102 protein-coding genes and 1 pseudogene (2 of these 103 cut by a window edge) are annotated in these 115343 nt (G+C 60.4%); 43 read left to right on the top strand and 60 right to left on the bottom strand.

The features are described from left to right. Together alaS and recA are read right to left on the bottom strand one after the other, a co-directional pair. A protein-coding gene (gene alaS / locus HGP16_RS04355; protein WP_168838797.1) for an alanine--tRNA ligase crosses the window boundary here: on the bottom strand, positions 1 to 1710 show its 5' portion. The gene continues 951 nt to the left of window position 1, outside the view; the window shows 1710 of its 2661 coding nt (coding positions 1–1710); it begins with the start codon at positions 1708 to 1710; the stop codon falls past the left edge of the window. A 172-nt stretch (positions 1711 to 1882) separates the two neighbouring features. Then, positions 1883 to 2968 carry a recombinase RecA gene (gene recA / locus HGP16_RS04350; RefSeq protein WP_112797567.1) on the bottom strand — a complete coding sequence of 362 codons (1086 nt, stop codon included), beginning with the start codon at positions 2966 to 2968 and terminating at the stop codon, positions 1883 to 1885. Between the two features lie 239 nt (positions 2969 to 3207). Between recA and HGP16_RS04345 the strand changes: the two genes are divergently transcribed. Both HGP16_RS04345 and HGP16_RS04340 read left to right on the top strand, forming a co-directional pair. After that, positions 3208 to 4152, top strand: a complete 945-nt coding sequence (locus tag HGP16_RS04345) for a carbohydrate kinase family protein (protein ID WP_168838796.1) — start codon at positions 3208 to 3210, stop codon at positions 4150 to 4152. Between the two features lie 46 nt (positions 4153 to 4198). Further along, on the top strand, positions 4199 to 5125 hold the full coding sequence (locus tag HGP16_RS04340; RefSeq protein ID WP_168838795.1) for a pseudouridine-5'-phosphate glycosidase: 927 nt from the start codon (positions 4199 to 4201) through the stop codon (positions 5123 to 5125). A gap of 63 nt (positions 5126 to 5188) precedes the next feature. Here HGP16_RS04340 and trpS read toward each other — a convergent pair whose 3' ends face one another. Together trpS and cckA are read right to left on the bottom strand one after the other, a co-directional pair. Beyond that, positions 5189 to 6208, bottom strand: a complete 1020-nt coding sequence (gene trpS / locus HGP16_RS04335) for a tryptophan--tRNA ligase (RefSeq protein WP_168838794.1) — start codon at positions 6206 to 6208, stop codon at positions 5189 to 5191. A 226-nt stretch (positions 6209 to 6434) separates the two neighbouring features. After that, positions 6435 to 9053: a cell cycle histidine kinase CckA gene (gene cckA / locus HGP16_RS04330; protein WP_168838793.1), complete on the bottom strand. Its 2619-nt coding sequence runs from the start codon at positions 9051 to 9053 to the stop codon at positions 6435 to 6437. 291 nt (positions 9054 to 9344) lie between these two features. Between cckA and HGP16_RS04325 the strand changes: the two genes are divergently transcribed. Beyond that, entirely contained in the window at positions 9345 to 10265 is a 921-nt protein-coding gene (locus HGP16_RS04325; RefSeq protein ID WP_168838792.1) for a flagellar biosynthetic protein FliO, read from the top strand. A gap of 75 nt (positions 10266 to 10340) precedes the next feature. Here HGP16_RS04325 and dksA read toward each other — a convergent pair whose 3' ends face one another. Then, positions 10341 to 10760, bottom strand: a complete 420-nt coding sequence (gene dksA / locus HGP16_RS04320) for an RNA polymerase-binding protein DksA (protein ID WP_168838791.1) — start codon at positions 10758 to 10760, stop codon at positions 10341 to 10343. A gap of 281 nt (positions 10761 to 11041) precedes the next feature. Between dksA and HGP16_RS04315 the strand changes: the two genes are divergently transcribed. From HGP16_RS04315 to HGP16_RS04300, 4 genes are all read left to right on the top strand, one after another. Beyond that, positions 11042 to 11533, top strand: coding sequence for a SixA phosphatase family protein (locus HGP16_RS04315; protein ID WP_168838790.1), 492 nt, complete (start codon positions 11042 to 11044; stop codon positions 11531 to 11533). A gap of 137 nt (positions 11534 to 11670) precedes the next feature. Beyond that, positions 11671 to 13146: a YcjX family protein gene (locus tag HGP16_RS04310; RefSeq protein ID WP_168838789.1), complete on the top strand. Its 1476-nt coding sequence runs from the start codon at positions 11671 to 11673 to the stop codon at positions 13144 to 13146. Beyond that, positions 13143 to 14237 (top strand): YcjF family protein, encoded by a 1095-nt coding sequence (locus tag HGP16_RS04305; protein ID WP_168838788.1) that lies wholly within the window; start codon positions 13143 to 13145, stop codon positions 14235 to 14237. Before HGP16_RS04310 ends, HGP16_RS04305 begins: the two co-directional genes overlap by 4 nt. Before the next feature lie 101 nt (positions 14238 to 14338). Beyond that, positions 14339 to 14890 carry a hypothetical protein gene (locus HGP16_RS04300; RefSeq protein ID WP_168838787.1) on the top strand — a complete coding sequence of 184 codons (552 nt, stop codon included), beginning with the start codon at positions 14339 to 14341 and terminating at the stop codon, positions 14888 to 14890. A gap of 70 nt (positions 14891 to 14960) precedes the next feature. Here the strand turns inward: HGP16_RS04300 and folK are convergent, their stop codons facing one another. The 3 genes from folK to folP form a co-directional block, all read right to left on the bottom strand. Then, a complete protein-coding gene (gene folK, locus HGP16_RS04295; protein ID WP_168839162.1) occupies positions 14961 to 15479 on the bottom strand; it encodes a 2-amino-4-hydroxy-6-hydroxymethyldihydropteridine diphosphokinase in 519 nt (172 codons plus the stop codon). After that, positions 15472 to 15843: a dihydroneopterin aldolase gene (folB, locus tag HGP16_RS04290; RefSeq protein WP_120664156.1), complete on the bottom strand. Its 372-nt coding sequence runs from the start codon at positions 15841 to 15843 to the stop codon at positions 15472 to 15474. The genes folK and folB overlap by 8 nt, the downstream gene beginning before the upstream one ends. Before the next feature lie 61 nt (positions 15844 to 15904). Further along, positions 15905 to 16774: a dihydropteroate synthase gene (folP, locus tag HGP16_RS04285; protein WP_168838786.1), complete on the bottom strand. Its 870-nt coding sequence runs from the start codon at positions 16772 to 16774 to the stop codon at positions 15905 to 15907. Positions 16775 to 16866: 92 nt separating this feature from the next. On the opposite strand from folP, the gene HGP16_RS04280 reads away from it, so the two are divergent. Continuing rightward, positions 16867 to 17490, top strand: coding sequence for a DUF922 domain-containing Zn-dependent protease (locus HGP16_RS04280; protein WP_168839161.1), 624 nt, complete (start codon positions 16867 to 16869; stop codon positions 17488 to 17490). 556 nt (positions 17491 to 18046) lie between these two features. On the opposite strand, the gene HGP16_RS04275 is transcribed toward HGP16_RS04280, so the two are convergent. Together HGP16_RS04275 and HGP16_RS04270 are read right to left on the bottom strand one after the other, a co-directional pair. Continuing rightward, a complete protein-coding gene (locus HGP16_RS04275) occupies positions 18047 to 18367 on the bottom strand; it encodes a 2Fe-2S iron-sulfur cluster-binding protein (RefSeq protein WP_168838785.1) in 321 nt (106 codons plus the stop codon). A gap of 159 nt (positions 18368 to 18526) precedes the next feature. Next, the gene (locus HGP16_RS04270; protein ID WP_168838784.1) at positions 18527 to 18895 is read right to left on the bottom strand and encodes an Hpt domain-containing protein; all 369 of its coding nucleotides are present in this window, start codon (positions 18893 to 18895) and stop codon (positions 18527 to 18529) included. Between the two features lie 493 nt (positions 18896 to 19388). Here HGP16_RS04270 and HGP16_RS04265 point away from each other — a divergent pair, with 493 nt between their 5' ends. Further along, the gene (locus tag HGP16_RS04265; RefSeq protein ID WP_168838783.1) at positions 19389 to 26159 is read left to right on the top strand and encodes a hypothetical protein; all 6771 of its coding nucleotides are present in this window, start codon (positions 19389 to 19391) and stop codon (positions 26157 to 26159) included. A gap of 142 nt (positions 26160 to 26301) precedes the next feature. Here HGP16_RS04265 and HGP16_RS04260 read toward each other — a convergent pair whose 3' ends face one another. The 10 genes from HGP16_RS04260 to HGP16_RS04215 form a co-directional block, all read right to left on the bottom strand. Continuing rightward, positions 26302 to 26628, bottom strand: a complete 327-nt coding sequence (locus HGP16_RS04260; RefSeq protein ID WP_168838782.1) for an RcnB family protein — start codon at positions 26626 to 26628, stop codon at positions 26302 to 26304. Between the two features lie 144 nt (positions 26629 to 26772). Next, the gene (locus HGP16_RS04255) at positions 26773 to 28383 is read right to left on the bottom strand and encodes a glycoside hydrolase family 43 protein (protein WP_168838781.1); all 1611 of its coding nucleotides are present in this window, start codon (positions 28381 to 28383) and stop codon (positions 26773 to 26775) included. Between the two features lie 92 nt (positions 28384 to 28475). Further along, positions 28476 to 29507, bottom strand: a complete 1032-nt coding sequence (mgrA, locus tag HGP16_RS04250) for an L-glyceraldehyde 3-phosphate reductase (RefSeq protein ID WP_168838780.1) — start codon at positions 29505 to 29507, stop codon at positions 28476 to 28478. Between the two features lie 69 nt (positions 29508 to 29576). Continuing rightward, positions 29577 to 30710 carry a Gfo/Idh/MocA family protein gene (locus HGP16_RS04245; RefSeq protein WP_168838779.1) on the bottom strand — a complete coding sequence of 378 codons (1134 nt, stop codon included), beginning with the start codon at positions 30708 to 30710 and terminating at the stop codon, positions 29577 to 29579. A gap of 11 nt (positions 30711 to 30721) precedes the next feature. Continuing rightward, a complete protein-coding gene (locus tag HGP16_RS04240; protein ID WP_168838778.1) occupies positions 30722 to 31483 on the bottom strand; it encodes a sugar phosphate isomerase/epimerase family protein in 762 nt (253 codons plus the stop codon). Positions 31484 to 31561: 78 nt separating this feature from the next. Continuing rightward, positions 31562 to 34024 carry a glycosyl hydrolase 2 galactose-binding domain-containing protein gene (locus tag HGP16_RS04235; protein ID WP_168838777.1) on the bottom strand — a complete coding sequence of 821 codons (2463 nt, stop codon included), beginning with the start codon at positions 34022 to 34024 and terminating at the stop codon, positions 31562 to 31564. A 58-nt stretch (positions 34025 to 34082) separates the two neighbouring features. Beyond that, positions 34083 to 35174 carry an ABC transporter ATP-binding protein gene (locus HGP16_RS04230; protein ID WP_168838776.1) on the bottom strand — a complete coding sequence of 364 codons (1092 nt, stop codon included), beginning with the start codon at positions 35172 to 35174 and terminating at the stop codon, positions 34083 to 34085. Between the two features lie 3 nt (positions 35175 to 35177). Beyond that, complete coding sequence (locus HGP16_RS04225; protein ID WP_312862848.1) at positions 35178 to 36107, bottom strand: carbohydrate ABC transporter permease; 930 nt, start codon at positions 36105 to 36107, stop codon at positions 35178 to 35180. A 4-nt stretch (positions 36108 to 36111) separates the two neighbouring features. Beyond that, positions 36112 to 37017, bottom strand: coding sequence for a carbohydrate ABC transporter permease (locus HGP16_RS04220; protein ID WP_168838774.1), 906 nt, complete (start codon positions 37015 to 37017; stop codon positions 36112 to 36114). A gap of 213 nt (positions 37018 to 37230) precedes the next feature. Continuing rightward, positions 37231 to 38466 (bottom strand): ABC transporter substrate-binding protein, encoded by a 1236-nt coding sequence (locus tag HGP16_RS04215; protein WP_168838773.1) that lies wholly within the window; start codon positions 38464 to 38466, stop codon positions 37231 to 37233. 461 nt (positions 38467 to 38927) lie between these two features. On the opposite strand from HGP16_RS04215, the gene HGP16_RS04210 reads away from it, so the two are divergent. Next, a complete protein-coding gene (locus tag HGP16_RS04210; protein WP_168839160.1) occupies positions 38928 to 39959 on the top strand; it encodes a LacI family transcriptional regulator in 1032 nt (343 codons plus the stop codon). A 55-nt stretch (positions 39960 to 40014) separates the two neighbouring features. On the opposite strand, the gene gndA is transcribed toward HGP16_RS04210, so the two are convergent. Then, on the bottom strand, positions 40015 to 41442 hold the full coding sequence (gndA, locus tag HGP16_RS04205; RefSeq protein ID WP_168838772.1) for an NADP-dependent phosphogluconate dehydrogenase: 1428 nt from the start codon (positions 41440 to 41442) through the stop codon (positions 40015 to 40017). A gap of 287 nt (positions 41443 to 41729) precedes the next feature. Between gndA and HGP16_RS04200 the strand changes: the two genes are divergently transcribed. Next, a complete protein-coding gene (locus HGP16_RS04200) occupies positions 41730 to 42128 on the top strand; it encodes an SRPBCC family protein (RefSeq protein ID WP_168838771.1) in 399 nt (132 codons plus the stop codon). A gap of 58 nt (positions 42129 to 42186) precedes the next feature. Here HGP16_RS04200 and HGP16_RS04195 read toward each other — a convergent pair whose 3' ends face one another. From HGP16_RS04195 to HGP16_RS04165, 7 genes are all read right to left on the bottom strand, one after another. Further along, positions 42187 to 42801, bottom strand: a complete 615-nt coding sequence (locus HGP16_RS04195) for an ABC-type transport auxiliary lipoprotein family protein (RefSeq protein ID WP_168838770.1) — start codon at positions 42799 to 42801, stop codon at positions 42187 to 42189. A gap of 38 nt (positions 42802 to 42839) precedes the next feature. Next, the gene (locus tag HGP16_RS04190; RefSeq protein ID WP_168838769.1) at positions 42840 to 44210 is read right to left on the bottom strand and encodes an MlaD family protein; all 1371 of its coding nucleotides are present in this window, start codon (positions 44208 to 44210) and stop codon (positions 42840 to 42842) included. Between the two features lie 9 nt (positions 44211 to 44219). Next, positions 44220 to 45083, bottom strand: a complete 864-nt coding sequence (locus tag HGP16_RS04185; protein ID WP_168838768.1) for an ABC transporter ATP-binding protein — start codon at positions 45081 to 45083, stop codon at positions 44220 to 44222. A gap of 12 nt (positions 45084 to 45095) precedes the next feature. After that, positions 45096 to 46250, bottom strand: a complete 1155-nt coding sequence (locus tag HGP16_RS04180; protein ID WP_168838767.1) for an ABC transporter permease — start codon at positions 46248 to 46250, stop codon at positions 45096 to 45098. A gap of 156 nt (positions 46251 to 46406) precedes the next feature. Further along, on the bottom strand, positions 46407 to 47624 hold the full coding sequence (locus HGP16_RS04175; protein ID WP_168838766.1) for an MFS transporter: 1218 nt from the start codon (positions 47622 to 47624) through the stop codon (positions 46407 to 46409). A 166-nt stretch (positions 47625 to 47790) separates the two neighbouring features. Next, positions 47791 to 48597: a UDP-2,3-diacylglucosamine diphosphatase gene (locus HGP16_RS04170; protein ID WP_168838765.1), complete on the bottom strand. Its 807-nt coding sequence runs from the start codon at positions 48595 to 48597 to the stop codon at positions 47791 to 47793. Positions 48598 to 48710: 113 nt separating this feature from the next. Further along, positions 48711 to 49466 (bottom strand): glycerophosphodiester phosphodiesterase, encoded by a 756-nt coding sequence (locus tag HGP16_RS04165; protein ID WP_168838764.1) that lies wholly within the window; start codon positions 49464 to 49466, stop codon positions 48711 to 48713. Positions 49467 to 49706: 240 nt separating this feature from the next. On the opposite strand from HGP16_RS04165, the gene HGP16_RS04160 reads away from it, so the two are divergent. Both HGP16_RS04160 and HGP16_RS04155 read left to right on the top strand, forming a co-directional pair. Continuing rightward, complete coding sequence (locus tag HGP16_RS04160) at positions 49707 to 51983, top strand: NADP-dependent malic enzyme (protein ID WP_409526814.1); 2277 nt, start codon at positions 49707 to 49709, stop codon at positions 51981 to 51983. Between the two features lie 159 nt (positions 51984 to 52142). Next, a complete protein-coding gene (locus HGP16_RS04155) occupies positions 52143 to 52895 on the top strand; it encodes a hypothetical protein (protein ID WP_168838762.1) in 753 nt (250 codons plus the stop codon). Positions 52896 to 52937: 42 nt separating this feature from the next. Here HGP16_RS04155 and HGP16_RS04150 read toward each other — a convergent pair whose 3' ends face one another. The 3 genes from HGP16_RS04150 to HGP16_RS04140 all read right to left on the bottom strand — a co-directional run bounded on the left by HGP16_RS04150 (position 52938) and on the right by HGP16_RS04140 (position 57393). Continuing rightward, a complete protein-coding gene (locus HGP16_RS04150; RefSeq protein ID WP_168838761.1) occupies positions 52938 to 54692 on the bottom strand; it encodes an ankyrin repeat domain-containing protein in 1755 nt (584 codons plus the stop codon). Between the two features lie 166 nt (positions 54693 to 54858). Beyond that, the gene (locus HGP16_RS04145) at positions 54859 to 55686 is read right to left on the bottom strand and encodes a TolB family protein (protein WP_168838760.1); all 828 of its coding nucleotides are present in this window, start codon (positions 55684 to 55686) and stop codon (positions 54859 to 54861) included. 27 nt (positions 55687 to 55713) lie between these two features. After that, positions 55714 to 57393, bottom strand: a complete 1680-nt coding sequence (locus HGP16_RS04140; protein ID WP_168838759.1) for an NAD+ synthase — start codon at positions 57391 to 57393, stop codon at positions 55714 to 55716. A gap of 189 nt (positions 57394 to 57582) precedes the next feature. On the opposite strand from HGP16_RS04140, the gene HGP16_RS04135 reads away from it, so the two are divergent. Together HGP16_RS04135 and HGP16_RS04130 are read left to right on the top strand one after the other, a co-directional pair. Beyond that, positions 57583 to 59514, top strand: a complete 1932-nt coding sequence (locus HGP16_RS04135; RefSeq protein ID WP_168838758.1) for an LTA synthase family protein — start codon at positions 57583 to 57585, stop codon at positions 59512 to 59514. 226 nt (positions 59515 to 59740) lie between these two features. Further along, positions 59741 to 60277 (top strand): DUF1003 domain-containing protein, encoded by a 537-nt coding sequence (locus HGP16_RS04130; RefSeq protein ID WP_168838757.1) that lies wholly within the window; start codon positions 59741 to 59743, stop codon positions 60275 to 60277. 3 nt (positions 60278 to 60280) lie between these two features. On the opposite strand, the gene HGP16_RS04125 is transcribed toward HGP16_RS04130, so the two are convergent. From HGP16_RS04125 to rpiA, 5 genes are all read right to left on the bottom strand, one after another. Next, entirely contained in the window at positions 60281 to 60706 is a 426-nt protein-coding gene (locus HGP16_RS04125; protein WP_168838756.1) for a GFA family protein, read from the bottom strand. A 156-nt stretch (positions 60707 to 60862) separates the two neighbouring features. Continuing rightward, entirely contained in the window at positions 60863 to 62236 is a 1374-nt protein-coding gene (locus HGP16_RS04120) for a class II 3-deoxy-7-phosphoheptulonate synthase (protein WP_168838755.1), read from the bottom strand. Positions 62237 to 62390: 154 nt separating this feature from the next. Next, entirely contained in the window at positions 62391 to 63776 is a 1386-nt protein-coding gene (gene gor, locus HGP16_RS04115) for a glutathione-disulfide reductase (RefSeq protein ID WP_168838754.1), read from the bottom strand. Between the two features lie 184 nt (positions 63777 to 63960). Then, positions 63961 to 64518, bottom strand: a complete 558-nt coding sequence (locus HGP16_RS04110; RefSeq protein ID WP_168838753.1) for a DUF2059 domain-containing protein — start codon at positions 64516 to 64518, stop codon at positions 63961 to 63963. A gap of 13 nt (positions 64519 to 64531) precedes the next feature. Beyond that, complete coding sequence (rpiA, locus tag HGP16_RS04105) at positions 64532 to 65233, bottom strand: ribose-5-phosphate isomerase RpiA (protein WP_168838752.1); 702 nt, start codon at positions 65231 to 65233, stop codon at positions 64532 to 64534. A 195-nt stretch (positions 65234 to 65428) separates the two neighbouring features. On the opposite strand from rpiA, the gene HGP16_RS04100 reads away from it, so the two are divergent. Continuing rightward, entirely contained in the window at positions 65429 to 66103 is a 675-nt protein-coding gene (locus tag HGP16_RS04100) for an HAD family hydrolase (RefSeq protein ID WP_168838751.1), read from the top strand. 71 nt (positions 66104 to 66174) lie between these two features. Here HGP16_RS04100 and HGP16_RS04095 read toward each other — a convergent pair whose 3' ends face one another. Beyond that, complete coding sequence (locus HGP16_RS04095) at positions 66175 to 68073, bottom strand: murein L,D-transpeptidase (protein WP_168838750.1); 1899 nt, start codon at positions 68071 to 68073, stop codon at positions 66175 to 66177. A 405-nt stretch (positions 68074 to 68478) separates the two neighbouring features. Here HGP16_RS04095 and fumC point away from each other — a divergent pair, with 405 nt between their 5' ends. From fumC to HGP16_RS04080, 3 genes are all read left to right on the top strand, one after another. Then, positions 68479 to 69870: a class II fumarate hydratase gene (gene fumC, locus HGP16_RS04090; protein WP_168838749.1), complete on the top strand. Its 1392-nt coding sequence runs from the start codon at positions 68479 to 68481 to the stop codon at positions 69868 to 69870. Positions 69871 to 70237: 367 nt separating this feature from the next. Beyond that, on the top strand, positions 70238 to 71845 hold the full coding sequence (locus HGP16_RS04085; RefSeq protein WP_168838748.1) for a fumarate hydratase: 1608 nt from the start codon (positions 70238 to 70240) through the stop codon (positions 71843 to 71845). A gap of 198 nt (positions 71846 to 72043) precedes the next feature. Then, positions 72044 to 73111 carry a GGDEF domain-containing protein gene (locus HGP16_RS04080; RefSeq protein ID WP_168838747.1) on the top strand — a complete coding sequence of 356 codons (1068 nt, stop codon included), beginning with the start codon at positions 72044 to 72046 and terminating at the stop codon, positions 73109 to 73111. Between the two features lie 75 nt (positions 73112 to 73186). Here HGP16_RS04080 and HGP16_RS04075 read toward each other — a convergent pair whose 3' ends face one another. Together HGP16_RS04075 and HGP16_RS04070 are read right to left on the bottom strand one after the other, a co-directional pair. Then, positions 73187 to 73795 (bottom strand): pyridoxamine 5'-phosphate oxidase family protein, encoded by a 609-nt coding sequence (locus tag HGP16_RS04075; protein WP_168839159.1) that lies wholly within the window; start codon positions 73793 to 73795, stop codon positions 73187 to 73189. Between the two features lie 57 nt (positions 73796 to 73852). After that, a pseudogene (locus HGP16_RS04070) lies at positions 73853 to 74815 on the bottom strand (alpha/beta hydrolase); the annotation flags it as partial. 45 nt (positions 74816 to 74860) lie between these two features. Here HGP16_RS04070 and HGP16_RS04065 point away from each other — a divergent pair. Further along, on the top strand, positions 74861 to 75346 hold the full coding sequence (locus HGP16_RS04065; RefSeq protein ID WP_168838746.1) for a MarR family winged helix-turn-helix transcriptional regulator: 486 nt from the start codon (positions 74861 to 74863) through the stop codon (positions 75344 to 75346). Here the strand turns inward: HGP16_RS04065 and HGP16_RS04060 are convergent. Continuing rightward, positions 75340 to 76539, bottom strand: a complete 1200-nt coding sequence (locus HGP16_RS04060; protein WP_168838745.1) for a low temperature requirement protein A — start codon at positions 76537 to 76539, stop codon at positions 75340 to 75342. The two genes, HGP16_RS04065 and HGP16_RS04060, sit on opposite strands and share 7 nt — an antisense overlap. A gap of 34 nt (positions 76540 to 76573) precedes the next feature. Continuing rightward, the gene (locus HGP16_RS04055; protein WP_168838744.1) at positions 76574 to 76948 is read right to left on the bottom strand and encodes a gamma-butyrobetaine hydroxylase-like domain-containing protein; all 375 of its coding nucleotides are present in this window, start codon (positions 76946 to 76948) and stop codon (positions 76574 to 76576) included. 194 nt (positions 76949 to 77142) lie between these two features. Here HGP16_RS04055 and moaA point away from each other — a divergent pair, with 194 nt between their 5' ends. After that, on the top strand, positions 77143 to 78132 hold the full coding sequence (gene moaA, locus HGP16_RS04050) for a GTP 3',8-cyclase MoaA (RefSeq protein WP_205926308.1): 990 nt from the start codon (positions 77143 to 77145) through the stop codon (positions 78130 to 78132). 270 nt (positions 78133 to 78402) lie between these two features. Here moaA and HGP16_RS04045 read toward each other — a convergent pair whose 3' ends face one another. After that, positions 78403 to 78801: a VOC family protein gene (locus HGP16_RS04045; protein WP_168838742.1), complete on the bottom strand. Its 399-nt coding sequence runs from the start codon at positions 78799 to 78801 to the stop codon at positions 78403 to 78405. Positions 78802 to 78901: 100 nt separating this feature from the next. On the opposite strand from HGP16_RS04045, the gene HGP16_RS04040 reads away from it, so the two are divergent. Then, positions 78902 to 79609: a YafY family protein gene (locus HGP16_RS04040; protein ID WP_168838741.1), complete on the top strand. Its 708-nt coding sequence runs from the start codon at positions 78902 to 78904 to the stop codon at positions 79607 to 79609. Positions 79610 to 79677: 68 nt separating this feature from the next. Here HGP16_RS04040 and HGP16_RS04035 read toward each other — a convergent pair whose 3' ends face one another. Further along, on the bottom strand, positions 79678 to 82227 hold the full coding sequence (locus tag HGP16_RS04035) for a methyl-accepting chemotaxis protein (protein WP_168838740.1): 2550 nt from the start codon (positions 82225 to 82227) through the stop codon (positions 79678 to 79680). Between the two features lie 334 nt (positions 82228 to 82561). Here HGP16_RS04035 and HGP16_RS04030 point away from each other — a divergent pair, with 334 nt between their 5' ends. From HGP16_RS04030 to mobB, 3 genes are read left to right on the top strand one after another with little or no spacing between them, the layout of a single operon-like run. Next, complete coding sequence (locus HGP16_RS04030; protein WP_168838739.1) at positions 82562 to 83473, top strand: DMT family transporter; 912 nt, start codon at positions 82562 to 82564, stop codon at positions 83471 to 83473. Positions 83474 to 83483: 10 nt separating this feature from the next. Next, positions 83484 to 84134, top strand: a complete 651-nt coding sequence (gene mobA / locus HGP16_RS04025; protein WP_168838738.1) for a molybdenum cofactor guanylyltransferase MobA — start codon at positions 83484 to 83486, stop codon at positions 84132 to 84134. Then, complete coding sequence (mobB, locus tag HGP16_RS04020) at positions 84131 to 84661, top strand: molybdopterin-guanine dinucleotide biosynthesis protein B (RefSeq protein ID WP_168838737.1); 531 nt, start codon at positions 84131 to 84133, stop codon at positions 84659 to 84661. Before mobA ends, mobB begins: the two co-directional genes overlap by 4 nt. 50 nt (positions 84662 to 84711) lie before the next feature. Here the strand turns inward: mobB and HGP16_RS04015 are convergent, their stop codons facing one another. Then, positions 84712 to 87159, bottom strand: coding sequence for an OmpA family protein (locus HGP16_RS04015; RefSeq protein WP_168838736.1), 2448 nt, complete (start codon positions 87157 to 87159; stop codon positions 84712 to 84714). A 480-nt stretch (positions 87160 to 87639) separates the two neighbouring features. Between HGP16_RS04015 and HGP16_RS04010 the strand changes: the two genes are divergently transcribed. From HGP16_RS04010 to HGP16_RS03995, 4 genes are all read left to right on the top strand, one after another. Further along, positions 87640 to 88422 (top strand): ABC transporter substrate-binding protein, encoded by a 783-nt coding sequence (locus tag HGP16_RS04010; RefSeq protein WP_168838735.1) that lies wholly within the window; start codon positions 87640 to 87642, stop codon positions 88420 to 88422. A gap of 118 nt (positions 88423 to 88540) precedes the next feature. Then, the gene (locus HGP16_RS04005; RefSeq protein ID WP_168838734.1) at positions 88541 to 89353 is read left to right on the top strand and encodes an ABC transporter permease; all 813 of its coding nucleotides are present in this window, start codon (positions 88541 to 88543) and stop codon (positions 89351 to 89353) included. Next, positions 89350 to 90180: an ABC transporter permease gene (locus HGP16_RS04000; protein ID WP_168838733.1), complete on the top strand. Its 831-nt coding sequence runs from the start codon at positions 89350 to 89352 to the stop codon at positions 90178 to 90180. Before HGP16_RS04005 ends, HGP16_RS04000 begins: the two co-directional genes overlap by 4 nt. A 186-nt stretch (positions 90181 to 90366) precedes the next feature. Next, positions 90367 to 90633: an usg protein gene (locus HGP16_RS03995; RefSeq protein ID WP_120664213.1), complete on the top strand. Its 267-nt coding sequence runs from the start codon at positions 90367 to 90369 to the stop codon at positions 90631 to 90633. Between the two features lie 45 nt (positions 90634 to 90678). Here HGP16_RS03995 and HGP16_RS03990 read toward each other — a convergent pair whose 3' ends face one another. Beyond that, positions 90679 to 91404, bottom strand: a complete 726-nt coding sequence (locus HGP16_RS03990) for a DUF2270 domain-containing protein (RefSeq protein WP_168838732.1) — start codon at positions 91402 to 91404, stop codon at positions 90679 to 90681. 145 nt (positions 91405 to 91549) lie between these two features. On the opposite strand from HGP16_RS03990, the gene HGP16_RS03985 reads away from it, so the two are divergent. The 4 genes from HGP16_RS03985 (at position 91550) to HGP16_RS03970 (ending at position 94000) form a co-directional block, all read left to right on the top strand. Continuing rightward, positions 91550 to 92374 carry a methyltransferase domain-containing protein gene (locus tag HGP16_RS03985; protein WP_168838731.1) on the top strand — a complete coding sequence of 275 codons (825 nt, stop codon included), beginning with the start codon at positions 91550 to 91552 and terminating at the stop codon, positions 92372 to 92374. A 123-nt stretch (positions 92375 to 92497) separates the two neighbouring features. Next, positions 92498 to 93190, top strand: coding sequence for a glutathione S-transferase family protein (locus HGP16_RS03980; protein WP_168838730.1), 693 nt, complete (start codon positions 92498 to 92500; stop codon positions 93188 to 93190). Then, the gene (locus tag HGP16_RS03975; RefSeq protein ID WP_168838729.1) at positions 93183 to 93527 is read left to right on the top strand and encodes a helix-turn-helix transcriptional regulator; all 345 of its coding nucleotides are present in this window, start codon (positions 93183 to 93185) and stop codon (positions 93525 to 93527) included. Before HGP16_RS03980 ends, HGP16_RS03975 begins: the two co-directional genes overlap by 8 nt. After that, positions 93524 to 94000, top strand: coding sequence for an SRPBCC family protein (locus HGP16_RS03970; RefSeq protein ID WP_168838728.1), 477 nt, complete (start codon positions 93524 to 93526; stop codon positions 93998 to 94000). Before HGP16_RS03975 ends, HGP16_RS03970 begins: the two co-directional genes overlap by 4 nt. Here the strand turns inward: HGP16_RS03970 and HGP16_RS03965 are convergent. The 4 genes from HGP16_RS03965 to HGP16_RS03950 all read right to left on the bottom strand — a co-directional run bounded on the left by HGP16_RS03965 (position 93997) and on the right by HGP16_RS03950 (position 98006). Next, positions 93997 to 94797, bottom strand: a complete 801-nt coding sequence (locus HGP16_RS03965) for an ATP-binding cassette domain-containing protein (protein WP_168838727.1) — start codon at positions 94795 to 94797, stop codon at positions 93997 to 93999. The two genes, HGP16_RS03970 and HGP16_RS03965, sit on opposite strands and share 4 nt — an antisense overlap. 10 nt (positions 94798 to 94807) lie before the next feature. Beyond that, positions 94808 to 95644: an aliphatic sulfonate ABC transporter permease SsuC gene (gene ssuC / locus HGP16_RS03960; protein WP_168838726.1), complete on the bottom strand. Its 837-nt coding sequence runs from the start codon at positions 95642 to 95644 to the stop codon at positions 94808 to 94810. Between the two features lie 24 nt (positions 95645 to 95668). Then, a complete protein-coding gene (gene ssuD / locus HGP16_RS03955; protein WP_168838725.1) occupies positions 95669 to 96844 on the bottom strand; it encodes an FMNH2-dependent alkanesulfonate monooxygenase in 1176 nt (391 codons plus the stop codon). A gap of 193 nt (positions 96845 to 97037) precedes the next feature. Next, positions 97038 to 98006, bottom strand: a complete 969-nt coding sequence (locus tag HGP16_RS03950; RefSeq protein WP_168838724.1) for an aliphatic sulfonate ABC transporter substrate-binding protein — start codon at positions 98004 to 98006, stop codon at positions 97038 to 97040. Positions 98007 to 98251: 245 nt separating this feature from the next. Between HGP16_RS03950 and HGP16_RS03945 the strand changes: the two genes are divergently transcribed. From HGP16_RS03945 to HGP16_RS03935, 3 genes are all read left to right on the top strand, one after another. After that, the gene (locus tag HGP16_RS03945) at positions 98252 to 99145 is read left to right on the top strand and encodes an NAD(P)-dependent oxidoreductase (protein ID WP_312862846.1); all 894 of its coding nucleotides are present in this window, start codon (positions 98252 to 98254) and stop codon (positions 99143 to 99145) included. A gap of 278 nt (positions 99146 to 99423) precedes the next feature. Continuing rightward, on the top strand, positions 99424 to 100314 hold the full coding sequence (locus HGP16_RS34515; RefSeq protein ID WP_168838722.1) for a helix-turn-helix transcriptional regulator: 891 nt from the start codon (positions 99424 to 99426) through the stop codon (positions 100312 to 100314). Positions 100315 to 100365: 51 nt separating this feature from the next. Then, positions 100366 to 100911 carry a YbhB/YbcL family Raf kinase inhibitor-like protein gene (locus tag HGP16_RS03935; RefSeq protein ID WP_168838721.1) on the top strand — a complete coding sequence of 182 codons (546 nt, stop codon included), beginning with the start codon at positions 100366 to 100368 and terminating at the stop codon, positions 100909 to 100911. Between the two features lie 94 nt (positions 100912 to 101005). On the opposite strand, the gene HGP16_RS03930 is transcribed toward HGP16_RS03935, so the two are convergent. The 3 genes from HGP16_RS03930 to HGP16_RS03920 form a co-directional block, all read right to left on the bottom strand. Then, positions 101006 to 101494 (bottom strand): Lrp/AsnC family transcriptional regulator, encoded by a 489-nt coding sequence (locus HGP16_RS03930; protein ID WP_168838720.1) that lies wholly within the window; start codon positions 101492 to 101494, stop codon positions 101006 to 101008. 66 nt (positions 101495 to 101560) lie between these two features. Next, positions 101561 to 102193, bottom strand: coding sequence for a uracil-DNA glycosylase family protein (locus HGP16_RS03925; protein ID WP_168838719.1), 633 nt, complete (start codon positions 102191 to 102193; stop codon positions 101561 to 101563). Further along, positions 102190 to 102765, bottom strand: coding sequence for a thermonuclease family protein (locus HGP16_RS03920; protein WP_168838718.1), 576 nt, complete (start codon positions 102763 to 102765; stop codon positions 102190 to 102192). The genes HGP16_RS03925 and HGP16_RS03920 overlap by 4 nt, the downstream gene beginning before the upstream one ends. Positions 102766 to 102888: 123 nt before the next feature. Between HGP16_RS03920 and HGP16_RS03915 the strand changes: the two genes are divergently transcribed. Beyond that, positions 102889 to 104418, top strand: a complete 1530-nt coding sequence (locus tag HGP16_RS03915) for a sensor histidine kinase (protein ID WP_168838717.1) — start codon at positions 102889 to 102891, stop codon at positions 104416 to 104418. Positions 104419 to 104439: 21 nt separating this feature from the next. On the opposite strand, the gene HGP16_RS03910 is transcribed toward HGP16_RS03915, so the two are convergent. After that, the gene (locus HGP16_RS03910) at positions 104440 to 104832 is read right to left on the bottom strand and encodes a diacylglycerol kinase (RefSeq protein ID WP_168838716.1); all 393 of its coding nucleotides are present in this window, start codon (positions 104830 to 104832) and stop codon (positions 104440 to 104442) included. 187 nt (positions 104833 to 105019) lie between these two features. Then, positions 105020 to 106036, bottom strand: coding sequence for a nicotinate-nucleotide--dimethylbenzimidazole phosphoribosyltransferase (gene cobT / locus HGP16_RS03905; RefSeq protein ID WP_168838715.1), 1017 nt, complete (start codon positions 106034 to 106036; stop codon positions 105020 to 105022). Positions 106037 to 106163: 127 nt separating this feature from the next. On the opposite strand from cobT, the gene HGP16_RS03900 reads away from it, so the two are divergent. The 4 genes from HGP16_RS03900 (at position 106164) to HGP16_RS03885 (ending at position 108893) form a co-directional block, all read left to right on the top strand. Further along, entirely contained in the window at positions 106164 to 106940 is a 777-nt protein-coding gene (locus tag HGP16_RS03900; RefSeq protein WP_168838714.1) for an adenosylcobinamide-GDP ribazoletransferase, read from the top strand. A 19-nt stretch (positions 106941 to 106959) separates the two neighbouring features. Then, a complete protein-coding gene (locus tag HGP16_RS03895; RefSeq protein ID WP_168838713.1) occupies positions 106960 to 107181 on the top strand; it encodes a DUF1289 domain-containing protein in 222 nt (73 codons plus the stop codon). Further along, the gene (locus tag HGP16_RS03890; protein WP_168838712.1) at positions 107178 to 107879 is read left to right on the top strand and encodes a TIGR02281 family clan AA aspartic protease; all 702 of its coding nucleotides are present in this window, start codon (positions 107178 to 107180) and stop codon (positions 107877 to 107879) included. The genes HGP16_RS03895 and HGP16_RS03890 overlap by 4 nt, the downstream gene beginning before the upstream one ends. A 108-nt stretch (positions 107880 to 107987) precedes the next feature. Further along, entirely contained in the window at positions 107988 to 108893 is a 906-nt protein-coding gene (locus HGP16_RS03885) for a DMT family transporter (RefSeq protein ID WP_168838711.1), read from the top strand. 30 nt (positions 108894 to 108923) lie between these two features. Here HGP16_RS03885 and HGP16_RS03880 read toward each other — a convergent pair whose 3' ends face one another. From HGP16_RS03880 to HGP16_RS03855, 6 genes are all read right to left on the bottom strand, one after another. Next, positions 108924 to 109454 (bottom strand): GNAT family N-acetyltransferase, encoded by a 531-nt coding sequence (locus tag HGP16_RS03880; protein ID WP_246703226.1) that lies wholly within the window; start codon positions 109452 to 109454, stop codon positions 108924 to 108926. Further along, on the bottom strand, positions 109451 to 110782 hold the full coding sequence (locus tag HGP16_RS03875; RefSeq protein ID WP_168838710.1) for a bifunctional folylpolyglutamate synthase/dihydrofolate synthase: 1332 nt from the start codon (positions 110780 to 110782) through the stop codon (positions 109451 to 109453). Before HGP16_RS03875 ends, HGP16_RS03880 begins: the two co-directional genes overlap by 4 nt. 150 nt (positions 110783 to 110932) lie before the next feature. Then, on the bottom strand, positions 110933 to 111694 hold the full coding sequence (locus HGP16_RS03870; RefSeq protein WP_168838709.1) for an ABC transporter permease: 762 nt from the start codon (positions 111692 to 111694) through the stop codon (positions 110933 to 110935). Next, positions 111691 to 112617 (bottom strand): ABC transporter ATP-binding protein, encoded by a 927-nt coding sequence (locus HGP16_RS03865; RefSeq protein WP_168838708.1) that lies wholly within the window; start codon positions 112615 to 112617, stop codon positions 111691 to 111693. The genes HGP16_RS03870 and HGP16_RS03865 overlap by 4 nt, the downstream gene beginning before the upstream one ends. Positions 112618 to 113002: 385 nt before the next feature. Then, entirely contained in the window at positions 113003 to 113257 is a 255-nt protein-coding gene (locus tag HGP16_RS03860; RefSeq protein ID WP_168838707.1) for a hypothetical protein, read from the bottom strand. Between the two features lie 103 nt (positions 113258 to 113360). Further along, positions 113361 to 114554, bottom strand: a complete 1194-nt coding sequence (locus tag HGP16_RS03855) for an extensin family protein (protein ID WP_168838706.1) — start codon at positions 114552 to 114554, stop codon at positions 113361 to 113363. A 245-nt stretch (positions 114555 to 114799) separates the two neighbouring features. On the opposite strand from HGP16_RS03855, the gene HGP16_RS03850 reads away from it, so the two are divergent. Then, positions 114800 to 115189 carry an acyl-CoA thioesterase gene (locus HGP16_RS03850; protein WP_120664241.1) on the top strand — a complete coding sequence of 130 codons (390 nt, stop codon included), beginning with the start codon at positions 114800 to 114802 and terminating at the stop codon, positions 115187 to 115189. A 4-nt stretch (positions 115190 to 115193) separates the two neighbouring features. Continuing rightward, positions 115194 to 115343: the start of a hypothetical protein gene (locus tag HGP16_RS03845; protein ID WP_168838705.1), read on the top strand. 441 nt of this gene lie beyond the right edge of the window; only the first 150 of its 591 coding nucleotides appear in the window; it begins with the start codon at positions 115194 to 115196; its stop codon lies beyond the right edge, outside the window.

Below are 115343 nucleotides of genomic sequence, written 5' to 3'. Positions count from 1 at the left end.
CAACAGATGGGTGGCGGAATGGTTGGCCCGCAGGCGCGAGCGTCTGGCATGATCGACCGTCAGCACCACAGGCTCGCCGACCTTGATCGTACCAGCGGAAACCTCAGCAATGTGGACAAAAAGGCCTTCGCCCTTCTTCTGGGTGTCGCCTACGGTGAGCTTGCCGTGGTCGCCGGAGATTATGCCGGTATCGCCCATCTGACCGCCGGACTCGCCGTAGAACGGCGTCTGATTGACGACGATCTGCACCTTGTCGCCGGCGGAGGCGCTATCGACGGCAACGCCATCCCTCACGATCGCCTGAATGACGCCCTCGGCCGTTTCCGTGTCGTAGCCGAGGAATTCGGTCGCGCCGAACTTTTCCTTGAGCTCGAACCAGATGGTCTCGGTCGCCTTATCCCCGGAGCCGGTCCAGTGCGAGCGAGCCTCGGCCTTCTGCCGCTCCATGGCATCGGTGAAACTGGAGATATCGACGCCGATGCCGCGGGCGCGCAGCGCGTCCTGCGTCAGATCCAGCGGGAATCCGTAGGTGTCATAGAGCTTGAAGGCGGTTTCGCCGTCGAGACTGTCGCCCTTGTGCAACGTCGAGGTTGCGTCGTTCAGCAGCGACAGGCCGCGTTCCAGCGTCTTGCGGAAACGAGTCTCCTCAAGCTTCAGCGTCTCGGATGTCAGCGCTTCCGCACGCCCCAGCTCCGGATAGGCGCGGCCCATCTGCTGGATGAGCGCCGGCAGCAGCTTCCACATCAACGGCTCCTTGGCGCCGAGCAGCTGCGCGTGACGCATGGCGCGGCGCATGATGCGGCGAAGCACGTAGCCGCGGCCTTCGTTCGACGGCAGCACGCCGTCGGCGATCAGGAAGGCGGAGGAGCGCAGGTGATCGGCGATGACGCGATGGCTGGCGCGATGCTCACCCTCGGCCTTCACGCCCGTCGCCTCTTCCGAGGCTTCGATCAGGGCGCGGAACAGGTCGATATCGTAATTGTCATGCTTGCCCTGCAGGACGGCGGCAACGCGCTCGAGACCCATGCCGGTGTCGATCGACGGACGCGGCAGGTCGACACGCTCTTCCTTGGTGATCTGCTCGAACTGCATGAAGACGAGATTCCAGATCTCGATGAAGCGGTCGCCATCTTCTTCGGGAGAGCCCGGAGGACCACCCCAGATGTGATCGCCATGGTCGTAGAAGATTTCGGAACAGGGACCGCAGGGGCCTGTATCGCCCATCGCCCAGAAATTGTCGCTGGTGGCGATGCGGATGATCTTGTCGTCGGAAAGACCAGCGATCTTCTTCCAGAGATTATAGGCGTCGTCATCGGTATGATAGACCGTGACGAGCAGGCGCTTGGCATCGAGGCCGAATTCCTTGGTGATCAGGTTCCAGGCGAGCTCGATGGCGCGCTCCTTGAAATAGTCGCCAAAGGAGAAATTGCCGAGCATTTCGAAGAAGGTGTGGTGGCGCGCGGTGTAGCCGACATTGTCGAGATCGTTGTGCTTGCCGCCGGCGCGAACGCATTTCTGTGCCGTCGAAGCCGTCGTATAGGGACGCTGCTCCAAGCCGGTGAACACGTTCTTGAACTGCACCATGCCCGCATTGGTAAACATCAATGTCGGATCGTTGCGCGGTACGAGCGGGCTCGACGGCACGATCTCGTGGCCGTTTTTCTTAAAGTAGTCGAGGAAGGTCGACCGGATTTCATTCACACCGCTCATATGAGGCCCTTCAGTACTGCGCTCAGCAACTTGCGTCAAAGTCAGTGGCTTTTATCGTTCGCTCCCGGCGCTGTCCAGCCGCACGAACAAAACCGGCCGCACATCCGTTGGACAATGCAGCCGGTTTCGAATTTTAGTCTCACATCAAGTCCGGGATTGCCCCCGGAAGTTTTTATTCTCCAGAGGCGTCGCCATCGTCGGCATCGGGGCCGCCATTCTGCAGGAAGCGATCGGCGATCAGGCCGGCGTTCTGGCGCAGCGACAATTCGATTTCGCGCGAGAGATCAGGATTGTCGCGCAGGAAGATTTTCGCATTCTCGCGGCCCTGGCCGAGGCGCTGGCTGTTATAGGAGAACCAGGCACCGGACTTTTCGACAATGCCGGCCTTGACGCCGAGATCGACCAGTTCGCCGGTCTTGGAAACGCCTTCGCCATACATGATGTCGAACTCGACTTGCTTGAAGGGAGGCGCCATCTTGTTCTTGACGACCTTGACGCGAGTCTGGTTGCCGATCACCTCTTCGCGCTCCTTGACGGCGCCGATGCGGCGGATATCGAGGCGAACCGAAGCATAGAACTTCAGCGCGTTACCGCCCGTGGTCGTTTCCGGCGAGCCGAACATGACGCCGATCTTCATGCGGATCTGGTTAATGAAGATCACCATGGTCTTGGATTTCGAGATCGAAGCCGTGAGCTTGCGCAGCGCCTGGCTCATCAGGCGGGCTTGCAGGCCCGGCAGGCTATCGCCCATCTCGCCTTCTATTTCGGCGCGCGGCGTCAATGCCGCGACGGAGTCGACCACGAGAACGTCGACGGCGCCGGAACGCACCAGCGTATCGGTGATCTCAAGTGCCTGTTCGCCGGTATCGGGCTGCGAGATCAGAAGGTTCTGCAGGTCGACGCCGAGCTTGCGGGCATAGACCGGATCGAGCGCATGTTCTGCGTCCACAAAGGCGCAAATGCCGCCCTTCTTCTGGGCCTCGGCAATGGTCTGCAGCGCGAGCGTCGTCTTACCGGAACTTTCCGGTCCATAAATTTCGATGATGCGCCCCTTCGGCAAGCCGCCAATGCCGAGGGCAATATCGAGGCTCAGAGAGCCGGTGGAAACCGTTTCGATTTCGACCACGTTCTCGTTAGAGCCGAGCTTCATGATCGAGCCCTTGCCGAACGACCGCTCAATTTGAGAGAGTGCCGCTTCAAGTGCCTTGCTTTTATCCACCGATTTGTCCTCTACAAGCCGCAAAGAATTCTGAGACATCCGATCCACCTTTAGGTTATTGAAGCCGCTCTAGCAATGTCGCCGCCGATGAGAATTCTGTACTCTATTTGTTCTCTTGTCGCAAGGGCACAACAAGCAATTGAAAGAAAAAGGTAAAATGAATTCCGTTCTATTTTTGTTTTCTTCTTTCTTCCCAGGCACTTGCATGGCTGCGGCGGTGAATTGCGAGATGTTATCTACCAGTCCGATTCGTCCTTTCGACCGCTGAGGAAAACCATATGGCGAAGAAGATTCTCGTTCTCGGCGGTGCCCATATCGACCGGCGCGGCCGCATCTTCGGCGAGACGGCGCCGGGCGCCAGCAATCCCGGCGCATGGTTCGAAGAGCCTGGCGGCGGCGGCTTCAATGCGGCGCGAAATCTCGCCCGCCTCGGCTTCGACGTGCGGCTGATCTCGCCACGCGGCGGCGATCCCTCGGGCGAAATGGTGGCGGAAGCGGCAAGCCACGCCGGCATCGACGACCGACCCTTCGTCTTCCTCGATCGCAAGACGCCAAGCTATACGGCGATCCTCGAACACGACGGCAATCTTGTCATCGCCCTTGCGGACATGGAACTCTACAAGCTGTTCGTCCCGAGACGTCTGGCGATTCGCGCCGTTCGCGACGCCTTCGATGAGACCGATCTCGTTCTCTGCGACGCCAACCTGCCCGCCGAAACCTTGGCTGCGATCGCGGCGAGAGCGGCTCTGTGCGGCAAGCCAGTCGCCGCCATCGCGATCTCGCCAGCGAAGGTCGTGCGGCTGAAGCCGAGCCTTGCCGGCATCGATCATCTTTTCCTCAACGAAGCCGAGGCCGCCGCGCTGACGGAAAGCCGTCCGGAAGACCCGCTCGAATGGGTGAACGGATTGCGCGCGCTCGGCCTGCGCAACGGGGTTATCACGCGCGGCAAGCGCGAGCTGATCGCCTTTTCACGCGACGCCGTCGTCAGCCTGCAGCCGCCCATCGTCGACGATGTCGCCGATGTCACCGGGGCGGGAGATTCGCTCGCCTCGGGCGTTTTATCGGCCCTGCTTGCCAGTCATGATCTCGCAGAGGCTGTCCGCCACGGCGCGGCAGCCGCCGCGATCACTGTACAATCGCCCTTCGCTACCGCCGAAAATCTCTCACCGGAACTCTTGAAGACGATGTTGGCCCTTGTTCCCAAGGCCGAAATTCTGTCATGAAGCCTGCTCAAAACGCGTATACTGTTTCAGTGAATTGGAAACGACAATGACACAGCCTATCTCGCCACTACTTCCGATCTCCTATTCGAAGGAAGTCGCTGCCGCCAAGCTGCGCGGCGCCCCGCTCGTGGCGCTGGAATCGACCATCATTACCCACGGCATGCCCTACCCCGGTAATATCGAGATGGCCCGCAGCGTCGAGGCGATCATCCGGCAGGAAGGCGCAGTCCCGGCGACCATCGCCGTTATCCACGGTACACTCCATATCGGCCTCGAGCCGGAAGAGCTGGAAACGCTTGCCAAGACGGAAGGCGCGATGAAGGTCTCGCGCGCCGACATCGCTTTTGCGATCGCCGAGCGCCGCACCGGCGCCACCACCGTCGCCGCCACCATGATCGCCGCAGCCCGTGCCGGCATCAAGGTTTTCGCCACCGGCGGTATCGGCGGCGTGCATCGCGGCGCGGAAGAGAGCTTCGACATCTCTGCCGATCTCGAAGAGCTTTCGCGCACCGGCGTCATCGTCGTCTGCGCCGGTGCCAAGGCGATCCTCGATATTCCGAAGACGCTGGAAGTGCTGGAAACCCGCGGCGTGCCGGTCGTAACCTATGACAGCGCCGAATTCCCGGCCTTCTGGTCGCGCTCTTCGGGCCTGGCGAGCCCGTTGACGCTGAACAGCCCCGCCGCTATCGCCAATTTCCAGTCCACGCGCGAGCAGCTCGGCATCGATGGCGGCATGCTGATTGCCAATCCGGTGCCGGAAGCAGACGAAATTCCGCGCGAGGAAATGGAAATCTATATCGAGCGCGCCCTCGACAGCGCCGAGCGCGACGAGATTTCGGGCAAGGCTGTAACACCCTATCTGCTCAGCACCATCTTCGACATCACCGAAGGCCGCAGCCTCAAGACCAATATCGCGCTTGTCGAAAACAATGCGCGTCTGGCCGCTGAAATTGCCGTTGCTCTGGCGGAATAATTAGAGCTGCAATAAATAAAAGAACGGCCGGGCGCTTCAAAAGATCGTCCGGCCTTTCTTGTTTCAAATCAGGGAGAACAGGCCCAACGCGGCGCGCAATTCGGCAAGCGTCGCCTCCGTCCGCTCTTTCGCCTTTCTCGTCCCCTCGCGCATTATATCAAGGACATAATCAGGCTCGGCGGCAAAATACGCCCGACGCTCGCGGATCGGCGCAAGCAGCGCCTGCAGGATGTCCTCGAGATATCTCTTCAAGGCGACATCGCCGAGACCGCCACGACGATAATGCGCCTTCATGTCGTCGACCAACTGCCGATCCTCGCAGAAGGCATCCATATAGGTGAAGACGACGTTTCCCTCGACCCTGCCGGGATCGCCGACGCGCAAATGATCCGGATCGGTATACATCCGTCGTACCGCATCGCTTATTTCATCCGGCGATGCCGAAAGCGGGATGGCGTTGCCCTGGGATTTGCTCATCTTCGCCTTGCCGTCGACACCTGGCAGGCGCCCCACGCTCGGCACCATCGCCGTGGCTTCCACGAGAACGTCGCGCCCGATCTGCCGGTTGAGGCGGCGAACGATCTCGTTGGTTTGCTCGATCAACGGTGCCTGATCCTCGCCGACGGGAACGACCGTTGCCTTGAAGGCGGTGATATCGGCCGCCTGCGCGACCGGATAGCAGAGAAAGCCGGCCGGCACGTCGCGTTCGAAGCCGCGCAGCTGAATCTCCGTCTTGATCGTCGGATTGCGCTCCAGACGGCTGACCGTGACGAAATTCAGATAGAGCAGCGTCAGCTCCGCCAATGCCGGCAAGGCGGATTGAACGCAGATCGTCGTCAGCGCCGGGTCAATGCCGACGGCGAGGTAATCGATGGCGACTTCGAGAACATTGCGACGAACCCTCTGGGGATCATGGGCATTGTCGGTCAGTGCCTGCGTGTCCGCCAAAAGAAGGAATTGCCGGTGGCTGCGCTGAAGCGCGACACGACTTTTCAGCGAGCCGGCATAGTGGCCGAGATGGAGTGGACCGGTGGTCCGGTCGCCCGTCAGGATGACCGGACGGGTGTCGATAAGGGAAGACATTTCGTTGCTCCGCAAAAGGAGCCGCCGTAATCGGGAAGGAAAAACGGAAATAGACCATGCCTGCCGGATCACGGCGGCAGGGTCGATTTCAAGACATGACGACTGCCGCTCCTACAAGGAGCACCACCACGAACGATAAATGGGCTTAGCAAGGTCGATCATGCGGTGGGTGATAGCACCTTCACGCCGCAATCGGCAACATGGCGAGGCGAAAATCGCCTCTGACCTACGGCTTGTCCAGCGTCTCGCGCACGACGACGGCAAGCTGCTTCAGCGAGAACGGCTTCGGCAGAAACCCGAACTGCGCATCCGCCGGCAGATTGCGGGCAAAGGCATCCTCGGCATAGCCCGAGACGAAGATGAACTTCATATCCGGATATTTCTTGCGCAATTCCCGCAGCAGCGACGGACCATCCATTTCCGGCATGACGACGTCGGACACGACAACGTCGACCTGGCCATCGAGCTCGTCCATGATGTCGAGCGCCTCGACGCCGGAGCCGGCTTCGTAGACGGTATAGCCCCGCGTCTCCAGCATGCGCTTGCCGCCGCGCCGCACCGCCTCCTCATCCTCGACCAGCAGCACGACTGCGGACTTGCCGGTAAGATCGGCCGGCTCTTCCGGCGGCGCCACTATGCCGACGCTCTGATCCATGGCCGCGACATCGCGGCTCTCCGGCGCCTTCGCGTCCGTTATGGCGGGCATTTCAACGACATGACGCGGCAGGAAGATGCGGAAAGTCGTTCCCTTGCCCACTTCCGATTCCGGCTGGATATAGCCGCCGGACTGCTTGATGATGCCATAGACCATCGCAAGGCCGAGCCCGGTGCCCTTGCCCACTTCCTTCGTCGTGAAGAAGGGCTCGAAGATCTTGTCCATGATCTCAGGTGCGATGCCGGTGCCGGTATCGCCGACCTCGACGAGCACCATATCCTCATGCGGCAGATAGGGATAATTGAAGGCGCTGACATCGGCCGCGAGCAGATTGCGGGTGCGCAGCGTCAGCTGGCCGCCGCCGGGCATGGCATCGCGGGCATTGACGCAGAGATTGATAAGCACCTGCTCGAACTGCGAAAGGTCGGTTTTGACAGGCCAGAGATCACGGCCATAATCGACATCCAGCTTGACATGCGTGCCGGACAGAAGCCGGTCCACCAGCATGCGCAAGTCGCCGATCACGTCGGTCAGGTTCAGTACGGTCGGCCGCATGGTCTGCTTGCGCGAGAAGGCGAGCAGCTGCCGCACCAGCACCGCCGCGCGATTGGCGTTGCGCTTGATTTCCATCAGATCCGCGAAGCTCGCATCCGAAGGCCGCGCCTGCAGCAGCAGATGGTCAGAGGACAAAAGGATCGCGGTCAGCACATTGTTGAAATCGTGCGCGATGCCGCCTGCGAGCGTGCCGACGGCATTGAGCTTCTGCGTCTGCGCCATCTGCGTCTCGAGCGCCTTCTGCTCGGTCACCTCGACGGCATAGACGATCGCGGCCTCTTCGGGCGCCTCGTCGGTCTGATCGATCACCGCATTGATATAGAAGCGGAAATGCCGTGCATCGTCTTTCGGGTTGCGGGAGTCGATCGGCGGAATGTCGCCCTGCCGGTCCTTGGCGGCCGCCAGTGCCTGCTGCAGCTGCGACCGGTCACTTTCGTTGACGACGCTTTCCAGCGCGGCGCCGCGCTCGATATCGTCGCGCGATACGAGATCGGAGAAAAGCTTCAGGAACGGCGCATTCGTCCGCAGAATGCGGCCGTTACCATCGACGGAAGCGATCGCCATTGGTGTATTGTTGAAGAAGCGGCTGAAACGCATGGCTGCCGCCGAGGCCGATTGCTCGGTGTCCGCGCCGTTCTGCCGGGTCAGGACGATGGTGCGGCTCTCGCCGGGAGCGCCGTCGCGCATCGAGGTGACGCTATGGACGATCTGCACCGGCAGGCTCTGGCCGTTGGCGCGACGCAGATCGAGATCGAGCGTCACGGTCTTTTTCAAGCCCGGCTCCGCCTGAACGGACTGGATCAGCGCCAGCCCCTCGCCGGCCACCAGATCGCCGATCGTCATCGAGCCGGGAACGAACTTGGTGAGGTCAAAGCCCAGCCATTCGGCCAGCGTCGCGTTGAGATAGAAGATTTCGCCCTTGCGACCGGCGGAGAAGAAGCCGGCCGGCGCATGGTCGAGATAATCGATCGCGTTCTGCAATTCCTTGAAGAAGCGTTCCTGATCGTCGCGCTCGGAGGTGATATCGGTGATCTGCCAAATATGCAGCGCTTTGTTGCTATCCTGCTCCGGCGGCAGCACCCGTGCTTTCAGCCGATACCAATGGGCTCCCTGGCCGATCCCGTTGAAAGGCCCCAGGGGCTTCAGCAACCGGAACTCCTCCGATCCCTCCTTACCGTCGCGCAGGCCATTGGCAAGGCGGTAGAGAGCTTCGTTGGATTCGCGGTTTCGCGATAGCAGCATCTCCAGCGACTGTACTTCCGTCGCCTTGGCGGCGCCGGTCAGCCGGCCATAGGCGGCGTTGGCGTAAACGATCCGTCCCTTCTCGTCAGTGATCAGCGTCCCGTCCGGATGGCTGTTGAGAAACGAACGCGCCAGACTGTCGGACTGCCGCTGCGGCATCACCTCGACGAAGCCGATGATCGAGGAAACCAGGAAGAAGATGCCGACCATGGCAAGAATGCCGAGGCCGCCGAGAACCGCTTCATTGTCGAGCTGGCTCTTGAAGACGACGAAGGCCGCGGCGGCGGCCACGAGAACGAGCGCCAGCAGGATGATGCGCAGCACGGTTCCCGAACGAACTCCGCGATCCACCAGCGGCACGCTATACTCGTCGGATGGACCCTGCTTCGTCATAAACCCCTCGTCTCCGCCGTTCTCCTCGCGACATGTCATACACGTTAAGGATCGCCGGAGTCGGACCTTTCGAATCTTCTTTACCAATTTGCGTCATCGGCAAAAAGCTTTGCCGAGCCAGAAAGGCTTGAATTCACAGGCAATAGAGCACAAGAGGTATCAATCGCATCTTGTCTCCGCCGCGATCCTGTTCATATGATCGCCGCATAGGAAGGCAAAGTTCAAGGCATCTACCCTGCCGTAGCTGCATAATAGGCCGCGACATCGGGACAAATACGGGAGTATCTCGACATGTTGGACGACATCGCCGGAGCCTATGGCAGCCGTTTCCTCCTCGCAGCCGGTGGGGTCGGCATCGCCCTGATCGTGCTGATCGCCATTCTGTGGGTCCTACGCAATCGAGCGCCTTCTCCCTTCGTGCGCGGCGGCAAAAACCGCCAGCCGCGTCTTCAGGTGCTGGACGCCGCCGCAGTCGATGCCCGCCGCCGTCTCGTGCTCGTCAGGCGCGACGGCATCGAACATCTAATCATGATCGGCGGTCCGACTGATATCGTCATCGAGTCCGGCATCTCCGATCCCACGCGCGCGGGCATGGCCGCGACGCCGGTCGAAATCCCCCCGGCATATGAAAGCCGGCTGCAACAACCGGAAAAGGCTGCCGAGCTCGACACCCCTCCCGCAGCGCTTCCACAACGTCCGCAATCCACCGGGGAGAGGATCGAAGCCTATCTGCGCTCCGAAACGCCCGCTGCCCCGGCTCTGGAACCAACGCCGCTCGTGGCTGCGGAACCTTCCCAACCGGCTGCTGTCAGGCCGCCGCAACCGGCTCCCCAAACCGCTCCGGCCATTAGCGAAGCCGAGGCCGCCGACATACTGGACGCCGCCCGCCATGTCGTCCTGCCGCAGCAACAGCCGGCTCCCATTCGCCCAGCGCCGGTGGAGCCCGTCGTCGCGCCGCCGCGCGCCACCGAGCCCGGCAATGATTTCCAACGCATACTCGAAGCCGAAATGTCGAAGAACCTGACAGCCGAACGGATCATCCCCAATGCGCCGACGCCACGGCAGGTGCAACAGCAGCCCGCTCCATCGCCAGCACCAAGCCCGGCACAGAGGGTCGAACCCGAGTTAGCGCCGCTGACCGGGGCCGACAGTGCCCTTCAGCAGGAAGTGGCGCGCATCTTCGGTGAAATGAGCGTCAGCCGCGACAAATAATGCGCGGCCTGAAATGTCGGAAATGAAAAAGCACGAGGAACGGATTCCTCGTGCCCAGTCGAGCCGACAGCTCGATTATTCGTCGCGATAAACCTTTTCGCGGCGCTCGTGGCGCTCCTGCGCCTCGATCGACAGGGTCGCGATCGGACGAGCGTCCAGGCGCTTCAGGCCGATCGGCTCGCCAGTCTCTTCACAATAGCCGTAAGTACCGTCTTCAATACGCTGCAATGCGGCATCGATCTTGGAGATGAGTTTACGTTGGCGATCGCGAGCCCGAAGCTCGATGGCTCTGTCTGTTTCCGAAGAAGCCCGATCGGCCAGATCGGGATGATTTGCGCTTTCTTCCGCCAGATGACCCAGTGTTTCGCGCGCTTCTCTAAGGATATCGTTTTTCCAGGCTACCAGCTTCGCTCGAAAATAGGCTCGCTGATTCAGATTCATGAATTCCTCGTCTTCCGAGGGCACATAATTCCTAAGATCGATCTTCTCACTCAACGCGATTCTCCTGAAGAACATCTCATATGGCTGGGCTGTATATCCCAACCAATAGTGCCGATTCAAGCCAAATAGATGCTGTCAACTGATTTTTAAATTTGTCATAAAATTCGGCTAAGGGTCTATTTTTTCATCACTTCTTCTCAGTAGCCCGGATTCGCGTCGTCCGTAACCTTCGCGTGATAGTAGGAGATTTGGCCTTCCGAAGGATCGCGCCGCAGTTGACTGGGCATGCGAACAGACGTTACCTCATTCAGGAAATCGAGCTCCGGAATTTCGCCATGGTCAGCATTTCACCGCCGCCCTCCAGGATCTATCTTCTGCGTCATGCCGAGGCCCAGCAGGCCGCTCCCGGCCAGAAGGATTTCGACCGTCCTTTGAGCGACAAAGGCTATGCCGCAGCCGAAATCGTCGCGGACGAAGCCGCTGACAAAGGCTATAAGCCGGACCTCATCATTTCATCCACGGCCCAGCGCTGTCGCCAGACCGCCGCCGCCATGCGCCGCGCCGTCACGCCCTCGACGGAATTCCGCTTTGTCGATGCCCTCTATAACGGCACGCCGGATATTTACCTGTCGCTCATCGCGGCGCAGAGTGATCAGGACTCGGTCATGCTGGTCGCGCACAATCCGATTATCGAGCTGACGCTTGCGGCCTTGATCGGGCGCGAGGCTATGGCCGGCGCGCTCCCACGCGGTTTTCCGACGGCCGGGCTCGCCGTCATCGATTCGACGCCGTCAGGCTGGGTCCTGACCGACTTCGTCACCGAATAGGGATATTCATCGAGGCACTTGTCTCGAAAACGCCCGAAACGCCCCTGCCCCTGATTGCAGACGTTTACGCCTTCATCTTTTCGGAGCAAGTTTCGATCCCTATATTCACGGCCACGCTGTCATCCAGGGATCCCGCCTTGCCCCCAAGCCTGACCTCTTTTACCGACGACGCCCTCATTGCTTTTGACAATCTTGCCGATCGCGCCGCCGGCCTCGTCAATCCCACAATTCGTCTGGGCGTCACGGGCCTCTCCCGTTCGGGCAAGACCGTCTTCATCTCATCCCTGGTGCATAATCTTCTGAACGGCGGCCGCCTGCCGCTGTTTGAGCCGGTGCAGTCCGGTCGCGTTTCCGCTGTTCGCCTTGAGCCTCAGCCGGACGACGCGGTACCGCGCTTTCAATATGAGGATCATATCCGCGCGCTGGTCAAAGACCGCATCTGGCCGGATTCGACACGCGCCATCTCGGAGTTGCGAATCACGCTGGATTATCAGAGCGCCAGCGGCTGGAACCGCCTGTTCTCGCCAGGCCGCCTCTCCATCGATATCGTCGATTATCCGGGCGAGTGGCTGCTGGACCTGCCGCTGCTCGCCAAGGATTTCCGCACCTTCAGCGAGGAAACGCTGGCTCTGGCGAAAACCGGCATTCGCGCCGAACTGTCACATCACTGGCTGGCGATGACAGAGAAGGCCGATATCGCTGAAATTGCGGATGAAATGAAGGCACGCGACCTTGCGACTGCCTTCGCCGATTACCTGAAAGCCTGCAAATCCGACGAACGCTCGCTCTCTACGCTGCCACCCGGCCGCTTCCTTCTAGCGGGTGATCTCGACGGCTCGCCTGCCCTTACCTTCGCGCCACTGAAATTGCCCGCCGAAGGGACTGCGCCGAAAGGGTCGCTATGGGCGATGATGGAGCGCCGCTACGAGGCCTACAAGGCCGTCGTCGTCAAACCCTTCTTCCGCGAGCATTTCGCCCGCCTCGACCGGCAGATCGTTCTCGTCGATGCGCTGCAGGCCATCAATCGCGGCCCGGAAGCGGTGCAGGATCTCGAACGGGCGCTGACGGACGTGCTGGCGTGCTTCCGTCCCGGCACGAACTCCCTCCTTTCCTCGCTGCTCGGCCGGCGCATCGACCGTGTGCTGGTCGCCGCCACCAAGGCTGACCATCTCCATCATGAAAGCCATGACCGGCTGGAGGCCTTGACGCGCCGACTGGTGGAACGGGCCATAGAGCGCATCGGCATGGCGGGTGCCGGCATCGAGGTCATGGCAATTGCCTCGGTGCGCGCGACGCGAGAGGCGACCGTGACCCGCGACGGACAGACGCTCCCCGTCATCGTCGGCACGCCAATGGACAAGGAAACCATCGCCGGCGAACTGTTCGACGGCAATCGCAAGACCGCGATCTTTCCCGGCGATCTGCCGCAAAATCCGCACGGGCTGTTCGAAGCTCTTGAATCGGATGGGGCAAGGGTCCATCTGCCCGAGGTGAACGTGGTACGGTTCCGCCCGCCGGAACTCGATGAAACCGGCGACGGCATCAAGCTTTCGGTGCCGCATATCCGCCTCGACCGCGCCATGCAGTTCCTGTTCGGAGACCGTCTCGCATGACGAAATCGACCGAAAACGAGCCGAACGGCAACCGCCGACCCGCTGCCTTTGCGCTGGAACCGGACGTCTCCGGAAAAGATGCCGACATCAAATCCATCCCGCCGGCGGTACGCAGACCGCAAAGCTTCGATACCAATGTCGTCCTGACTCCGGACGAAGAAGATCCCTTCATCAATCCGGCCCTCGAGGCCGATTCGGGCGAAGGCGCCATTGCCAGGCCGCGCCGCAAAGGGTTTTCCTTCGGCAAAGTAGCACTTGGCACGCTCGGAATTTTGGTGTCACTCGCCTTTGGCCTCTGGACCGACCAACTCATCCGCGATCTGTTCAGCCGAGCCGACTGGCTGGGTTATACCGCCCTTGCGGTCGTCGCCGTCGGCATTCTGGCCGTGCTTGCCATCGTCACCCGCGAAACGGCCGGAATGATGCGGCTCGCTGCCGTGCAGACTATCAAGGCCGAAGCGGAGGCCGCCGTCATCGAGACTCGACCGGCCCGCGCCAAAGCTCTGGTCAAGCGTCTCTGCACGCTGCTGGAAGCCAACCCGGATACGGCCAGAGGCCGTGCGACGTTAAAGGCAGCGGAAGATGACATCATCGATGCACCACAGCTGATCGACCTCGCGGAACGAGAGCTTCTCGGCCCGCTCGACCGCCGGGCGCGAGCGCTGATCCTCGGCGCCTCCAAACGGGTGTCGGTCGTAACAGCCATCAGTCCGCGCGCGCTCGTCGATATTCTCTATGTTCTCTTTGAGGCGGCGAAATTGGTCCGCGCCATGGCGGAACTCTATGGCGGCAGGCCGGGCACGCTCGGCATGATCAGGCTGATGCGCGATGTGCTCGCCCATCTCGCCGTCACGGGTTCCATCGCGGTCGGCGACAGCATCGTCCAGCAACTGATCGGCCACGGATTGGCGTCGAAGCTTTCAGCGCGTCTCGGCGAAGGCGTCGTCAACGGCATGATGACGGCAAGGATTGGAATAGCAGCGATGGATCTTTGCCGCCCGCTTGCCTTCAAGGCATTCAAGCGCCCCGGCATCGCCGATTTCGCCAGCGATCTCACGCCGAACGTCACCGGCCGCAATCCGACGCGATGACCTGAAAATCCGGCGTTTTGGCATTGCGGAAACCAAGCATTAACCATTCTGCGGCAAAAGTGGGAACCAGTTTTACGGTTCCGCCTCGCTAGGAAATATCCATGTTTTCGCGTCGATTTCTTCTTGTAAGCAGCCTTGCCGCCGCAGCTATCCCTATGGGCGCCTGGGTGCAGTCAGCCGACGCGGCGCCCCGCGACAAGGCTTTCTTCCAGTCGGTCTCCGGCACCTGGAGCGGCCCCGGCGAAATCGTCGCCGGCAAGTACAAGGGCACGAAATTCACCTGCAACCTCACGGGCAAGCCGTCCGATGGCGGCAATGCCGGCGTCAAGCTCGACGGCACCTGCCGCGTCGGGGTCTTCCAGCAGCCGATGTCGGCCGAGATTACGCAAAGCGGCGGCTCCTACAGCGGAAAATTCCTTGATGGCGCGGCCGGCAAGGGTCTCGACGTCACCTCGGGCACGGTCAATGACAATACCGTCGTCCTCGGACTGATCCGTCAGAAGCTGAACGGCGCCATGATCGCTCGCGTTTCGGACAACAAGTCGATGAATGTCACCATCTCGGTGAAGGTCGGCGAACAGATGGTACCCGTCATCGGCGTCACGCTGAAGCGGGCCGATGTCGACCAGATGGCGGTCGGATCGATCCAGTAAGCCTCAGATACGAAAGTGCAAAACGTAAAAGGCCGGCAAATTTGCCGGCCTTTTGCTTTCATATTGTGGGTCAGGCTGTTCGCCACCAGTCGCGGTTTTCGTCCGCGATCTCGATGCCCTCGACATCGGCCTCCCGCAACCAATCGCTGATCTTGCGGCCGTTCACGACAAGATCGGCCGCGAAATCGGCAAGCGGCATCAGCACGAAGCCACGCTCGACCATCCGCGGATGGGGGATCGTCAAAAGCGGCTCCGCCCGCTGCAGATCTGCATAGGTCAGCACATCGATATCAATCGTCCTTGGCCCCCAGCGCTCGACCCGCACCCGCTTCATCTGCCGCTCTATATCGAGGCATACGTCGAGCAAGGCTTCCGGCGCGAGGGTGGTATCGATGGCCGCGCAGGAATTGTAGAAAAAGGACTGGTCCGTCTTGCCCCATGGCGGCGTGCGGTAAAGCCGCGACACCGAAACTACCTCGCAGTCGGTGCGCTGGTCCAGTGTGCGAAGGGCGAGCGCCATGGCACGAACCGGATTGTCCAGGTTGCCACCCAAACCGAGCGTCGTGCGCACCGCCAGGTTTTCAGGCAAAATGCTCAATGCTCACCTGCACATAATCGAGGACGCCCGGAACCGGAGCATTGGGCTTGCGCACAGTGATCTTGGCCCGGCGAATGCTGGGAAAGCGCCGGCATAGCTCCTTCGCCACGTCGAGCGCCAGCGCCTCGATCAAATAGCGACGGCGTCCGGTGACGATCTCTTCGATGACGGTGAATGCGACGCCGTAATTGACGGTATCGTCGATCGAATCACGTTCCAGCGCATCGCCAGCTTCGACATCGAGCTCGGCATCGACAAAGAAGCGCTGACCAAGGAATTCCTCCTCGTCATGCACGCCGTGGCGGGCAAAGAAAGCGCAATTCTGCAAAGTAATGGTGTATGTCACGGCGCTCATGGCGTCCCTCCGTTTCGAACAGGCACGACGGCGTCCGGAAAACGCTCCCTACCTTCAAGGATCATGCTTTAAGCCTCGCGCGCGTTCTGAGAATAGCATCCGCAACCGCCAGCGCGTCCCTGTTGATTGCGACATTGTGTACGCGGAATAGCGCAGCTCCCTGCAGACGCAGGATCGCGCTGGTCGCCGCCGTTCCGACATCGCGATCGGACGCATCGCGGCCGGTGATGGTACCCACGAACCGCTTGCGCGAAGTACCGACCAACAGCGGCAGCTCGAAGCGAAGCAGCGCATTGAACCGCGCCATCAGCTCCAGATTCTCCTCCGCATTCTCCTTGGCAAAGCCAAAGCCGGGATCGAGCACGATATTCTGCCTGTTGACGCCTGCCGCCGCGGCGATATCGAGCGATCGGCTGAGGAACAGCATCTGATCGTCGATGATGTCAGGCAGCTTCTGCCTGTTGCGACCGGTATGCATGATGCAAAGCCCGGCGCCCGTTTGCGCCGCCACGGCGGCGATATCCGGTTCGCGCTGCAGGCCGAAGACATCATTGACGATGTGTGCGCCGGCCCCGACGGCCAGCCGCGCCGTATCGGCGCGATAGGTATCGACCGAGATCAGTGCGTCAGTCTTGCCGCGCAAGGCTTCAATGACGGGCAGCACCCGCCCCTGCTCCTCGCTGGCGCTGACGGCGGCCGCATCGGGCTTGGTCGATTCGCCGCCGATGTCGATGATAGCAGCCCCCTCCTGGACGCAAGCCAATGCGTGCGCGACGGCAGCATCGACGGCCTCATAATGCCCGCCGTCGGAAAAGGAATCCGGCGTCACATTGACGATCGCCATGATGGCACTTTCTTTGCCAACCTCGAGGCTGCGGCCATGCGCGACATGCCAAGTATGGCTGCGAAGCTCCGTCACGAACCGTCCCATCCCATTGAAAATGAAAAAACCTTGCGCTTGATATTGCGCTCACAGTGGCTATGCCGCAAGGTTCGTCGAAGTTCAACATGGTAGCGACACGAATGCCGCTTGCGTTCCATAAGATAAGTATTGCGTGTGCTCTGTTGCTCGCGTTTTGCATACCCAGCGTGGCCGATGCCGACGTCATCGCCCGCAAATCCATTTCCTATTTCGATATCAAGGGCAACACGGCAGACGAGCTCGATGCGGCTTTGAATCAGCGCGGGCCGCTCGCGATGGGTTCCAGCAGCCATCATCCCGGCGCGACGAAAATCCGCTTCGGCGGCAGCGCGACCTATAGCGAGGCGAAGGGGCGCTGCTATATTTCCAGCGTCAAGGTCACGGTCGATACTGAAATCATCCTGCCGCGCTGGCGCGACCGGCGCCACGCCAGCAAGCAGCTTTCGACGATATGGGACACATTAGCCGCCGACATCCGGCGCCATGAGGACCGGCACGTCGAGATCGCCCGCCAGCATGCGCGGCAGATGGAACGGCACATCCTCTCCCTGCCGTCGGCGAGCAATTGTGACGCGCTCCAGGAAAAAGCAAACGAGGTGACGACGCGGGAAACCGAGCGGCACGATGCCGATCAGGCACGCTTCGACCGAATCGAGGCGATCAATTTCCAGAACCGGATACAGCGGTTGCTGTACTACCGCAGCCGGCACAGCGGCCAGCAATAGATCACACCCCTATAATTTCAGGGAAACAGCCTGCGGACCGACGCCGACTGTGGGAAAACCGCCACTATATCTGTGAATCGTCCAGCTGGGCCGTTCTTTGAACTTTACCAGAATCTGAAATAGGTTTTTCCTATCAATTACAGAGATAAACGCACCAGATGATTCGAAGAATACTGGGCGGGATCTCGAAAAGATCGATTGAGAGTGCCTGCGGCGGCGGGTTTGTTCGCTCTTCGGCGCAGTCGGGGTTTGTTTTTCAAAGCATGCGCTAAGTGTTCTCCTGGCGCGTCCTCAAGCCGCAGGTGTTTCCTCCCTTGCCTGTCGGTGATGCGCCCGCCTTGCCTCGCTCGCTGATCAGCTGAGCGGGGCATCTTTTTTGGACTACTGCATAATTCCTCAAATCGGAATCGATTTAGGGCGAAAATTATCCAGCATTTCAAAGTGTTACAGCGACTTTAGCGCACCTCAAGAGAGGCGCGGCTCTGTAAGACTCGGGAATAAATTGTCCGGCTGATATCAAAAGGCTTTCTGCGGAGGAACCGCGGCGGCGAAGACGTCAGGCCTGGCGTTCCGGCACATGCACGACGAGCCCGTCAAGGGCGCTCTTCATCTTGATCTGACAGGAAAGACGCGAGTTCGGCCGGACGTCGAAAGCGAAATCCAGCATATCCTCTTCCATCGGCTCGGGACCGCCAACCTTCTCGGTCCAATCCTCATCGACATAGACATGACAGGTCGCACAGGCGCACGCGCCGCCGCATTCCGCTTCGATGCCGGGAACGGAGTTTCGCACGGCATTTTCCATCACGGTGGATCCCTCGTCGACATTGAGGTCAAAGCGTGTGCCGTCGAAGGCGACGATGGTCAATTTGGTCATGTGGGTGAATTCCGATATTTCGTGAATGAGGATGATCGGAATTTTACTTCCAACAAATCGCTGGGGCAGTCAACATTTGCGCCGCCGAAACGGTCTTATCCGTCTGGCGGCGCAGGCATCACATTCCATTGATCTGCAAGGATCTACAAGCGGATCGGTTCAGCGCGAGAGCTTCAGAATGAAATTCTCAGCCTCGACGACACAGGTCGTCACCGCTGCCATGCGCGCGGCATCACCGACATCGCTCTCGAGCGCCCCGGCTGCGTCGGCGACGCGGAAAGCGCCGACGGCTCCGGCAGCCCCCTTCAGCTTGTGCGATGCGGATTCGATGCGCTTGGGGTCACCGCTGCCGATCTCCTGCAGGCAGGAACGGGCCTGCCTGGCGAACATCTGCAACACCTCGACCTCAAGCGCCTTGTCGCCCATCGTCTGCTTGCCGAGATGGACGAGATCGATCGCCCGCTCCCGCGATGGGGCAGCCCCCCTCGAATTGTCCGGAGATTCAAACGCGATATTCAAAGCTGCCATGTGCCAATGCTCCCGTCATTTATCTATGACTGTTTTAGGGACGTGCCGCATAGTTGCGGCCCGAGCATGGCCATCCAGTTAAATTTTGGCACATTGAGGGCCGAAAACTCCAGACATGGTTAACGTCCGTTAAACATGCTCAAAATCTTGAGTTTTCATGGCGTTGAACAGGTAAACAGGGTTAATGGCTCCTTAACGATCCACTGCCTTTAAGGTGGAATTAATTGTCATGACTAGGGGAATGTGTCACTACGATACTAGTAAATTGGGCTCATGGCACATGTCTTTGCCCAAGAAGTGGATGATGGTAATGTTTTCATAACATCCGTTTGAAAAACCAGTTATCCACTCTGAAATGTAACGGGAAATCCAACCTCGATATTAATCGAAAGCGGAGGACCCAACGGGAGGCAGGGTTCGTCTTTTCCGGACGAGGCGGAATTACCGGAAAAGGCACGGCAAGCCCGAGTGAGTTGTAACGAGGCGTAACCGCATGGCGAACAAAAAGTACATCGAGTCGGTCGAGGACAAGGCCTTCCAGGCATTGGACGAAGCTCTGCAGATCGATTTCAGTGACGAGAGCTTGGAGTCTCGCAATACCCCTACGCCTGATGTCCCGGAGCGAAAAGTGTCTGAGCCGCCCAAACAGCCGATAAAGCAAAGCAGGGATGATGCAGCCCGCAATACCGGCGGCACGCGCAGCACTGCAGCCCCTGCCACAACGCCTCGCTCCGCCGAGGCGCCGAGAAACCCGAACCTTGCGGCAGCCAACGATGGCAACCGGGCAAGCTCCGCCAGCATCCTGAAGGCGCTGGACAGCGGCTCTCAGAGCCGTGCGGTACGCAATGCCACCATTTTTTCCCTGTTCTGGATCATCGGCGGCGCCGGTCTCGCCTTCCTTCTTTACGGCACCCAAATCCGAAACATCCATTCCTTCGCCGATCTGGCCGCCCTGCCCGGCGTTATCGCCTGTATCGTCGGCATCATCATTCCGGTCCTTCTTTTCTATGCTTTCGGCATGATGATCTCGCGTGCGCATGACATGCGCAATGCGGCCCGCTCCATGGCGGAGGTCGCGTTGCGTCTCGTCGAGCCGGAAACGGTGGCTTCCGAACGCATCATGACGGTCGGCCAGGCGGTGCGGCGTGAAGTTTCGGCGATGAATGAGGGCATCGAGCGCACCATTGCCCGCGCCACCGAGCTGGAAACCCTCGTCCATTCCGAAGTCAACGCCCTGGAGCGCAGCTACGCAGATAACGAACTGCGCGTGCGCGGCCTCGTCCATGAGCTCGGCACCGAACGCGACGCGATCATCAATCACGCCGAGCGCATCCGCTCGTCGATCGTCGGTGTACATGATCAGATCAAGGAAGACCTGTCGCTGGCGACCGAAGAGATCACCGTGCGTCTCTCGACCTCGGGCGAAGCCTTCGCGTCGATGATCGATACGCGCGCTGCCGTGCTGATGGAAAAGTCGGATTCCGCGGTCGAGGCGCTCGGCACGCTGCTTGCCGCCAAGACCGACAGCCTGCTGCAGAACCTCAACGCCTCCGGCCTGGCGCTGAGCCACGAATTCGACACCCGCCTGGAATCCCTGTCGTCGACCCTTTCCGAACGCGGCAAGGAACTGCTCGGCCACTTCGAAACCCGCGCATCGACGCTTGACGCGAACACCGAAAAGCTGAACTCCGCGCTCAATGAACGCGCCCGCCAGCTCAATGAGACCCTGGTTGCCCGCACGAAGGAAATCAGTGAAAGCCTCACCGGCGGCGAGCGGTCCATTACGGGTACGCTGGACAATGTGTTGTCGCGCCTCAACACCGCGCTCGACGAAAAGGGTGCGAGCTTCCGCCAAAGCCTGCAGTCGACGGCCGATGACGCCATCATGGATATCGACCTGCGCTCCGGCTTTTTCGACGAGCGCTTCCAGTCGACGATCGCGCAGCTTTCGACCGCTTTCGACGAACGCGTATCGGAATTCACCTCCGCCTTCGACAAGCGCGCCGGTTCGCTGGACAGCAAGCTGTCGGAAAGCCTTGCCCGCATCAATCAGAGCCTGGGCAGCAACTCGGATGCCCTGGAAGGCATTCTCACCTCCAGCATCGAACGGCTGGGCTCGCATCTCACCGACCAGTCTTTCGCGCTGGCAACCACGCTTGCGACCGGTCAGGAAGTGCTGGAAAGCGCAATCGGCTCCAGGGCCGGCGAGATCACCTCGGCGCTTCAGAACGCCACCAGCGGAATTTCTGCCGCCCTGACATCTGGCACGAACGAACTGAACACCACGCTCGCCTCGCATGCCGGTGCCTTCACCTCGGCTGTGCAGGGTGTCACGCGGGATGTCTCGACCGCGCTGCAAACCGGCACGGAAGAGCTCACGACGGCCTTTGCCGGCCGCGCCAACGAGATCAACAACACGCTCTCTTCCCGCACGAGCGAGATCACCCAGGCGCTTGGCTCCGCGCATGAGCGCATCGATGCCGTGATGGCCGCCCGCAGCAGCGCGCTTTTCGGCGCTCTGACCGATAACCAGTCACGATTTGAACAGACGCTTGCCGAGCGTTCGCAGGCAATCACCGATGCCGTCAGTGGCTCTCACGAACACCTGACCGCCGCCCTCGACGAACGCACCTCGATGCTGGCGATTTCGCTGGCGGAAAACCAGCTCCGCCTCGAAAACACGCTGGCAAGCCGCGCCGACGCCATCACTAACGCCGTTGCCGATACGCATGGCAAGCTTGCCGACACGCTTGATGACAAGACGATGGCGCTTGCCATCGCGCTTTCCGAGGGCCAGTCCCGCTTGGAAGACACTGTGTCCGGCCACGCGGATCATGTTGCCGGCACTCTGGACGCAAAGACCAAGGAGCTCGCCCGCGCGCTCGCCGAAGGTCAGGCGCGTCTGGAAAACACCGTTTCCGGCCACGCCGAAAGCGTTACGAACGCCCTCGACGACAGAACCATGGCGCTCGCCGTTGCTCTTTCCGAAAGCCAGGCAAGGCTGGAAGAGACCGTGTCCGGCCATGCCGAACGTGTCGCCTCCACGCTGGATGGGAAGACCGGCGCGCTTGCCGCCGCCCTGACCAGCGGGCAAAATCGCCTCGAGGCAACGCTTGCCGATCGCGCCGAGGAGATCATCAAGGCGTTTGCCGGCAATCATGCCGCCCTGGTCGACGCCCTCGACGACAGGACGATGGCCCTCGCCATTGCACTTTCGGAAAACCAGGCTCGCCTTGAAGGCGCAATTTCGGGTCATGCCGAGCAAGTCACCACCACGCTCGACGACAAGACGATAGCTCTGGCCATCGCCCTTTCGGAAGGTCAGGCACGGCTGGAGGACACCGTCGCCGGCCACGCCGAGCGGGTCGCCAATACGATGGACGGCAGGACGAAGGCTCTTTCCGACGCGCTGACATCAGGCCAGTCCCGCCTCGAGGCGACGCTTGCCAACCGCGCCGAGGCGATTACCAACGCCTTCACCGGCAATCATGCCGCTCTGGCGGACGCTTTGGACGAAAAGGCGATGGCTCTCGCCATTTCGCTCTCCGATACGCAGTCCCGCCTCGAGGATGCCGTATCGAGCCGGCTGGACGCCCTTTCCGAAACCGTCGCCGGAACGCACGACAAGATCGTCAACAGCCTTGACGACAGGACGATGTCCCTGGCGATCGCCCTTTCGGAAAACCACGCGAAGCTCGAGGAAACCCTCGAACACAGCGCCAAGGCCATTGCCCATACCGTGGCCAGCGGCCACGAGGCATTGACCAATACGCTCGATGACAAGAGCATGGCCTTCGCAATCTCGCTCGCCGAAAACCAGAACCGTTTCGAAAGCACCCTGGAAGAGCGCGCCAATGCCCTGCTCGACAGCGTCTCCGGCGCTGAAGCGCGGGTTGCCGGCGCCTTCGGCGACAAGGCGGACGCAATCCGTGCCGCCTACAGCGAAAATCAGGATCGCCTCGATCGCTCGCTCGCGGTCCATACAGAAGCCCTATCAGGCTTGCTCGGCGGTAGCAGCGATCGTATCGAAACCGTTCTCGGCGCCACGACGCGCCAACTCGAAAATACGCTTGGTGTCGGTCTGTCGCAGATGGACGAGAACCTTGCTTCCGCTTACGAGCGCATGCGCTCGACGCTGGAAGATCGCAGCAATGCGATCAACTTCGCTTTGCGCGAAGCCCATGAGCAGATCGACAACACGCTGATGGAGCAGACGACAGCCATTGGCACCTCCATCGCCACCAGCGCCAGCATGCTCGAAATGTCGCTGGAGGACCGCGAGGCATCGCTGCGCCAGACCATCGACGCCAGCGCAAGGACCTTGGAAGAGCGCCTGAGCAGCGGTGCGGGCGACGTTGCCGGCCGCATCCAGCAGGCCGCCGGCGATATCCAGCGTTCGGCCGAAACCTTCTCGTCCAACCTCAACCAGACGATCGAGGGCATGACCGGCCGCTTCGCCGAGACCGGCTCCCGTGTCGAGGCCAGCCTGTCGGCTCTTGAAAACCGCATCCACGAAGGCGTCACAGGCGTCGCCGCACAGGTCGATGCAGCCGGCAACCGTCTCTCCGATACGCTGGCGAGCGGCGCCGCCCAGATCGACAACAGCGGCAGCCAGGCCGCGGCGCGCATCGAAGAGCGCCTGTCGACCATGGATCGCGCGCTCAATGTCGGCCTCGAAGCCGTCAACCGCACGATCGAGGGCAAGGCCGCCAATCTCGCGACGACGCTGCGCACGGCCGTTGCCGATGCCGCACAGGGCATGGATACGGAGGCGACGCGTACGGCTGAACTGCTTGCCAATACCGGCCAGCAATTTGCCGATAACCTCGGCAACCACAGCGATGCCTTCGCACGCGCCATGACCGAGCGCTCCGACGATCTCGTCAATCGCGTCTCGGAAACACAGAACCGGTTGGCAAGCCAGGCCGCGGCCGTCGCCCAGACCTTCTCTGAGGCTGGCAACGCGATCGTCAACAAGGTTGCCGAAGCCGAAGGCCTCGTCAGCAACCAGGTCAACACGATCTCGCAGGCCCTGTCTTCGGCGGAACAGACGCTGGAAGCCCGGGGTGCCGCCATTCGCAATACGCTGGCCGGCGGCAGCGAGCAGATCGCCTCCACCATGGCGCAGGTCGAGCGCGCGCTCGACGAGCGCAGCACGGCCATTCGCACCTCCCTCGAAGAGCGTGCCCGCGAGATCGACGCAACCCTTACCGGCGTCGACAACGCGCTGGAAGCACGCGGCGCATCCATCCGCACATCGCTCGACGAGCGCACCCGCGAGCTCAATTCGATGCTGGCAGGGCGCTCCACAGAGCTCTCCCGCCTCATCGACGAAAAGGCCCGTCCGATCGTCGATCGCTATGCGGCAACGGGTCAGGAAGCGGCAGCCCTCATCTCGGCGGCCGCCCAGGAAAGCACGGAGCGGCTGCGCGCCGAAAACACCGCCCTGATAAACGCAATCGCGTCGCGCACGGAACATGCGGTCAATACGGTCAGCGCGCTCGAGAACAACCTGCTTGCAAGCGTCAACGGGATCATCGCCCGCCTCGCCGAGAACAACTCCGCGATCGCCGGTCTGCTGACCAATGCCGCCACCGAGTTCGCAACCGTCGACGATCGTCTCAACGCGACGTCGACACGCTTCGCCGAATCCGCGGCGAAAGCCGGCGAGATGGTTTCGGCCTCCAGCCGCCTCCTCGAAGGCAAGGTTGACAAGCTGTCCGAAATCACCGGCCAGACGCTGTCGCAGGTCGGCAGCATCGTCGGCCGTTTCGACGATCACTCCAAGGTTCTCACACAGGCTTCCCAGCTTCTCGGCGCGGCACAATCGAACCTCGTATCGACGCTGGAAGAACGCGAGACGGCATTGCAGAACCTCGCCGTCGGCCTCGTTCAGCGTTCGGAAGAGATCGAGAACACCATGCGCGCCCTTGGGACCATGGTGGAAACCGCCTTCGACCGTGCCGAGCAGCGCTCCAATCAGGTCACCGGCAATCTGCGCCAGAGCGTCCAGTCGTCTTTCGCGGACATCGGTCGCGTCCTCTCCGAAACGGAGAAGCGCGCCGAGGACGCCGCGGAAAACATGCGTGGCGCACTGCACAAGGCCAGCGAGGAAGCAGGCCAGGCTGTCGAAAGCACCTTTGCCAATACCGAGCGCCGCTCCAATGACCTGACAAACCGCCTGCGCGGTGGCCTCACGGCTTCGCTGTCCGAGGTCGAGCAGATGCTTGCCGACGCCGGCAAGACCTCCGATACGGCCGCGCAGCAGCTGCGCGAGACGCTGCGTGTCGCCGTTGATGACGCCATCGGCCGCTTCGCCGGGGCAACGGACGAGATCCGCCGCTCGGCTGGCGATATCCGCCGGGAACTCGACCTCACCCGCAGCGAACTCAAGCGCGGTGCCTTCGACCTTCCGGAAGAAGCGAAGGAAAGCGCTGCTGCCATGCGCCGCGCCGTCGCCGAACAGATCAAGGCGCTGCAGGACATCTCGCAGATCGTCGGCCGCTCGACGCAGCAGCTGGAGATTTCCGAACCTTCGGCACGCGCTCTGGCAGACGCACAGCCAGCCCAGCGCCCACGGCCTACGGCTCCAGCGCCGGCCCCGGCACCTGTTGCCGCCGCTCCGCGGCCGCAACAGCCCGCCCCGCAGCAACCTGTGCCCCAGCAGCAGCCGGCACCGCAGCAGCCTTCGATCGAGTCCCTGGGCCTGCGCGGCTCCATCCCCGCGGAACGTCCAGTGGCTCAGCCGCAGCGTCCGGTCGAAACGTCGGCTCCTGCCCGCCAGGAAGCAGCCGGCGGCGGCTGGATCAGCGACCTGCTGCGTGGCGCCTCGCGGGATGAAACCGCTGGTCTGCAGCCGGCCCGCCAGGCGACGTCGAAAGCACCGGCGGAACCGGCACCCGCCGCACGCAACCCGCGCCATGTCGTGGAATCGCTGAACTCGCTCTCGGTCGACATCGCCCGCGCGATCGATCACGACGCGTCCGTCGACCTGTGGCGCCGTTACCAGCGCGGCGAACGCGATGTGTTCACTCGCCGCCTCTATACGCTGAAGGGCCAGCAGACCTTTGACGAAATCAAGCGCAAGTACGACCGCGAACCCGAATTCCGCACGGCAGTCGACCGCTACATCGCCGATTTCGAAAAGCTGCTTGCCGATGTCCAGCGTACGGACCGCGATCGCACCGTCACGCAATCCTATCTCACCTCCGACACCGGCAAAGTCTACACGATGCTGGCCCACGCAGCCGGTCGCCTGAACTGAGATAGAGAAGAGATGAATGCTCGATCCCCGGCCCAGGTGCCGGGGATTTTGATTCGAGGTACGGCACGCCTCATGTTTACGGCATGGAAAAGGGCGGCCCCGAGGGCCGCCCTTACTTCGCCCGGCGATGATTGTGCCCAATCTACCGGGCTTCATGTACCTTTGAGATCAGCCCGCTGGTAATGCCGACGAGCAGGAAATTGTTGTTGATGCGGACCCAGTGATAGCCGCGCGGGGGCGCGGACAGCTGATAGGCGCGATAGTCGATGTCCGCCGCACGATGCCGATCGGAGGCGGACAGGCGGCGGCCCTTGACCCAACCGCCCTTGCGGACAACGACCTTCTTCTTCACCACCTCTTTCTGCATGGCGGCCTGTTTGCCAGCTGGAGCCGGCTTGACCTGCGCCGTCGCAGCCAGCGGCATCGCCAGAACGGATGCCGCAAGAAGGACGGTGAAGATTTTTCTCATTGGTTGTTTCCTCATTTCAGAATCTGCACGCGAACTTACCGTGACAGACATGAAACGAGTCTGACAGTCGAATTACAATTCGGTAATGGACAAGATTGGCCGGCACAGTTTCGCGTCCACATCACTGCAAGCCATCGCCCGAACTTACAATTCATCGTAGTTGAACCAGTCGAAATCCGCCGTCTTCGCCCGACCCGAAGTGTCGAAGGCAAACACGCCGGCAAAAGCACCGGTGAAGGAGCCATGCTCACCGCGCCCGCCCTCATCCGAGATGACGCCGGCATCGAGCACGGGTCCTATGGACTGCCATGCTCCCATGCCCTCCGCCTGCCAGAAGAACTGCAGGTCGTTGTCGCGCACTTCCATGGCAAGCTGGATCCTCCCATCGGGCACGGCAACCCCGCCGTCGATCGGAAAACTCAGGCGACCGTTCGGATAGTCGCCCGGGCAGGTCATGATGGTGACGCAGCGGCCGAGCTTCTCGTGAAGGGTCACGGCGATGGCGTGCAGCTTGAAACGATTGTAGTAATGCGTCAGCCCGGCGACCTGCTGGTAGGTATTGGGCTCAAAGTCGACGACCGTTTCGGCGCGGAAGCTGTGATGCTCCTGACGGCGGGCGACGAGCGATTGCTCGAACCAGGAACCGATGCTTTCGCGGGCGATAAGCCGCAAATGGCCGGGACGTTCCGTCATGCTGAAGATGCGCTCCGGTTGCGGCGTGCGCAGCCACTGGAAATCCATCGGCAATTCCCGCTCATCGAAATTATAGCCGCTGCGGCGCGGCTTTTCGATGCGCTGGGCACCATTCAGGCCGGTCACCTCGACATCGGGAACGCTGGTGCCGTTTTCGAGATAGAGCCAGCCATCCTCTTTCCAGACGCATTTCTGCAGAGCCGTCTCGCGGCCGAGCGTGCAGCGACGATGCGGCGGCAGGGGGCGCCCGCAAAGATGCGTATGATAGAACTGCCCGTCATGCGTCTCGACATATTGGCCGTGGCCGGCGCGCTGCAACGCCGCCTCCGGATGATCCTTCGAGGTGATCAGGTACTTGTTCGGATGGAGCTCGTAGGGTCCGGCGATGTCGCGCGATCGGGCCATGGTCACGGCATGATCATAGCCGGTGCCGCCTTCAGCCGTGGTCAGATAGTACCAGCCGTTGCGCTTGAAGAGATGCGGCCCCTCGACCAGCCCCAGCTCCGTGCCGGCAAAGATGTTCCTGATCGACCCCTTCAACGATTTCGTCGCCGGATCCCATTCCTGCAGGAGAATACCGTCGAAGGCCGGCGTCTTCGGCGAGCCGCCATAGCTCTCGGTGCGGTGGTTCCATTGCATGTTGACGAACCACTTGCGTCCGTCGTCGTCATGAAACAGCGAGGGGTCGAAACCGGATGAGTTGACATAGGCGGGCTCGGACCATTCGCCTTCGATGGTCGGCGAGGTCACGATGTAATTATGGGCATCCTTGAAGTTGCCGTCATAGCGCTTGACGTCGGTATAGACGAGCCAGAACAGGCCATCCGCATAGGAGAGGCAAGGCGCCCAGATGCCGCAGCTGTCGGCCTCGCCGCGCATATCGAGCTGCGACGCACGCTCCAGCGGCCGCCTCACCAGGGTCCAATTCACGAGATCGCGCGAATGATGGATCTGAACGCCCGGATACCATTCGAATGTCGAGGTGGCGATATAATAGTCCTCGCCGACACGGCAGATGGACGGGTCGGGATTGAAACCCGGCAGGATCGGATTGCGGATCATGAAACTCTCTCCTCCAGAGACCACGACATGCGGCGATGTGCGGTCATACAAAGAAAAACGCCCGGAAGCTGGTTCCGGGCGTTTTATGATGATCAGTCCCGTTCGGCCGACTTTGCCCAGAGATTGATGTCCGCCTCCTTGGCATAGACATCGATCTGCTTCAGTTCTTCCGCTGTGAAGTCGAGATTATCGAGCGCCTTGACGCAGTCGACGATCTGCGACGAGCGGCTGGCGCCGATCAGGGCCGACGTGATGCGGCCACCGCGAAGAACCCAGGCAATCGCCATCTGCGCCAGTGTCTGGCCGCGCTTCTCGGCGATCTCGTTGAGCTTTCGTATATTATCGATGATCGACGGACGGATGAAGTCGCGCTTCAGGAAGTGGTTCTGGGCCGCGCGGCTGTCGTCCGGAATGCCGCCGAGATACTTGGTCGACAGCATGCCCTGCGCCAGCGGCGAAAAGACGATGGAGCCAATGCCGAGGTCCTCAAGCGTATCCACCAGACCGTCATCCTCGACCCAGCGATTGAGCATGGAATAGCTCGGCTGATGGATCAGGCATGGCGTGCCGAGTTCCTTCAGGATTGCCGCGGCCTCGCGCGTGCGCTGCGAATTGTAAGAGGAAATCCCGACATAGAGCGCCCTGCCCGAGCGGACGATATGATCGAGCGCGCCGCAGGTCTCCTCGAGCGGCGTATCCGGATCGAAGCGGTGGGAATAGAAGATATCGACATAGTCGAGGCCCATGCGCTTCAGGCTCTGATCGCAGGAGGCGATCAGATATTTGCGGCTGCCCCATTCGCCATAGGGACCTGGCCACATATTGTAGCCGGCCTTGGAGGAGATGATCAGCTCGTCGCGCAGCCCGGCGAAATCGGTGCGCAGGATCTCGCCGAACGCGGTCTCGGCGCTGCCGGGAGGCGGGCCGTAATTGTTGGCGAGATCGAAATGGGTAATGCCCAGATCGAAGGCCGTGCGGCACATATCGATCTTGCGCTCATGCGGCGTGTCGCCGCCGAAATTGTGCCAGAGTCCCAGCGAGACCGCCGGCAGATTCAGACCGGAACGGCCGGTCCTGTTGTATTTCATTTTTGAATAGCGATCGGATGCCGGTTGCCAGGCCATGATGGAATTCCTTCGAGATGAAAAAGCGCGCGGATTGCTCACCCGCGCGCAAACTAGCTCTTCCAGCGCTTACTTCAAGAGCGCCTGCGCCTCTTCGATGCCGAGTGCCGCCGGCTGCGTGCAGGTCGTGGTCAGGTCGATGAAACGACCCTCCTCGCCCGACTTCAGGATCGAGGTCATGACATCGACGCCATGCAGCGTCCTGTCCAGCGAGCAACGCGCATCCCGGCCGTCGATCAGCGACGCGGCTAAGTCGGCAAGACCGGCCGTGCGATAATTGGCGCGCGAGCCGCTCGGGCTTTCCTGGTTGACGATGCCGAAAGGATGCGCCCAGTTTTCCAGCGGCTTGATGTCCTTGTCGCGCCCACTCGCCTCGACGGTGCCGCCGAAGAAGTTCGGGTCGGGCACGTAGAGAGAACCCTCGGTGCCATAGAGCTCCATATTGGCATGGCGGTGCGACCAGACATCCCAGCTCGCCGTCAGCGTGATCCTTGCACCGCTGACGAATTCCAGCAGCGCCTGGATCGTCGTCGGCGTCTTCACGGGAATAATGTCACCGTTGCGCGGCTGGCTGGTGATGGTGCGGGTCGGCGACGCCATGGAGGTCATCGCGCCGACACGTTTCACCGGACCGATCAGGTTGATCAGGTTGGCGATATAGTAAGGGCCGAGATCGAGGATCGGGCCGCCGCCGGGCAGGAAGAAGAAGTCCGGATTCGGATGCCACATTTCCATGCCCGGGCTCATGACATAGCATGCACCCGAGGTGACGCGGCCGATGCCGCCGTCATCGATGAATTTGCGGGCGAGCTGATGGGCACCACCGAGGAAGGTGTCCGGAGCGCAGCCGACGGCCAGCCCCTTTTCCTTGGCGACGCGGCGCAGCTCTTCACCCTGCTCCAGCGTCAGCACCAGCGGCTTTTCGGAGTAGACGTGCTTGCCCGCTTCGAGGATGCGCTTGGAAACCGGGAAATGCGCATCCGGGATGGTCAGGTTGACGATGACGTCGAGCTCGTCATTGGCGAGCAGTTCGTCGATGGTCTGCGCCTTGACCTTGTATTCCTCGGCGCGCAGGCGCGCCGCTTCCATATTGATATCGGCGCACGCCAGCACTTTCAGGCCCTTGAAGAGCGGCGAAAGCGAGAAGTAGGTCGTTGAGATATTGCCGCATCCGATGATGCCGACGCCAAGTTCCTTAGCCATGTGGATATGCCTCAAAAGCTCTTGAAGGATGCGATGGAGCGCGTGATCAGGCGATCGACATCGCTCGGATTGTCATGTTCGACGACGAAGTGCTTGGCTTTCGTCCCGGCCAGCGCCTTGAGCAGCTTTGCCCACGGAACAGTGCCGTGACCGACGTCTGCCCAACCGTCCTCGTTCTTGTTCTCACCCGCCGGCGCGATGTCCTTGACGTGAACGGAGGTGATGCGTGGCCCCAGCTTTTCGATCCAGGCAAAGGGATCGCCGCCACCGCGGATGACCCAGGCAATATCGGCTTCCCAGGAGATATCCGGAGCGCCTTCGAAGATCTGCTCGATCGGCAGCGAGCCATCGGCCTGCTTGACGAATTCGAAATCATGATTGTGCCAGCCGAACTCGAAGCCCACATCCTTATAAGGCTTGCTCATTTCATGCAGGCGCTTGCCGAATGCGCGCCAGCCGGCGGCATCCTTCGGGCGCTGGTCGGCGCCGATATGCGGGGCATAGATCGAATCCATGCCGAGGGTCTTGGCGATGGTGAGCGACTTCTGCACTTCGCCGTCGAGGAAATCCGGGCTGAAATGGCCGCTCGCCATGGTCAGGCCGTTCCTGTCGAGTTCGGCGCGCAGGTTCTTGAGGCCGGTCTCGTCCAGATCGGCATAAATACCGCCGAAGCCCTCGACCTCGGCGTAGCCGGCCTTGCCGAGCTTTACGAAGATCTCCGAATAGGGCTGGAAATTGCGGGCGCTATACAGCTGAAATCCAAGTTTCGTCATCGATAGTCCTCCAATGGCCTTCCGGCCGTCTGTCTTGGGCCTTTGGCCCCGAATGCACCGTCATGACGGCGCGATAGCTCAATCCACCGACTGGCTGGATTGCAAATCGTAAATACGGAAATCCGGCACACCGCCTGGGAGCGGCTTGGTCGGCGTGAAGACGATGCGGCGGCTTTCGCCGGCGGCAAGATCGAAGGCGTTGTCAGAATAGCGCCCCTCCACCTCGCTCTCGATCATCACGAACAGCGCAAGTCCCTTGGCGGCGACGGTGAGTTCCACCGTGCCGTTTTCCTCCTTTTCCTCCCGTAGTGCCGTCAGGTCGGCGGGCTGAAGCTCGAGGGCCTTGTAGGTGCCGTGGACATAATGCCCCTCGCCGCCCATGCCGTTCGATGCGGTGAAACGCCACGCCAGCAGGCAATCGGCCGGCACCTGATCCGTATCGATCGACAATGCCGTGACAGCCGCGTCCGGCGTGCAGACGGCATGCGCCGTGGTCAGCGGCACACGCTCGCCGTCGAGCTTCAGCAACGAGACCGAGATATCGGCTGTGACATCGGCATTGGTGTCATTGACCAAGGAGAAGCGGATCGTCTTGTTGTCTTCGGAGGGAATTGCCGCGACCGATACCGGCTGGAAGAAGCGCCGCACCAGATAGTGCATCACCTTCCACCGACCGCCGTAATCGAGGCTCGACCAGGAGGCCACCGGCCATGTGTCGTTGAGCTGCCAATAGATGGTGCCCATGCAATGCGGCTTCAGCGAACGCCAATACTCAACCGCCGTCTTGATGGCGAGGCCCTGCTGGACCTGGCTCAAATAGACGAAATTCGGGAAATCCTTCGGGAAGCGGAAATAGCGGAACATCGTGCCGGCAATGCGCTCGTTACCGCCGGCATTTTTCTGGTGCAGCTCCATGACCGGAGAGGCGATGTTCATATCCTTCGCCTCGGCATAGGTCTTGATGACGGGCAGCGAGGTATAGGACTGGAAGCCGAATTCCGAGCAGAAGCGCGGGCGCACGGAACGATAATTGTCGAAGGACTTGTTCTCGTGCCAGACCGACCAGTAATGCATGTCGCCGGAACCATCGGCATGCCAGGCGTCGCCAAAGTTGAGATAGCCCGACGCCGGGCTTGACGGCCACCAGATCGCATCCGGCAGCGCCTTCTTCATCGCGCGCTCGATCGTCCTGTTCAGGCGGTCGTAGGAGACGAGATAGCGATCGCGATCCTTACGGGATTCCTCGAACCAGGTGAGCGCGCCCACCAGCTCATTGTCGCCGCACCAGAGAACGATCGAGGGATGCGTCGCGAGCCGGCGAACCTGGTAGTCCACCTCCGCCTCGACATTCTCGAGGAAATCGCCCGTCGAGGGATAGAGGTTGCAGGCGAACATGAAGTCTTGCCACACCATAAGCCCCAGGCGGTCGCAGGTGTCGTAGAACCAGTCGTGCTCGTAGAAGCCGCCGCCCCAGACGCGGATGGCATTCATGTTGGCCGCGGCAGCCGATTGCAGCAGGTCCTCGGTCGCGGCCGGGTTGGACCGTGAAAACAGTGCGTCAGCCGGAATCCAGTTGGCCCCGCGCGCAAATATCTCGCGGCCGTTGACCTTCAACACGAAACGGCTGCCGGCCTCATCCTCGTCGGTGATCAGCTCGACCGTGCGCAGGCCGATCCGCCGCGTGACGGTTTCGAAATTGGTTTCCACGGAGAGCGCATAGAGTGCCTGTTCACCATTGCCGGCCGGCCACCAGAGCCGGGGCTTGTCGACATGGAAGACATGGGTGATCGATGTTTCCCCGGCATTGACGCCGACATCGAGGCGCACCCGTTCGTCGTCAAGCGAAAAATAGAGCTGCGCGATCCCGGTTCCCTTGGCAAACAGCGCCACCGTCACCTTGAGGTCGACGGAGCCGTCGTCGTTGTGGAGCTGCTGGGTGACGATCGTCTCGATACAGGCGATCTCGAGCTTCTTCAGCGCGATCGTGCCGTAAAGGCCGAGCGGAGCGATAGCAATGTTCCAGTCCCAGCCGAAATGGCATTGCGGCTTGCGCAGCATGTTGCCGTTCGGGATCGGCGAATTGCCGGTGCTATAGGGGATGTAGAAGGGCTGCTTCGCCTGCAGGGCGGCGCCGGCCGCGATGCTCGAATGCAGGACGATGCGAATGGTATTTTCGCCCGTCTTCAGCGCCTTCGAGACATCGGGACGATAACGCTGGAAGCAGTTATTGGCCTCCAGCACGAGCGCGTCATTGACGTAGACGCTTGCGACGGTGTCGAGATAATCGATATCGAGGTACCAGTCGCCGCCGATATCATCGAGCCTGAAGCTGCGCGTCAGCTCCCAATCCTGCTTGGCGACCCATTGCACGACCTCTTCGTTCCGGCCGAAGTAGGGATCGGGAATAAGCCCTTCCGCATGGAGGGCCGTGTGGACATCACCGGGCAGAGATATGGCAAGAGAATGGTCGCTGTCGGGAGAGGTCAGCCTCCACGACCCGGCCAGATCGACGGCAAAATTATCATTGATCGAAGACGACATCGGACCTCCCCGGACCGCTGCAAAGAAGGAGGCGGTCAAACCGCCTCCGGGCATGGGATCATATTCTGAGTTCCGTCTGCGCATCAAAGAGCGACGCGACAGACATGTCAAAACCAAGCTTTACGGCCGAACCGGGGCCGAAGCGCCTGGCGCCGTTGACGCGAACCGACATCGTATGGCCGGCATGCTTCAGCCACAGCAGGTTGTCGGCGCCCATCGGCTCCTCGATATCGACAGTGGCATTGTGGACCTCGGCGCCGGACGCAGCCTCCTCATTGACCTTGATGTGCTCGGGACGGACACCCAGCACAACCTTGCGGCCGACCTCCAGAGCCTCGCCGGCCTTGTAGCCGTCGAGAGAAAACAGCACGTCGTTGGTCGCGAACACGACTTTGCCTTCGCGGTTTACCAGTTCGCCCTTGAGGAAGTTCATCGATGGCGATCCGATGAAGCCGGCCACGAAGAGATTGCGCGGCTCGTTGTAGATCGTCGTGGGATCGTCGAGCTGCATGATGACGCCGTTCTTCATGATCGCGATGCGGTCGGCAAGCGTCAGCGCCTCGATCTGGTCATGGGTGACATAGATCATCGTGTTCTTCAGCGACTGGTGCAGCCGCTTGATTTCGACGCGCAGCTCCGAACGCAGCTTGGCATCGAGGTTCGACAACGGTTCGTCGAAGAGGAAGACGTCGACATCGCGCACCAGCGCGCGGCCGATCGCGACGCGCTGACGCTGGCCGCCCGAAAGCTCTGCCGGCTTGCGCTTCAAAAGCGGCTGGATCTGCAAAATCTCGGCGGCACGCGCGATGCGCTTGTCGATCTCTGCCTGGGGTACCTTGGCGACGCGCAAGCCGAAGGACAGGTTCTTCTCGACCGTCATCTGCGGATAAAGCGCATAGGACTGGAACACCATGCCGATGCCACGATCCTTGGGCTCTTCCCAGGTGACGTTCTTGCTCTTGATGAAGATCTGCCCTTCGGTGATGTCGAGCAGGCCGGCAATGCAGTTGAGCAAAGTCGACTTGCCGCAGCCCGACGAACCGAGAAGCACCAGGAATTCGCCGTCATTGATCTCGAGATTGAGGTTCTTCAGAACGGTGACCGCGCCGAAATCGAGCGACAGATCTTTGATGGAAACGCTGCTGTTCATGGATCACCCCTTCACTGCGCCGGCGGCGATGCCCCGAACGAAAAGCCGTCCGGAGACGAAATAGACGATAAGTGGAACAAGACCCGTAAGGATCGTTGCCGCCATGTTGACGTTGTATTCCTTCACACCCTGGACGGAATTGACGATGTTATTGAGCTGGACGGTCATCGGATAATATTCCGGCCTGGTGAAGACGACGCCGAACAGGAAGTCGTTCCAGATACCCGTGATCTGCAGGATCATGGCGACGACGAAGATCGGCAGCGACATGGGCAGCATGATGCGCAGAAAAATCTGCCAGAAGCCGGCGCCGTCGATGCGCGCAGCCTTGAAAAGCTCCGCAGGCAGCGACGCGAAGTAATTGCGGAACAGCAAGGTCAGGATCGGCATACCGAAGATGCTGTGCACCAGGATAAGTCCGCTGAGCGTACCGTATATCCCGATTTCACGCAGTACGATGACGATCGGATAGATCATCACCTGATAAGGGATGAACGCGCCGATGATGAGGATCGAGAAGAAGAAATCCGCGCCCTTGAACCGCCAGTTGGCGAGCGCATAGCCGTTGACCGAGGCAATCGCGATCGAGAGGATCGTGGACGGCACGGTGATGCGTACGGAATTCCAGAAGCCGCGGGAAAGACCGTCACAATTGAGACCGGTGCAAGCCGTTGCCCAGGCCTTCACCCATGGTTCGAAGGTGATCTCGAGCGGCGGCGAGAAGATGTTGCCAAGCCGGATTTCCGGCATTCCCTTCAGCGACGTGACGATCATCACGTACAACGGCAACAGGTAGTAGGTGGCAGCAACGAAAAGCGTGCCGTAGAGCATGATGTTGCGGCCGGAAATCACCCGGCGCGGCTTGCGGCCACTCGGTCCGGAGAGCGGCTTGTCCGTCAAGGCAGCACCGCCGTTCGCATTCTTGAGAGTAATAGTATCAGACACGTTTGCGCCCTCCGCCGAATTCCAGGTAGGCCCAGGGGATGACGACGATCGCGACAGTGACCAGCATCATGGTGGAAGCCGCAAATCCCTGACCGAGGTTCTGCGCCTGGAACATGTAGTCGTAGACGTATTTCGCCGGAACTTCCGAAGCGATACCGGGTCCGCCGCTCGTTTGCGCGACGACGAGGTCGTAGACCTTGACGATACCGCTGGCGATGATGACGAGAGTCGTGATGAAGACAGGGCGCATCATCGGAATGACCACGAACAGGTAGGTCTTCCACATGGGTATCCCATCGACGCGCGCTGCTTTCCAGATATCCTCATCGATGCCGCGAAGGCCGGCGAGCATCAGGCACATCACGAGGCCCGTTCCCTGCCAGAGCGCTGCGATCAGCACGCCATAGATGACGATACTCGGCGTATAGAGCGGATCGAAAGCGAAGGTCGTCCAACCCAGCGAACGCACCACGGACTGGATGCCGAATTCAGGATTGAGCAGCCACTGCCAGACGAGGCCGGTGACGATGAAAGAAAGGGCGAAAGGATAGAGGAAAATCGTGCGGAATGTGTTTTCGAACCGGATCTTCTGGTCCATCAGCGCAGCCAGCACGAAGCCGATGACGAGACTGAAGATCATGGCAAGAATGCCGTAAATGGCAAGATTTTCGATGGACATGACCCAGCGCGGCGCCGCCCACAAGCGGTGGTATTGGTCCAGTCCGACGAAGCTGAGACGTGGCAGCAGCTTTGAATTGGTGAAGGAATAAACCACGGTCCAGATTGTGCCGCCGAGGAAGATGACGACGGCTGTCAGGATCATTGGAATGGATGCAATCTTCGAGTTCAGATTGCGCAGAAATTGATTTGGCCGGCCGGCTTTCGCATGACCCGTCATTGTAACTCCTTCCAAAGCGCGATTGCTTCGATGATCAGGAACTCCGGACATGACCCGGTTCCTGTCGCTCCCTCCTCATCCACGGCCGAACGTCACATCCCTGTGGGTCCGCCGCCCAAGAGGCGCCGTAGCCAGCCGGATCACAGGATGTGTCCCGGCCGTGATACCGGCCCGCAAGGCGAGGCCGGTATCACTACAGCGAGAAGATAGAGATCAATCAGCAGCAGCGATGATCTCGACGAAGCGCTTCTGAGCCGCTTCCGGCGTCATCGACGGATTGGCGAAGAATTCGGAGAACAGGTCCTCCTTCTGCTTCTGGCTGTCGGCGGAAAGAAGCTGGTCCGTACCCTGGATCACGTTACCCTTCTTCAGGATTTCCAGGCCTTTCTTCATGCAGTCGTTGGCGGAGGTGAGATCCACGTCGCCGCGCACGGGCAGCGAACCCTTCTTCAGGTTGAAAGCAACCTGCGTCTTCGGATCGAGAAGCGTCTTGGCGAGCGCTTCCTGAGCCTTCGACTTGGCCTCGTCCTTCAGCAGCGGGAAGTAGAACGCATCACCACCCGTCGAGATGACTTCGTTGACACCGAGACCCGGAAGGCAGGTATAGTCCGTGCCGGCCTTTTGACCTGCAAGGGCAAATTCACCCTGCGCCCAGTCGCCCATGATCTGGCCGCCGGCCTTGCCGGTGATGACCAGGTTCGTGGCCTGATTCCAATCCTGAACGTTGGAGCCCTTGGACATCTTGCGGGCATCGTCGGCAGCCTTGAAGACCTTGGCGATCTCCGGTCCGGCGGCAACTTTCGCATCCTTGTCGTTAAACACCTTTTGGAAGGTGTCCTTGCCGGCGATGGCGACCATCAGCACGTCAAAGGCACCCGCAGCCTGCCACGGCTGGCCACCGACAGCGAGCGGAACGATGCCTGCCTTCTGCAGCGCGGGAGCGGCGGCGACGAACTCATCCCAGTTCTTTGGAACCTCGACGCCGGCCTTCTTGAAGGCGGCATTCGAAAGCCAGAGCCACTGCCAGGAATGGATATTGACCGGCGCGCAATAGATCTTGCCGTCGATCGTGCAGGAATCGAGCAGGCTCGACGGGCGAACGATGTCTTTCCAGTGCTCCTGCGTGGCGACATCGGTCAGATCGCGCATGAGGCCCGCCTGCACCAGTTCCTCGGCCTGACGGCCGTGGTTGAATTGGGTGGCACCCATCGGATCGCCGCCGGTAATACGGCTGATCATGATCGGACGCGCAGTCCCGCCCGAGCCGGCGATCGCGCCATCAACCCAATGATTGCCTGTTGCGTCGAAAGCCTTTGCCAACTCGGCCACGGCGGCTGCTTCGCCACCCGAGGTCCACCAATGCGTTACCTCAAGATCGGTCGCCTTGGCCACACCAAGCGGCAACACGACGGAAGCAGCCAGCGCAGCAGCCATTAAACGAATATTCATGAGTTCTCCTCCCTCACTGAAACGTTGCCGGAAAAACCTAGTCGAATCATTTTCGCTGCGCAACCGCCAACTCGAGATTTTTTCGACAACGAGCGATTATACAACCTATGGATAAATTATCGCCTGCGAAATCAAGCCGCCGGCATTGGTTTTTCAACAGGCACGGCCAAGGGGGCACCTTAATAACAGATTGATTATAAGCGATATTTTCGTAAAAATGCATAGTCATATCCTTTGATGCCGTGCCACCGATGGAAAGCCACCTAACGGCAAGCTCTAATACAACCCTTGGAAATGGCGTCGAAAAACATATCTAAAATAGTACTCGACATTCGTACTGTATCGTTACAGTTTCTATTCAAAGTGAGGAGACGCCGCGTTTCGCCGATGCTTGCGATGCAGGCCTGGGCGATATAAGCGGATTGGTCGCGGGAGGCGGCCGGGAGGCGGGCTTGAACGGAATGGACAACAACAAAACTTCAGGCGGCGGTACGCGGTCTGGACCCGAGCGGCCAACACTGAAGACGATCGCCTTCATGACGGGGCTTGGAATTACCACTGTTTCACGCGCACTGAAGGATGCTCCCGACATCGGCGCCGAAACCAAAGAGCGCGTGCGCATGGTCGCCCGCCAACTGGGTTATCAGCCGAACCGGGCCGGCGTGCGCCTGAGAACCGGCAAGACCAACGTCATCGCGCTGGTGCTGAGCATCGACGAAGAAATCATGGGCTTTACCAGCCACATCGTCTTCGGCATCTCCGAGGTCCTGGCCGGCACGCAATACCACCTGGTCATCACGCCGCATTCGCACAGCAAGGATCCGCTGGTGCCGGTGCGTTATATCCTCGACACCGGCTCCGCCGACGGCGTTATCATATCGCGTACGGAGCCAGATGATCCGCGCGTCGAGCTTATGCATAATCGCAACATGCCTTTCGCCACGCATGGACGGACGGATATGGGTATCGTCCATCCCTTCCACGACTTCGACAATGAAGCCTTCGCGCACGAGGCCGTCCGTGCGCTGGTCGCGAAAGGGCGGCGTCGCCTGGCGCTGCTGCAGCCGTCGAGCAAGCTCACCTACTATTCGCATACGCGCATCGGCTTCCAGACGGGCCTGCATCAATATGGTGCCGAAGAGGTCCCGCTCAGGATAACCACCGACAATGCGCTTGCCGATATCAAGGACACGACCGAAGCATTGATGCGCTCTCCGCATGCGCCCGATGGGATCATCTGCTCCAGCAGCGGCGGCGCCATCGCCGTCAATGCCGGCATCGAGGCGGCGGGGTTCCGTCTCGGCCGCGATATCGACATGGTCGCCAAGCAATCGGCCGATGTCCTGAGCTGGATCAGGCCCGAGATCATCACGGTGTCGGAAGATTTCCGCCACGCCGGCCGGGAACTCGCAAAGGCCGTCATCGCCCGTATCGACGGGGTCGAGCCGGAACTGCTGCAAAGCATCAGCCCGCCCGTCTGGCCGAAGAGCTGATAACAAAAAGCCCACCGGATTTCTCCGGCGGGCCTCTTCAGATCTGGCAATTCTTTTAGCCGTTGGCGCCGCTGCCCCAAGGGCCGTGATGGATATCCTTGCCGTCGACACGGTCGAAACCGTGTGCGCCGAAGAAGTCGCGCTGGGCCTGGATGAGGTTAGCGGTGCCGCGAGCCTGGCGATAGGCGTCGAAATAGGTCAACGCCGAAGCCAGAGCCGGAACCGGCAGGCCAGAGGCCGTGGCAGCCGAAACAATGCGGCGCAGCGACGGGATCGATTCCTTGACCATCTCGGCAAAGGCCGGCGTGACGACCAGGTTCGCCGCATCCGGGGTCTTGGTGAAGGCGCTGGTGATCTCGTCGAGGAACTGCGAACGGATGATGCAGCCGGCACGCCAGATCTTGGCGATCACAGGCATCGGCAGCGACCAGTTGAACTCCTTCGAAGCCTCCGCCATGACGGCAAAGCCCTGCGCATAGGCGCCGATCTTGGCTGCAAACAGAGCAAGCTCGAGATCCTTCAGTAGGTCAGGACCGAAGCTGATCGGGAACTTGTAATCCGGCGTGCCGAAGATCTTTTCGGCAGCTTCGCGCTGGCTCTTGATCGCAGACAGGCTGCGGGCCGCAACGGCCGCTTCGATCGCGGTTGCGGGAATACCCATGTTCTGGGCTTCGATGGCAGACCACTTGCCAGTACCCTTCTGGCCAGCCTTGTCGAGGATCACGTCAGGCATGGCGCCGCCGGTCGCCGGGTCCTTGGCTGCCAGAACCTTCTCGGTGATCTCGATCAGGTAGGAATTGAGGCGGCCCTTGTTCCAGTCGCCGAAGATGGAGCTGATCTCGGCAGCGCTCTTGCCGAGTCCATCGCGCTGAATGCCGTAGATTTCGGCGATCATCTGCATGTCGGCATATTCGATGCCGTTGTGTATGGTCTTGACGAAATGGCCGGCGCCGTCATTGCCGAGCCACGCAACGCATGGATCGTCATTATACTTGGCGGCAATCGACGTCAGCACCTTCTCGACGCGCTTGTAGGAGTCTTCCGTGCCGCCGACCATGATCGATGGGCCATGACGCGCACCTTCTTCGCCGCCGGATACGCCCATGCCGATGAAGGTCAGGCCGGTGTCCTTGAGACGGTCGAAACGGGCGATCGTATCGCGGAAATTGGCATTGCCGGCGTCGATCATGATGTCGCCCTTGTCCAGATGCGGCTGCAGCGCCGCCATCTGCTGGTCGACCGGCTCGCCGGCCTTGATCATGATGATGATCGGCCGCGGCGGACGGATCGCGTCGACGAACTCCTCGATCGTCTTGCAAGGAATAATCTTGTCCTTGAGCGCACCCGCATTCGCGTAGAATTCATCCGTTACCTGCGGCGTACGGTTGAAAACCGCGATTTTGTTGCCTTTTTCGGCAATGTTGAGCGCCAGATTCGATCCCATTACCGCGAGACCGATCAGCCCGATTTCTGCCTTTTCCACGACAATCCTCCAATGAGTCTTTGACTGCGCCCGGCCCTACCCTAAAGACCCGGAAGACGCATCAACATCCGATACGACGCAATGCCCTCGACGCGACCTGCGACGGCCCTACGTTCGGCGTTGTTGTTGCACTCCGGACGGAAAACGGCAAGCCTTCGCGAGCCGTGAATCGTCCCCTTTGCAGGACCGTGCAAGAATGTTGCTGGATTCGCGATTTATCCATTTCCCGAAGCCGCGATTGCCCGGCCGATCGTCGGGCCATGAGGGATATAGAGGAGGAAGACAGCATGTCGACCATGAATGCGAAGATCGTGCATATCTCCATCGATCGTAACTGGAAGGAAGTCTACGGCTATGCCAGCCGTCCGGAAAACATGCCTTTCTGGGCGTCAGGACTGGCATCGGGACTGACGCAGGATGGAGACGAATGGATCGCGGAAGGTCCTCTCGGCACCGCCCGCGTGCGCTTCTCGCCCCGCAACGATTTCGGTGTCATCGACCATCGAGTGACGCTGGACTCCGGCCTGCAGGTTCACAATGCGCTGCGCATCGTACCGAATGGCGATGGCTGCGAGGTCATGTTCACCCTGCTCCAGCTGCCCGGCATGACCGAGGAACAGTTTGCAGCCGATGCCGCGCACATAATGAAGGATCTGAAGACGTTGAAAGAGCTTATGGAGCGCTGAAGCATTCCAGGAAAAGGGCGCAGCCGATTTCAGGCAGGAACTGAACAGTTCCAGGGCCTTACAGCGAACGCAATGTCCAATCGACGAGCTCGCCGGCCACGCCCGCAAACGCCGCATCGAGCGCGCGGACGAAATCCGGGTTGCCGCCGCCGCTGACCGGCACGACCTTGCGGAAGACATTCTGCGCTTTCACCGTACCGGTGCGGTCGTTCAGGATCTTTTCCGAGATTTCGACCGTCGCCGTCTTCTGGCCACCGGAGGCATTGATCTCGAAGGAACGGATGTCGGTGACGATCTGATAGTCGATTGCAAGGCCCTGCCCCGGCACGCCGACACCGCCGAGCTTACCGGTATTCTCAAAGGCTTCCACCAGCTTCGACTGTACCATCTTGCTCAGCTTGTCGCTCCATTGCGACTTGCCGAGATACTGGATTTCCGAAGGCGAGACGCGGATGACGATCTGGTTGCTGTCCAGCGCCTGCAGCGCCGTTGGCGGCGGGATGAGGATCTGGCGGCTCTTGACCGAGGGGCCGTTTGCCTTCACCGACGCGGAAAGATCGTAGGTGTCGTTGTTCGAGGCGGTTCCACAGCCTCCGAGCAAGGCTGCGAGCACTGGCAATGCGATCACAGCTTTCCACACCTGATGACGCTCACTCGACACGCAACCGACCATATTCCGCTTATCCCCTGGAAATCAGATATCGCTATTCATTAACGCCGCGCGCGGCCATCATATGTCTTGACCGTATCGCCGCCGAAGATCAGTCGCTGCGGATTGCGGTCGAAATTTGTGATTGTACTATTCAGATTGTCAACCGTGCCCCGCATGTCGTTGATCAGGGTCTGCGCGTCGCGTAGGCCACCGCTTGAGAACTTCTGCAGGTTGTCGGCGATCGGGCCGATGCGGGAGTTGAGATTGTCAGCCGTCTTCTTAAAGGATTCGAGCGTCTCTTTGGCCTGGGCAAACAGCGACTGCGTGCTGTCGTTACCGAGCAGGGAATCGACCTTCGTCAGAATGCCGTCGACCTTGCCGGATGCCGTATTGAGCTTGGTGGAGATATCGCGGGCATTGGCGATCGTCTGATCGATATCCCGCTGATGCGAAGCAACGGAGTTGGCGACATCGCGGATCGACGCGACGGCCGCGCGCGCTTGCTTCGTCACCTCAGCAACGTCGTCGACCGATCCCTTGACCTTCGCCGGATCGATCGATGCAATGATCTGGTCGACGTGCTCGAGCGTCTTTTGCGCCTTCTGCCCGAAAGCATTGTAGGTGTCGGCCGTCTCCTTGAAGCTCGCAACCGTCGCCTTCAGATCGGTCGTGGCATCCGCTACGTTCGCCGTGATCTTGTCGGCATTGGCAATGACGTCGTTGACCTTCCGGGCATCGACCGCGCGCACCAGCTTCTCGATCGCATCCAGCGTCGAGTCGACGCGGACGGAGACCGTCTTGAAGGTATCGGACAGCTGTCCGACGCTTGCCAGGAACTTGTCGATATTGTCGGAATTGTCGGCGACGGCCTTGGAGAATTTCTGCGCGTTGCGCACCGTGTCGGTCAAAGGTCCGCGCGAATCCGAAACAAACCCCTGGATGTCGCCGATCGTGTCGTTGGCGCGGTTCAGGATCTTGTCGGCCGTCGTCAGCAGGTTGGTCACACTCGATTGATCGGCGAGCAGCACCGCGCGCTTGCCGGTATCGACCGAACGCTTCAAGATGTTCTCGTCGCCGTTGCGGCCGCCGGAAAGCTCGATATAGGCGGCACCCGTCAGACCCTGAATTTCCAGGATAGCCTTTGTCGAGGTATAGACCGGCGCATCAGCGCGTACCTGAGTGAAAGCCAGAGAATAATTGGGATCGTCGGCATCGATCGAAAGGCCCTGCACCGAGCCGACCTGAATACCGTTGAAGCGGACCGGCGAACCGACGCTCAAGCCGTTTGCCGAGCCGGGAATGCGCACCACGAGTTCGACCATCGGTCCGCCGCGGCCATACTCGGCCATCCAGTAGACGAATCCGAAGGCGGCCGCGATAACCAGCAGCGTGAAGAACCCGACGATCGTATAATTCGCTTTGGTTTCCATTGTCTCCAGTCACTTCTCGCGGCCGTTGGCGCTTGCGCCTTTGTCGTCGTTGTGCGCCCTGATGTCTTCCCGCGGCACGATCGAACGTGCGCGCTTGCCCCTGAAGTAGGATTGCACCCAGGGATCATCGCAGGCGAGCATGTCCTCAACCGTACCTTCCACCAATACCCGCTTCTGTCCGAGAACGGCAATACGGTCGCAGACGGAAAACAGGCTGTCGAGGTCGTGAGTCACCATATAGACGGTCAGGCCGAGCGTGTCGCGCAGCCTGGCAATCAGCTCGTCAAATTCGCTGGCACCGATCGGATCGAGGCCGGATGTCGGCTCGTCAAGAAAAACAAGGTCCGGATCGAGCGCCAGGGCTCTCGCAAGTGCTGCGCGCTTGATCATGCCGCCGGACAGTTCGGAAGGATATTTATCGGCGGCATCCGCGGCGAGACCCACCATGCGGATCTTCATCAGCGCCAGTTCGTCCATCATCTCCTGCGGCAGGTCCAGATATTCCCGCATCGGCACCTGGATGTTTTCCTTCACCGTCAGGGACGAAAACAGTGCCCCCTGCTGGAAGAGGACGCCAAGCCGCATATCGAGCTGGTTTCGCTCCGGTTCGGAGAGCGTGTCATAGTCTTCACCGAGGATCTCGATCTTGCCCGAGCGACGCGGCAGCAGCCGCAGCACCGTGCGCAGCAGCACCGACTTGCCCGCACCGGAAGCCCCGACGAAACCCAGGATCTCGCCGCGATAGATATTCAGGTTCAATTTATCCAGGACGACTTTCGGTCCGAAAGCGACGGTGACATCCTGTGCCGACAGCACGATATCCCGGCCCCGCTCATCTTTCTGCAGTGGAATGTCCGAGTGAAGCGCGCTCATCCTTGCCATTCCTCAGAAATCAATTGCTGCGTAGAACATGGCAAAGAGCCCGTCCATCAGGATGACGACGAAGATCGACTTCACCACCGACGAGGTCACGTGCTGCCCCAGAGACTCGGCGCTGCCTCCGACCTTCAATCCTTCCACCGCCGCGACGATGCCGATGACAAGCGCCATGAACGGCGCCTTGATCATACCCGAAATGACCGTGGAGAGGCTGATCGCCTCATGCAGGCGGGAGATGAAGGTCGCAATGGTGATGCCGGAATAGCCCCAGGCAACCATCGCGGCACCGAAAAGCGAGGCGAAGTTGGCAAGGACCGTCAGCAAGGGCAAAGCCACCGTCAATGCCACCAGCCGCGGGAAAATGAGCACGCCGATGGGATTCAGGCCCATGACCTTCAGCGCGTCGACTTCCTCACGCATCTTCATCGAGCCGATTTCCGCGGTGATCGCGCTGCCGGAGCGGCCGGCGATCATGATCGCGGTCAAAAGCACGCCGATTTCGCGCAATTGCAGGATGCCGACCAGATCGACGACGAAGACTTCGGCACCGAAATAGCGCAGCTGGAAAGCCCCCTGCTGCGCGATGATGGCGCCGATCAGCGATGACATCAGCAGAATGATCGGAACGGCGCGTACCGCCATGTGATCGATCTGGTTAACGATCGAAGCTGGCGAAACGCCGCTGCCGCGCCCGAATTTGAGCTGCGCACCGCGTACGGCCGAACCCAATATGTACATGGCGGCGACAAGATTGCCCCAGATCTCATAGACGCTCTTGCCGATCGGCGCGAGAATCCGCTCCGCCAGCGATGTCTTCTGTTTCGGCTCTCCGGCCTCAGCATCGGGATCTTCATCGAATGCCGTCAGCAATTCGTCGATATGCGGATTGGAGCCTTCGATCGTAACGCGGGCTTTATGTGCTTCCTGGCTTTCCTTGAGCCGGCGGATCAGCAGCGCACCCGCCGTGTCGACATCCGAAAGATCGGAAAGATCGATCACGACTTCGCCGCCGGAGCTGCGCTTCGACAGCTGCTCGATCTGCCGCAGCACGCCGTGCACATTGGCGCTCCGCCAATTACCCTCCAGCCGATAGCGATGACCCGCGCCTTCGGGCGCATCGTCGATCCTCGGTGCATCGGACTTTTGTTCGGCCGCTTTCAAATTTACGCGTCTTTCAAATCTGGCACAACATGCGCCGACTCAGAGAGCCCGCATGGTCGATGCTTAATACACCGACTAGGCAGGGAATTTCCATCTCGCGCCGGTGCCAACATATGTCACGGCTTTTTGATATCCAAATGAATTTGTTGCACCGCGTTAGGACACGCCGTGAGCGCCCCCGCCCATCGCCGGCTTCCCGGCCTGCAGCCCGTAGGCGAAAATGACCATGCCCAGGCCGAAAGCGGCGATGCCGGCCATGACATAATAGCTTTCGAGGCCCAGCCAGGCATAGAGATAGCCGGATGCCAGCGTCATCAGGCCGAGGAACATACCATTGTAGAAATAATAGGCGCCTTGAGCCGATGATTCCTGCGTTTCATGGACCGAGGCGACAATACGGCGCTGGATGCCGGTATGGACGCAGGCATAGGTGCAGGAATGAAAACACTGCAGCACGAAATAGCCCATGAAACCGAAATTCATCGGAAACAGAACCCAGCGCAGGATGCACATGGTCGAACCGAAGAAGATCAGCGTCCACGCGCTGAACCGCCGGCTCAGCTTTTTCGAGAGGAAGAAGACCATCACCTCCGCAGCCACACCGATGCTCCAGAGCACGGCGATCTCCGCGCCGGAAAAGCCCAGCTTGCGCCAATAGATCGACGCGAACGTATAGAGCATCGCATGGCTCGACTGCTGTATCGATACCCCGATCATGGTGACGAGCAACTGCGGGGAGCGCAAATTTCCGGTCGGCGGCTGCAGATTGATCGGCTGGTTGCGGCGGCGCGTCGGCCCGATGCGCGGAGCAAACAGGCCCATCAGCGTCGTCAGAACGAAACCTGCCACCATGACAGGCAATACAGTCGCTCCGCCCCACATGCCGATCAATTGACCGCCGAGAAGGGTCGACAGGATGAATGTGATCGATCCCCACACGCGCATGGAGCCGTAATCGAAGCCCCAGCGACGCACACCCGACATGGCGATCGACTCTACCACCGGCACATATGGCGCATAGGTTGCGCCCTGGATGCCATAGACCAGAAGCACCGGCCAGAAGTCGCTGGTCCAGTAGAGCGCGATCGCCGTCAGAAGCGACAGGGCGCCGGACCACAGCAGCACATCGGCACGCTCCGTCATATGATCCGCCAACACGGCGATGACCGGCGTTACCAGGACGCGTACGACCATGGGGATTGCGATCACGAGACCGATCTCGTGGTCGTTGAAATTCAACCCCGCCAGCCAGACGGGAAAGAACGGCAGCGCAATTCCGTTCACGAATAACGGAGCGCAATAGGACAAGGCGGTGCGCAGGCGGAAATAAGGAGGCGCACCCTCGCCCTGGAAGGATTTGATCGCGGGAATCATGACAGACCTGAAGGGGAACTTATTTGTCCCTATCATGCTATCGAGAATACGACCATGGCGAGAAACGGCCAACACCGTAACGTTTCGGATAAATCCTAGGCTTCGGCGGTTCCACGACGATCAATAATTATGACAGGCCATTATCAAGTCCGTGAAAAGACTTGGATCAGGCCGCCTGAGCACCGAGCGACTGCGGCATTTCCTCGACTGGCGAGCCGGCCGGCTGCGTCTCCAGAATGCTCCGCCAAGTGATGAGTTCGAACGTGCCATCCTCATGCTCGGCGATCGCCGTGCAGCTTTCCACCCAGTCGCCCGTATTGATATAGCGCACGCCGTCGAGATCCTCGATGACGGCATGGTGGATATGACCGCAGATCACACCATCGGCATTATTGCGCTTGGCTTCCTCGGCAACGACACGCTGGAATTCGCCGATGAAGTTGACGGCATGCTTCACCTGCAGCTTCGCCCAGGCCGAGAACGACCAGTAAGGCATGTTCAGCCGGCGGCGCACTGCAGCAAGACCGATGTTGATCAGGATCGCCATGTCATAGGCCCAGTCGCCGAGATAGGCGAGCAGGCGGGCATTGCGGACGACGACGTCGAATTCGTCGCCATGCAGGACGAGATACTTCTTGCCGTCGGCCGCTTCATGCATGGCGCGTTGCGCCACCTCGATACCGCCGAAATGCATGCCGGGGAAATCACGCAGGAATTCGTCGTGATTGCCGGGAATGTAGACGATCCGCGTGCCCTTGCGCGCCTTGCGCAGGAGCTTCTGCACAACGTCGTTACAATCCTGCGGCCAGTACCAATTGCGCTTGAGGCGCCAGCCGTCGACGATATCACCGACCAGGAAGATGGTATCGGCCTCGTGGTGACGGAGAAAGTCGAGCAGGTAGTCCGCCTTGGCGGCCTTCGAGCCCAGGTGCACGTCAGAAATGAACAGCGTTCGGAATCGCCGGGTGTCCATGTTTTCATTCACGAACTTCTCAGTCCGTGCCCTATCTACCTTCGCTATTCCAAAACCAGACTCGTGTTTCAGGAAGATGACAAACCCTGTGTCTGCCGGCTTTTCGGCCAGGTTCAACCGCGTCTGGCCGCGATTGCGAGGTCCGGACGGTCGCTTGTGAAACTGGCGACATCGAGGCGAAACATGGCTCGCGCCGCCTCGTCCGTGTGTGCGGCCCATCCATGCACCTTCACGCCGCCCCTGCGGAAGAACTCCATGATCTCCGCGTCCAGCGCATTGGCGCGAATTGCGATCTCCCGCAGCCCCGAGCTGCGCAGAGCCGCCATAATCCCATTCCAGCCGAATTGCGCGGCAGCCTGGGGCGAACAGAGGAAGATGAAGCCGAGCAGTTCGCCGACATTCAGGCCACGTTCGTCGAGCGCGGCGCCGAAGGCCTCCAGGCGCGGCAAAGCGAAGCTCGTCACCATCGTGCGCGTCAGCATGCCCGTCGCCAGCAGCTCATCGGCAATGCGGCCCTCCATGCCCTCATATGGCGAGCCATCCGCCTTGGTCTTGATCTCCAGGCGGAGATCGACGGCGGACGGTCCAAAGATATCGATGGTTTCCATCAATGTCGGAATGGTTTCACCGCCGCTGCCGATCACGATATGGCGCATCAACTCGTCATGGCTGAAATCGGCGATCGCACCGCTGCCGTCCGTCATGCGGTCGATCAGCGCGTCGTGGTGAACGACGAGCTTGCCGTCCCGGGTCTGGTGGCCGTCGAATTCGACGAGGTCGACGTCGAGCTTGGCCGTCTCCGAAAAGGCAAGCCTGGTGTTCTCGGGCCACAGATGGGCACCACCGCGATGGCAAGCAATCAAAGTCATGAGGAAATCTCCGCTTGCGACCGTCATAGGTCGTCGCAATGAACTCCTGATGACGCGGCTGCGGCGGGGCGACCTGCGGCAATGCAACCGGGAACGAGCACTTTGCCACGACAAAAACGCGCGGCGGCATCAATTGCATACTGTGAAGGCGAAGCGATTGATGTATGGAGGGGTCTCTAGCGCAGGCAGGAATGGAGACGCGAGTTGGATACGAATGACACTTCGAAAGCAGCCAAGAACATGGCGAGCGGCAATTTCGACGATCAGGCTCTTTATTTCCATCGCTATCCCCGCCCCGGCAAGCTGGAAATTCAAGCCACAAAGCCGCTGGGCAATCAGCGCGATCTGGCACTTGCCTATTCCCCTGGCGTCGCCGCCCCCTGCATTGCCATCCGCGACAATCCCGAGACGGCCGCCGACTATACGTCCCGCGCCAATCTCGTTGCCGTGATTTCGAACGGCTCCGCCGTGCTGGGCCTCGGCAATATCGGTCCGCTCGCCTCCAAGCCGGTCATGGAAGGCAAGGCCGTTCTCTTCAAGAAGTTTGCCGGCATCGATGTCTTCGATATCGAAATCGCAGCCCCGACCGTCGATGAGATGGTCAACACGATTTCGGCGCTCGAGCCGACCTTCGGCGGCATCAATCTTGAGGACATCAAGGCGCCGGAATGCTTCGATGTCGAGCGCCGCTTGCGCGAGAAGATGGAAATCCCGGTCTTCCACGACGATCAGCACGGCACAGCCATCATCGTTGCCGCCGCTATCCTCAACGGGCTGGAGCTGGCCGGCAAGAAGATAGAGGACGTCAAGATCGTCGCCTCCGGCGCCGGTGCCGCGGCCCTCGCATGCCTCAACCTGCTGGTGATACTCGGCGCCAGGCGCGAGAACATCTGGGTCCACGATATCGAAGGCCTGGTCTATAAGGACCGCAACGTTCTGATGGATGAGTGGAAATCGGTCTATGCGCAGGACAGCGACAAGCGCGTGCTTGCCGAATCCATTCCCGGCGCCGATGTCTTCCTCGGCCTGTCCGCCGCCGGCGTGCTGAAGCCTGAACTTCTCGAACAGATGGCGGAAAAGCCGCTGATCATGGCGCTCGCCAACCCGACGCCGGAAATCATGCCTGATCTCGCCCGCGCCGCCCGCCCGGACGCCATGATCTGCACCGGCCGTTCGGATTTCCCGAACCAGGTCAATAACGTCCTCTGCTTCCCCTATATCTTCCGCGGCGCACTCGATTGCGGCGCCAAGACGATCAACGAAGAGATGAAGATGGCCGCCGTGCGCGCCATCGCCGCACTCGCCCGCGAAGAGCCTTCCGATGTCGCCGCCCGCGCCTATACCGGAGAAACGCTGGTCTTCGGGCCGAACTACCTGATCCCCTCGCCCTTCGATCCTCGCCTTATCCTGCGCATTGCGCCGGCCGTCGCAAAAGCCGCCGCCGACAGTGGCGTGGCACTGCGTCCGATCACCGATTTCGACGCCTATATGGACCAACTCAACCGTTTCGTCTTCCGCTCAGGCTTCATCATGAAGCCGATCTTCGCGGCCGCGAAGATCGCGGAACGCAAGCGCGTCGTCTTCTCCGAAGGCGAAGACGAGCGCGTGCTGCGCGCCGCCCAGGTCCTGCTCGAGGAAGGCACCGCCGTCCCGATCCTCATCGGCCGTCCGTCGGTCATCGAAACCCGCCTGAAGCGCTACGGTCTGAAGATCCGCCCGCATACCGATTTCGCCGTCATCAATCCGGAAGACGATCCGCGCTTCCGCGAATATGTCGACCTCTATTTCTCGCTTGTCGGCCGCGCCGGCGTCATCCCCGAGGCTGCGCGCACGATCGTCCGCACCAACGCGACCGTGATCGGAGCGCTTGCGCTGAAGCGCGGCGAAGCCGATGCGCTGATCTGCGGCCTGGAAGGCCGTTATGAGCGCCATCTGCGCATCGTCCGGCAGATCATCGGCAAGCGGCCGGATGTTCGGGATTTTTCGGCACTGAGCCTGCTCATCTCGCAGCGCGGCGCCACCTTCTACACCGATACCTATGTGACGTTTAATCCGACCGCCGAGGAAATTGCTGAATCGGCCGTTCTGGCGGCGGAAGAAATCAAGCGCTTCGGCATCGAGCCGCGTGCCGCTCTGGTTTCGCATTCCAACTTCGGCTCGCGGGAATCGGAAAGCGCCACCAAGATGCGCGACGCGCTGGCGCTCGTTCGTGCCGCCGCACCGGAACTGGAAGTCGATGGCGAAATGCATGGCGACAGCGCCATCTCCGAAAGCCTGCGCCGCCACGTCATGCCGGACAGCGCACTTTCCGGCGAGGCCAACCTGCTCGTCTTCCCGAACCTCGATGCCGCCAACATCACGCTCGGCGTGGTCAAGACCATGACCGACGGCCTGCATGTCGGCCCGATCCTGCTCGGCACGGCGCTGCCGGCTCACATTCTCTCGCCGTCGGTCACTTCCCGCGGCGTGGTCAATATGGCGGCTCTGGCTGTGGTCGAGGCATCGCAGCTCGTCTAACACCAGATGCCCCAGGCAAAATTCTCGCAGCCGTCATCAGACGGCTGCGAGCTTCAATTTCGTAAAAATACTCTCGAAATCCATGCGTTTTCATGGATACGTTGTTAAGCTACAACGTGTAATCTGGAGCGACTTCCAACCGCTTTCGAGAGCAGAACCGTGAACCGCGGCACAAACCTTTTTTCCATCGCCCTGCTGTCCCTGCTGACGGCCACGCCGAGCGTCGCTCAGGTGAATTTCTGCGACGAATTGCGCGGCCGCTATGTAGACATCGACGAAGTGATTGGCGCGAGCCAGGAAACACGCCAGCTCTCGCGCGCCATCGTGCAGCAGAACCTGCTGATCCGCCGGACGATGAGCGATCTGCGCAGACAGGGCTGCGTGGAGGATGAGAACATGCCGTTCGGCGGGGAGGACAATCAAGGCACCTGCGACGACAAGCGAATGTCTTTGGATCAGATGCGGGATGATCTCGCCACGCTGATGGATCAGCGCGAGGAAAGCGTCGGCCGCGTCGATGCCGTCACCATGCAGCGGCGGCAATTGCTGGATGCGATGCAGCGGAACGGCTGCAGCCTGCCGGCTTCGGCAACGCCGGATATCGTCATCGACACCCATACGAAGCTGGATGCCTATGCGCCGCAGGAGCAGTCCCTGGCCAAGCCGGAAAGCTCTGTCACCGTCATCGAAACGCCGAGGCTCCAGAAGAACTCCAGCCTGGAGCAGAAGCAGGCGCCGGCAGCGAAAGCGCCGGTGGTGACACAAGCCGCGCCGCAGCAATTCCCGCCCGACCGTCCCTACGATCCGTCCGCAAAAAAGGTCCGTCAGGTCGGGCCGCAATTCCTTGCGACCGACCAGGGCAGCATAGACCTCAAGCATCCGAAGGCAGCCGGCCCCCAGCCGGCCCAATAAGCAGCCGGGTGTCTTGCGTGGCCCCCCGACCGCTCCAGCCTTTTATCGCAAGCTGATTTCACGCTGACGCAGAAGCGATATGATGGCGTCATCGCCCGTTTCCGCCGCAAGATCGCGATAGGATTGCCCGGAAGCATCCTTTACCGCTCGATCCGCGCCCCGCTCCAGCAGCAGACGCACCGCGTCGGCACGCCCGTTGAAGATGGCAAAGCCGAGGGGCGTCATCCAATCACGGTCGGAAGGCTGTCCGCGCGGGCGAAAAGCGCCGAAGCGGAGGTTTAGCTGCTCGGGATGGCCGTCAAGAAGATCGGCCAATTGATCGGTAAGCCCGAAAGTTGCCGCAGCAAAGATATCCGAGGGATAGGTCTTCAGAAATTCGACCATGTCGGTCATGTCATTATATTCCGCCCAGCCGATCGGCGGCGCGTAAAAATGGGGATCGCGAATGGCGGTATCGGCCCCATGCTCGATCAGCAGCTTCGCCATGTCGATATGACCGTGAAGGGCTGCCTCATGCAGCGGCGTGCGGCTGGTCATGGCGTTGACGTCGAAATCTAGCGCCAACATGAGACGAACGGCCCGCAGATCATTTTCGCCAGCAGCCTCGTGCAGCATGGCAGGATGAGCCAGGCGCATCGCTTCAGGAATATCGAGCTCGCTCGCAATTCTCTTTATATGCTCGACGACTATCGCCGGATCGACTGCCTCATTCCGGGCTCCCTGCTGAATCTGGATATACACCCAATCCTCGCGTTTCAGACGAACCGCCACAGCTCCCTGCTGAACGAGATACAATGTGAGATCCTTGTCATTACCTAGCCGTGCCCATTCGTAAGGCGTTCGCCCATTGACCGGCTTAACGACATCCGCCCCGTGCTCCACCAGCAGGCGCACCCGCTCGCCCATGCGATGCTCCAGCGCCCATGCGAGCTGATAATCGAAAACGGTCTGCGAGTTCGCAACGAATTTACCGTCCTCGCGCACCAGCCAATTGTTGATATCCGTGGCAGACAAACCATATTCCAGCAGCAGTTTCAGGCAGGTATTGTCCGGCTCGAACATGCGGTTATAGAGCGCCTGGCTATCATTGGCCTCGGCACCTGCTTCCAGCAGCAGCCGCGCGAATGCCTCGCATTTCGAATGCGGTGGCTGACGATCCTTTCCCGCCTCGCCCTCGCCAAAGACGCCGGTCAGGACGGTGAAGCGATATTGGCCGGCATCGAGGAAAAACGCGTTGACATCAGCGCCGCGCCTGACGAGTTCGCGGGCGGCCGGCAGGCTGGAGCGGCCGGGCACGCGAGCATAGGCAGCATACATCAGCGGCGTTAGATCATGCGGCCCGCCCTTGCGATCAAGAAGCTGTGGCTGACGATCGAGCCAGCGACCTACGCCGTCAGCATCACCGAGCGCGGCAGCGACATGGATGCTTTCTCCGGCAATCTCCGGATTGTCTTCAAGCAACCGCAGCGCCTCATCGAACCGCGCGGGATCGGCGGGAATATTGGCAAAGTAGGAAACCGTCGCGAGCGACAGGAAACGGTTGGCGAGCTGGTCAGGCGGAACGCGCCTGCGATCGCCGTCCAGATGCGCCTTGAGCTTCGTCCAGCTGGAGAAACCAAATTCACGGGCAAGAACAAGCTGAATGTCCTGCAATCCCACACCGGCAATGTCGGCAAAATAGGGCGTAACGCGGCTGCACGCCAAGGCATCGCCGGCTTGGACCGCCTTGAGGAAAGACTTGGCCTGTTTTTTCAGGGAATCGAGGGTGGCGTTGCTCGCCAAAGAGCGCGTGGTCACGATAGACCTCCTTCCATTTACGTCCGGTATCCGCGCCCACAGACTGAAAAGAGGTGTGGCAGTCTCATTCTACATGCATCAGGTGGGCCTTGCCCTTCCCGCGGATCGGATGCGCCCTGCGAACGCGTCCAGATCTATAGCGCCGGTTGCAATCTGTCCAGAGTGGTCAAACGGGCTCGTACCGCACATAGGCGAACGCATCACCATCCGGTGACCAGTTCGGCACATTGATGCTTCCCTGCCCGCCGAAAAGCTCGAACAGCGCCGTGATATTGCCACCATCCATATCCATCAGCCGCATCCGCACATTGAGATCGCGCGGGTGATCGAAGACATCGGGATCGTAGGAGATCAGGACGACCTTATCGTTCTTTGGCGATGGATGGGCGAACCAGTTGCCGTAATTGTCGTGGGTCACCTGCTGAAGGCCGGTGCCATCGGGATGGATGCGCCAGATCTGCATCAGGCCGGTGCGGCTCGAATTGAAATAGATCCATTGCCCGTCGGCCGAGAAATCCGGCCCATCATTGCGGCCCTCGCCATGCGTCAGCCGCGTCTCCTCGCCGCCATCGATCGAGATCGTATAGATATCGAATACATTGTCGCGGATGCCGCAATAGGAGAAGCGCCGCCCGTCGGGCGACCAACCGTGCCAATAGGACGGCAGATTGGTCGTAACCTGCCTCGGCGTGCCGCCCTCTGCAGGCAGAACATAGATGCAGGCCTTGCCATGCTCGGTCTTGTCGGAAATGGCAATCAGCGAACCGTCAGGCGAAATCCCGTGGTCGTTGTTGCATCGCGTCGCAAAGCCGGTGTCGACGCGCGCAACGCCACCGCTGCCGTCCAGAGGCAGCCGATAGAGCAGGCCGTCGCCATTCAGCAGCAGATAGCGTCCGTCAGGCGAATAGTTCGGCGCCTCGACGAGCTCATCTGTTTGCCAGACCACCCGGTTGTCGCCGGTGCGGATGTTGTAGATCTCGACCGAGCTGCGCATTCGTCCTCTTCCTGTGCCGGGGTGCGATCAGCGATCGCGGAACCGGTTGGTAATCGGATAGCGGCGGTCGCGACCGAAATTCTTCTTGGTGATCTTCACGCCCGGCGCCGACTGCCGGCGCTTGTACTCCGCGAGATAGAGCAGGTGTTCGACCCGATGCACGGTCGCGACATCATGGCCGCGCGCCACGATCTCTTCGACCGACATTTCCTTTTCCACCAGGCATTCGAGGATATCGTCAAGCGCCGGATAGGGCGGAAGCGAATCCTGGTCCGTCTGGTTTGGCCTCAGCTCGGCGGAAGGCGCCTTGTCGATGATATTGTAAGGGATCACCTCGCCCGAGGGACCGAGCGCGCCCGGCGGCACATGCAGATTGCGCCAGCGCGACAGCGCATAGACCTGCATCTTGTAGAGATCCTTGATCGGGTTGAAGCCACCGTTCATGTCGCCATAGAGCGTGGCGTAACCAACCGACATCTCCGACTTGTTGCCCGTCGTCACCACCATCGAGCCGAACTTGTTGGAGATCGCCATCAGAATGGTGCCGCGGGCGCGGCTCTGCAGGTTTTCCTCGGTGATGCCGCTTTCGGTGCCTTCGAAGAGATCGGACAAGGCAGAGGTGAAGCCCGTCACCGGATCTTCGATCGGCACGATATCGTAGCGGCATCCGAGCGCCTTGGCGCAATCGGCCGCGTCCTTCAACGAATCCTGCGACGTATAGCGATAGGGCAGCATGACCGTGCGCACACGCTCTTCGCCCAGGGCATCGACGGCAATCGCGGCACAGATCGCCGAGTCGATGCCGCCGGAGAGGCCGAGCACGACCGACTTGAAGCCGTTCTTGTTGACATAGTCGCGGAAGCCCAGCAGGCAGGCGCGGTAATCGGCCTCCTCGCCTTCCGGAATATGCGCCTTCGGACCTTCGGCGCAATGCCAGCCGTCGCCATTCTTCTTCCAGGTCGTCACCGCCAGCGCGGTTTCGAACTGGCTCATCTGGAAGGCCAGCGTCCTGTCGGCATTGAAGCCGAAGCTGGCGCCATCGAAAACCAGCTCGTCCTGACCGCCAAGCTGGGCTGCATAGATCATCGGCAGGCCGGTCTCGATGACCTGCTTCAGCACTACCTGATGGCGAACATCGACTTTGCCGCGATAATAGGGCGAACCGTTCGGCGACAGGAGGATTTCCGCACCGCTTTCGGCCAGCGTCTCGCAGACGCCGAGCTCGCCCCAGATATCCTCGCAAATCGGGATGCCCAGCCGCACGCCGCGGAAATTGACCGGGCCGGGCATCGCGCCCTGGTCAAAGACGCGCTTTTCATCGAACTCGCCATAGTTCGGCAGGTCCACCTTGTCACGGACCGCAATCACCTTGCCGCCATCAAGCACGGCAATCGAATTATAGCGGCCGGTCTCGTTCTGCCGGGGAAAACCGATGATCACGCCGGGGCCGCCATCGGCGGTATCGGCTGCCAGGCTCTCCACCGCTTTCCAGCAGGCGCGAATGAAGGCCGGCTTCAGCACGAGATCTTCCGGCGGATAGCCGGAAATGAACAGTTCCGTCAGTAGGACGATCTGCGCGCCTTCACGCGCCGCCTCGGCGCGCGCTTCACGCGCCTTGGCGAGATTGCCTGAGACGTCACCGACCGTCGGATTGAGCTGCGCGACGGCGATGCGGATGGTGTGGGTGATCGGGCTTTGCTCTGTCATGCCATACATTTAGCGATGGCATCTTCCTTCCGCAACCGACTTCCGCCACCCGCACGCATCAAAGATCGCACGACGCGCATAGGCAGTGTTTCTACACGGAAAAATACTAAGCCTGCCTTGCGGTTCATCCGTCGTTCATGACAGAAACATGACAATTATACGAATACTTTGTAGCATTTGGAGACGGCATTGGTCGCACTGGTCATCGAGTCCGCGCTCGCGGGCAGGCTTGCCCTTTTCCAGAAGATCGGCGCAGCGAGACAGAAGTCGGCTGCTCTTCGCCTGCTTCTGAGCCTCCTGCTGACCTCACTTTTCTCCTTGTCCATCGTCGTGACGGTCGAATGGATCGCACGCGGCGAGCTTGCTCCGGTCTGGCCCTATCTCATGTCGCCGTCCCGCCCTGGCCTCGCCACGATCGGCGTCGTCATGCTGGCGATGCTGATCATCGATGCTCTTGTCGGGCGTGCACATTCGTCGGTTTTGGTCGTCGCGCCGCTGCTGCTCGTTCCCGCCTTCATCTCCAGCCAGAAACAGAACTATCTGTCCGATCCGCTCTATCCCTCCGATTTTCTGTTTGCCAGGCAAATCATCGAGCTGATGCCGGTCATGGTGCGCGATCGTCCCTGGACTGCTGTCGGACTCGCCATCGGTATCGTCACCGGCCTGGCTGCCACCGCTTTGCTTGGGCGCTATGTCTGGAAACACGCCGCCGCACTTTCGCGGCGGGAGCGCCTGGGCCGGCTTTCGGTCTGCTTGCCGCTCACGACGCTTTTTGTCTCGCAAATGGACCCGACGCAATATTCCTTCATCCGGGAAAAACTGGGCATCATTCCGATCGTCTGGGATCAGAACGAAAACTACAATTATAATGGCTTCGTCATCGCTTTCGCGCTCAACCTGCCGATGGCCGACGTCAAGTCACCGGCCGGTTACGGACCCAACGCTATCGATGCCATACCGGCGCGGAACTACGGCTATCTCTCCGGCCCGCGCGAAAAGCCCGACGTCATCATGCTGATGAGCGAATCCCTCTGGGATCCGACCCGGCTTTCCAACGTCGCCTTCACGCCCGATCCGATGCCGACGATCCGCGCCAGACAATCGGGAAATGTCTTCTCCCCTGAATTTGGCGGCATGACCGCCAATGTTGAATTCGAAGCGTTGACCGGCTTTTCCAACGCCTTCCTTCCCTATGGCAGCATTCCCTATCAGCAATATGTGCGTCGCCCGCTGCCGTCGCTTGCTACCTTCTTTCGCGGCGAAGGCTATACGGCTCGCGCGCTTCACCCCTTCAGCGGCTGGTTCTGGAACCGCAGCGAGGTCTACCGCGCCTTCGGCTTCGAGGAGTTCCATACCGAGGAAACCCTGCCGACCATGGACAAGCGCGGCATGTTCGCGGCCGACGATTCCCTCATGAAGGAGATCATGCGCGAGGGGGACGCGGCCGAACGCCCATTCTTCTTTTTCGCCGTCACCCTGCAGGGACATGGCCCCTACGAGGCCAACCGCTACGCTGAGAACACCGTCCATATCGGCGGCAATCTGAGCGAAGACGACCGCGAAACGCTCGCCACCTATGCGCAGGGCGTGCGCGAAGCCGATGGCAGCCTGAAGATGCTGATGGACTGGGCCGAAAGACGCGACCGCGAAACCATCATCGTACTCTGGGGCGATCATTTGCCGCCTCTCGGCAATGTTTATCTGAACACCGGCTACATGTCGCAGCAGGTGGCGTCCCGGAAAGCCCCGCTCGATGTCATGAAGAAGGAACACCAGACGCCGCTGATCGTCTGGTCGAGCAAGAAGGGCGTCCGCAAGGACATCGGCACCATCAGCCCGTCGCAGCTCCCGTATCAGGTTTTGAAAACAGCAGGTTACGAGCATCCCTTCTACACCGGCTTTCTCGGCCGCGTGCAGAAGAAATACAGCATTGTTGACCGCTACCAGCTGGCAACACGCGACAATCAGGCTTTCCCGGATTGGGCGCGCAAGGAGCAGGAAATCGATCCGATCGTCCGCGATTATCGCTATCTGCAGTTCGATATGATGTTTGGCCGGCAGCAGGGGTTGGAACGCTTCTTCCCATCGCATGCGCAACTGGTCAGCCAGGAGAGCAGTTAAGGCCTATCCTGCCGCATCAGAGAATTAATTTTCATTGTCATGGGCCGCCGAAACCGCGACACGCTGTCATTGCCCAACCTTGGGCGACGGTGTTTCGACGTCCGTCATCAGACGGCACACGCAACAGTTCCACGCGTGATCGAGATTGAAGCTCTTTCAACGTTGCATTTTTGCCCGTTGATCGAATAGTTGCGTTCAACGCCACCCAGGATGCCGGAGCCTTCCCATGTATAATCTGCCCAATTTCGTTCATCTGCATTTCGACAAGACCGCCGACGAGCTCGGCGATATAGAAAAGCGCGTTCTCAAGAAGGCGCATGAACGAAAAATCATATCCACCGATATCAACGCGGCCCTCTCGGCGAAAGCCTCCACGGGGCAACGTCTGGCGGACGGTATCGCCCGTGTCGGCGGCTCCTGGTCTTTTATCATCACCTTTCTGGTGTTCCTGGTGTTCTGGTGCGTCGTCAACACCATTCTTCTCACCACGCGCGCCTTCGACCCCTACCCCTTCATCTTCCTGAACCTTGTCCTCTCGATGCTCGCCGCCATCCAGGCGCCGATCATCATGATGTCGCAGAACCGCCAGACCGAACGCGACCGCTTCGAGGCGGCGAAGGACTACGAAGTCAATCTCAAGGCCGAGCTCGAGGTTTTGTCGTTGCACCAGAAAATCGACATGCAAGTGCTGACGGAACTTTCGGTGGTGCGCGAAGAAATCGCCAAGCTGAGCAAGCTGGTTGCCGAGAAAAGCGGTATCTGAGGGTCAATCGGAAGGGCCGGCCGTCAGCAGCCCCGCATGGTCGTGCCTGTATTGCGGCAGCCCATCGGTGATCTCGTAATAATCGCCCTTGTCGGCGCAATAGATGTGATAGGCGAGTTTCAGGTCGCTGGGCTGATCGAACAGCCCCGCCATGATCGATATTTCGTCCACGCCATCTGCTGCCCAAAAGAGGGCCGAGCCGCAGGTCCTGCAGAAGCCCCGTCGGGCGAATGTGCTGGCGCGATACCAGGTGATCGCGTCTTCCCCTTCGATCGTGAGGTTGGCGATCGCCACGTTGGTCGCTGCGTAATAAAGCCCTGTCTGCTTGCGGCACTGCGAACAATGGCAGGCGACGACCTCCCGCAGCTTGCCATGTGTCTTGAAACGTACGCTGCCACAAAGGCAAGCTCCAGAATGTTCGTCGCTCATGATCTCTCCCTTTTTGTGGGAGCTTTTCCGAGAATGACATCAAGGTCAAATTCAAAGAAACGAAGCGCCTTTCAGCCGGATTGATCCACTCAAGCACCAAAGCAAACGGGCCGGCTTTTCGCCGGCCCGCCTGATAATTCGCAAATCTGGTTTCAATCAGCCGTGAGCGCGCATGCGCTTTTCGTCGCGGCCGCCCTTCATCCGCTCAGCGAGCAGGAAGGCAAGCTCGAGCGCCTGGTCGGCGTTGAGACGCGGGTCGCAATGGGTGTGGTAGCGATCCTGCAGATCCTCGGCACCGACGGCGCGGGCACCACCCGTGCATTCGGTCACATCCTTGCCGGTCATCTCGATGTGGATGCCGCCCGGATGCGTGCCTTCGGCGCGATGGATCTGGAAGAAGCTTTCCACTTCCGACAGGATGCGCTCGAACGGACGGGTCTTGTAGTTGTTGAGCGTGATCGTGTTGCCGTGCATCGGATCGCAGGACCAGACGACCTTGCGGCCCTCCTTCTCGACAGCGCGGATCAGGCGCGGCAGGTTGTCGGCAACCTTGTCGTGGCCGAAACGGCAGATCAGCGTCAGGCGGCCGGCTTCGTTCTCGGGGTTCAGAATATCGATCAGGTTAATGAGATCGTCCGCCTGCAGCGAAGGACCGCACTTCAGGCCGATCGGGTTCTTGATGCCGCGGAAATATTCGACATGCGCATGGTCGGCCTGACGCGTGCGGTCGCCGATCCAGAGCATGTGGCCCGAGGTCGCGTACCAGTCTCCGGTCGTGGAATCGACGCGGGTGAAGGCTTCTTCATAGCCAAGCAGCAGCGCCTCGTGGCTGGTGAAGAAATCGGTCTCGCGCAGGCTCGCATTGCTCTCGGCGGTGATGCCGATCGCTTTCATGAAATCCATGGTCTCGCCGATGCGATCGGCAAGCTTGCGGTAGCGCTCGCCCTGCGGGCTGTCCTTGACGAAGCCGAGCATCCACTTCTGCACGTTTTCCAGGTTGGCATAGCCACCCATGGCGAAAGCGCGCAACAGGTTCAGCGTCGCGGCGGACTGGCGGTAAGCCATCAGCTGACGCTCCGGATTGGGGATGCGCGCATCTTCGGTGAAGTCGATGCCGTTGATGATGTCGCCGCGATAGCTCGGCAGCGACACACCATTCTGCGTTTCGATGTTCGAGGACCGCGGCTTGGCGAACTGACCGGCAATGCGTCCGACCTTCACGACCGGCAGCTGCGCACCAAAGGTCAGCACGACGGCCATCTGCAGGAAGGCGCGGAAGAAGTCCCGGATATTGTCCGCGCCGTGTTCCGCGAAGCTCTCGGCGCAATCACCGCCCTGCAGCAGGAAACCGTTGCCTTCGGCCACATTGGCAAGATGGGCTTTCAGACGGCGGGCTTCACCGGCAAAAACCAGCGGCGGATAGCTTGCGAGCTGTGCTTCTGTGTCTGCAAGCGCTGCCTTGTCCGGAAAATCCGGCACCTGCTGGATCGGTTTCTGCCGCCAACTGTTCGGTGTCCAATTCTGTGCCATCTCACTCACCTGCTTGTGCGCCCGGTCTCGGCCGGGAGTCCCGTCGTCGTAAATAACGCGCGCTTATAAACCTTTGCCACCCGCTTGCAAAGGCGCGCGAACTACTGTGCTGATCTTTTGTGACGCGGGCAATATATGTGGCCAGCCGGGCGCGTTACACGCGCTCGCCGTTGCGAATGCGATAGCTCGGCGAATACATCGTCACCAATTCTTCCGAGGCAGTCGGATGCACCGCCATGGTGCGATCGAAATCGTCCTTGGTGCAGCCGGCCTTCACGGGAACGCCGAGAAGCTGCGCCATCTCGCCGGCATCGTGGCCGAGAATATGTGCGCCTATCACCTTGCGGTCGGCGGCATTGACGATCAGCTTCATGATCATCTTCTCGCTGCGGCCAGAAAGCGTCGCCTTCATCGGCCGGAACTGCGCTCGATAGACTTCCAGTTCCGGATAGCGCTTGGCCGCATCTTCCTCGGTCAATCCGACCGTACCGATCTCCGGCTGCGAGAAGACCGCCGTCGCAATGAGCTCGTGATCCGGCCGCGTCGGATTGTTCTTGTAGACGGTCTCGATGAAGCACATGGCCTCGTGGATCGCGACGGGCGTCAACTGTACCCGGTCAGTGACATCACCCAGCGCATAGATATTCGACACCGAGGTGCGCGAATATTCGTCGACGATGACCGCGCCCTGCTCGTTGGTTGCGACGCCGGCTGCCTCAAGCCCGAGGTTTTCGGTATTCGGCGTACGGCCGAGCGCCAGCATGACGGTATCGACCGTCAGCGGCTTGTCGTTCTTGGTCCGGACCTTGAGCCCATTCTCCACCTTCTCCACGCCCGTAATGATGTCGTGGCAGAGAATGCGGATGCCCTTTTCCTCCATTGCCTCATGCAGGCCCTTGCGCAGGTCGTGGTCGAAGCGCGACAGGATCTCGGCGCCGCGATAAATCAATGTCGTCTCGACGCCTAGGCCGTGAAAGATATTGGCGAACTCGACGGCAATATAACCACCGCCGGCGATCAGGATTGACTTCGGCAGTTCCTTCAAATGGAAGGCTTCGTTGGAAGATATGCAAAGCTCGTACCCCGGCAGCGCCGTATGCAGGTTCGGCCGGCCGCCGGTTGCGATGACGATGGTTTTCGCCGTGACAGTCTGGCCGGTCTTCAAAAGCTTGACCGTGTGGGCATCCACCAGCTCGGCGCGGGTATCGAAGATCTCGGCCTTGGCATTGTCGAGCCCCTTGCGATAAAGGCCTTCCAGCCGGGCGATCTCCTTGTCCTTCGCTTCGATCAGCTTCTTCCAATCAAAACTGCTTTCGCCGACCGTCCAGCCGAAACCGGCTGCATCCTCGAAATGCTCGCTATATTGGGAGGCATAGACGAACAGCTTCTTCGGCACACAGCCACGAATGACGCAGGTGCCGCCGTAGCGGTATTCCTCGGCGATACCGACCTTCTTACCCAGCGAAGCCGCGACGCGCGCGCCGCGCACGCCGCCGGAGCCGCCGCCAATCACGAAAAGGTCGAAATCAAACGAAGGCATCGGTGGCTCCTGTCGAAATGAACATGCGCAAAAGCATCATTGGGGGTTCGCACTCATATAGGGAGCCGCGATACAAAAAGAAAAGCCCGGATCTTGTCCGGGCTTCGAATTTGCAACTGCCAGCCGATCATTCCGAAAACGCGAGACGTCCGCGCCGAAAATGGCCGAGGCAAGGAATTTCTGCTTACTGCTTCGGCGCGGGCTGCGCTGCGGCGGCACCGGCATCCGGCACCGCGACGGGCTGCTTGACGACCTTCTGCAGAGCGTCGTTGCTCTGCTTGGCGAGATCGCGCGAAATACCCTGGCTCCAGATATCGGCAGCCTTGTAGAGCTCGCGAGTGGCGAGCGGGCCGTCCTTGAGAAGCTTCTTGCCGGCCGGCGAATTGTAGAAATCGGCAATCGCCTTGAGTTCGTCGGCCGAGAATGCCTTGGCGTAGGTCACGGCAGCTTCGCGCTCGAGATCGGCACGACGCGGAGCGAGTGCCAGGGCGGTGGCGTCAACGGTCGAGTTGATCGCATCGCCAAAATTCGGGTTTGCCTGGATCATCGTGCTCTTCAGCTGCTCGGCGAGGTTCGGCAGGATATTATCGAACTGGTTGGTGATGCCGAGTGCGTTGATCGCGGCGCGCGCAGCCTTGATCTGATCCTCGGAAACTTCCTGAGCGTTCACGGAACCCAGGGCAATGCCCGAAAGAAGGATGGTTGCAGCGGCAAGACGGCCAAGACCCGCAAATTTGATCATGAGATGAGTGCTCCTATGTATTGTTCGCCTGCAACGTACGCGCACCGGCAGGGCCGGCAATGATCGCTAATGTCGCCATATGGATAAAGAGCCCGTGTTCGACAACGCCGGGAATCGAATAGAGCTCGCTCGACAGCGCCTCTGCATCAGGAATACGGCCGAAAGATGCATCGACGATGTAATGCCCTCCGTCGGTGACAAAGAGGCTGTCGCCGGAGCGGCGCATGTTGAACGCGCCCGAGAGCCCAAGACGCGAGGTCGCCTTCTCGATGAGGATGCGAGTGGAAACGAGACCAAAGGGATTGACCTCGATCGGCAGCGGGAAGGCTCCGAGCGTCTCGACGACCTTGCTTTGATCCGCGATGACGATCATGCGGGCTGAGGAAGCGGCAACGATCTTCTCGCGCAGCAGCGCGCCGCCGCCGCCCTTGATCAGCGTCAGCGCGCCATCCAGCTCGTCGGCGCCGTCAATGGTCAGATCAAGTTCCGGAAGCTCGTCCAGCGATTTCAACGGCACGCCAAGCTCGTTGCAGAGCTTGGCCGTTCTTTCGGAAGTTGGGACGCCCTGGATCGAGAGGCCAGCCGCGACCTTTTCAGCGAGCAGGCGAACGAATTCCTCCGCCGTGGTGCCGGTGCCGATCCCGAGCCGCATGCCGCTCTCGACATGAGCGAGTGCGGCTCTCGCAGCCTCAATCTTCATCTGGCGGGCGTCCATGCGCCACCTGCTCCCATTGTTACGTTGGTCTGCTGTTTACACGGCTCTCCAGCCAAACGAAAGCCAAAATAACGGCATGATATAGAAATCCCCGCCCCTCTCCGCCGAGGCTTCCGGGGTGCTTCGGTTGCAATTGCCCGCGTGATCTTTTAACTCCAAAAGACACACCCTTTTCCATGCAAAGGCCGATTCCTGGTGAAATCTCCCCTTGTCGTATTCGATCTCGATGGCACGCTGCTCGACACGCACGCGGACCTCATCGTCAGCCTCAACCATACGATTGCCGCGCTTGAGCTTCCGCCGGTCAGCTACGACGACGTGACGCATCTCGTCGGTAACGGTGCGCAGGTGATGATCGAGCGGGCCTGCAAGCTGCACGGCTACGCGTTGACGTCGGAAGAATTGCCGGCCCTCCTGCAGCGCTTCATAACCCATTATTCCGAGACGATGCCCGGCGTTACGCAGCCCTATCCCGGGCTCCTGGCCGCGCTCGTGACGCTGAGGAATAAAGGCTACAAGCTTGCTGTCTGCACCAACAAGATGGAATCGCTTGCGCGCACGCTCCTCGACCGGCTCGAACTGACCCAATATTTCGAGGCCATTACCGGCGGCGACACTTTCACGGTGCGCAAGCCGCATGCCGAGCATCTGATCGGCACCGTCGAGCGCGCGGGCGGCGACATCGCCCGCACCGTCATGATCGGCGACAGCATCAATGACATTCTCGTCGCCCGTAATGCCGGCGTGCCCTCTGTCGCCGTCCCGTTCGGCTATTCCGACGTCGGCGTGGAAACCCTCGGCCCGAACCGCATTATCTACCACTACGACGAGCTCACGCCGGAACTGGTCGAGGGGTTGCTCGCGGCCTGAGATATTCGATATTTCCAACAAAAAGAGCGGCGTTTCGGCCGCTCTTTTTTTGTTTTTCCGCTGCACAGAACTCAGATCTGAGCAGTGCGCGCCTTTGTCGTGGCATCGAGCGCCTTCAGCGTTGCCGCGTCGCGATCGTAGACGTCGTTGAAATACTGGACGACGCCGTCCTTGTTCGGCCAGGCCGTAAAGTAAGCAATGTAGATCGGGAACTTCTGCGGCACGGCGACCGCCTTGTTCTGGCCGGCCGCGATCTGCTTGGCGACATCGTCGACCGTGGTGTTCAGAACGGCGGCAGCCATTGCGCGCGGATCGGCAAGGCGGACGCAGCCATGGCTGAGTGCGCGCATATCCTTCTTGAAGAAGCTTTTCTGCGGCGTGTCGTGCATGTAGATGGCGTGCGAATTTGGGAAGAGGATCTTCAGCTCGCCCAGCGCGTTGTCGCTGCTCGGCGGCTGGCGAACCGAGATGCTCTTCGTCGAGCCGTACCAGTCGACGCTCGACGATGCGACTGCCCGACCGCCAACTTCGACCTGATAGCCCATGCGGTCGAGATAGTTCGGATCAGAGCGCAGCTTCGGCAGCATCTCGTTGATGATGATCGACTGCGGAACGCCCCAGAAAGGATTGAACTCGACCGTCTGCACCTGATTTTCGAAGAAGAAGGTCTGGTGCTGCTTGCCGCCGACGACGACACGCATCGACAACTGTTCCTGGTTATTATTGTAGTAATAGACCATGAACGCCGGCTGGTTGATGAAGACGTAGCGCGGTCCGAGTTCGGCCGGAAGCCAGCGGAGCTGTTCCATGGCAACGACGAGCTTCTGGATCTTCGTATCGTTGTTCTCGCCGACCATGGCCCGGACGGAGGACGGGCCGATTACGCCGTCAGCGGTCAGTCCCTTTTCCCTCTGGAAGTCTTCGACCAGCGACACCAGTTCCGGCGTGTAGTCAGGCGTACCCAGATAGGCCGCGAAAAGATCGGCATGGGCGGTTTTCAGCGCATCCGATCCGCGATGCTCGATCGCCTTGACGATATTGGCCATTTCCGGCGAGCTGCTGCCCGGCTTCAGGGTGCCGCTCAAGGAAATCGAAATACGGGTGCCATCGGAACCGGATTCGGCTCGCAACTTCGCAAGCTCGGCCTTCAGCAGCGTGAACTGCTGGTTGGATGGGCTGCGGCTGTTGAGATAGGCGGCGACGTCGGGGCTGGCGCGCAACACGTCGAGCATCGCCATCAGGTTGACGTCCTTGCGCTTGAAGTCGTGATAGCCGGAGATCCTGTTCGGGTCGAGACGGCCGCGGACCGTATCCTGGACGAACATCAGCACCTTGCTGGAGAGCGCCAGCTCGAACTGCATGAGAGCCCGATCACGCAACACGGGGTCGGCATTTGCAGCATCATCGCCGGGCGGCGTCACAGCATAATCGGCGGGGTCGAGACCAACGGAACCGGCATCGGCAAGAACCGTCATGGCGGCCTTCGCCTTGTCGCTCATGGCGTGATCCGCAACCCAGAGAAGCGGTTTGCTCTGATCGGCGTAGTAAGATTCGATCGCCTTGGCGATATCGTTGGTTGCCATGACGCGCGCATCGGAAAGATAGCGACGCTGCGAAATCTCGGTATCGACCGCGACCGGCGCCGGAGAGGCGTCGGCGACCGCGCCAGTCACCACCGGATCGGCAAAATGCGCGGTCGAAACCAGACGCATCGAATCCGCCTTGTAAGTATAATACTTCGGCGCATCCACCGTCGGCAGCGGCTGTTTTGCCTGCGGAGGCTGATCAGGATTCAGCGTCTGCGCCGGATTGCCGGGAACCGGCGCCGAAACCTGTGTGCTCTGCTGACGTCCTTGACCGCCACGGATGAAATCCATGAGAGTCATCGCGTTCGCGGAGGTTACGCCGATGGAGGAAAGGCAGCAGGAAAGAGCCAGGACGGATGCTGTGGCTTTGATGGCAAGTTTCATTCTCTAATCGGGTCCCTGTATCGTGCGATAACTTCGAGCCTGGCGGGGCTGTCTTCAACTCGGCCGCGATGTCTTGAAACATCGTATACCCACTAGAATGAAAACGGCGAGACCCGCCTTTCGTTCAATGCCTCACCTTCACATTACGAAGAATCGGCGCTTTCCGTGGCTCAGTTCACACAAAATTATGAAATTATTGGTTAATCTTTTATTGAAATTTCCCAGCCTTTTTAAGCATGTGGAAATGCACTTCTGCGAATATATGGAGAGCGTGTTAAAAAGGGCACGCCGCAGCGGGAGAAAACATGACCACTAGGATCATGAAATAGCGCTTTGATGTTTTCTTGGGCGCCGTTCGGGCCTATATGGCTGCTATCCGTCTCAATGGAAAGCAGGACCAGCAACATGACGTCCACCCGCACCGAAACCGATACCTTCGGCCCGATCGAGGTCGCCAGCGACCGTTATTGGGGCGCGCAGGCGCAGCGCTCGCTTGGCAATTTTAAGATCGGCTGGGAAAAGCAACCGCTGTCGGTCGTCCGCGCTCTCGGCATCGTCAAACAGGCGGCAGCGCGCGCCAACGTGGAACTCGGCCAGCTCGACCCGGAGCTCGGCAAGACGATCGCCGCTGCGGCGCAAGAAGTCATTGACGGCAAGCTCAACGACCATTTCCCGCTCGTCGTCTGGCAGACCGGCTCGGGCACGCAGTCGAATATGAATGCCAACGAGGTGATCTCCAACCGCGCGATCGAGATGCTTGGCGGCGTCATGGGCTCGAAGAAGCCAGTGCATCCGAACGATCACGTGAACATGAGCCAGTCGTCGAACGATACCTATCCGACGGCCATGCACATCGCCTGCGCCGAGCAGATCGTCCATCACCTGCTGCCGGCCCTGCGGCATCTGCATGCGGCGCTGGAAAAGAAGGTCGCCGACTTCGCCCATATCATCAAGATCGGCCGCACCCACACGCAGGATGCCACGCCTCTGACGCTCGGCCAGGAATTTTCAGGCTATGCCGCGCAGGTTGCGTCGTCGATCAAGCGCATCGAGCTGACGCTGCCGGGTCTCTGCGAACTCGCCCAGGGCGGCACGGCGGTCGGAACCGGCCTCAATGCGCCGATCGGCTTTGCCGAGAAGGTTGCCGACGAGATCGCCAAGATCACCGGCCTGCCCTTCGTCACCGCGCCGAACAAGTTCGAGGCGCTGGCCGCCCATGATTCGATGGTCTTCAGCCATGGCGCCATCAATGCGGCGGCAGCGGCGCTCTTCAAGATCGCCAACGATATCCGCCTGCTCGGCTCCGGCCCGCGCTCAGGTCTCGGCGAACTGGCTTTGCCGGAAAACGAGCCGGGCTCGTCGATCATGCCGGGCAAAGTCAATCCGACACAGTGCGAGGCGCTGACGCAGGTCTGTATTCACATCTTCGGCAACAATGCCGCGCTGACCTTTGCCGGCAGCCAGGGTCACTTCGAGCTTAACGTCTACAATCCGATGATGGCCTACAATTTCCTGCAGTCGGTGCAGCTGCTCGGCGACGCCGCCGTCTCCTTTACGGATCATTGCGTCGTCGGCATCGAGGCCCGCGAGGACAACATCAAGGCCGGCCTGGAGCGCTCGCTGATGCTGGTAACGGCGCTCGCGCCGAAGATCGGCTACGACAATGCCGCCAAGATCGCCAAGACAGCGCACAAGAATGGCACGACCCTGAAGGAAGAGGCACTGGCTAGCGGATTGGTCTCCTCGGAAGAATATGACGCCATCGTCCGGCCGGAGACCATGATCGGGCCTAGGTGAGTTCCTCGTTCTGCGAAGGTCAGGCACGTCCCTCGGCAACGCGGTGATCTGCCTGGCCCCTCACCCCAGCCCTCTCCCCGCTTGCGGGGAGAGGGAGTTTCCCTCGTTAGATGGCAAACCTCCCTGGTCGAACGGCCACTATCTTGCGCGGTCGTCCCCTCTCCTCGTATGAGCGGGGAGAGGGCTAGGGTGAGGGGCCGGGCACAAGGTTTCAGCGTCGGAAGACCCGTCCGACCCACGCGCGCACCGCCAACAAACTCCCATTTTGAAATTTCGACTTAGCAGCCAAACAATTGCATTTGGCTCCAGCCGGATTTAGATCGTTTCCAAACATCTCCTCCGCCATCCGGCTCGAAAGGTTTCCCAAATGGCTGACGATCTATTTCCTCTCGGCGATGACGCCACTCCGTATCGCAAGATTTCCGGCGATTACGTCTCCGTCGATACCTTCAAGGGCCAGGACATCCTGACCGTCGATCCCGAGGGCATCCGCCTGCTTGCCGAGACGGCTTTCGCCGATATCAATCACCTGCTGCGCCCCGGCCACCTGAAGCAGCTGGCCTCGATCCTGGAAGACCCCGAGGCGACCGACAACGACCGCTTCGTTGCCTACGATCTGCTGAAGAATGCCAATATTGCCGCCGGCGGCGTGCTTCCGATGTGCCAGGATACCGGCACGGCGATCATCATGGCCAAGAAGGGGCGCCGCGTCTGGACGGAAGGCGGCGACAGCGCAGCGCTCGCCAAGGGCGTACTCGACGCCTACGAGAAGAAGAACCTGCGCTATTCGCAGCTCGCGCCGATCAAGATGTTCGAGGAAAAGAACACCAAGAACAATCTGCCGGCCCAGATCGATATCTACGAGGAAGGCACCGACGCCTACGAGTTCCTCTTCGTCGCAAAAGGCGGCGGCTCGGCCAACAAGACCTTTCTCTATCAGGGCACGCCGTCGCTTCTGACGCATGACCGCATGCTGGATTTCCTGAAGGAGAAGATCCTGACGCTCGGCACGGCGGCCTGTCCCCCCTACCATCTCGCCATCGTCATCGGCGGCACCTCGGCCGAGATGAACCTCAAGACGGTCAAACTCGCCTCGACGCGGTATCTGGACTGTCTTCCCACGGAAGGCTCCGAAAGCGGGCACGCCTTCCGGGATATCGAAATGGAAAAGGAAATCCATAAGCTGACGCAGAGCCTCGGCGTCGGCGCGCAATTCGGCGGCAAGTATTTCTGCCACGACGTGCGCGTCATCCGCCTGCCCCGCCATGGCGCCTCGCTGCCGATCGGCCTCGGCGTTTCCTGTTCCGCCGACCGCCAGGCCAAGGGCAAGATCACGCGCGACGGCATCTTCATCGAGCAGCTCGAGACCGATCCCTCCAAATACATGCCCGAGATCGACGAGGCAAAGCTCTCCGAATCGATGGTGCGCATCGATCTCAACCGGCCGATGGCGGATATTCTGGCTGAACTGTCGCAGCATCCGGTCAAAACGCGCCTGTCGCTCACCGGCACGATCATCGTGGCGCGCGACCTGGCGCATGCAAAGATCCGCGAGCGCCTGGAAAAGGGCCAGGGCATGCCGGATTACCTCAAGAACCATCCGGTTTACTACGCCGGCCCGGCCAAGACACCCGCCGGCTACGCATCCGGTTCCTTTGGCCCGACGACGGCCGGCCGCATGGACAGCTATGTCGACCAGTTCCAGTCCTTCGGCGGCTCCATGGTGATGCTCGCCAAAGGCAACCGCTCGCGCGCCGTACGCGAGGCCTGCAAGGCGCATGGCGGTTTCTATCTCGGCTCGATCGGCGGTCCGGCCGCCCGCCTCGCTCAGGATTGCATCAAAAAAGTCGATGTTCTGGAATATCCGGAACTTGGCATGGAAGCCGTCTGGAAGATCGAGGTGGAGGATTTCCCAGCCTTCATCGTCATCGACGACAAGGGCAACGACTTCTTCCAGGAACTCAACCTGGGGTAATATTCAAGACTATTATTGCCCGGCTTGAACGAAGGCGCCGACGGCGCCTTCGTATGTAAAAGCATACCTTAATTATACTACTTTTGAATAAAACTTTACGGATCAACAATTTCTCACTATCAATCTCTTAATATTTTTTCAAAGATTCTGCGTATAAATAAAAATGGGATTTAACCAATACATGTTACGGAGCTCACGATGAGTACGGCGATTGCGCCAAAGGCGCAAAATCCCGACGTGGCGGGGCAGATTACCTATGCCATGCGTTCGATGGGCATCGCACCTATTCCGCGCAATTACGAGCTTTTCTATGAAGCCTATATCGGCTCCAATCCCGCCCTCACGCGCGAATTTGCAGCACTCGGCAACAGCGCCACCCAGGAGAAACTGGATGCGATCGGAGCCAAGTATTTTCCGCATCATGCGGGCCGTGTTTTCGATGACGCACATGCCCGCTTGACCATCGGGCTCGATACGGTCCTGCGCGCATTGCAGCAGGAGCAGGCCACCCTCCAAAGCTATAACCGGCTGCTTGGCGAGACCTGTGAGAACATAAGCTCAAGAAGCCACAACAGCGCCGAGCTGTTGCGTGGTGCCATCGACATACTGACCGCGGCGACCGGCGATACCATGGCGCAGGGCGAAAAAACGGTGGAGAACGTTGTCCAGCGCAGTCAGGAAATGGACCAGGTCCGCAAGGAACTGGATGAATACAAGCGCATTGCCAATACCGACGCCCTGACCAGGCTTTCCAATCGGCGCGCTTTCGAGGATCGCCTGGTCCCCATCTTCGACAATCAGCTGACCCGGCCGACAACGGCGCTGGTGCTGGCCGACATCGATCATTTCAAGCGCATCAACGATACGTTCGGCCATCCGGTCGGCGACAAGATCCTGGCAACCGTCGCATCCATCATTCGCGCCAATGTCCGGCGCGACGTTTTCGTGGCTCGCGTCGGCGGAGAGGAATTCGCCCTGATTCTGGAAGCCACCAATGTCGAGGAAGTTGCGATGGTCTGCGAGCGGATCCGCCGCACGCTTGAGACGACGCCGTTCAAAAACTCCCGAACACGCGTTGACTACGGTCCGATCACGCTGTCGCTCGGCGCCTGCATGGCCTCGGAAGCCGTTGATTCCGGCGAACTATACAATAAGGCCGACCTGGCGCTCTATTGTGCCAAGAATGCCGGCCGCAACTGCAGCAGCATCTACCAGGAAGGCATGCAGAAAGACTTCACCAAAAGTTGGCTCATCTACAAGAACTAGAAGCGCAGCCAACCACCCGCCGGCCCTGCCTTCCCATGCAGGCCGGCGGCTTTGCTTGCCAGGGTCGTTTTGGGCTTACCAAAGCGTCTTGGCAGCCCTCGCCGGCGCTTCGCGATCATAGGTTTCCTGATCGAAATCGTCTTTTGCCGCCTTGAGCATCATGCCCGGGCTCGGCAGGCTGGACGGATCGGCAAACCGTTCCGCATTCCATAGCTCGGCCCGCATCACCGCTCGGGCGCACTGGAAATACACTTCCTCGATCGTGATCACGACGACGCAGCGCGGATGCTTGCCATCCATCTTGAAACCGTCCAGCAAGGCCGGCTCGATCGAAACAACTGCTCTGCCGTTGAGCCGCATCGTCGTATTCGATCCCGGAATCAGAAACATCAGCGCGATGCGCGGGTCGCGCACGATGTTCGCAAGCGAATCGACGCGGTTGTTGCCGCGCCAATCCGGAAGATGCAGCGTCTGTTCGTCCGCGACGCGGACGACGCCACCCAAGTCACCGCGCGGTGAGCAATCGAGCCCTTCCGGCCCCACCGTTGCCAGCGCCATGAAGGGAGAGGCTTCGATCATCCGGCGATAAAGCGGCGTCAACACCGTCGTCACCTTGGTGATCGAAGCTTCGCCCGCATCACCATAGATCTCTTTTAGTTCCTCGACTGAAGTGACGATACGCATGCTGCCTCGCGGTTTTCTGGCGACTTGTCCAAGGCCCGCGCGACGCAAGTTCTTCTGGGAGGAGCGGCGCTGCGGGATTCGGTAAAACGATAGCACCGTACCGTCACCGTTTTCGAGTGGATTTTCCGCGTCCGCGATCTCCGACAGAAAAACGTCGATCGCCTCGAACACTGGAGCGGCGCCGACGATGCGCCGATGCCCGAAGCCATTGGCCCAGAACAGACGCACATGCGATCCCTGGGCAGCGTAGGCGCGTGCATGTTCGGCACTCACCTCCTTGTCGTCCTCGGCATGGATGACGAGGACGGGCCGGCCTGGATCGAGCTTGCCGCGTTTCTGGTCATAGGAGGCAAGCGTCCTGCCTGTCACCCGGCGAACTTCGTCTTCCAAAGCGGCCTGTGTCGCGGGCCTAAGCCTCATCAGGCGGCCGAAATCCTTAAACAGCCACCCCATGGCGCTCGGCGCGCCGATCAGTACCAATTTGCCCGGATGAACCGGATCGACATCAGGCAGAAAGCCCGCGCACGCCAGTGCCAGAGATGCGCCACCGAAGGAGTGCCCGATGGCGGCATCGAAGCCGCCGAAGCGGGCAAACGCCGCGGCAATGGCGGAAACGGCCAAACGCACGTTCAGGAACCGTCCGCCCGAGCGGCCGTGGCCTGGAAGATCCAGCGAGATGACTTCCGCTCCGCTGCCCGCAAGGAACACCGTCAACTCGGACATATATTCGCTGCTGGAGCCCCAACCATGTACAACGAGATAGCGCTTTCGCGGCCCCTTTGCTCCGCCATTGAAGCGATAGGCCATCGCGCGGCCGCCCGGAAACGGCAGCATGACCTGCTCCGCGGTCAGAAGGCGTTCCCTGCCCTCCATATGCGCCGCCCTGGCCTTGGCGCCGCGGGGACGGCGCGAGGGCGTCAGGCAGAAAAGCCGGAACGCGGCCTTGCCGGCAAGCCGCGGGGACAGCCTTCCAAGGCCGGACAGACCCGACCGGGTGACCTTGAGCGCAAAGGATGGCATAGTGGGAATCCGATAATGTTCAACTATGAACAATAAAGTACAACGATGAACAAAAATCAACCCCTACCCTGGGACCATCCTCGTTTTCGAAGCTGGGTCGCCGTCGCACGCGCCTGCCAGCTGATGCAGCAATCGCTCACAAGGGCCTTGGTCCATCTCGACATCAAGCCGCCGCATCTCGACATTCTCGTCAACCTGTTTCGCTTCGAAGGGATTTCGCAGCAGGAACTTGCCCGCAAACTGCTGGTCGGCCGCTCCAACATGAGCATGCTGCTGCCGCAGATGGAAAATCGTGGGCTGATCGAAAGGCGCGGCGACAAGCAGGACAAGCGTGTGCTGCGCCTCTATCTGACCGAGGAGGGCCGGCGCGTCACCGAAGAAGCCATGACCATACAAACCGCCCTCATCGACTGGACGCTCTCAGACACACCGATCGAAGAATGCGAGGCAATTGCCGTGCATATGGAGCGGGTCGTCGGCCTCCTGATACAGGAAGAGCGACAGCCGCTGGAACCCGCCGGCGATCAGTGATCGCCCGCTGATCGCGCCGAAGGGACGACCCGGTTCAAAGACGCGAACTCCCAGATCGCCACGACGATGAGCACGGCCGTGGCGAGAATGCCGAGCTGGTAGACCACGACCATCGGCAAGGTGAAAAGCAGCAGCGCCAATCCGACGAGACCCGCTATATGCGACAGCGGCGCCCGGCCGGTGGTCGCTCCCTTGAACCACAGATTTCCGGCCAGAAACACGGCCGGGCCGCCAAGGATGGCGGCGGCCGCATGCATGTCGGCCTGCTCGTGCGGATGCGCGAACAGGAATTCGTCGCCGACGACGCTGAGGATGATACCGGCGAGGATGAGAATATGCGCGTAAGTAAAGGCCTCGCGCGCCAGGCTGCCCGGCGTGTCGTCATGTTCGATGCGATGCGCCGCCCGTTCATGCCCGAATTGGAAGTAGATCCACCACAGGGCAACGGTGCCGACGAAAGCGGTGATGAATACCGCAACGATCAGGGGCGTGACCGGCTGATCGGCAAAGACCTTGCCCGCCTGCAGGACGGCCTCGCCGAGACAGATGATGATGAACAGGGCGCAGCGTTCGGCAAAGTGCGCGCCCGAAACATCCCAGTCGGCGGTCGTCGATTTGCCGAGACCCGGAACTCGGAACCCGAGCGCGGGAGCCGAATATTCCATAAGGACCGCGATCAGCCAGAGGATGATCCGCGCCTCACCCTCCATCAGCGCACCGGCGATCCAGAAAATACCCGACAATACGAACCAGCTGGTGATGCGGAGGAAATTGCGGTGGTTGCTGGGGCTGGTGTTTTTGAGGGCGTAGACCGTGAACAACGAGCGCCCGACCTGCATGAAGACATAGGCGCCGGCAAAGAAAATCGCCTTCTCGCCAAAGGCCTCGGGGATCGCGGCAGAGAGGATCAGACCCGCAAACATCAGCGTGAACAGCATGATGCGCACCGGCATGCGATCTGGATCGAGCCAGTTGGTTACCCATGCCGTGCAGACCCAGACCCACCAGACCGCGAAGATCAGCATGACGGCTTCCAGCGCGCCGAGCGGCGTGAAATGCTCCGCCAGCGAATGCGCAAGCTGCGAAATCGAGAAAACGAACACCAGATCAAAAAACAGCTCGACGAAGGAGACCTTGCTCTCGTTCTTGCTGCCCTTGGCGCGAAGCCAGTTTTCCCTACCCCCAAGGATCATGCCTACGCCCTTCTTTCCGTTGCTGGAGATTATGCTAGTGCGGCCTTCGCCCCGGGTCACGGCTGAGGCCTTTTTCCTTCAATTCGGCCTCATAAGCCGCGAAAAGTTCACTACCCTTCTCGCCGAGTTCGCGCAGGTAGATCCAGGTGAAGATGCCGGTATTGTGCATGTCGTCGAATCCAATACGCACGGCATAGTTGCCGGTCGGCGTCATGGACATGATGCCGACATTACGTTTGCCGGGTACGGTGACTTTCTGCCCCGGCCCATGCCCCTGCACCTCGGCCGAAGGCGACAGCACCCGCAGCATTTCCGCCGGCAGATCGAAGCTCGCGCCATCGTCGAATGTCACTTTGAGGTGATGCCGGTCCTTCGAGACCCGCAATTCGGTCGGCCAAACGTCGCTCATCGATTTTTCCATGCCTTTCAGTGTCTTTTTCGAGAATTAGGCCGCCGCTCGTTCACGCGCAAGTGTAATCGAGAAGCATTTTCCTTGACGCAATAATCGCCTATGCCCACATTAGAAGTCTGATGGAGGCGTGAGTGAACAGCATCGTCGGCAGCATAGGCAACGCATCACCGCTTCAGGCGGATGCAGGCCCCATGATCGATCCTTTCGGGCGCGCCGTCACCTATCTGCGCGTTTCCGTGACGGATCGCTGCGACTTCCGCTGCACCTACTGCATGGCAGAGAACATGACCTTCCTGCCCAAGAAGGATCTGCTGACGCTCGAAGAACTCGACCGGCTCTGTTCCGCCTTCATCGCCAAGGGCGTGCGCAAGATCAGGCTCACCGGCGGCGAGCCTTTGGTGCGCAAGAACATCATGTTCCTGGTGCGCGAACTCGGCAAGCACGTCCAAAACGGTGAACTTGACGAACTGACCCTGACGACCAACGGATCGCAGCTCGCGCGCCACGCCGACGAACTTTACGACTGCGGCGTCAGGCGCATCAACGTTTCCCTCGACACGCTCGATCCCGACAAATTCCGAACCATCACGCGCTGGGGAGATTTCTCCAAGGTGATGGAGGGCATCGACGCCGCGCAAAAAGCCGGCCTGAAGATCAAGCTGAATGCCGTTGCTCTCAAAGGCTTCAACGAAGAGGAAATTCCGGACCTGCTGCGGTTCGCTCATGGTCGCGGCATGGACCTGACCGTTATCGAGACGATGCCCATGGGCGAGATCGATGAGGATCGCACCGACCGATATCTGCCGCTTTCCGAGCTGCGAGCCGATCTCGAACGTCAGTTCACGCTGACCGATATTTCCTACAAGACAGGCGGCCCGGCCCGCTACGTCGAAGTCACGGAGACCGGCGGCCGCCTCGGCTTCATCACACCGATGACCCATAATTTCTGCGAGAGCTGCAATCGCGTGCGGCTTACCTGTACGGGCACGCTCTATATGTGCCTCGGGCAGAACGACGCGGCCGATCTGCGCACGGCACTGCGCGCGAGCGAGAGCGACGCCCTGCTCAATGCCGCAATCGACGAAGCGATCACCCGCAAGCCGAAGGGCCACGACTTCATCATCGACCGCACGCACAATCGACCGGCGGTCGCGCGCCACATGAGCGTCACCGGCGGCTAAACGCGCCATTTCGCCCGATGATCTAATCAGACCGGCACGCACGGTAAGCGGATCGGCTCATCCGCGCACACCGTTTATTTAGCCTCGTGCGGGCCAACGTGATGCCGGTCTGCAGTCGGGGCGGCAGCCGGACGGCGGAACGATGCCCTCCTGCAACCTAGCGCGTGATGCCGAAAAGTGTAGGCGGTTTTCGGACGACATCACGCTCTACTTCTTTGATTCTAGAGCGGATTCAGATTGTAGGTCGAACAGACCTAAAATCATCCGGCTCTAGCGCGACGCGAAGCGCTTCTTCGCCGCGTCGGTCGCCGGCATATACAGCGAAACTGCCGTTCCCTCAGGGTCACGGAACTGGAAGGTCTTGTTGCTCCAGGGCATTATCTTCAGCTCGTGGACGAGAGGAACCTTGTCTTTCAGGCGCTCGTATTCCAAATCGATGTCCTCGACCTGGAATTCGAGATAGGCGGTGCGATTGGCGCCGGGCTCGGCGCTGCCTTCCTTCCAAAGCGCGACAGTCTCGATGGAGCCGATGGCCAAGGTTGCAGCCGTGGTCTCGATCTCGGCAAAGACCGGGGCGAGCCATCGGGCTTGGAGCCCGGTTACCATCTCATAAAAGGCAACCATGGCCTTGATATCGCCTGCGATGAGACGGGTGGAAGCCAACTTCATAACTGGTCCTTTCGATTGACCGCAAAGCCTTCGCGGCCTCGCAGAACCCCTTGTCGCACGCCCCTGCTGCCAGCATACTGTCAGCAGGAGTAAGTATGCGATGCGCCGTGCCGACCGACTGTTTCAGATCATCCAGATTCTGCGCCGATCGACCCGGCCGGTGACGGCGAGCGCGCTGGCGGCGGAACTGGAGGTCTCCAAGCGCACCGTCTATCGCGACGTCGCGGACCTGATTGGCCAGCGAGTCCCGATCGAGGGTGAGGCTGGGTTGGGCTACCTGCTCGCTGCCGGCTACGACATGCCGCCACTGATGCTGGCGCCTGACGAGTTGGAGGCGGTGGTGTTGGGCGCGCAATGGGTCTCCGCCCATTCGGACAAGGTGCTCGCCAATGCGGCGCGCGATGTCGTGGCAAAGATCGCCGCCGTCGTCCCCGAGCGCCTTCGCCTTTTCGTCATCGAGCCGAGCGTGGGCGCAAGACCGACAAGCGGCAAGCCTGAGGAACGTGTCGATGCATCGCTGCTCAGATCGGCAATCCGCAACGGCATGAAACTGCGGCTGCGGTACAATTCGGAGGCAAGCGAGGAAACCGAACGCACGGTGTGGCCGGTGATCCTCGGTTATGCCGAAACGAGCAGCCTGCTGGTCGCCTGGTGCGAACTACGACAGGGCTTCCGCCATTTCCGCACCGACCGCATCGCCGCGGCAGAGATACTCGATGAGCCCATTGGCTTGCGGTCGGGCGAATTGCGCCGCCGCTGGCAGCGCTGGCGCGAAGACCAGGTTCGTCTATCTCCGCACTTGTCATAATCGATGGAAAATGCCCGCACGTTGGCCGGTCTTTTCAATGGATTATAGATTTTTGCTGATATACCGATTTAAGCAGCGCGATACCGTGTTCCGGCGTCGCCATAGCCTTGGTATTCCGCCTCGCCCTCGCCCGTCCGGAAACGGTCTATCTTCTCTGAGAGCATGTCGACGCGTTGGCGCAGGCCATGGATCTCGGCATTGTTTTCCTCGACCATGGCCGCGTTGCGCTGCGTGATGAGTTCCACCTCGGACACCGCACGGGTGACTTCCTCGATACCGGTCGACTGCTCGGTGGTCGCCGACGAAATATCGGCAACCAGCTTCTGGACGCCGGTAACGTGGCTGATGATCTCCGCCAGCGCAGCGCCGGTCTGCTCGACCAGATGAACGCCGTTCTGTACCTGGGCGGAACTTGCCGAAATCAGGCCCTTGATCTCCTTCGCCGCATTGGCGCAGCGTTGCGCCAGCTCGCGCACTTCCTGTGCCACCACCGCAAAACCGCGGCCTGCCTCGCCGGCACGAGCAGCCTCGACGCCGGCATTCAGCGCCAGCAGATTGGTCTGGAAGGCGATCTCATCGATGACGCCGATGATCGTGGCGATCTTCTCCGACGAACGATTGATCTCGCTCATGGCACCCACGGCCTTGGCGACTACTTCGCCGGATTGGGTCGCATACGCCTGTGTCTCATTGACGGATGTCGCCGTCTGCCGTGCGCGGTCGGCCGTCGAGCGCACCACGTCGCTGAGGCGATGCAGAGCCCGCGAGCTTTCCTCGAGAGCGGCCGCCTGCTGCTCGGTGCGCCGCGCCAGATCGTCGGCCGACATGGCGAGGTTGCCAGTGCCGCCCTTGATTTCTTCGGCCGTGTAGCGAACGTCCGTCAGGGTCTCGCGCAGCGCCTCGATCGCATGATTGTAGGTGAAGGCCATTTCCACGAAATCAGCAGAGAGGTCTTCACGCATGCCCTCCTCCAGATTGCCGTCGGCAAGCTTGGCAAGAACGTCAGCCAGGGCATTGAGCGCCTGCTTCTGCTCGGCCTCGATGCGGGCGCGTTCAGCGGCGCGGCGGGACGTTTCCTCGGCGGAAAGCGCACGCGCACTTTCCGCTTCTCGCTCCAGACGGACATTTTCGAGCGCGGCATCGCGGAAGACGCTGACGGAACGCACCATGTCGCCGATCTCGTCACCGCGATTGCGGCCGTCGATCGCCACGTCCAGATCGCCGCTAGCAAGGCGGGTCATGACGTCGGTAACGCGCTTCAGCGGGCCACGCAGGGTTTCCACCAGCATCAGGCCGCCGATGATGGCAAGCAGCGTGCCGACGATCATGGCGATGACCGAGACATTGGCCGAGCGTTCGCTGTCTTCCTTGCCGAGCTCCTGTGCCTGGGCGACGAAGCTGCGCAGCGACGTCATGGCATCGGCGAGCAGGCCGTTCGACTGAACGCGCGTCGTTTTCCAATCGGCCGCGGTCTGCAGCAGATCGGCCGAGCCGTTGGTCAGGCCATCGATCAGCGGCTTCATGTGAGCGGCAAAATCGCGCATCGTGGCATTGGTTTGGCCAAGTTCCGAGATCCTGGCTGCAACGGTCTGCAGGTCTTTTAGGTCGGCAAGCACCGGATCGCGCGAGGCAGCATCGCGGACGTTTTCCATGCGCGATGCATGCAGCGCCAGGCGATCGACGATGCCGAGCGCCTGGTCGACATGGTCCAGAAGCTCCTTCTGGCCATCGATGATCTTGTCCAGGCTGACGAAGCGATCGGCCGCGGTGTCGCTGTTCTTGGCCGACTGCAAGGTCATCTCGCCTTCGATCTTCACGAAGCTCTGCAGGACGGGGGCCATCGCCTCGACCTTCTGATCGGGCGTGTCTGAACCCTTCAACACCGCGTCAAGCTTGTCGGCGGCATCTGAAGCGTTCGCGACGAGAGCCGCGCCACGTTTGGATACGAGAGCCTTTGAAACCTTTACCTGCTTCAGAATGGCATCGGCATAGGTGCGCGCATCCGAAATCTCTTCGGTGGAATCGGCAGCCATCTGCACTTGGATGCGCAGATTGCTCATCTTCTCCGACAGCCCCTTATAGGCGGCGGCATCGTAAAGCAGTTCCTTGGCGAAGGTTTCCTTGTCGCCGAAATCCTTGCGAATGATGTCGATCTGCTTACCGGCCGCCTTGGCCGTCGCCGCGATGTTTTGCACCGCCTTCTGGATGGCGTCGACATCGCCGTTCTGTTTCTGCCGGATAGTCCAGAGCGTGGCCTCCTGCGAACGCATCTTGGCGGCAAGCTCGCTGACCGGAACGATCTTGGCGCGCTGGTCGTCGCTCAGCAATCCGCTCAGCCGATGCACGCCCTGCTCCTGGGCGTCGATCTTCGCCGTAAGCGCCTGGCGTGTCTCCTCCGAAGGCGAAGCGGTAAACTCCTGCAGGGCGGCCTGCAGGTTTTCGAAGTCGCTGATATTTTCAATCGTCGCGCGCGTGACGGTCATATGGCCGTTCAGAATATTGGCCGTGTGATAGCCGGCCAGGCCGACGCCGGCGATGAGAACCACCAGGGGCACCACGAAAATGAGGACCTTGGTTACAATTCGACGGCCTTGCAGAAGACGATCAATGAAAAACATGCGGCGCCTCAACTGGATTATAAAAATATCCGGCGAAGGCGGGATCGTCATTCCTGCTGCGCTGCGGTAAGTGCTTCTGCCTCATGCAAAACCGCAGCAAGCGTCGGAAAATAAGATTGAATAAGAATTAATCGCGCGATTAAAAGCCGTTGTATCGGCAAAAAATCTGCAACCTCTGTATCATTCCGCGACCATGGGCCGAAAAGCTGCCCTCCGTGCGCAACAATTCTACCGCAACGCACAATCGAATTTGACCATCATAAACGGACTATCGATTCCAATTTGCGAAAAACGGCGCTAATCCAGAAGGACATATCGAGGACTCATCTTTCTCATGCGACTGACCAAGAATACCCAGGGCGCGCTCTTCATGGCGGCATCCATGGCCGCTTTTTGCTGCGGCGACGCGCTGTCCAAAACGGTTATCGCCACCATGAATGCCGGCGAGATCATCTTCATCCGCGGCCTGTTCACCAGCTTTTTGGTCTATCTGCTGGCCCGCAGGATGGGCTCCCTGCGCTCCTGGAAGGTCATATTGCAGCCGATGATCGCACTGCGCATCGCCTGTGAGGCAATCGCCGCCGCAACCTACATCACCGCGCTCGGGATGATGCCCATCGCCAATGCCGCCGCCATCCAGCAGGCCGTACCGCTGGCGGTCACGCTCGGCGCGATGATCTTTCTCAAGGAGCCCGTGGGGTGGAGGCGCTGGACTGCGATTGGCGTCGGCTTCATGGGCGTGCTGATCATCATCCGGCCCGGCCCGCAGGGTTTCACTACGGCTGCGCTGCTCGTCATCGCCTGCATGTTTGCGACCGCCGCCCGCGATCTGGCGACGCGCTGCATCGACAAGGAGGTGCCATCGCTGATGATCACCCTCTGCACAGCAATTTCCATATCCGTCTTCGGCGCCTTGTGCATCGTTCCTTTCGGGGGATGGCAGCCGGTGAGCACGACGTCGCTTATGCAGATCCTGTTGGCCTCGGTTCTCGTGCTGATCGGGTATCAGGCGGTGATCCTGGCGATGCGCACCGGCGAAATCTCCTTCGTCGCACCGTTCCGCTATCTGAGCCTCATCTGGTCTGCCTTGCTCGGTTTGATTATCTTCGACGAAGTGCCGGACGGTTGGTCCATCTTCGGCGCGGCGATTGTCATAGCTTCCGGCATCTATACCTTCTATCGGGAGAGCAAACGACGCAATGTCGATCCCGTCGCGCAGGAATCAGAACCGCGCGTCCCGGCCTGAGGTCTCGGTCATGCCCAGTTTCATCGCGAGCGCAGAGAATATTCCGGTCGTCCTCCTTGCCGGAGGCCGGTCAAGCCGCATGGGCGCGAACAAAGCCTTCGCTCTGCTCGGTGGCGAAAGCTTGATCAGCCGCATCTCCTCGCGGATCGCGCGGCGCCAAAGCAAGCCTATCGCCTTGAATGCAGACGCCGATTGGCCCGACACCATGGGGATGCGGCTGGTTCCGGACGAAATCTCAGGAAAACTTGGCCCTCTCGCAGGCGTGCTTGCCGCCATGCAGGATACGGCACGCAGCTATCCGCAGGCTTCGCATGTCGCCACGATCCCGATAGACAGTCCCTTCTTCCCGCTCGACCTCATCGCGCGGCTAGCGCATGCCGTCGCATCTCCCGATGAGATTGCGATTGCCGCATCCCTCGGACAGGACCATCCGGTTTTCGGCCTCTGGCCGGTCTCTGCTGCCACCGATCTGGAAACATGGATCGTTTCGGATGAGAAACGGCGCGTCAGGGGTTTTCTCGCACGGCATAATATCAGGCGGGTAGAATTCCCCGCGATCGAAACGCGGATCGGCCCGCTCGACCCGTTCTTTAACATCAATACGCCCGCGGAGCTTGTCGAAGCGGAGACATGGCTGGCAGCATTGGAAAACGCATCATGACCAAATCCCGACCGAAGATTTTCGGTATTGCCGGCTGGAAGAATTCCGGCAAGACCGGCCTTGCCGTACGCCTGGTGACGGAATTCACCCGGCGAGGCTATCGGATTTCGACGATCAAGCACGCGCATCATGATTTCGATATCGACAAGGTCGGCGCCGACAGCTTCCGGCATCGCGAGGCCGGAGCACACGAAGTTACCATCGTTTCCGGCACCCGCTATGCCATCATGCATGAACTGCGCGGCGACCCTGAGCCGAGCTTCGAAGAGATACTGGCGCGCCTCGCCCCTTGCGACCTCGTATTGATCGAGGGCTACAAGCGCGAGCCCATCCCGAAAATCGAAGCCCGCCGCCTGGAAGCCGCCCAGCGCGAGCCCCTTGCGCCGCAGGATCCCCATATCGTCGCCATCGCCGCCGATCATTTGGTGGAAGACGCTGGCTTGCTTTCCACTTTCGATCTTGACGACACCCTCGCGATCGCCGATTTCATCGCCACCATCGTCGGCCTTGGCAAACCGGCAAAATGAAAGGCCGCCAGTTTCCCGGCGGCCCTTCTCATGCGAATGTAGCCTGATGCTTACTGATTGGAGGCAACCGGGCGCACCAGCGGCGTGATGCGGCGGATGGTGACGCGGCGGTTTTCCTGCGCCGGTCCAAGCGTATTCACCTTGAGATATTGCTCGCCATAACCCTGGGTGACCAGGTTCGCGGCCGGAATGCCGTAGACGTCCGTCAGAACATTTGCGACCGATTCCGCGCGACGGTCAGAGAGGATCAGGTTGCTCTCCGCCGTGCCCACGGCATCCGTATGCCCCTCGATCAGGAAGGTTTCGGTCGGATCGCGCTTGACGATTTTCGATATGCCATCGGCCACGCCACGCAGCGTGCTCGCCTGGGTCATCGGAATATCGGCGCTGCCCGTCGCGAAGGTGATCGTATCGAGGTCGATACGGCGGATCTTGTCACGGATACGAGCCGAGTAGCGGACTTCGTTGACCGAATAGATGCGCTCGACCGGCTCGACCGGCGGCTCGCGCAGGAAGTCGTAGTAGTCCGCATCGCGGTTGGTCGCCGTGTCGATGATGTACTGGCTCAGAGGGATGAGCAGGCGCATCGGCGGCAGATCGTCGCCCGGGTCGCGGAAATAATCGTCATTGTCGGGACGATCTTCCAGTTCCGGCGAGTAGAACAGCACATATTCGCGGCCGCTGGCATCGATGCGCGAGCGCTGGACGATGTCCCCATAGCGATTGCGGATCGTCACGACGCGATCGCCATCGGGCTGATCGATCGTCTCGCGATAGCGGTCCCGTTGCAGCTGTTCGTAGATCGGCCGTTCGCCGCCACGGACGAACCGCTCGGTATCGTCGTGACGAACGACATAGGTGTTGTCGACATTCACGACCGTACGGTTGTCCTGATTGATGATGGTCTGGTACGTCGTACCTTGCGGCGGGGCAAAATCCGGTCGGCGATCGATCCGGCGGCCCTGTTCGCTGGTCACTGCCTCCATCTTGACCGGCGGCTGCGGCTGACCGCCTGCTGCCGCGCGCTGCGCCTCGGCGTCGGAGGTCGGCGGCTTGGTGTAAGCCGGTGGCGGCTGCTGGGCCGGAGCATTCTGCACCTGCCCGTTCTGCTGGACCTGGCCGGCCTGTCCAGCGCCGCCCTGGGCGCCCGGCGTGCCGGGATTCTGACCTTTGTTCAGATGCTCGCCCCGACGAACTGCATCCTTCTGGCTGTCCAGAACCGCGCTGCCGTTTTCAACCGGCAGGATGACGGGGCCATTGGCGGAAGCGGGGTTTTCCGCGATCTTCTTGCGGCGCTCCAGCTCCTGCGGCGAGACCTGCTCGGCCGGTGGCAGCTTTATTTCGCCAGCCTGCTGGCCGTTGCCATTGGCGGGTGCTGGTGCTGCATTGCCCTGAGCCGGCGCTTCGGCGCCGTTCGTCGGCTGCTGCTTGCCGGGCTGCGGCGCCGCTTGGTTGCCCGTTTGTGCGGGTTGCGCCTGCGGCTCGCCCTTCTGTGCCGGCTGCTGCGGATTGACGCCGGGTTGCTCGCCCTGCTGCTGGTTTTGCGGCTGCTTGCCGTGGGTCTTGTCGCCGCCCTGCTTCTGTCCCTGTTGGGCGCCTGGCGTTACCGGCGTTCCGGACTGAGCTTCAGGCTGCGCCTGTGTCCCAGGCTGTGCCTCGGTCCCCGGCTGAGCTTTGTGACCCTGCGCGGGTTCGCCCGCAGGCGCCGGCTGCTGTTCGGCCGGCTGCTTCGCCGGGTTTGCGGATTGACCCTGCTGCTTGGGATGAGCGTTTTGCTCCGGTTGCGCCTGCTTTCCAGGCTGAGCTTCCTGGTTCTGCGGCTGCTGGGCGGCGGGAGCCTCCTTCTGGGCCGGCGCCGGCTGCTCCTTCGGTGCGGGCTTGGCCTTCGGCTGCACTTCCTCGGCGGGCTGCTGCTTGGCCTTCGGCTGCGGGGCCTCGGCCGGTTGCTCTGCCTCGGGCTGCTTCGCCTTCGGCTTAGGCTGCTTAGCTTCCGGCTCCGCTTCAGGGGCTATGGCCTTCGGCTGCGGCTTGGCTTCCGGTTGAGCCTGAGGCTCCTCCGCCGGCTGCTGGCGCTGCTTCTTCGGCTCCGGCTGGGCCTCTGCGGCCGGCTGGCGCTGAGGCTTCGGCGGCTGAGCTTCCGGCTGCTCCTTCGGCGCCTTCTGCTGCGGCTCGGCCTCAGGCGCGGCCTGCTTCATCTGGTGTTGCTGCTGTCCACCGCCCTGCTCTGCCGGTTCGCCGTGATGCTTTTGGCCTTGCGGCTCACCTTCACTGCCCTCGGCAGGCTTCTTGCGCTTGAGCTGCGGCTCTTCGTCCGGCTGGGCGGCCGGAGCCTCCTGCTGCGCAACTTCGAAACTCGAGTTCGCGGCAGCCGCAATACCGTTGTTTAGCGGCGCGATGGGCTGTTCGCGAAACGCCGCGGCCGCCGCCGGCTCGAATGCGAGCGATAGCGAAAGCAGCGGAAACGCGGCGCTGGCAAATAGTCTGGATCGCTTTCCCATATGGGGTCTCCTCTTATGATCTTTGTCCGCCGAATTGCGAATCTCAGCAGGCATGCCGATGCCTCAAGATCCCGGCCGATTTTCGGTTCTGATGAGGCTGAATCGCGGCAGGCCGTTATATGTTCCCGAACTATTAGGTGGCCGTAATTAACCCTGGCTGAATGCGCCGGACGGCTTACGTTCAGAATTCTGGCCAGGGCATGACGCCGAAAAGTGTGAGGGGATTTCAGACGACATCATGCTCTACCTGTTTGTTTCCAGCGCGGATTCAGGTTTGGGTCGTTTCGGCCTAAAATCGTCCGGCGCCAGCGCATTCGTATTGCCGCGCGATCGCACCGCAACAATTATCCTCGTAATTCCAGTTGCATTTTTCGAAAAAAAAGTACGAATATCGCCGCAAGGCAGGCCAAGGGCCTGCTCCACTCGAGCCGTCTGCCAATCAACAATAAGAGCTGCCGGCCGCCAACAGAGAGGGTCAATATGCGCATCTCCACTCGTCTTTTTGCCGCTGCGTCTTTCGCCGTGATGTCGCTTGTCGCCGGTGCGGCGCTTGCCGACGGCGACTCGATCGTGTTCGGCACCGACGCGACCTACCCGCCCTTCGAATCGCTTGACGCCGGTGGCAAGTTCGTCGGCTTCGACATCGATATAACCAATGCGCTTTGCGATCACATGAAGGTCAAGTGCACTTTCGTGAATCAGGATTTCGACGGCATCATTCCGGCCCTGCAAGCCAAGAAGTTCGACGCTATCATCTCGTCCATGTCGATCACGCCGGAACGCCAGAAGATCGTTGACTTCACCAACAAGATCTACAACACGCCGCCGGCGATCGCCGTTCCGAAGGATTCCACCATCAAGGAAGCCACCAACGAAGGCCTGAAGGGCAAGTCGATCGGCGCGCAGTCCTCGACGACGCACGCCAACTACGCCTCCGCCCACCTGAAGGACGCGGAGCTGAAGCTCTATCCGTCGGCTGACGAATACAAGCTCGACCTCGGCAATGGCCGTATCGACGCCGCCATCGATGATGTCGTCGTGCTGTCGGATTGGGTAAAGTCGGACGCGGGCAGCTGCTGCAAGATGCTCGGCACGCTGAAAAACGACCCGATCATCAACGGTGCCGGTGCTGGCATCGCTATCCGAAAGGGCGATACGGCTCTCCGCGACAAGCTCAATGCAGCCATCGAAGCGATCCGCGCGGATGGTACCTATAAGAAGATTCAGGATAAGTACTTCGACTTCGACGTTTACGGCGACTGATCGCCCGTCGATTCCCTGGGAAAAGACGACGGCGGAAGCTTGCTCTTCCGCCGTTTTTGTTTGACAACGGGAAGAATATAAGCAGAAACGCGGCAAAAGCCGCTAGGGGAAATACAGCATGAGCGGATTGTTTTCCGCCCTCGGTTCCTTGTGGACCTGGTTGAGTACGATTTTCGACCCATTGTGTGGTCCTGCCGGACTGTTCACCGTGTTCAGCATGTTCCGCCCGGACACGATGCTCGCCTGCGGTGATGCAGGCTGGGGCGACGAACTGGCAGGTGGCTTGAAGATCACCATTGCCGTCTCGGTCCTGACATTACCGCTCGGCGTCATCATCGGGTTCTTCGTCGCGCTGGCGCAGCAATCGGAAGAAAAATCATTGCAGCTCGCCGCGGGCGTCTTCACGACGATTTTTCGTGGTTTGCCGGAACTGCTCACGCTTTTCATCATTTACTATGGCATGCAGATCCTGCTGCAATCGCTGCTCGCCAAATTCGGCTATAACGGGCCTGTCGAAATCAATGCCTTCGTCGCCGGCATGGTTGCATTGGCGATCGTCTTCTCCGCCTATTGCTCGGAAGTGCTTCTGTCGGCATTCAAGGCAATTCCGAAAGGCCAATACGAAGCGGGCGATGCACTCGGCTTCCATCGCGCGCGCACCATGCGGCTGATCATCGTGCCGCAGCTTGTCCGCATTTCCCTGCCAAACCTTGGAAATCTCTGGATGAATCTGTTGAAGGACACATCCTACGTGTCGATTATCGGCCTTGCCGACATCATCAGGCAAACGGGGATCGCCGTACGCGCCACCAAGGCGCCCTTCACCTTCTATTCTATTGCCTGCCTGTTCTATCTGACGCTGGCCGTCATTTCATCGATCGGCCTCTTCTATCTCGATCGATGGGCCAAACGTGCGGAGGTTCATCGATGAGCCATGCCGAAATTCTGATAGCCGCGCAGCCGGCACCGCCCCGGACAGCCAGGAAATTATCCAAGGCGCGCATCGTCGGATATTTCTTCCTGACACTCTGGGCCGTTCTCGGCATCGCCCTGCTGACGATGATCGTGACAGGCTGGGATATCGACAAACTCCAGACTTATGGGCCACGGCTTCTGCACGGTCTCTGGATCACGGTAAAGCTGGTCGCCACATCCTTCATCCTCGGCGCGATCCTGTCGATACCGCTGGCCTTTGCCCGCATGTCGAGCAACAAGATCCTGAGCACGCTGACCTATTGCTACGTCTATCTGTTTCGCGGCACGCCGCTGCTGGCGCAGATATTCATGGTCTATTACGGCTTTCCGAGCTTCCGCTGGTTCTTCGAGGATATCGGCCTGTGGTGGTTCTTCAAAGATCCTTTCTATTGCGGCGTCTTCGCCATGACGCTGAACACGGCAGCCTATCAGACGGAAATCGTCCGTGGCGCCATCCAAAGCGTGCCGAAGGGCCAGAGGGAAGCCGCAAATGCCCTCGGCATCCACACCTGGATCGCCCTCCGCAAGATCATCATTCCCCAGGCGCTCATCGTGGCGCTGCGCCCCTACGGCAACGAGATCATTCTGCTGATCAAGAGCTCGGCCACCGTCTCCATCATCACGGTCTACGACCTGATGGGCGAGACGCGCTACGCGTTTTCGCGTACCTATGACTACCAGATCTATCTCTGGGCGGCGATCTTCTACCTGGTGATCGTTGAGCTCATGCGTAACGGCTGGGCACGGATGGAAGGCCGGCTGACCCGGCACCTCAAGCGCTGATTCAGAAACGCGGCGCGCAAGGCGCCGCTTTTGGCAGCACTCAGATGGCGCCGCTGCTAAACAATTGATTTATAGCAATAATTTTTCTTCGTGACAGTTCTGTAAAGCTTGAGTTTACCATGAGCTGTTTCCATATCTCTGTGACCATGAGTCACAAAGAAAAACGGGAACGGAAAGAGAAAGCTCATGCACGAAGACATGCAAAAGCAGTTGCAGGGTTATGGGTTGACGACGGCGCAGATCTTCTACCGCCTGCCCGATCACCCACAGTTTCTGCAGACCTATATCTGGCAGGACTATGACCTCGCCCCGAACTTCCCCGAAATGCACGGCTTCCTGAAGTTCTGGCAGGAAAAGCTGGATGGACCATTGCACTCCGTGCGCTATGTCCATCGCAAGCTGATTTCGGCGACCGAATGGCGGGCGGTGAAGGGGGAATTCATCCTGCACTGAGGCAGCCGGATCGAGTAGGCGGCGCCACGACCGGCTGTGCCGCCGTCAGACATGCGCTTCGCCATGGATGAAATCCCTCTCATCCGACGCGCGATGGAGCGCGCCGTAGAGGACGAAAGCATAAAAGGCCGCGACGAGAATGAGGACCATCCAGCCTGGCATCGGTCCGAGTGCCGCATTGTCGGTGATATAGCTCCATGAATGCGGCTGCTCCTGCGTCAGCCCCTCCGTCTGGAGCCTTGGCGTCGAAATCTTCAGGATCCATGCCAGCAGCAGGATCGCATACATCCAGCAATAATTGCGCCGCAACCGCCGCTGCGCTGCCTCGACATAGCTGAGCAGCAGCCGTGGCGAACGCAGGCTGGTGGCGATCGACAGTGCCCAATCGGGGTTGAGCTCCGTTTGCGGGGCCAGGATCTGCGCAAAGTAGTGCCGCTCCAATTGCCTCACCCGCGAGCGATAGACATCGAAGAAGCGATATCGCCGCGCCTCGATCAGTAACAGCAGCGTGATCAGCATCATTCCGAACAGCAATACGCCATGATGCGACGTCGGCGTCGAAAGCGATACGGATAGCAACGCTGCAACCACCGTGATGGCCCAGTTCGAGGTCCTGTCGATGCGATCGCGCCAGCTCGTCATCCTCCCCAATTCACCCCGATAGTAGTGGGTCAAGGTGTTGGTGACTTCAGCCGACGTCGACGGTAAGGAGGGACGGCCGCGCTCTGCCGGGCTGCTCGTCGGGTTCGGTGTGCCGAGTTCATTATCCATGATTTTTCCTCCCTTATTCTTCTGTTCGGGTAGCGTCCCCCAAGTCGCTTTTGCCGAAGGTCATATTCTGCGCCTGCGCGGCAAGCATTGCAAAAGCCGATCAAGCGCCTTAATGCCTGCGTGACAAAAGGAAGGGCCTGTAATCATGGCAAAGAAGAAGATCGACGAAGACGCGCTGGCGGAAGCCTATAACCAGGCATTGGCGCTGGAGAAGGCGGGCGACATCGACGCTGCGGTTCAGGCCTATGAGCACGTGCTGGCGCTCGACCCGGAAGACCATGGCGGCGCGGCCGTGCGCATCGCGTCGATGGGTCGCGGCGAGACACCGGTGAAGGCCCCGGACGCCTATGTCGAGACCCTGTTCGATCAGCATGCCGAAGTTTTCGAGGATGTGCTCGTGGAGCAGCTCGGCTACCATGTTCCGGTCCTCGTTCGCCAGCGCCTGCAGGCGCTCGGCCTCGGCCCCTTTAAGCGCATGCTCGACCTCGGCTGCGGAACGGGCCTCACCGGTGGCACGCTGCGCGACATCGTCGAGGATATCACCGGCATCGACATCTCGGAAAACATGGTCGAAGTCGCCCATGAAAAGGAGATTTACGAAACGCTCTTCGTCGCCGAGGTCGAAGACTTCCTCGACGACAATGATGAAGACGCTTTCGATCTGATCACCGCGACCGATGTCCTGCCCTATCTCGGTGCGCTGGAGCCCCTCTTCTTCGGAGCGGCGGAAAACATGACGCCGGGCGGTCTCTTCATTTTCTCCTCCGAGACCTTGCCACAAGCCATCATGGCCGGACGCAGCTATATGGTCGGCCCGCGTCAGCGCTTCGCCCATTCCGAAGCCTATGTGCGCGACAGGCTGACCGCGACCGGCTTCGAACTCGTCGAAATCACCGACATCAATGTGCGGATGGAAGACGGCCAGCCGACGCCGGGCCATCTGATCATCGCCCGCCGCCTCGCTGACTGAGACTATAACCGCCACAGGCAAATACTTATCCATACGGCTAAGTATTTTCTTGCGCGACAATCCGAGAGCTGATACTTAGCCATTCAGTTAAGTATTCAGCTCTGGTCTCGGAAAGGTCGTTGCATGTCCCTTATTCTCTACCAGCATCCCCTCGCGTCGTTCTGTCATAAGGTGCTGATGGCGCTCTATGAAAACGAGACGCCGTTCGAAAGCCGCATCATCGATCTCGGCAATGAGGAATCGCGCGCCTCGCTGGTGCGCCTCTGGCCGCTTGCAAAATTTCCGGTGCTGCGCGACGAAACGCTCGACAGCACCGTGCCCGAAACCAGCATCATCATCGAATATCTGGATCGGCATTATCCCGGAGCGGCGCCGCTCCTGCCGGCGGATCCGTCGGATGCCCTGTGCGTCCGGCTTTGGGATCGCTTCTTCGATCAATATGTTCAGGACCCGATGCAGAAGATCGTCGCGGACGTGCGCCGGGCAGAGAAGGACCAGAGCCCACAGAGCGTGTCTGAAGCCCAGGCTTTGCTGCGCACCGCCTATGGAATGATCGAGAAGCAGCTGGACGGAAAGACCTGGATCACCGGCGACAGGCTGACCATGGCCGATTGTGCAGCTGCCCCGGCCTTGTTCTACGCCGAAACCGTCGTTCCCTTTGCCGAAGAGCATAGCCGGCTGAAGGCATATTATCGACGTCTCCTCGAGCGTCCGTCCTTCGCCCGCGTCCTCCAGGAAGCCATGCCCTATTTCCACATGTATCCTTATAGCAAGAAACTGCCGGTACAATTCCGGCCGGAAAAGCCGAATGCTTGAGGACCTGCAGGCGCTCGACCGCATGTTCCAGGCCCTTTCCGATCAGAGCCGGCGCGGCATGATCGACCGGCTCGGGCGTGGACCTGCGTCCGTCACGGAACTGGCGGAGCCTCTGGACATGGCGCTCCCGACCGTGATGAAACATCTGCAGGTGCTTGAAACAAGCGGGCTGGTGCTATCGAAAAAGGCCGGCCGGGTGCGCACCTATCACCTGCGCAAGGAAGCGCTGGCAGCTGTTGAGCGCTGGATTGCCGAACGCAAGGCATCCTGGAACAGGACCTTCGACCGGCTTGACCTCTTTCTGGCAGACACATCGACGGAGACCGCAGACGAATGAGCGAACGATCGACAGAGCATACGACCATCACCATAGAGCGCCACTTCAAGGCTCCGCTGTCACGCGTCTTCAACGCCTGGGCAATCCCGGAACAAAAGCAGCAGTGGTTTGCCTGTAGCAGCGACTGGAAACAGCTGGATTTCCAGCTCGATTTTCGCACCGGCGGCAGCGAAAGCAATCGGACGGCTTCGACGGATGGCGTCGTGCATGCCTATCAGGCCCGCTACATCGACGTCGTCCCGAACGAGCGCTTCATCTATGCCTTCGACATGATGCTCGACGACTTCAGAATTTCCGTCTCGCTCGCGACAGTCAATTTTACGCCGGAGCCCAGCGGCACGAAGATGACCTTTACCGAACAGGTCGTCTTCCTCGACGGCTACACCGACAACGGCTCGCGGCTCATGGGCACGGAAATCGGCTTCGACAATCTCAGGCTCTACGTCGAGGGAGACGAGATGAGGCCGAACTAACCGCGCGCATTGCCAAGGATCGCTGCCAAAAGCTGGCCTTCGAGCTCGGCCAGCGCCGGATTGCCGTGGCGGCGCGGATGCGGATAGGGCACGGCGAGATCGAGCACGATCCTGCCCTCGTCCAGGACGACGACGCGATCGGCTAGATGCACCGATTCGCTGACATCATGCGTCACGAGCACTGCGGTAAAGCCGAGTTCGCGCCAAACGCGGTTCAGCAATTCCTGCATGCTGATGCGCGTCAGGGCATCCAACGCACCCAGCGGCTCATCGAGCGCGAGGATACCGGGCTTGCTGACGAGCGCGCGCGCAAGCGCCACACGCTGTCTTTGTCCGCCGGAAAGGCTGGAGGGCCATTCGCCGGCCTTCTCGGCAAGCTGCACTTCGGAAAGAACAGCGGCGGTCTCCTTGCGCAACACATCCCGCGGCACGCCCTCGCCCAGCCCAACGCCGACGTTGTCGGCAACCGAAAGCCAGGGCAACAGGCGCGGCTCCTGAAAGACGATACGTGTATTGGGTTGCGCTTCGTCGAGACCGGCTGCCTCGAAGCGCAGATGACCCGCGCTCGGTTCTTCCAACCCCGTCAGGATGCGCAGCAGCGTACTCTTGCCGCAGCCGCTCTTGCCGATGACGGCAACGAACTGACCGGCGGGTATATCGAGATCGATGCCGCGCAGGACGCGATTGCTTCCGAAGCTCTTTTCCAGACCCTTGATATGGACGGCTACAGCACCTGCAGCCTGCGGAGCCGTATGTGCCGCTTCCGCTCGCGGACGATCTATGGCGATGGTGCTCATGGCAGGCTCCTCAATTCTGATAGGCCGGGTTCCAGCGCAAAGCCCTGCGCTCGATCGTCCGCGCGACGACATCGGCAAGCTTGCCGAGGATGGCGTAGATGACGAGCGTCAGCACGACCACATCGGTCATGCCGAACTCGCGGGCATTGTTGGCCATGTAGCCGATCCCAGACGACGCCGCGATCGATTCAGCCACGATCAGCGTCAGCCACATGATGCCGAGGGCAAAGCGCAGTCCGACGAGGATGGATGGAAGCGCGCCGGGAAAGATGACTTTCCGAAACAGCGTCCAGTTGCTCATCCCGTAGACCCTTCCCATTTCGATCAATCCACGATCGACGTTGCGCACGCCGTGATAGGTGTTGAGATAGATCGGAAAGAGCACGCCGAGTGCCGTCAGGAACAGCTTCGATTCCTCGCCAATCCCGAACCAGAGGATGACAAGAGGCACCATGGCGAGATGTGGAATGGTGCGCAGCATCTGCAGCGTCGTATCGGTTAATTGCTCTGAGAGCCGTGATACGCCGTTGGCGATGCCGAGCAGGAAGCCTATCGAGCCGCCGACCAGCAGGCCCGCGAAAGCGCGGCCGGCGCTGACGAGGATGTTGTTCGGCAGCTGCCCGGAGATCGTGGTCTGCCAGAAAGCGACTAGGACTGCCGTCGGCGACGGCATGATGCGAGTGGAGATCCATCCAAACGACGAACCGAGCTGCCACGCCGCGATGACGACGACCGGCAGCAGGAACGGCAGAAAACCCTGAAACGAGATGGCTTGCCGTGCAGCCCTGGCCGGGCGCGTGCGCCGTTCCGAGCCTACACGCACGAAGGACGTGTCGAATGCCGACATGGGAATCTCCCCTCTTAGCTGACGTTACGAGCCGGAAACAACCTTCAGATTGCCGCCATGGCTGCCACCGGCAAAAATCTGCTTTGCGCCAAACTCGTTGCGGAAGCCGGCACGCTGCTCGTCACGTTTCAATCCCAGTTCGGGGAACAGAAGCTCCGCCACGCGATAGGCTTCTTCCAGATGCGGATAGCCGGAGCCGATCACGGTTTCGATACCGAGCTCCTGATATTCCCGCAGCCTTGCAGCCACGGTCTTCGGCGACCCCACAAGTGCCGTGCCGGCACCGGCGCGCACCAGCCCGACACCGGCCCAGAGATTCGGCGACACTTCGAGCTTGTCGCGCCGGCCGCCATGCAGCGCCGCCATACGCTTCTGCCCAACGGAGTCGGATTGCGTGACGAATTGCTCCTGCGCCTCGCGGATTGTCTCATCGTCGAGCTTGGAAATCAGCTTGTCGGCCGCAGCCCATGCCTCCTCATCCGTTTCACGGACGATGAAATGCAGGCGAATGCCGAAGCTGACCTCGCGGCCGCGCTTGGCCGCGGCGGCGCGCACCTTTTCGATCTTCTCAGCCACCTGTGCCGGCGGCTCGCCCCAGGTCAGATATTTGTCGACGCGGCCGACGGAGAATTCAATGCCGGCATCCGAGGAACCGCCGAAATAGAGTGGCGGACGCGGCGATTGCACCGGCGGCAGGCCGAGCTTTGCGTTGGTTGCTGTAATATACTTGCCTTCGAAGGTGGACGATCCCGTCTCCAACAGCTCCTCCCAGACATGGAAGAATTCATCGGCATGGGCGTAGCGCTCGTCATGCTCGAGATGAATACCGTCACCGGCTAGTTCCGCCGGGCTGCCGCCAACGACGATGTTGAGCAACACGCGGCCGTTCGAAACGCGATCGAGCGTCGAGGCGAGACGGGCGTAATAGGCGGGCGAGGCCGTACCCGGGCGGATGGCGACCAGAAACTTCAGCTTCTGCGTATGCGCCGAGAGCGCTGCAGCCGTCACGAAGGACTCTTCACAGGAAACGCCGGTCGGCAAAAGCACGCCCGTATAACCCAGCCGGTCGACTGCCTGCGCGATCTGCTGGAGATAGCCGATCTCCGGGCCGCGGTTGAGATCGGCCGTACCCAGATAGGTGCCGTCACCGGAGGTCGGGATGAACCAGAGAAAATCGATGGGTTTTGCGGTCGCGGTCATGAAGCTTTCCTGCTTTCTGGATGCGCGTGGTCGGGAGCCACCTCCCGATGTTCGATCCGGATAATGGCATAGACTATCGATTACATCGACAATATGGATTTTCTAATTGTCGGCGTTTGACGAAATATTTTGCCCATAAAGTGCACGCCCGTAGTGCTACGGGCGCAGACGATATCCGTGGGTCTTGTTAGCCTCAGCTCGCCTTTGGTCGCCAGACGATGTCCGTGACGTTGAGCTTCTTCGGAACGATGCCAAGATTATAGAACTCGTCAGCCAGCCCCTGCTGATAGGTGATCGTCGCATCTGTAATGGTAGAGACGCCGCCAAGATTTGCACCAGGGCGCGTCAGCACCACCCGCGTCACCTCGGCCGGCACGCCGGTGATTTCGGACATGGCCTTAACGGTGCCGTCCAAATCCGATTGCGCCGCCGCACCCACTTTGGCCAGTTCGTCGATGACGTCGATAATCACCTGCGGGTTATCTTTGGTGAAATCACCGTTGGCCAGGAAATAACTGAAGGAATCGACGATGCCCCGCGCAGTCGCAAGGATGCGAGCATCCGGATCGGCCTCTGCAATGGCGAGATAGGGATCCCAGATCGACCAAGCGTCGATCGCGCCGGTCTTGAACGCAGCGGATGCATCCGGCGGCGTGAGATCGAGCGGCTGGATATCGCTGATCGTCAGCCCGCCTTTGCGAAGCGCCTTGACGGCAACGTTGTGGGCACTGGAGCCGCGCTTGAAGGCAACCTTCTTTCCCTTGAGATCGGCAAGCGTCTGGATCGGCGAATCCTTGCGCACGAGAATGGCGGAGCTTTCGGGGCTGCCGGTGTAAATGCCGACATACAGCAGATTGCCGTTGGCAGCCTGCGCAAACAGCGGCGGCACATCGCCCGTCGCACCGAAATCGAGAGCACCGGCGCCAAGGGCTTCCAGCAGCGGCGGGCCGGATGTGAATTCCGACCATTCGACGGATATGCCGCGATCGGAAAGCCGCTTTTCCAACGCCCCTTGACGCTTTGCCAATGCCAATACGCTGTTCTTCTGCCAGCCGATCCGAAGCGCCGTCGCTGCAGCCGCACGTGACTGTCGAACGGAAGGCAAAGCGAAGGCAACCGCCGTCGCACCGAGAAGGCCGAGTGTCTGTCTGCGCGAAATCATCGAAGATCCCTTTTCATGAGGCCTCGGCGCTTCCGCGGCCACCGGCTCGTTGTCGATAGCTTAAAGATCGCAAATCCATAGATTATATCGACAAAGAAAATTATGAAGATTCACGGCAAGAGCGAAATTCTATTCCAATAAATGCAAAAATCGGAAATCAGATTTCACATCGCGGCCATGGTGACAAGTTGCCCGACAAATCGGTCTTCCGTCCCTCTAGCCTTTCCGCTAAGCCTTCGAAACAAATTCGGTCAGGGAGTTATAAAATGGCAAAGGTCTCGTTCATCGGCATGGGCGTCATGGGCTATCCCATGGCCGGGCATCTGAAGGTCAAGGGTGGGCATGACGTCACCGTCTACAACCGGACCGTTGCCAAAGCCGAGGCATGGGCCAAGCAATATAACGGCAAATTCGCCGCTACGCCGGCTCAAGCCGCTGAAGGTGCCGATTTTGTCTTCACATGCGTCGGCAACGACGACGACCTGCGCTCGGTGACCACGGGCGAGAACGGCGTCATTGCCGCCATGGAGGCCGGTTCCGTCCTCATCGACAATACGACGGCCAGCGCCGAGGTCGCCCGCGAGCTTTGCGCGGCAGCTAAGGAAAGGGGCGTCGACTTCATCGATGCTCCCGTCTCCGGTGGACAGGCCGGCGCCGAAAACGGCGTGCTGACCGTCATGTGCGGCGGAGACGAGGCGGTATTCGAGAAGGCTCGCCCCGTCATCGACGCTTACGCCCGCATGGTCGGCCTGATGGGACCGGTCGGCGCGGGTCAGCTGACCAAGATGATCAATCAGATCTGCATCGCGGGCATCGTTCAGGGCCTGGCCGAGGGTATCCATTTCGGCAAGCAGGCCGGGCTCGATATCGAAAAAGTGGTGGAGGTCATTTCCAAGGGTGCCGCCGGCTCCTGGCAGATGGAGAACCGGCACAAGACCATGAATGCCGGCAAATATGATTTCGGCTTCGCCGTGGACTGGATGCGCAAGGATCTCGGCATCGTACTGGAAGAAGCACGCCGCAATCAAGCCAAGCTGCCGCTCACGGCCCTCGTCGACCAATTCTACGGCGATGTGCAGGTCATGGGAGGCAATCGCTGGGATACCTCCTCGCTGCTCGCGCGCCTGGATCGGAAATAATCCGGCCCTGAGCAATTCCAGGAAAAGTGCGCAGCGGTTTTGTGTCCGGAATTGCGAGGCAACAAGGATATAAAGCGGTTCAGAGTTTCCGTGAAAACTGACCTTACACCTGGTCGGCTCCATCAGGGGCGTCGCCAATCGATCCAAGGGACCCGGCGGCGCATACTTCCTGCAAACAATGAGCGAAGATAGTTTCGCAAGTTGACGACCTCCGCTACGCTGCGCGGGACTTGCTGCCTTGTGACAAGGACAGCCGATGAAAGAGTTGCGGAGGCCCGGTGTTTCAAATTTCGGATAATTTCTCCGCCTTTCAAGAACGCGATATCGCCCGGCGCGACGGAGCCGGAACGGCGGCGCGTATCATCCAAAGCAAGCGCCTGCTCTGCAAGCGCCTTGCCTCGGCCGCTCCGGGCGTGGTGTTCATTCAAAAGGGCCAGAAGATCATTCTCGATCAAGGCGCCGACATGAAGGCTTGCGCCGGCGATCTCGTGCTGATCCCCGAAGGCGCCACCTCGGATATCATCAATGAGCCTGACGGCGCCAGCGGCTATCAGGCGCTCGCCCTGCAGTTCGCGCCCAACCTGATCGCCAATCTTGCCGTCGCCGAAGCCAAACCAGTGCAGGAAATCAAGGTTCTCAACGGCATGCCGCCGGCTTTCGAAGAAGCGTACGGCAAGGCGATCGAGGCGATCCGAAGCGGCCCTCTCCTGCCGGACAGCATCGCCGCATCCCGTGTCAACGAAATCCTGTTGTGGCTCGGCGCGCTCGGCCACCGGTTTGCGCCGATCGCCAACCCCGGTCCGATCGAACGCCTGCGCCGGATCATCAATTCCGACCCAGCCCATTCGTGGCGCGCTCCGGAGCTGGCGAAGACGATCGGCATGAGCGAGGCCAGTCTGCGGCGCAAGCTGGCAGCGGCGGGAACGAGCTTTTCCGAACTCCTGGCCGATATCCGGATGACGACGGCGCTTACCTTGCTGCAAACGACCGACAAGTCCGTGACGCAAATCGCGCTGGATGTCGGCTACGACTCCGCTTCCCGTTTCACCGCCCGCTTCCGGGCGCGTTTCGATTTCGCGCCGAGCGAAATCCGCGGTCATCAGCGTGAAGTTGATCGAAACGGCGCAAAGACTGATCGAAACAGCGCAGCACTCGTGCCCGCGGAATGACAATCTCCCGCCATCGACGCTGCGGGCAGCGTCGCTCTAACGGAGATTGTCATGAAATATTCTATCGCCGCGGCTCTGGCTGCATTGTTGTTGCCGTCAGCCCAAGCCTCGGCCTTTGAACTCGCCAGCCCCGAGATGAAGGATGGCGGCACGCTCAAGATCGAACAGGTGGCCAATATATTCGGCTGCAAGGGTGGAAACGTCTCTCCCGCGCTAATCTGGAAAGATGCGCCGGAGGGAACCAAGAGCTTCGTGGTAACGCTCTATGATCCAGATGCGCCGACGGGCTCCGGCTGGTGGCATTGGACCGTGTTCGATATCCCCGCATCCGCCACGTCACTGCCGTTAGGCGCAGGATCGGCTACGGGAACAGGTCTGCCCTCCGGAGCCATTCAGGGAAGAACCGACTTCGGTACCTCGGCTTTCGGTGGCGCCTGCCCGCCTCCAGGCCCCGCGCATCGCTACAGACTGACCGTAACGGCCTTGAAAATCGACAAGCTCGGCCTCGACGGCAATGCCAGCGGCGCGCTCGTCGGCTTCATGACGCAGGCAAACGCCCTCGCCTCCGCGTCCGTCACCGCGACTTACGGACAATGATACCGCGCTGACAAAGAAGCAACGCCCTTGCCGCAGAGTTCAGGTACATATCCCTGATCGCGGGCGGGCGTTGCTCATAGATATTGCCCGCCACTCAGTCTTCGTTCGACCTCGCATTCTCCAGCAGCATGTAGTCGAGCGGCAGTTCCGTCGAATACTTGATCTGCTCCATCGCAAAGGCCGAGGAGACGTCGCGGATTTCGATCTTGGCGATCATGCGCTTGTAAAAGGCGTCATAGGCAGCGATATCCGGCACGACGACGCGCAGCAGATAGTCGACGTCACCGCTCATGCGATAGAACTCCACCACTTCCGGAAAATCGGCGATCACTTCGGAAAAGCGCTTCAGCCATTCGATGGAATGGCTGTTGGTGCGGATGGACACGAAAACCGTGACCTTGGTGTTGACCTTTTCGGGATCGAGCAGCGCCACGCGGCCGCGGATGACGCCATCCTCTTCCATCTTCTGGATGCGGCGCCAGCATGGCGTCGTCGATAGGCCGACCTTCTTGGCGAGATCGGCCACGGCCAGAGTGGAATCTTCCTGCAAAAGGCGCAGAATCTTGCGGTCTAGGCGGTCCATTTAAGCATCCCTTCGAATTATATTCTCTCTATAGCCTATTTTAAGCGAGGGAAAAGAAACTTTTTCTCAAGAAAGGAGGCTTTTCACACGTTGTTGTAATACCGGAAGTAGTTCGGCCTCGAACCAGGGATGGCGTTTCAGCCAACCGCTGTTGCGCCAGCTCGGATGCGGCAGCGGCAGGATGGCGGGCGATCGGTTGGTCAGAAAATAGCGCCGCCATTCGGCAACCGTCTCGGTCATCGACCCCATGCGCGCCGCGCCAAGATGCCACGCCTGCGCATATTGGCCGATCGTCAGGATCAATTCGATCTGCGGCATCGCATCCATGGCCTTTTGACGCCACAAAGGCGCACATTCCTTGCGCGGCGGCAGATCGCTCCCGGCCGCATCATAGCCCGGAAAGCAGAAGCCCATGCCCATTATCGCGAAATGATCCGGATTGTAGAAGCTCTCGCGATCCACAGCGAGCCATTGCCGCAAACGGTCACCGGAGGCATCGTTGAACGGTAGACCGCTCTCGTGAACGCGCAATCCCGGTGCCTGCCCTGCGATGAGTATCCGCGCGGTCGACGACAGCGTGGCGACCGGGCGCGGCTCGTGCGGCAAGCGATCCGCCTCGCCTTTGGCCGGCGCATCTCGACAGAGACGACAAGCGGCAATCGCTGAACGCAGGATCTGTAATTGGCTATCTCGCTTCATGGCACAATCCATCCGACGAGTTGCCGCAGATACCCGACCACTCCCGCTATCGGATCGCCTCCATTGGCATGGGTCATTTGCTCATCATGCCGATAGTCGCTCGGTCTCTCGAAATCCCCAGCCCAAAGTCCGGCTTTCGCCTGCCGTGCCACTCGCTCGTCGCCGGCATAGCCGCCGTACGAAACCGCCATGCCGTTGCGGACCATCGCGGCATTGATATCAAGAGTGCCGATCGCGCAGGTCACCAGCATGCGACCGTAGCGATCCCTCTCCCGGCCACGGCATTCGGGCGTCCCGGTCTTAATAAATATGGCAAGCGCCTTGCGCGCTTCTTCGCCGCATGCCCAGTCGGCACCATCGCGCCGACAGCGTTGCCGATATTCGGGAGCATCGATGCCCTTCAGCCTCAGGCGCTCGCCACCGGTGGAAAGCGTATCGCCGTCGATGACATAAAAGCTACCGGTTTGAATGAATTCCGGCCGATTGTTCATCTTCCACGCGAGCAATGCAATAATGGCGAGCAAAGCGAAAGTGGCCACGCCGTCACGAAACAGGCGGCCTGACCGCATCACGTTCTCGCCTCCTTTAAGAACAAATCCTTGGCGAAGATGGCAAACAAATCATTTCGACGCAGTATCTTCTTAAGGTTTGGACGCTAGTCTGTAATCTCAGGCAGGCCAAGTTTCAATGTAACCATGAGCACCGGCGTCAGCACATCGACAGATAAGAATATCGTCGACCGATCGCGCAGCCACCGCAACCGGGCTGTGTCGAAGGCCGTGCGGCAGACGCGCGAGCGCCTTCAGAACGGCCATAGCCGCAATTTCGACCGCGAAATGATGCTTATGCACATCGACACGCTACTGCAGAGCGCCGCGGTCGTTCCGATCTTTGCCATCATCGTCGCTGTGCTCGGTGTCTATTTGACGCGAGACGCGCAGATCTTCTTCTGGACCGTCCCGATCCTGACGGCGCATGCCATCAACATGCTGCTTGGCCGGAAGGCACGGAAACAGGAAATCTCGACGGAAGGCGCCAGGAAATGGCGGCAGGTCTTCCTGCTCGGGCAATTGCTGATGGGCCTCTGCTGGGCAATCTTTGCCATGCAGAACTGTTCGACCTGCGGCGGCGACAGCTTCGCGCTCTACAAGGGCGCGGCCCTGCTGGTGGCGATCGGTATCACCGCGATGTCCAGTTTCATGCTGCCGCGCGCCGTACCCTTTTCCTTTGCGCCGGTCACCGTCGCGCTGGTCGTGACCGCCATCCTCACTCGAAAGCCCTCGGACATTGCGCTGACCGCCGCCATCTCCGTTGCCGTCGTGTTCTTCACCTTCATCACCATCCGCATGTATCAGTCCAACCTCAAGATCCTCTCCTTCCAGTCCGAGAAGGACGACCTGATCGCGGAACTGGAAGTCGCAAAGTCCATGTCGGACGAAGCGCGCCGGCGTGCCGAGGAAGCAAATCTCGCCAAATCGCGCTTCCTCGCCTCCATGTCGCACGAACTCAGAACGCCCTTGAATGCCATTCTCGGCTTTTCCGAAGTCATGTCCGCGGAAGTCATGGGGCCATTGAACAACCCGACCTATCGCGAATATACCACCGATATCCACCGATCGGGACAGCATCTGCTCAACCTCATCAACGAAATCCTCGACCTCTCGCGCATCGAGGCCGGCAAATATGAATTGAACGAGGAAGCGATTTCCCTGCTCGATATTGCCGAGGATTGCATCGGCATGGTGCAGCTGCGTGCCCGCGCCAAGAACATTTCGATCTCCTCGCAATTCGAAGCGCAGCTGCCTTCTGTCTGGGCCGATGAGAAATCGTTGCGCCAGGTGATCCTCAATCTGCTGTCGAATGCGGTGAAATTCACGCCGCAAAGCGGCGAGATTGCCGTCAAGGTCGGCTGGACGGCCGGCGGCGGGGAATATGTGGCGATCAAGGACAACGGACCTGGCATCCCCGAGGAAGAGATACCGGTCGTGCTTTCAGCCTTCGGACAAGGCTCGATCGCCATCAAGAGCGCCGAGCAGGGCACGGGCCTCGGCCTGCCGATCGTGCAAGCCATTCTTGCCAAGCATGACGGTCAGTTCGTGCTGAAATCCAAGCTGCGGGAAGGCACCGAAGTCATCGCCATCTTGCCAGCCAAGCGCGTGCTGCAAAGCCTGCCGGCAATCGAAGACGCCCCTCTCGTCGAGCGGCGCAAGAAGAGCTTCGCCTGAGCAAAGCTTGGGTTCCGCAACTTAACGGAACAGCAGATGGCTGCCGATGACGTACAGCAGGTAAATTCCGGAAGCGACCAGCATGCAGAGAACGGCAAACGAACCGAGATCCTTGGCATGCTTGCCGACATTGGAAATCTCCGGCGATATCCGGTCGATGACCTCTTCAACCGCCGTGTTCATGGCTTCGATCGCGAAAACGCCGAGAAAGAGCACCATGCCGATGACGATTTCGCCGATCGTCGCGCCAACGGCGATCAACAGGATCAACGAAACCGCCGCGAAGAGGAGTTCCTGCCGGAAGGCCGATTCCTGCAGCAGCCGCTGAAAACCACCCCAGGAATAACCGGCGGCGGCGAAAAAGTGCCGAACCCCCGTCTCCTTGGTGACCGTCTGCTTTGAAAACTCAGCCATTCGCGTTCCGCCCGTAATGTCCCGGTTTGCAATCTGGATGCCTTGCGAATACCGCCTCACCGTGAGCGAAGCAAGGCGACGCGTCCCGGCGACCCCAAATTCATTACAGATTTATGACGAAAAACCGATCGTCTACAGGAAATTTAGCGGCGAAACGCTTATTTCAACGTCTCGCCGCCCACGATTTTCAATGCTTGTTGGTAACGCCGGCGCTCTCGAATGTCGCCATGCCCGAATGGCAGGCGGCCGCGGCCTTGACGATGCCGGCGGCCAATGCCGCACCCGTGCCTTCGCCAAGCCGCATGCCGAGCGCCAGAAGCGGCGTCTTTCCGAGCTTCTCGATCGACTTCAAATGTCCCGGCTCTGCCGAAACGTGACCGATCAGGCAGTGATCGAGCGCGGAAGGATTGGCCGCCTTGAGAATGGAGGCGGCAGCCGTCGCGACATAGCCGTCGATGATGACGGGAATGCGTTCCATGCGCGCGGCAAGGATGGCGCCGGCCATCGCGGCGATCTCGCGGCCGCCGAGGCGGCGCAGGATTTCCAGCGGATCGGAGAGATGGTCGCGATGCAGCGCCACCGCCTTCTCGACGGCTGCGATCTTGCGCTTCAGCATCTCGCCTTCGGAGCCGGTGCCTGGGCCGACCCAGTCCTCCGCCTTGCCACCATGGAGTGCGTAATGAATGGCCGCGGCGATCGTGGTGTTGCCGATGCCCATCTCGCCGATGCAGAGCAGATCGGTGCCGCCGGCAATCGCTTCCATGCCGAAGGCCATGGTGGCAGCGCAATCACGCTCGCTGAGTGCCGGCTCTTCCGTGATGTCGCCCGTCGGGAAATCGAGCGCCAGATCGAAGACCTTGAGGCCGAGATCATAGGCGACACAAATCTGGTTGATGGCCGCACCGCCGGCCGCGAAATTTTCCACCATCTGCTGGGTCACCGAGGAAGGAAACGGCGTAATTCCCTGCTTGGTGACACCGTGATTGCCGGCAAAGATCGCAACCAGAGGCCGGGTCACGGCCGGCGCACGCCCGGTCCAGGCGGCCAGCCAGAAAGCAATCTCTTCGAGCCGGCCAAGCGCGCCAGGCGGCTTGGTGAGTTGCGCATCACGCTCGCGCGCTGCCACGAGTGCCCGGGCATCCGGCCCCGGCAGGTCACGCAGCAATGCGCGGAAATCGTCGAATGGGAGGCCGCTGACGCTCATGAATGCGTTCCTTGTCTTTTCGTCTCAAATCGGGTTCTTTGCGTGCGACTCTATTAGTCTTCGGAATCGGCGCGAACAACTCCAAAAGCGCCCGATGCCGTCGCGGTCATGGCGGGGAGAGGAAGAAATGCGGGAATATATGCGCGACATCGCGCGCGCGGTCGCTTTCTTGAGCCGCATTCCCGTGCCGGCATCCTTCTTCGGAGGCTATGACGGCAAGCTTGCGCGCGTTTCCCGTACCTTCCCTTTCGCCGGCCTGCTGGTCGTCCTGCCCGCCGCCCTGACCTTCGCCACGCTGCTTGCCGTCAATGCCGATCCATTGATGGCGGCACTGCTGGCCCTCACCGTGCAGACGATCACAACAGGCGCTCTTCATGAAGATGGGCTCAGCGATACCGCCGACGGGGTCGGAGGCGGCAAGGACCGCGAACGCGCACTTGAAATCATGAAGGACAGCCGCATCGGCACCTATGGTGCGACGGCGCTGATCTTGTCTTTCGGACTGCGCGCCGCAGCTCTCGCCGCCCTCGCCCGCCACCTTCCACCTTCCGAAGCCGCCATCGCCGTTCTCGCAAGCGCCGCCTTGAGCCGCGGCGCGATGGTTTGGCATTGGTATGCCCTGCCGCCCGCCAAACCGGATGGAATAGCAGCTTCGGCAGGCAAGCCGGATGGCGATGCCATGCAACTGGCATTGATCGCCGCACTCGGCCTCGCCGCGCTCCTCATCGGGCCTGCGCTTGGTGTTCCCGCACTCGTTGCCTGCCTTCTTGTGACCAGCACCGTGACATTTTTCGTCACCAGGTACATGCGGCAAAAACTGTCCGGCCACACCGGCGACACGATCGGCGCGACGCAGCAGATTTGCGAGATCGCCTCCCTCTGTACTCTTGCCATGTGCGTTTGAAGCATCGATATATGATCTCATGCTGACACCTTGCATCCTTGTCTGCTCCATCGACCAAATGACCGGCTATTGCTTCGGCTGCGGCCGCACATCAGCGGAGATCGGTGCATGGATGAATTATAGCGACGACGAACGTCGCCAGATCGTGGAGGCGCTTCCGGAGCGCCTGGAACAGGTCGAGCGCAAGCCGCGCAGGGAAACCCGCCGCCAAAGGATGGCACGGGAGCGCAGTGCCGTATGAACCGCCTGAACATCGTTCTCGCCATTCTTGGCATCGGCCTCGCTCTGCTCATCTTCAACAGCAATACCGGCACGACTTTCGGCATGCACAACGACGACTTCGCTCGCGTCGTCTATCTCCTGCCGATTGCCCTGATGATGAGCGCCGCCGTCTGGGCGAGCCGCCATACCGTCAGCCAGTCGATCCGCAATCTCCTGATCTGGCTTGTCATCATCATGGCGCTCGCGACCGCCTATATCTATCGCCGCGATGCCGAACAGGTCGGAAATCGCGTCTTCGCCGGCCTGATGCCAGGCCATGCCGTCGTCGTCACGACAAGCGAAGGAGCCCAGGAAGTTATCCTCCACAAGCGCTCGAGCGGGCATTTCGAAGCCCGGGTCATGATCAACGGCCAACCGATCGACATGCTGATCGACACCGGTGCCAGCACCATCGCGCTTTCGCAGGAAGACGCCGAGCGCGTCGGCATCATTCCCGAAAATCTCACCTATTCCATGACTGTATTGACGGCCAACGGCCGCGCCATGGCAGCTCCCGTGGAACTCGGCTCCGTGGCCATCGGCCCGATCAAGCGCAGGGATGTCGAAGCGAGCGTGGCTGAAGCGGGCAAGCTGGACCAGAGCCTGCTCGGCATGAGTTTTCTCGAAACCTTGGGTTCGATGCAGATGCAGACCGACGAACTCCGGCTTCGCGACTAAACGAAACGATCGGTCGAATTCGATAGTTCGGCCAGGACCGAAGCATTCGTTGGCCCCTTCACTCTAAAAGACGGCAGATCCGAACCCCGTATGAAGAGTGAAGCACCCATGACGCCCGCAAAATCAAACATAACGACGGAACTGCTGCTTCTTTTCGCTCTCGCGACCTGCTGGGGCGCCTCTTACACTTTCATCCGCGTCGGCGTGGCGACCATCCCGCCAATCACGCTGATCGCCGCCCGCACCTTGATAGCCGGCCTCGTCCTGTTTGCGATCATTCGCTGGCGCGGCCTGAGCCTGCCGAGGGACGCAGCCACCTGGAAGCGTTTTCTTATTCAATCCTGCCTCAACAGTGCCATTCCCTTCACGCTGATCGCCTGGGCGGAACAGACCGTCGATGCCGGTCTCGCGACCATATTGAATTCGACGACGCCCATTTTCACCTTCCTGATCGCCGCTTTCCTGCTGCGTAGCGAGCCGCTGACCGGACGCAAGCTTTTCGGTGTGATCGCCGGCATGGCGGGCATTTGCCTGATCATCGGCCTCGATGCGCTGCATGGCGTGGGCCGCCAGTTGCCGGCACAGCTCGCCGTCGTCGCGGCATCCGTCTGCTATGGCTGTGCCGCCCTGTTCGGCCGCAATTTCAAGGGGCTGGATCCGATGATGCCGGCCGCCGGTTCGCTGCTCTGCGGCGCAGCTCTTCTCATTCCGGCCAGCCTGATTGTCGAGCAACCCTGGCGGATCGCGCCGTCGACGGCTTCGATCCTCGCGCTTCTCGGCCTGTCGGTCGTCTCCACCGCCCTCGCCTTCAGCATCTACTTCCGGCTCATCCAGACACTCGGCTCGGTCGGCACGACGGCACAGGCCTATCTGCGCGTCCCGATCGGCGTCGGCATCGGCGTGGCCTTCCTCGGCGAGCCTCTGTCGCCGACGGCAGCCATCGGTCTCGTCTGTGTCGTCGTAGGCGTCATGGCCATGACCATCGCGCCGCGCCGGCCGGTTGCAGCCGAATGAAATCGGTTCCAATCGGCTCGCATGGGACAATCAGATCAGGATGGACAAGTCGTCCCACGCGAAAATGAAGTTGTCGGAGCGCCAGACCGGACCCGGATCCGTGTATCGGCCGATCAGTTGCCCTCCGAGCGCACGATAGAAAGCGATCGCCGGTTCATTGCCGACCACGACGCCAAGCGCCGCGCCCGAATAGCCCATGGAAAGAAGTTCTCGCGCCAATTCTCGCATCAGACGGCGGCCAAGTCCCTGGCGTTTGATGGAAGCATCGACATAGAGCGATTTTATCTCGCCTCGCCCCTCGAATACGGCATCGGACGGCGCATTGATCGCGCCGATGCCAACAAGCCGATCTCCCTGCTCGGCCAGAAGCACGCGCTGATCCCTACGGGGATTTGCGAGCATATCGGCCCATCGCAAGCGGCGGAAATCCTCGTCGAGCACCCGATAAATTTCTGCGGACACAAGGTCGCGATAGGTGTCGCACCAGATCGCGCGATGCAGCCTCGCCATGTCGGTGACATCGTCGGCAAGAGCAGGCCTGATCGCAATTTCCATCGTCATCCGACATTCCCCAGGACGGTGCCGCGCAATGCGCCGACCAGGTAGAGCGAACCGGTCACAAGGATCCAGCCGCCACGTTCCGCAGCCTTTGCAACGGCGCGATTGAGCGCTTCGTGCGGGTCCGGCTCGGCTTCGCAGGCCATGCCCATGGATTTTCCAAGCGCTTCCAGCTCGTTTGCCGCACGAGCCCGGCCAGATCCCGATGCTTCCGTAAAGACCGAATAGGCGGCGTATCGGGAAAGTACCTTCACAAAGCCGCTGGCATCCTTGTCGGACGCCAGCGCGACGATAACGACGCAATCGCCGCTGACGCCGGAGGAGCGCGCGATGTCGCGCAGCACAGCCTCGATGTTGAACGGCACATGCGCGCCATCCATGATTATGGGCAGGGTTTGCCGTCCATTTGCAGATGCAGGCGGCAGCGCAAAGTCGAAGCGCTCCATCCGACCCGGCAGACGTGCCTTTTCGATCACCGCGGGTTCGAGCAGCCATGCACCGATGGGCCGATCTTTTTCGCTTCCTTCCCGCGCGCTCTCGCCTTGCCGTCCCAGATGATCGAATACCAGGCCGACCAGCGCTATATTCGTGTCCGCAATCGTCGCATCCTCGGGAAGGTCAGTTCGAAGCACTTCACAGCCAAGTTCATCGGCACGCTGCTGCAAGACATGCCCTGCGGCATCATCGGCGGCAAGCATGGTGGCAAGCGTCGCACCGGGCTTCAATATGCCGACCTTCTCCCGCGCGATCGCCTCGCGCGTGACCCCAAGAATTTCCGTATGCTCGAGCCCGATATTGGTGACGATGGCAACTTCGCCGAAAACCACATTCGTCGAATCCAGCCTGCCGCCAAGCCCCACCTCGGCAACGATCCAGTTCAAGCCGGCATCTCTGAACACGACGAAGGCGGCGGCCGTTATCACATCGAACCAGGTGGCATCTTCGCCAGCCGTCGCTGCCCGCTTCGCACTCTCATAGCTGTCGAGAACCTGCGTGATCGCCCCTGCCAGCGTATCGTCCCCGACCTCCCGGCCCAGAACGCTGATGCGCTCGTTCACACGGTCGACATGCGGTGACGCATAACGGCCGACCTGCCAGCCGGCTCGCACCAATCCGGCCTCGAGAAGTGCTGAGACCGATCCCTTGCCCTTGGTGCCGGCGACATGGATGGCGCGAAAGTTCCGATGGGGATTGCCCAGCCGCTGCATCAGATCGAGCATGGGCTCGAGACCGACCCGCATCTCCCCGCGCGGCTTGCGCTCCCAATTGGTCAGTTGATCGAGCCGGGAGAGTGCTTGGGATAGCGAGTGGCTCGGATGGGATTGCGGCATGGAATACCTTCGGCAGGATTTCAGACTGACGTCGGGAAACGACTTGAACGTCTCTCACGGCTATGGACACCCGACCGCCTCGCTAGGTCAAGTCAGGATCGATGAACTCCATGCGGCGACGCGGGTAGCAAGACCTAAAAGGCTCCGCCGTCAGTTTCTCAGCCGATAGCCGGTCCTGAAAATCCACCCGAGGATAACCAGACAGACCGCGAGGAAAAACGTGATCATCGCAAGGCTCAGCACCGGATTGACGTCGGCAATGCCATAGAAGCTCCAGCGAAAGCCGCTGACGAGATAGAGAACTGGATTGAGGTGGCTGGCCGCCTGCCAGAAGGGCGGCAGCATGTTGATCGAGTAGAAGCTGCCGCCGAGGAAGGTAAGCGGCGGCACGACCAGCATCGGGATCAAATTCAGCTGCTCGAAATTCCCGGCCCATATGCCGATCATGAAGCCGAACAGGCTGAAGGTCACGGCCGTCAGTACGAAAAACAGGATCATCATGAACGGATGCTCGATCCTGATATCGACGAAGAAGCTCGCCGTCGCCAGAATGATCAGGCCGATCAGCATCCCCTTGGTCGCCGCCGCACCCACATAGCCGAGAACAATCTCAGTCATGGCGACGGGCGCCGATAGGACTTCATAGATCGTGCCCGTGAATTTCGGGAAATAGATACCGAAGGAGCCGTTGCTGATGCACTGACCGAGCAAGGTCAGCATGATCAGGCCGGGCGTGATGAACGCCCCATAGGACACGCCCTCGACGAGATTGATCCGCGATCCGATCGCAGCGCCGAAGACGATGAAATAGAGCGAGGTGGAAATGACCGGCGAGACGACGCTCTGCAGCAAAGTGCGGCGCGTGCGGGCCATTTCGAAAGAATAAATGGACTTGACCGCTTCGAAGTTCATTTGCCTGCCTCCACCAGCGATACGAAAATATCCTCGAGCGAACTCTGGCGCGTCGAGAGGTCCTTGAAATGAATTCCCTCAGCCGCCAGTTTCGAGAGCAGAGCCGCGATGCTGGACTGTTCGTGATGCGCATCGAAGTCATAGACCAGCGTCATGCCATTCGGCCCAAGCGAAAGCCCATTGCCGTCGAGACGGTCAGGGACGGCATCCAGCGGCTCGCTGAGATCGAGGATAAGCTGCTTGCGGCCGAGCTTTGCCATAAGCGCCTTCTTCTCCTCCACCAGCAGCAGCTCGCCGCCATTGATGACGCCCACTCGATCCGCAGCCTCTTCGGCCTCTTCGATGTAATGCGTCGTCAGAATGATCGTGACGCCGGAAGCACGCAGGCGCTCGACCACATGCCACATGTCCTTGCGCAGCGTCACGTCGACGCCGGCCGTCGGCTCATCCAGGAAAAGGATCTCCGGTTCATGCGAAAGCGCCTTGGCGATCAGCACGCGCCGCTTCATGCCTCCCGAAAGCTGGCGAAGCGTGTTGTCCTTCTTCTCCCACAGCGACAGATCGCGAAGCACCTTCTCAATATATTCCGGGTTCGGCTTCTTGCCGTGCAGTCCGCGCGAAAAGCTGACGGTATTCCAGACCGTTTCGAACTGATCGGTCGTCAGCTCCTGCGGCACCAGGCCGATCATGCTGCGCGTGGCGCGGAAATCGCGCACGACGTCATGACCGCCGACCGTCACCGTGCCGCCGCTCGGATTGGCGATCCCACAGACGATGGAAATCAGCGTCGTCTTGCCCGCGCCGTTCGGCCCGAGCAAGGCCAGGATTTCACCTCGCTCGATGTCGAGGTTGACGCCTTTCAGCGCCTGGAACCCGTTAGAATATGTCTTGGTAAGATTGCGGATGGAAATGATCGGAGCCATGGTGAGGCAAAGTCCGGCTTTTGTGATGAATTTCGCGGCGTTTGCCCGCTATATAACCGGCTCTGAGCTTTTACCACCCCACGGTCGTGAAACACAGCGTTCGCCTAAGCCAAATAAGCTGTCATCAAATCGTGACCTTCGTCGGGCATATAGCTCCTTAGGTGAGCAACGTTCGTCGCAACTCCGCCCAATGCCTCTTGGCGACACGTCGGCGCCTGCTGTTACTAGCCAATTTATTGCCTTCGTAGTCATATTGCATGCATCATTGCAACATGAAGTTCTTTTCTGGAGCAGGCAAGGATCCCCCGTCGTTGCCATGCACCGCTCAAGCCGGCACCAGCCGGCTTTTTTCTTTTTTGCCGGCTTGCGATCGATGGAGTGACCGTTACCAGCTGCCGTTGACGCCGCAACCAGCCGGCGGCAATGTCTTGTGTTCGAAGCGAGCCTTCAGCATCTCGCAGCCCTTGTCGCGGATGGGTCCCGGCATCATTGAATTAAGGCCGATGCCGACCTCGTCGAATGGATCGTCGGCGTAGGCGACGTAAGCATACCAGCGGCCGCCGATGACGAGAATGATGGCAATCAGTGCGGCAACGAGCGCCCGTCCCAGGCTTCTCTTTCGTCTTGGTGCTTCTTCCATGACCCCTCCTGTACTCGGCTCGCGTAATTAAGCGCGATTTCCTCGATAGGTAAATCAGCTTGCCCGTCCGGCAAGTGTGGATGCTGCCCCGGCGAAACGCCTATCAGAGGCTGCAATAGCGTCGGCCACCCTTTCGGTCCCGGAGATCGAAATGGAAATGGTTCCAGTGTTCCGGATTGCTGCCCGGACCAAGCACTGTATCGAAATAGCGGCAGCTATCGGTACGCACGGCTTTCAGCAGCCGCCCTTCCCGGAAGGAGAACAGACCCTTCCTGCGCACATCGATCACATGGCCGTTCTTCAGGACGAAGGTGCCGACATCGATGGCATTGCCGTGGGCATGTTCCGACATCGGGTTATAGCGTTGCCGGCTATTGTTCATCCGCCGACAAGAATAGCCGCCGAGCGGAACGACCGTGCCGATGCCGGACCAGTAGCGCGTACGCGCCGCCGGGGCCAACTCGTTCTTCACCCATTTGGCGAAAGCGAGCGTCACCTGGCAATTCAATGTGACGGCAGGCCTGACGGCGATGTTGCCCGAGAGACCACTGAGCGAGACCGGATAGGGAACCTGGCATGAGGGACCGTTCGAAATCGCCGGCTTGTCCGCATAGACTACACCCATGCGCTGCAGCTCCTGACGGCAGGCAACTTCCGAAGGCGGCATCATGCCCGGCGTCGATTGCGGCGCTTCGAACTGTTGGTCGAGGCGCGGTACGGGGTTTTCGATACGCGGCAGCATGGCGACCTGCGTTCCCGGCTGCTGCCTCGGTACCCGCGACTGGTTGAGTTCGGCCTGCGCGGCCGGCCGCTGAAGTGCGGAGCGGTTGGTCTGCACCGGCGCATCGGTGCCGATGCCGCCGACGACAGGCTGATCGGACTCGCCTTCAGCGATGTTCTGCTGCTCTTCCTGCGCCAGCCCGACCACCGATGGAGACTGCTCCTCCTCGCTCGGCCCGACGCCGAGCTCGGCATCCATATTGACGCCCTGCGGCGGAACGTTCGATTGCTGCGCCAGACCGATTTCGACGTCGGACGTGGTCACCGCCTCACCTGTTCCGGTGGAACGGACGGGACCACCATTCTTATAGTTGTTCGAGGTGGAGACGACGGGATCCTGCATGCCTGGATAGGCGAACTGCCGCTGCGGCACGCTCTTATGCGGCTTGATGGAGCCGACGCGCGAGGAGCTGTCGATGCCGGAAGGCGGCACGAGGCTGTCTGCCGTGCAGGCGACAAGTGCCGACGACAATAGCAATGGCAGCGCGACCCGCCGTAGAATGGGTAAAATGGTCATACTCCTGATCCGCTGCCCCAGCCACGGTCGGTAACGATTACAAATCCTAAATGGGAAGGGTGAACGAAAGCTTACCGTCGCCGGTCGGCGTGGCTCAGCCTGGCGCGACAAGGTAACGAAACGGCACGGAATTCACCTTTCGCCTCACGGAAGTTCGAGGCAGAAACGTCAACATTGTCTTTTCCATCGCGCCTGGATTGCATAGGCTGAAAAGGGGAATCGAGCCGAAAAACAGGAGCAGATGAATGAACGACAGCGTCAAACCGAGAGGCGAGCTGACATTGCGCACGCTTGCCATGCCCGCCGACGCCAATCCTGCCGGCGATATCTTCGGCGGCTGGGTCATGGCGCAGATGGACTTGGCGAGCGGCATCCGCGCGGCCGAACGCGCGCGCGGCCGCGTGGTCACGGCGGCGGTGAAGGAGATGGCTTTCGAGCTGCCGGTCAAGATCGGCGATACGCTGAGCGTCTTTACCGACATCGACCGCGTCGGCCGCACCTCCATCACGCTGAATGTCGAGGCATGGGCGCACAGGGCGCGTTTCAACACGCTGGAAAAAGTCACTGCCGCAACGTTCATCATGGTCGCGCTTGACGAGAACGGAGCGCCGAAGGCCGTACCAGAGGAGAGCTGACGTTATGGGCCCAGCACACACGCCGGAAGTCTACGTCTATATCCGGACGGTCATGAGCATGGTGATCGGCCTCTCGCTCGCTCAGCTTCTGACGAGGCTCGCCGGCTTCGTGCAGGCGCCCGGCAAGCACAGGATCTATCTCGTCCATCTCGGC

Source organism: Rhizobium sp. P40RR-XXII (assembly GCF_012641405.1).
In the GTDB taxonomy this organism is placed as follows: Bacteria; Pseudomonadota; Alphaproteobacteria; order Rhizobiales; family Rhizobiaceae; genus Rhizobium.
The sequence above is the reverse complement of the archived record's forward strand: the minus strand, read 5'-3'. Positions and strand labels throughout refer to the sequence as shown.

Coding starts and splice junctions, on each gene's coding strand:
- recA (WP_112797567.1), bottom strand. CDS start 2,968: ATGTCTCAGAATTCTTTGCGGCTTGTAGAGGACAAATCGGTGGATAAA.
- HGP16_RS04345 (WP_168838796.1), top strand. CDS start 3,208: ATGGCGAAGAAGATTCTCGTTCTCGGCGGTGCCCATATCGACCGGCGC.
- HGP16_RS04340 (WP_168838795.1), top strand. CDS start 4,199: ATGACACAGCCTATCTCGCCACTACTTCCGATCTCCTATTCGAAGGAA.
- trpS (WP_168838794.1), bottom strand. CDS start 6,208: ATGTCTTCCCTTATCGACACCCGTCCGGTCATCCTGACGGGCGACCGG.
- cckA (WP_168838793.1), bottom strand. CDS start 9,053: ATGACGAAGCAGGGTCCATCCGACGAGTATAGCGTGCCGCTGGTGGAT.
- HGP16_RS04325 (WP_168838792.1), top strand. CDS start 9,345: ATGTTGGACGACATCGCCGGAGCCTATGGCAGCCGTTTCCTCCTCGCA.
- HGP16_RS04315 (WP_168838790.1), top strand. CDS start 11,042: ATGGTCAGCATTTCACCGCCGCCCTCCAGGATCTATCTTCTGCGTCAT.
- HGP16_RS04305 (WP_168838788.1), top strand. CDS start 13,143: ATGACGAAATCGACCGAAAACGAGCCGAACGGCAACCGCCGACCCGCT.
- HGP16_RS04300 (WP_168838787.1), top strand. CDS start 14,339: ATGTTTTCGCGTCGATTTCTTCTTGTAAGCAGCCTTGCCGCCGCAGCT.
- folB (WP_120664156.1), bottom strand. CDS start 15,843: ATGAGCGCCGTGACATACACCATTACTTTGCAGAATTGCGCTTTCTTT.
- folP (WP_168838786.1), bottom strand. CDS start 16,774: ATGGGACGGTTCGTGACGGAGCTTCGCAGCCATACTTGGCATGTCGCG.
- HGP16_RS04280 (WP_168839161.1), top strand. CDS start 16,867: ATGCCGCTTGCGTTCCATAAGATAAGTATTGCGTGTGCTCTGTTGCTC.
- HGP16_RS04275 (WP_168838785.1), bottom strand. CDS start 18,367: ATGACCAAATTGACCATCGTCGCCTTCGACGGCACACGCTTTGACCTC.
- HGP16_RS04270 (WP_168838784.1), bottom strand. CDS start 18,895: ATGGCAGCTTTGAATATCGCGTTTGAATCTCCGGACAATTCGAGGGGG.
- HGP16_RS04265 (WP_168838783.1), top strand. CDS start 19,389: ATGGCGAACAAAAAGTACATCGAGTCGGTCGAGGACAAGGCCTTCCAG.
- HGP16_RS04260 (WP_168838782.1), bottom strand. CDS start 26,628: ATGAGAAAAATCTTCACCGTCCTTCTTGCGGCATCCGTTCTGGCGATG.
- HGP16_RS04255 (WP_168838781.1), bottom strand. CDS start 28,383: ATGATCCGCAATCCGATCCTGCCGGGTTTCAATCCCGACCCGTCCATC.
- mgrA (WP_168838780.1), bottom strand. CDS start 29,507: ATGGCCTGGCAACCGGCATCCGATCGCTATTCAAAAATGAAATACAAC.
- HGP16_RS04245 (WP_168838779.1), bottom strand. CDS start 30,710: ATGGCTAAGGAACTTGGCGTCGGCATCATCGGATGCGGCAATATCTCA.
- HGP16_RS04240 (WP_168838778.1), bottom strand. CDS start 31,483: ATGACGAAACTTGGATTTCAGCTGTATAGCGCCCGCAATTTCCAGCCC.
- HGP16_RS04235 (WP_168838777.1), bottom strand. CDS start 34,024: ATGTCGTCTTCGATCAATGATAATTTTGCCGTCGATCTGGCCGGGTCG.
- HGP16_RS04230 (WP_168838776.1), bottom strand. CDS start 35,174: ATGAACAGCAGCGTTTCCATCAAAGATCTGTCGCTCGATTTCGGCGCG.
- HGP16_RS04220 (WP_168838774.1), bottom strand. CDS start 37,017: ATGACGGGTCATGCGAAAGCCGGCCGGCCAAATCAATTTCTGCGCAAT.
- HGP16_RS04215 (WP_168838773.1), bottom strand. CDS start 38,466: ATGAATATTCGTTTAATGGCTGCTGCGCTGGCTGCTTCCGTCGTGTTG.
- HGP16_RS04210 (WP_168839160.1), top strand. CDS start 38,928: ATGGACAACAACAAAACTTCAGGCGGCGGTACGCGGTCTGGACCCGAG.
- HGP16_RS04200 (WP_168838771.1), top strand. CDS start 41,730: ATGTCGACCATGAATGCGAAGATCGTGCATATCTCCATCGATCGTAAC.
- HGP16_RS04195 (WP_168838770.1), bottom strand. CDS start 42,801: ATGGTCGGTTGCGTGTCGAGTGAGCGTCATCAGGTGTGGAAAGCTGTG.
- HGP16_RS04190 (WP_168838769.1), bottom strand. CDS start 44,210: ATGGAAACCAAAGCGAATTATACGATCGTCGGGTTCTTCACGCTGCTG.
- HGP16_RS04185 (WP_168838768.1), bottom strand. CDS start 45,083: ATGAGCGCGCTTCACTCGGACATTCCACTGCAGAAAGATGAGCGGGGC.
- HGP16_RS04175 (WP_168838766.1), bottom strand. CDS start 47,624: ATGATTCCCGCGATCAAATCCTTCCAGGGCGAGGGTGCGCCTCCTTAT.
- HGP16_RS04170 (WP_168838765.1), bottom strand. CDS start 48,597: ATGGACACCCGGCGATTCCGAACGCTGTTCATTTCTGACGTGCACCTG.
- HGP16_RS04165 (WP_168838764.1), bottom strand. CDS start 49,466: ATGACTTTGATTGCTTGCCATCGCGGTGGTGCCCATCTGTGGCCCGAG.
- HGP16_RS04160 (WP_409526814.1), top strand. CDS start 49,707: ATGGCGAGCGGCAATTTCGACGATCAGGCTCTTTATTTCCATCGCTAT.
- HGP16_RS04145 (WP_168838760.1), bottom strand. CDS start 55,686: ATGCGCAGCTCGGTCGAGATCTACAACATCCGCACCGGCGACAACCGG.
- HGP16_RS04140 (WP_168838759.1), bottom strand. CDS start 57,393: ATGACAGAGCAAAGCCCGATCACCCACACCATCCGCATCGCCGTCGCG.
- HGP16_RS04130 (WP_168838757.1), top strand. CDS start 59,741: ATGTATAATCTGCCCAATTTCGTTCATCTGCATTTCGACAAGACCGCC.
- HGP16_RS04125 (WP_168838756.1), bottom strand. CDS start 60,706: ATGAGCGACGAACATTCTGGAGCTTGCCTTTGTGGCAGCGTACGTTTC.
- HGP16_RS04120 (WP_168838755.1), bottom strand. CDS start 62,236: ATGGCACAGAATTGGACACCGAACAGTTGGCGGCAGAAACCGATCCAG.
- gor (WP_168838754.1), bottom strand. CDS start 63,776: ATGCCTTCGTTTGATTTCGACCTTTTCGTGATTGGCGGCGGCTCCGGC.
- HGP16_RS04110 (WP_168838753.1), bottom strand. CDS start 64,518: ATGATCAAATTTGCGGGTCTTGGCCGTCTTGCCGCTGCAACCATCCTT.
- rpiA (WP_168838752.1), bottom strand. CDS start 65,233: ATGGACGCCCGCCAGATGAAGATTGAGGCTGCGAGAGCCGCACTCGCT.
- HGP16_RS04095 (WP_168838750.1), bottom strand. CDS start 68,073: ATGAAACTTGCCATCAAAGCCACAGCATCCGTCCTGGCTCTTTCCTGC.
- fumC (WP_168838749.1), top strand. CDS start 68,479: ATGACGTCCACCCGCACCGAAACCGATACCTTCGGCCCGATCGAGGTC.
- HGP16_RS04085 (WP_168838748.1), top strand. CDS start 70,238: ATGGCTGACGATCTATTTCCTCTCGGCGATGACGCCACTCCGTATCGC.
- HGP16_RS04080 (WP_168838747.1), top strand. CDS start 72,044: ATGAGTACGGCGATTGCGCCAAAGGCGCAAAATCCCGACGTGGCGGGG.
- HGP16_RS04075 (WP_168839159.1), bottom strand. CDS start 73,795: ATGCGTATCGTCACTTCAGTCGAGGAACTAAAAGAGATCTATGGTGAT.
- HGP16_RS04065 (WP_168838746.1), top strand. CDS start 74,861: ATGAACAAAAATCAACCCCTACCCTGGGACCATCCTCGTTTTCGAAGC.
- HGP16_RS04060 (WP_168838745.1), bottom strand. CDS start 76,539: ATGATCCTTGGGGGTAGGGAAAACTGGCTTCGCGCCAAGGGCAGCAAG.
- HGP16_RS04055 (WP_168838744.1), bottom strand. CDS start 76,948: ATGAGCGACGTTTGGCCGACCGAATTGCGGGTCTCGAAGGACCGGCAT.
- moaA (WP_205926308.1), top strand. CDS start 77,143: ATGATCGATCCTTTCGGGCGCGCCGTCACCTATCTGCGCGTTTCCGTG.
- HGP16_RS04045 (WP_168838742.1), bottom strand. CDS start 78,801: ATGAAGTTGGCTTCCACCCGTCTCATCGCAGGCGATATCAAGGCCATG.
- HGP16_RS04040 (WP_168838741.1), top strand. CDS start 78,902: ATGCGCCGTGCCGACCGACTGTTTCAGATCATCCAGATTCTGCGCCGA.
- HGP16_RS04035 (WP_168838740.1), bottom strand. CDS start 82,227: ATGTTTTTCATTGATCGTCTTCTGCAAGGCCGTCGAATTGTAACCAAG.
- HGP16_RS04030 (WP_168838739.1), top strand. CDS start 82,562: ATGCGACTGACCAAGAATACCCAGGGCGCGCTCTTCATGGCGGCATCC.
- mobA (WP_168838738.1), top strand. CDS start 83,484: ATGCCCAGTTTCATCGCGAGCGCAGAGAATATTCCGGTCGTCCTCCTT.
- mobB (WP_168838737.1), top strand. CDS start 84,131: ATGACCAAATCCCGACCGAAGATTTTCGGTATTGCCGGCTGGAAGAAT.
- HGP16_RS04015 (WP_168838736.1), bottom strand. CDS start 87,159: ATGGGAAAGCGATCCAGACTATTTGCCAGCGCCGCGTTTCCGCTGCTT.
- HGP16_RS04010 (WP_168838735.1), top strand. CDS start 87,640: ATGCGCATCTCCACTCGTCTTTTTGCCGCTGCGTCTTTCGCCGTGATG.
- HGP16_RS04005 (WP_168838734.1), top strand. CDS start 88,541: ATGAGCGGATTGTTTTCCGCCCTCGGTTCCTTGTGGACCTGGTTGAGT.
- HGP16_RS04000 (WP_168838733.1), top strand. CDS start 89,350: ATGAGCCATGCCGAAATTCTGATAGCCGCGCAGCCGGCACCGCCCCGG.
- HGP16_RS03995 (WP_120664213.1), top strand. CDS start 90,367: ATGCACGAAGACATGCAAAAGCAGTTGCAGGGTTATGGGTTGACGACG.
- HGP16_RS03990 (WP_168838732.1), bottom strand. CDS start 91,404: ATGGATAATGAACTCGGCACACCGAACCCGACGAGCAGCCCGGCAGAG.
- HGP16_RS03985 (WP_168838731.1), top strand. CDS start 91,550: ATGGCAAAGAAGAAGATCGACGAAGACGCGCTGGCGGAAGCCTATAAC.
- HGP16_RS03980 (WP_168838730.1), top strand. CDS start 92,498: ATGTCCCTTATTCTCTACCAGCATCCCCTCGCGTCGTTCTGTCATAAG.
- HGP16_RS03975 (WP_168838729.1), top strand. CDS start 93,183: ATGCTTGAGGACCTGCAGGCGCTCGACCGCATGTTCCAGGCCCTTTCC.
- HGP16_RS03970 (WP_168838728.1), top strand. CDS start 93,524: ATGAGCGAACGATCGACAGAGCATACGACCATCACCATAGAGCGCCAC.
- HGP16_RS03965 (WP_168838727.1), bottom strand. CDS start 94,797: ATGAGCACCATCGCCATAGATCGTCCGCGAGCGGAAGCGGCACATACG.
- ssuC (WP_168838726.1), bottom strand. CDS start 95,644: ATGTCGGCATTCGACACGTCCTTCGTGCGTGTAGGCTCGGAACGGCGC.
- ssuD (WP_168838725.1), bottom strand. CDS start 96,844: ATGACCGCGACCGCAAAACCCATCGATTTTCTCTGGTTCATCCCGACC.
- HGP16_RS03950 (WP_168838724.1), bottom strand. CDS start 98,006: ATGATTTCGCGCAGACAGACACTCGGCCTTCTCGGTGCGACGGCGGTT.
- HGP16_RS03935 (WP_168838721.1), top strand. CDS start 100,366: ATGAAATATTCTATCGCCGCGGCTCTGGCTGCATTGTTGTTGCCGTCA.
- HGP16_RS03930 (WP_168838720.1), bottom strand. CDS start 101,494: ATGGACCGCCTAGACCGCAAGATTCTGCGCCTTTTGCAGGAAGATTCC.
- HGP16_RS03925 (WP_168838719.1), bottom strand. CDS start 102,193: ATGAAGCGAGATAGCCAATTACAGATCCTGCGTTCAGCGATTGCCGCT.
- HGP16_RS03915 (WP_168838717.1), top strand. CDS start 102,889: ATGAGCACCGGCGTCAGCACATCGACAGATAAGAATATCGTCGACCGA.
- HGP16_RS03910 (WP_168838716.1), bottom strand. CDS start 104,832: ATGGCTGAGTTTTCAAAGCAGACGGTCACCAAGGAGACGGGGGTTCGG.
- cobT (WP_168838715.1), bottom strand. CDS start 106,036: ATGAGCGTCAGCGGCCTCCCATTCGACGATTTCCGCGCATTGCTGCGT.
- HGP16_RS03900 (WP_168838714.1), top strand. CDS start 106,164: ATGCGGGAATATATGCGCGACATCGCGCGCGCGGTCGCTTTCTTGAGC.
- HGP16_RS03895 (WP_168838713.1), top strand. CDS start 106,960: ATGCTGACACCTTGCATCCTTGTCTGCTCCATCGACCAAATGACCGGC.
- HGP16_RS03890 (WP_168838712.1), top strand. CDS start 107,178: ATGAACCGCCTGAACATCGTTCTCGCCATTCTTGGCATCGGCCTCGCT.
- HGP16_RS03885 (WP_168838711.1), top strand. CDS start 107,988: ATGACGCCCGCAAAATCAAACATAACGACGGAACTGCTGCTTCTTTTC.
- HGP16_RS03880 (WP_246703226.1), bottom strand. CDS start 109,454: ATGACGATGGAAATTGCGATCAGGCCTGCTCTTGCCGACGATGTCACC.
- HGP16_RS03875 (WP_168838710.1), bottom strand. CDS start 110,782: ATGCCGCAATCCCATCCGAGCCACTCGCTATCCCAAGCACTCTCCCGG.
- HGP16_RS03870 (WP_168838709.1), bottom strand. CDS start 111,694: ATGAACTTCGAAGCGGTCAAGTCCATTTATTCTTTCGAAATGGCCCGC.
- HGP16_RS03865 (WP_168838708.1), bottom strand. CDS start 112,617: ATGGCTCCGATCATTTCCATCCGCAATCTTACCAAGACATATTCTAAC.
- HGP16_RS03860 (WP_168838707.1), bottom strand. CDS start 113,257: ATGGAAGAAGCACCAAGACGAAAGAGAAGCCTGGGACGGGCGCTCGTT.
- HGP16_RS03855 (WP_168838706.1), bottom strand. CDS start 114,554: ATGACCATTTTACCCATTCTACGGCGGGTCGCGCTGCCATTGCTATTG.
- HGP16_RS03850 (WP_120664241.1), top strand. CDS start 114,800: ATGAACGACAGCGTCAAACCGAGAGGCGAGCTGACATTGCGCACGCTT.